This window comes from Sphingomonas sp. Y38-1Y, from assembly GCF_032391395.1.
GTDB lineage: Bacteria > Pseudomonadota > Alphaproteobacteria > Sphingomonadales > Sphingomonadaceae > Sphingomonas.
In genome coordinates, this window is the sequence record NZ_CP135916.1 from 57,672 (window position 1) to 173,014 (window position 115,343).

Consider the following 115,343-nt stretch of genomic DNA (forward strand, 5'->3'; position numbering starts at 1 on the left):
GCTCATAGAGGTCGAGCGCGTGGCGAAAGAGCGATTCCTTGTTGCCGAACGCGGCGTACATACTGGGCCGCGTGATCCCCATCGCCTCTGTCAGCTCGGTGATCGACGCGCCCTCATAGCCCTTGGTCCAGAACACGCGCAGCGCCGCGGCGAGCGCGGTTTCCGTGCAGAAGCCGCGCGGGCGGCCCTTGTGCGGATGCGCATCGCTGACTTGGGTTTCGGGACGTTCGAGAACGGTGGCCATCGGACCCATATACGGCGTCGAGCCGGCGCTTTCAAATCGATGATGGTGCCCGGGGACGGAGTCGAACCGCCGACACTGCGATTTTCAGTCGCATGCTCTACCAACTGAGCTACCCGGGCACGGGTTCCTGGCGGCCCTGGGTGCCGCTGGGAGCGCGCCTCTTAGTCGCGCGAATCGGCGCTGTCCAGCCCGTCTGCTTCACCGGGTTCAACTGGACGCCCGGGCAGGCGATATCCCTCACCCAACCATTGCAAGAGGTCGCGGTCACGGCACCCGCGCGAACAGAAGGGCGCGTGGTCGGCATGGGTCGGCGTGCCGCAGATCGGGCAGCCCTTCCTGGTCGTCATCGTGGCTCCTCGGCGACGAAGCGCGCGGCAACGCCGGTGCGCCGCGCCAGTTCGTCGATCAGATCGGGGCGGCGCGCCAGCCAGCGTGCCGCGGGTTCGGACACGATATGGGTATCGGGCGCGGGCGGCGGAACCCGCTCGGCGATGCGCAGCGCCGCGCGCGCGGCATGGCCGGCGGGATCGGCCATTATCTGCTCGGGCAGCGACGCGCGCGTCCGGCGGCGCACGAGCTGAAGGAAGCCGAAGCCGTTGATCGCCGTCCGCTCGAACGGCTGGGGCAGGGCGGCATCGATCGCGGCGGCGGCGGCATTTCGCTCCGCCTTGTCGGCCAGTGTCGGAAAGTCGATGCCGATCGAGCCGCCGATGCCGTGCCGCTCGATCGCCTGTGCCGCGGCATGCGCGGCGGCAATCGACAGGGCCCCGTGCGGCGGCGCGCCGTCGACGTCGAACAAAGTCATCGCCGGCGTCACCGCCATGCGCAGCCAGCCGCCGGGAAAGGCGATGTCGCCCGTCACCGCCTCGTCGATCACCTCCGACCAGCCGGCGTCCTCCAGCGCGTCGTGCTGATGGGGACGAAGCTCGATTACCGGTACGCCGGTCGCGGCGATGCGTTCGCGAAGCGTGGGGCCGGGCCGCGGCGCCCCTTCGGCCGGCACCGCCTTGGGCAGCCGGCGCTTGCCGCGCTCGACGATCCCCTCGCGCACGATGCGGACGGTCAGCGCCGCGCCTTGGGTGATGCCGGGCGGCAGCGGCTCGACCAGCGCTTCGCCCTGCTTGTCGGCGAGCACCACCTTGCCGGTGCGCGGGCCGTTCCGCTCGGCCAGCCGCGCGCGGACGATCGCGCCCTCACGCGGGCCGCCGCCGTCCACTTCGATCCGTGCCTTCCAGATGCGACCTCGCGACACCAGCGCGGCGCGGGCCTCGCCGACCCCGGCCTCGTACAGCCACTCAGCCAAGCGCTACGCCCGCACTCTCCAGAAGCGTCCGCGTGTCGTAGAGCGGCAGGCCGACCACGCCCGAATGGCTGCCCGCCAGATGCCGCACGAACGCCTCGGCACGGCCCTGGATGGCATAGCCGCCCGCCTTGCCCAGCCCCTCGCCGCAATCGATGTATCGGTCGATCTCCGCCTCGGTCAGCCGCTTGAACGCGACGACCGTGTCGGCCAGCCGGATGCGCGCGCGCCCATCGATGCCGATCACGCACACCGCCGACAGCGCATGATGGCGCCGCCCGGACAGCAGCCCGAGCAGCTTGCGCTGGACCTCGACCGTCTCGGCGGGCGGCAGGATGCGGCGACCGAGCGCGATCGTCGTGTCGCCGGCAACGACCACCTCATCGGCGGCGCGGTCCACCGCGCGCGCCTTGGCCTCTGCCAGCCGCAGCGCATAGACGCGCGGCAACTCGGCCTTGAGCGGCGATTCGTCGATGTCGGGGGCGGCCACCCGGTCGGGCACCGCGCCGATGCGCGCGAGCAGGTCGCGCCGCCGCGGCGAGGTCGAGGCGAGCACGAGCTTCACGGAGGTGTGCGGGTCGGGCTGGGTCGTCAGGACGACGACGACGGGCCGGGGCCACCGCGACCCGGCATGAAGCGATAGGTGATGCGCCCCTTGGTGAGGTCATAGGGGGTCAGTTCGACCAGCACCTCGTCGCCCACCAGCACGCGGATGCGGTTCTTGCGCATCTTGCCGGCGGTGTGCCCCAAAATCTCGTGATCGTTCTCGAGGCGGACGCGAAACATCGCGTTGGGGAGCAATTCCACCACGCGCCCGCGCATTTCGAGCAGTTCTTCCTTGGCCAAACGCAGTCCTCACGGGGTTCGCAAAAGTCGCGGGCCTATACGCCCGCGGGCATGAAAAAGAAAGCGCCGCTGCGGCTTGGGCCGGGGCGACACGCGATTCGGCGCCTCAGCCATGGTTCAGATGCCACAGGACACTTCTTATATAGTGACGATGACGCGTGTTTCGAGGGGCCGGCGATGAGCTATGGCGCGGTGCATGGGCGCGAACGGCTGCCCGGCGCGATCGCCGCGCTGGCGTCGACGGGGCTGTTCGGCTGGGCGCTGATCGTCGGGCTCGGCTTCGATCCGGTGACCCGCGTGGCAGAGACGCTGCACACCTTCATCGTCGCGCCCGAGCCGCCCCCGCCGCCACCCGACCCGGTCATCCCCCGCCCCCCGCCGCGACAAACGGCCGGAGGGCGAGGCGGCGCCGCCCAACCTGCGCTCCAAGGCCACGCAAGTCACCGCGCCCAAGCCGATGGTCGTCCTGCCCCTGCCTCCGCCGCCGATCGTCGTCGCCGAAAAGCCCGGCCCCGGCGTCCAGGCGACCAGCGGCGCGGCCGACGTGCCGGGTCCGGGAACGGGCGCGGGCGGTGTCGGCAACGGCTTCGGCGCCGGGGGCTCGGGCGATGGCGAGGGTGGAGGCTGGGAGGACGAGACGCCGCCCATCCAGATCCGCGGCGACATCAGCCGCGCCGACTATCCCGCGCACCTGGCCGACAACGGCATCGGCGGGACGGTGGGCGTGCGTTATCGTGTCGACCCCGATGGCCGCGCACGCGATTGCCGCGTTACCCGGTCGAGCGGCGTGCGCGAACTCGACACGCTCACCTGCGACTATATCCAGCGCCGCTTTCGCTTCCGCCCCTCCCGCGACGGCCGCGGCCGTCCGGTCTCGGCCGAAATCGTCGAGAACCACGAATGGGTCGCGGAACGGGTGATGGAGGAAGAATGAGCGCCGCGTGGAGCGCTCTGGTGCGATGGATGCCCCGCGTGGATTCGAACCACGATTGACGGAGTCAGAGTCCGTAGTCTTACCATTAGACGACAGGGCAGCGTCGCAAGGCGCGCCACATAGGCTGGGGTTCGGGGGCGGTCAACCCCGGTTTACCGGCCGTCGCGCACCGCCCCTTGTGGACCACCAATCCGTGGGTTAGCTTGGGGGCAACCACCGGCGGCACTCTTTGCCGTGACGGACAGAACATAAGCGAGATACGGCATGGGGGACCCTTCCGCCCAGTCGCCGAAGCGGCACCGCCCCGGACCGGTGCCTGCCCGATCGGCCGACCCGCCCGGCAAGCGCCGCGCGCGCGGGTCAGAACCGCGGCATTATGCCGCGCTCGACCTTGGCACCAACAATTGCCGGTTGCTGATCGCCCGTCCGCAGGGACAGGGCTTTGCCGTGATCGACGCGTTCTCGCGGATCGTCCGGCTGGGCGAGGGCCTGGCCGCCAGCGGCCGGCTGTCCGATGCCGCGATCGAGCGGACGATCGCCGCGCTCAAGATCTGTGCCGAGAAGCTGAAGCGCCGCAACGTCACCCTCGCACGATCGGTCGCGACCGAGGCGTGCCGCCGCGCCTCCAACGGCCCCGAGTTCATTACGCGCGTGCTTGCCGAAACCGGCATCCGCCTGGACATCATCTCCGCCGAAGAGGAAGCGCGGCTGGCGGTGCTCGGCTGCCATGCGCTGCTCGAACCCGGCGACGGGCCGGCGCTGGTCTTCGACATCGGCGGCGGCTCGACCGAGCTCGTCCTCGTCGATAACCGCGAGCCGGCACCGCGTGTGCTCGACTGGCACAGCGCGCCCTGGGGCGTCGTGTCGCTGACAGAGGGCGTGCCGCCCGAACCTGATGAGGCGCTTATCGACCATTATGCCCGCATGCGCGACCGCGTCGCCCAGGCCTTCGCCCCCTTCGCTGCCCGCGTCGGCCGGCCGGTCGGCGTGCCGCGCCTGCTCGGCACCAGCGGCACGGTGACGACGCTGGCGAGCGTCCATCTGGGTCTGTCGGCCTATGACCGCTCCGCGATCGACGGCCTGATCGTGCCCGCCGATGCGATGCGGGAGGTGAGCGGGCGCTTGGCGGCCATGAACCTGTCCGAACGATCGCGCGTACCGTGCATCGGCAGCGAGCGCGCCGACCTGGTCGTGGCGGGCTGCGCGATCCTGGAGGCGATCCTCGACCTCTGGCCCGCCGAGCGGCTGGGCATCGCCGACCGCGGCATCCGCGAGGGCATCCTGCGCCGCCTGATGCAGGGGCCGGCATGAGCCGCGGCGGCAGCGGCAGCCGGGTGCGCGTGCGCACCTCGCGCGGGCGGACGGCGCAGTCGAACCGCTGGCTGGAACGGCAGCTCAACGACCCGTACGTCAAGCGCGCCAAGGCCGAGGGCTATCGCAGCCGCGCGGCTTACAAGCTGATCGAGCTCGACGAGAAATTCTCGTTCCTGAGGGGCTCGAAGCGCGTCGTCGACCTAGGCCTGGCCCCCGGCGGCTGGAGCCAGGTCGTGCGCCGGCGCCTGCCGCAGGCGAGCGTCGTCGGCATCGACCTGCTGCCCGTCGACCCGATCGACGGCGTCACGATCCTCCAGATGGATTTCCTGACCGACGCCGCGCCAGACCGGCTGAAGGAAGCGCTGGGGGGCGAGGCGGACCTCGTCCTGTCCGACATGGCCGCCAACACCGTCGGCCACCCGCAGACCGACGCGCTGCGCACCGCGGCACTGGTCGAGGCGGCGCATCTGTTCGCCTGCGAGGTGCTGCGCGAAGGCGGCACCTTCGTCGCCAAGGTGTTCGCCGGCGGCGGCGACAGCGCGATGGTCGCCGAAATGAAGCGCAACTTCGCCAGCGTGAAGCACGCCAAGCCGCCGTCGAGCCGCAAGGGATCGGTCGAGTGGTTCGTCGTCGCGGCCGGGTTCAAGGGGCGGCGCGAGGCGGAGTAGCCACGGCCGTCGCCGGGCTGGCCCTCAGGCCGCCTCCACCACCCGCGCCGGCTCGGTCTCGGCGATCCAGCCGCCGCCGAGCACGCGGTCGCCTGCGTACAGCACCGCTGCCTGACCTGGCGCCACGCCATATTCGGGCGCATCGAACAGCACCCGGTCGCCCTCCAGCCGCGCGGGCACGGGCCGCGCCAGCGAGCGCACCTTGACCGTCATCGCCGCGCCCTCGGCCCCCTCGCCCAGCCAGTTCAGCCCTTCGATCCGCGCCGCGCCGACCGCCAGCGCCGCGCGCGGACCGACGATCACGCGCTTGGCCGTGGCATCCAGCCGGACCACATAGAGCGGCTCGGCCAGCCCGCCGATCTCCAGCCCGCGCCGCTGGCCGACCGTATAGTTCACCAGCCCCGGATGCCGCCCGAGCACGCGGCCGTCGACATGGACGATCGCCCCGCCCTCGGCCGCTTCGGGACGCAGCTTGCGCACCAAACCGGCATAGTCGCCGTCGGGGACGAAGCAGATGTCCTGGCTGTCGGGCTTGGCGGCGACACCCAGGCCGAGTTCGGCCGCAAGCTCGCGCACCGCCGCCTTGGGCAGGCCGCCCAGCGGGAAGCGCAGGTAATCGAGCTGCACGCGCGTCGTCGCGAACAGGAAATAACTCTGGTCGCGCGCGGGATCGACCGCGCGGTGGAGCTCGGCGCCGTGCGCCCCCTCGACCCGGCGAACATAGTGCCCGGTCGCCAGGCAGTCGGCCCCCAGTTGGCGCGCCAGCGCGAACAGGTCGGTGAACTTGGGCCCCATGTTGCATTTCACGCACGGGATCGGCGTGCGGCCGGCGAGATATTCGTCGGCGAAGTCGTCGACCACCTGCTCGCGAAAGCTCGTCTCGTGGTCGAACACGTAATGCGCGATGCCCAGCTTGTCGCACACCGCGCGCGCGTCGCGGATGTCGCGTCCGGCGCAGCATGCGCCCGGCCGCGCCGTCGCTTCGCCATGGTCGTAGAGCTGGAGCGTGATGCCGATCGTCTCCGCCCCCGACCGCGCGGCCAGCGCCGCCACGACCGAACTGTCGACGCCGCCCGACATGGCGACGACAATACGGCGCGCCGACAAGGGCGCGGAAAGCTGGAAATCGGGCAGGATCATCGCCCGCCCACATAGGCGCGGCGACAAACGGATGCAAAATCCGTCGGCTTTTACGCGACCTTCAGCAATCGCCCTTAAGCCCGGCCGAATGGTACGGCGTGACGGTAACGAAGCATGGACCTGAGCCACGGGCGCTTTGCCCGCGACACGGTCGCAGGTCCGGGCGTCGCGGGTCTGGCGATGCTGCTCGCTTCGGCGGCGGCACGCCAGGCGGCGACGCCGACGGCGCGGCTGGCGGTGCGTTTGGCGACGGTCGGTCGCACCGCCGGAGCGTTCGATCGCGAAACCGCCCGAATGTTGCACAGCATGGTTCAGGGATGAAGGCGATGTTTACCTTGGGATTTTAGCCGATCTTAGACCGGCGCGTGTAGTTACGGTTGCGTAAGAGAGGGGGCCCCCGCCCCGATCGAGGTATGGGTATGATCGAGAACCAGAAAATCAGGCCGGCAAAGGTGATCGGGCCGCTCGGCGAGCCGCTGACGCTCGACACGCTGCCGCCGCCCAACACCACGCGGTGGGTCGTGCGTCGCAAGGCCGAAGTGGTCGCCGCGGTCAATGGCGGGCTCCTGTCCGTCGACGAGGTGTGCGAACGCTATGGCCTGACGGTCGAGGAATTCGCCGGGTGGCAGCGCGCCATCGATCGCTCGGGCATGCCGGGCCTGCGCGTCACCCGCATCCAGCATTATCGTTCGCTCTACGAGCGGCAGCAGAAATACTGAGATCGGTCCGGAACAGCCGATGTCTCCCCTGGGGGCGGCCTGCTATGCGGGTCGCCCCATTTTCATGGCCCGATGCAGTATCCGCAAAGTTCCCTTGACTTGAATCAAAACACGTTTGGAACATTCAAGCGCGTAACGAGTCGTATCCCCCAGAAGCCCGGGTGTGGACGGGCTGGTAACGGAGGGACGGAACAATGGATCTCGTGGGTCTTATCATCTGGCTGGTGGTCGGCGGTGTGGTTGGTTGGCTGGCCAGCATGGTCATGCGCACCGATGCGCAGCAGGGTATCCTGCTCAACATCGTCGTCGGCATCGTCGGCGCGTTCGTCGGCGGCCTGCTGTTCGGCGGCTCGATCAACGCCGGCGTGACGCTGTACACCTTCATCAGCTCGCTGGTCGGTGCAATCATCCTGCTGGCGATCGTCAACCTCGTCCGTCGCGGCCGCGTCCGCTAAGGACAGCGCCACTGCGGCCGAAGAAAGGGGCCGCCGGTTCGATCCGGCGGCCCTTTTTCGATTCCGCCGTCCCGAGGTCGAACCCGGGACGGCGGGCACCTCACTTCAGCACGAACCGCACGGTCACCGTGGCGGTGATGTCCTGCTCGCCCGCGGTGATCCGCGTCGCGGGCGCCGCGTCCATCCGCGCCATCATCATCTGCGGCTGGATCGGGCCGCCGACGCGCTCGCTTCCCTCTCCGATCGCGACGATCCGCTCGACGCGCAGCCCCGCCGCCTTGGCGTAGAGTTCGGCCCGCGCCCGGGCACGCGCGATCGCATCGGCACGCGCCTCGTCCATCGCCGCATCCGGGTTGGCGAGCGTCAGCGTTGGACCCTCGATCTGGTTCGCGCCCTCTCGCACCAGCGTGTCGAGGATGGTCCCGCTCCTGGCGATGTCGCGAAAGCGGACGGTGACGCGGTTCGACGCCTGATAGCCGGTGATGACCGGCGGCACGTTCTCGCCATAGCGATATTGCGGCGACAGGCTGATCGTCGCGGTGCGCACATCGCGGTCGGCAACGCCCGCGCGCTTCAGCGCGGTGAGCACGCGGTCCATGCGCTGCGCATTCTCCGACAGCGCCGCCGCCGCGGTCGGCGCCTGCGTCACCACGCCCGCGTCGATGACGGCGAGGTCGGGCGTCCGCACCGACCGCCCCTCCGCGACCACGTCGAGCAGCGCCGCGTCGGGCAGGATCGGCGTCGTCGCGACCTGCTGTGCGGCGGCCATCGCCGGCATCGCAGCGGCGGCGATCAGCGTTGCGGTCATCATCCTCATCATCGTCTCGTCGTCCTTCAGCCACGTTCCGGCGACGACCGTTTCGCAGCCGGCACCTCAACCGAGCCTGAACGAAACCGCGAGGATTCCGCCGGTTCCTATAGCATCTTCTTGCGCGAAGGACCGGAATCGAGCATGTCGCGATCGAACCTGGCTTGAGGTCGGTGACTTATTCCGATAATACAGCTTGAGCGAACAAGCGTGGTGCCTGCGCCGATTGGGGGGTGACGGGCCGCAAAGGGTGCAGGATGAACTACGAGACTTCGACGATCGATGCCGATGGCCGCCTGCTGACCGATGCGAGCGCGCCGCCGCCCTCGCGGCGGAAGCGCTGGATCATCGCGGTGGTGCTGGTGCTCGTCGCCGCACTGGCCGCCTGGTATTTCCTACGGCCCAAGCCGGTCGAGGTCGACCCGCTGAAGGGCAACGGCGCCCGCGCGACGCAGATTCCCTCGATCAGCGTCGCCGTGCCGGGCCGCGACACCGTCCGCACGATCATCTCGGGCACCGGCAGCCTGGCTGCGCGACGCGAGATGCCGATCGGCGTCGTCGGCGAAGGCGGCCTCGTCACCCGCGTGCTCGTCGAGCCGGGTAGCTGGGTCCGCGCCGGCCAGGTGCTCGCCACCGTCGATCGTAGCGTCCAGGCCGAAACCGCCGAATCGCTCGCCGCGCAGGTCCGCGTCGCACGCGCCGATGCCGAGATTGCCGAGTCGGAACTGACCCGCGCCCAGCAGCTCGTCGACCGCGGCTTCATCTCGAAGGCGGACGTCGAGCGCCGCACCGCCACCCGCGATGCCGCCCGTGCCCGCGTCTCGGTCGCCGAGGCGCAGCTGGGTGAGACGCGCGCGCGCAACCGCCGCCTCGACATTCGGTCGCCCGCCTCCGGCCTCGTCCTCGCCCGCGCGGTCGAGCCGGGTCAGATTGTCGGCGGCGGCCAGGGCGTGCTGTTCCGCATCGCGATGGACGGCCAGATGGAAATGCGCGCCCAGCTCGCCGAGAGCGACCTCGTCCGCGTCCGCGCCGGCGCGCCGGCCGAGGTGACGCCGGTCGGCTCGACCACCGCGGTCAAGGGTCAGGTGTGGCAGGTCTCGCCCATCATCGACCCCCAGACGCGCCAGGGCATCGCGCGCATCGCACTTCCCTATGCCGAGAGCCTGCGCCCCGGCGGCTTTGCCAGCGCGTCAATCGTCGCGGGTGCCGCGGTGGCGCCGCAGCTTCCCGAATCGGCGGTGCTGAGCGACGGCAAGGGCAATTTCGTCTATATCGTCGACGCCAAGAACCAGGTCGTGCGCCGCGACGTGCGCATCGGCGAGGTGTCCGACCGCGGCGTGTCGATCGCCAGCGGTCTCGACGGCACCGAGCGCATCGTCCTGTCCGCGGGTGGGTTCCTGGCGCCGGGTCAGAAGGTCAAGCCGACGCTCGTGAAGATCGAGCGCTGAGACTCAAGCGAAGGACAAACGGTCGGTGAACTTCCGCAACATCTCGGCCTGGTCGATCCGCAACCCGGTCCCTTCGCTCGTCCTGTTCGCCGCGCTGACGCTGGCGGGTCTCGTCAGCTTCATGCGGATGGACGTCAACAACGAGCCCGACGTCGAGTTTCCGATCGCGATCGTCGTCGTCAGCCAGCCGGGCGCCGCCCCCAGCGAGCTCGAGACGCAGGTGACGCAGCGCGTCGAATCCGCCGTCCGCTCGCTCCAGGGCATCGACGAGATTTCGTCGAACGTTCAGGAAGGCTCGTCGACCACCGTCGTCCAGCTCGCGATCGGCACCCCGATCGATCGCGCGGTGCAGGACGTGCGCGAGGCGATCACCCAGATCCGCAGCGAGCTGCCCGACGGCATCCTCGAGCCGCAGATCTATCGCGCCAACACCACCGACAACGACCTGGCGAGCTTCACCGCGATCGCGCCCGACATGACGATCGAGCAGCTCAGCTGGTACGTCGACAACACCGTCGCCAAGGAATTGCTGTCGGTTCCCGGCCTGTCGACGGTCGAGCGCATCGGCGGCGTCGACCGTGAGATCCGCGTCGTCCTCGACCCCGTCAAGCTCCAGGCGCTCGGCCTGACCGCGACGCAGGTCAACAACCAGCTTCGCCAGGTGAACCTGAACGCCGCCGGCGGCCGCGCGGAGATCGCCGGGTCGGAACAGGCGGTGCGCGTGCTCGGCAACGCCGAAACCGCCTACAGCCTGGGCCAGCAGCAGATCGCGGTCGGCGACGGCCGCACCGTGCGCCTGTCCGACATCGCCCGCGTGATCGACGGCTATGCCGAGGTCCGGTCGAAGGCCGAATACAACAAGCGCCAGGTGATCGCGTTCGACATCAAGCGCGCCAAGGGCGCCTCCGACGTCAACGTCTTCTACGGCGCGACCGAGAAGCTGAAGGCACTTCAGGAGCGCAACCCCAAGGTCCGCTTCGAAAAGCTGTTCAACAACGTCAAGTACGTCGAGGACCAGTATCACAGCGCGCTGATGGCGATGGTCGAGGGCGCGGTGCTCGCCGTCATCGTCGTCTTCTTCTTCCTGCGCGACTGGCGCGCGACCGCGATCTCGGCGCTCGCCATCCCGCTGTCGGCGATCCCCGCCTTTTGGTTCATGGACATGCTGGGCTTCACGCTCAACCAGATGACGCTGCTGGCGCTCAGCCTGGTCGCGGGCGTGCTGGTCGACGACGCGATCGTGGAAATCGAGAACATCGTCCGGCACATGCGCATGGGCAAGTCCGCCTATCAGGCATCGATCGACGCCGCGGACGAGATCGGCCTGGCCGTGCTCGCGACGACGATGGCGATCGTCGCGGTGTTCCTGCCGGTCGGCCTGATGCCCGGCATCTCGGGCCAGTATTTCAAGAATTTCGGCCTGACCGTCGTCGCAGCGGTGCTGGTCAGCCTGGCGGTTGCGCGCCTCATCACGCCGATGATCGCCGCCTATTTCCTCAAGGCCAAGGGGCATGCCGAGCATGGCGAGGGCCGGGTCATGGACGCCTATGTCGGCATCCTGCGCTGGTCGCTCCGCCATGAGCGGGCGACCGCCTTCGCGGCCAAGGGCGGCTGGTGGCGCAAGCTGATCGCGCCGATCTTCGACCACCGCGTGTGGGTGGTCGGCGCCGGCGCCGCGTCGCTGGCGCTGACGCTCGTCATGTTCACCGTCCTGCCCCAGACCTTCCAGCCGACGCAGGATTCGGACGACGTCACCGCGATGATCGAGATGGTGCCCGGCACCACGCTCGCCCAGACCGACGCCGTCGTCCAGCGCGTCCAGCAGATCCTGGCGAAAGAGGACATCGTCACCGACACCTATGCGCGAAGCTTCGTCGGCAACGGGCGCGTGACCGCGATGCTCGCCGACGGGCGCAAGGAAAAGAGCAACGAGTTCGAGCGCCGCCTGGCGCCGACGCTCGCGGCGATCCCCGACGCGCGCGTCAATTTCCGCGCGCAGGGCGGCTGGGGTGGCTCGGGCCGCGACCTGACGATCACGCTGGGCGGCGAGGATCCCGTCCTGCTCGCCGAGACCGCCAACAAGATCATGGAGGAGATGGGCCGCCTGCCCAGCGTCGTCGCGCCGCGCGTGCAGGGCGACCTCCAGCGGCCGGAAATCGTCATCCGTCCGCGCATGGACCTGGCCGCCAGCATGGGCGTGACCACCGCCGCGCTCTCCAGCGCGATCCGCGTCGCGACGCTGGGCGACATCGACCAGAACAGCGCCCGTTTCGGCCTCAACGATCGTCAGATCCCGATCCGCGTCGCGCTCGACCAGAATGCGCGCGAGCGGCTGTCGACGATCCAGAACCTGCCTGTCCAGACGCAGTCGGGCGGCGCGGTGCCGCTGTCGGTGATTGCCGACATCGGTTTCGGCGCCGGGCCCACCCGCATCGACCGCGTCAACCAGCAGCGCCGCCTCAACATCGGTGCCGACCTCGCCCCCGGCGTCGTCAGCGGCACCGCGATGAAGGCGATCGACAACCTGCCGACGATGAAGAACCTGCCGATCGGCGTGAATCGGCTGACGCTGGGCCAGAGCAAGTTCCAGAACGAGATGATCGCGAACTTCATCATCGCGGTGGTGTCGGGCATCCTCCTCGTGCTCGCGGTGCTGGTGCTCCTCTACAAGCGGGTGATGCCGCCCTTCGTGAACATGGGCTCGCTGCTGCTCGCGCCGCTCGGCGGTCTGCTCGCGCTGTGGGTCACGGGTCAGCCGATCTCGATGCCGGTCTATATCGGCTTGCTGATGCTGCTCGGCATCGTCGCCAAGAACTCGATCCTCCTCATCGACTTCGCGCTGGAGGAGATGGGCAAGGGCGTCGACAAGATGACGGCGATCATCGACGCCGGGCACAAGCGCGCGCAGCCGATCGTCATGACCACGGTGGCGATGGTCGCGGGCATGGTGCCGACCGCGCTGTCCCTGTCGGGCGACGGGTCGTGGCGCGCGCCGATGGGCATCACCGTGATCGGCGGCCTGACGCTTTCGACGATCCTGACGCTGCTGATCGTCCCCGCGACCTTCAGCCTGTCGATCGCGATCGAGCGCTGGGTCGGCCCGCGCCTGTCGAAGCGGCTGCTCACCTATCGTCCCGGCGACGATGTCGAGGGTGGCCCGCCGCTCCTCGACCATCAGCCCGGCGGCCGCATCGGCTATCGCCCGGACACTGGGTCGCAGCCGGCGGAGTAACTCGAAAGGGTTCGGCGAACCGCTTGAACCTAAACCGGCTTCGGGGATTGTTGCGGACATGAATCGTCCGTTGCGCGTCCCCGGGGCAGGAGACGCTGCCCCGATCGCGCTGGTGCGCATGCGCCGCGTCGCCACCGGCCTGTTGGTGGCGATGGCGGTGCTGTTCCTGTTCGCGCGGACGCAGGCGGGCGTGCATCCCGCATGGGGCTATGTTCAGGCCTTTGCCGAGGCGGCGATGGTCGGCGGGCTTGCCGATTGGTTCGCGGTCACCGCGCTGTTCCGCCATCCGCTCGGCCTGCCCATCCCGCACACCGCGATCGTGCCCCGGAACAAAGACCGGATCGGCGACCAGCTCGGCAGCTTCCTGCGCACCAACTTCCTGATCCCCGCCGTCGTCGCGCGGCGGATGCAGCGGATCGACGTCGCCGCCGCGCTTGGCCGCTGGCTCGCCGAACCCGCCGGCGCCGCGAGCGCCACGCGCCTTCGCTACGGCGCCTCCCGCCTCGCCGCCGACATGCTCGAATCGCTCGATCAGGAGCGGCTGGGCGGCATGGTCCGCGGCGCGCTGTCCAACCAGCTTCGCGACCTAGACGTCTCGCCGTTGATCGGCCAGGCGCTGGAGGCGGCGATCGCCGACGGCCGCCACGTGCCCCTGCTCGACGGCATCGTCCGCTGGGCGGCCAAGGTGCTGGAGGCCAATGAGCATCTGGTCCGCGCGATGGTGCACGAGCGCTCGGGCTCGATCATGCGCTGGACGGGCCTGGACGAAACCCTGGCGAACAAGATCATCGGCGGCCTCAACAAACTCATCCACGACATGGCCGAGGATCCCGCCCATCCGCTCCGCGCCAAGGCTGAGGAAGGGCTCGCCAGCCTCGCCCACGACCTTCAGCACGATCCCGACACGCAGGCAAAGGTGGCGACGTTCAAGGCCGAACTGCTCGACAATCCCGCGCTCGGCGACTGGTGGCAGGGGATCTGGGAGCGGATGCGCGGCGGGATGCTGCGCATGGTCCGCGATCCCGACACGCTGCTCGCCGGCAAGCTGGGCGAGGCGCTCGCCGCACTCGGCACCACGCTCCAGGGCGATCCGCTGCTCGCCCGTACGATCAATCGCTTCGCTCGCCGCGCGGCGGTGGGCGCGGCGTCCGACTATGGCGACGCGATCGTCCGGCTGGTCAGCGACACGATCCGCGGGTGGGACGTCGCGACGATCACGATGCGGCTGGAAAACGCCGTCGGCCGCGACCTCCAGTACATCCGCATCAACGGCACGCTCGTCGGCGGCTCCGTCGGCCTCGTCCTCCACGCGGTCGAGGGGGCGCTGTGATGATGTTGGATTCGCGCAGAGGCGCAGAGAAGTCAGCGCAGGCGACTGCGCGCAGCGCCTCGACCCCAAGCATCAAGGCGCTGCGCGCGCCCGATACGAAACCGTGTCTGCGCTCTCTGCGCCTCTGCGCGAACGATAACCGTGCTCCCGCGAAGGCGGGAGCCCAGGGCCGCAAACGCCCCGTTCGTGACTCTGGGCTCCCGCCTTCGCGGGAGCACGGCAGGTCAGGTCCAGTCGAGCACCGGCCAGCCGCGTGCCGCGGCCAGCTTGCGCAGCGGCGCGTGCGGATTGACCGCGAACGGCTCGTCCGCGGCTTCCAGCATCGGCACGTCGCTGACATGGTCGCTATAGAAGCGGATATGCGCCCCGCCACGGTCCACGCCTTGCTTGGCCAGCCACGCTTCGACCATTCGCCGTTTGGCGGGGCCATAGCAATTCTCGCCCGCGACGCCGCTCACCACGTCACCCGCGTCGTCACGCCGCACTTCGGTTGCGACCACCGCATCGAAGCCGAGCCGCGCGGCGATCGCCTCCGCGTAATAGCGGTACGACGCGGTCGCGAGGACGAGGCGATACCCAGCCGCGCGGTCCGCCTCGATCCGGTCGCGCGCCTCGGCCATCACCTCGTCGCGGTCGATCGTGTCGGCAAAGGCGTCGACAAGCTCGCGCACGTCCGCCGCGCTCAGCCGACTGCCGAGCATCAGCCGCTGCGTCACCCGCTTGAGCCCTGCCCGATCGACCAGCCGCAGCGGATGACCGAGCGCCGCAACCCCGGCGAGCGGCAGCAGGACCAGTCGCCACGGCGCCCGGCGCTGCGCGCCCGCGATCAGGAACCGCGTCCAGGTCGGTCCGCGGGTGATCGTCTTGTCCATGTCGTAAATTGCGATGCGGACCATGGAACGCGTCAATACGGCTGCGCGCTTGCCGATCCAGTGCAAATCAACGATGAGGGCGGGCAATGACGCGACAAGCCGATTTCGCCCGCGATGGCGCGGGCGGCGACACGATCCGCTTTTCGGGCGACCTGTCGCTCGCGCGGTTGGGCGATCTGCCTGCGCGCCTCGACGCGGAGGGCGGCAGCGCCCGCACCCTCGACCTGTCCGGCGTCGATCGCATCGACACTGTCGGCGCATGGGTGGTCCACCGCTTCGCGCGTGATCGCGGGGCGGAGATCGTCGGGCTTCAGGGTGATGGCGAGCGGCTGATGGCGCAGGTGGTCGATGCCGACCGCCCCGTCGCCGTGCCAGCCAAGCCGCTCCCCTCGGGCCTGCGCGTTCTGGACGAGGTTGGCGCCGCGGTCGCGACCGCCGGGCGGACGCTCTATGGCCTGCTCGGCTTCATGGGCGCGACCGCGATCGCCTTTGCCAACGTCGTTCGCCATCCCAGCCGCTTCCGCTTCAACGCGACGGTCCACCGGTTCGAGGTCGTCGGCGTCTCCGCGCTCGGCATTGTCGGGCTGATGAGCTTCCTGATCGGTATCGTCATCGCGCAGCAGGGCGCGGTGCAGCTTCGCCAGTTCGGCGCGGAGGTGTTCACGATCAACCTGATTGGCCGCATCACCCTTCGCGAGCTTGGCGTGCTGATGACCGCGATCATGGTCGCGGGCCGGTCGGGCTCGGCGTTCGCGGCACAGCTCGGCACGATGAAGCTGACCGAAGAGATCGACGCGATGCGCACAATCGGCGTCAGCCCGATGGAGGCGCTGGTGCTCCCGCGCGTGCTCTCCGCCGTGCTGCTGATGCCGCTCCTCGGCTTCTATGCGTCGCTGGTCGCGATCATCGGCGGCTGCCTCCTCTGCTGGGTCAGCCTCGACATTCCGCCGATCACCTTCATCCAGCGCATCCGCGAGGTCGTGCCGATCACCGACCTCTATGTCGGCCTAGTCAAGGCGCCGGTGTTCGGCGCGATCATCGCCATGTCGGGCTGCTTCCAGGGCATGCTCGTCGAAAGCGATGCCGAGCAGGTCGGCCTTCGCACGACGAGCGCAGTGGTGCAGGCGATCTTCCTCGTCATCGTCCTCGACGCGTTCTTCGCGGTCTTCTTCACCTGGATCGGCTGGATATGAACGCGGTTTCCAACGGCCGCGACGGCGAGCCGATCATCCGTGTCGAGGGCCTCAAGAACGTCTTCGGCGAGCAGGTCGTCCACGAGAATCTCGACCTGGAGGTTCGCCGCGGCGAGATCCTGGGCGTGGTCGGCGGATCGGGTACGGGCAAGTCGGTGCTGATGCGCTCAATCGTCGGGCTCCAGAGCCCGGCGGACGGCGACATCCATGTCTTCGGCGAGCCGACGATCGGCCGCGAGGAGACCGAGGCGGTCGAGATCCGCAAGCGCTGGGGCGTGCTGTTCCAGGGCGGCGCGCTGTTCTCGACACTGACCGTCGCCGAGAATGTTCAGGTGCCGCTGCGGGAATTCTATCCCGACCTCTCCCCCGCGCTGCTGGCGGAAATCGCCAACTACAAGGTGGTGATGACCGGGCTTCCCGCCGAAGCCGGCCCCAAATATCCGGCCGAGCTGTCGGGTGGCATGAAGAAGCGTGCCGGCCTCGCCCGCGCGCTCGCGCTCGATCCCGAACTGCTGTTCCTCGACGAGCCGACCGCCGGCCTCGACCCCATTGGCGCGGCCGCCTTCGACGAGCTGACCAAGAGCCTCCAGCGCGCGCTCGGCCTCACCGTCTTCCTCATTACCCACGATCTCGACACGCTCCACGCCATCTGCGACCGCGTCGCCGTGCTGGCCGACAAGAAGGTGATCGCCGTCGGCACGATCGAGGAACTGCTCGCGCTCGATCACCCGTGGATCCAGGAATATTTCAACGGCCCCCGCGGGAGAGCCGCCGTCGACAGCGCCGACCGCGCCGCCGCTCAGCACCCAACCCCTGCCCCCGCGCCAGCGGAACCGAGGTAAGTCATGGAAACTCGCTCCAACCATGTCCTTGTCGGCGCGGTCGTCCTGATCCTGCTGGCGATGCTCGCGCTGTTCACCGTCTGGCTGGCTCGCCTGTCGGGCGGGAACGAGAAGGAGTATGACATCTTCTTCAAGCAGGCGGTCGACGGCGTGAACAAGGGGTCGCCGGTCAGCTTCTCCGGCGTGCCGTCGGGCCAGGTCACCGACATCGCGCTGTTCAAGCCCGACCCGCAGTTCGTGCGCGTGCGCATTCGCGTCAACGACGACGTGCCGATCCTCGAGGGGACCACCGCAACGATCCAGGGTATCGGCTTCACCGGCGTCAGTCAGGTCTCGCTCGACGGCGCGGTCAAGGGCGCGCCGCCGATCGGCTGCCCGCCGGGCGATTCGACCAAGGCGTGCCCGTTTGGCATCCCGGTCATCCCGACGCGTCAGGGCGGGCTCGGCGCGATCCTCAGTTCGGCGCCGCAGCTCCTGGAGCGCATCTCGACGCTGACCGAGCGGCTGACCGAGCTTCTGTCCGACCGCAACCAGAACTCCATCGCCGGCATCCTCGCCAATACGCAGCGGTTGACCGACGCGCTCGCCGATCGCGGGCCCGAGATCGCCGCGACGATGGCCGAGACGCGCGTCGCCATCCAGAAGGCGGGTGTCGCCGCGCAGCAGATCGGCGACCTGGCGCAGACGACCAACGGCGTGCTCGCGAACGATGTGAAGCCGGCGATGCAGAACCTCAACAAGGCGATCGCCTCGGCCCAGAAGAGCGCCGAGACGCTCGATTCCGCGATCGGCGACGCCCGGCCCGGCCTCCAGGCGTTCTCCAAGCAGACGGTGCCCGAGGTCGGCCAGCTCGTCTCCGACCTGCGCACGCTGACCGAGGCGCTGGCGGACGTCGCCGAGCGCGTTAATCGCGGGGGGGCGGGCTCGCTGGTGGGCTCGTCCAAGCTGCCCGATTATGAAGCCAAGTAAGGGAGCATGATGATGAAGAAGCTTGCCATCCTGCTGACGCTCCCGCTCGCGGCGTGCATCCGCTTCGGCGCGGAGCCGCCGCCCTCGCTCCTGACGCTGTCGCCCGCGACGCCGGTGCCGGTGGGCGCCGCCGCCAACAGCGGCCAGGCGCGCAACATCACCATTCGCGTGCCCTCGACGCCGCAGGAGATCGCGGTGACGCGCGTGCCGGTCCGTTCGACCGACACCAACATCGCGTACGTCAAGGACGCGCAGTGGGTCGAACCGCCCGCGCGGCTGTTCGCGCGGCTCCTGTCGGATACGGTGACGGCGCGGTCGGGCTATGTCGTCCTTTCCGGCCGCCAGTCGAACGTCGATCCCGGCGCGCAGCTGACGGGCGAGTTGCGCAACTTCGGCCTCGACGCGATAACCAGCACCGCGGTCGTCACTTTCGACGCCTCGCTGCTCCGCAAGGACGCGACCACCTTCGACAAGCGCCGTTTCGAGGCGCGCGTGCCGGTGAGCGCGATCGACGCGACCAACGCCGCCACGGGCCTGAACCAGGCGGCGAACCAGGTCGCGACCGAAGTGGCTGACTGGGTGGGTCGCTAAAGTCTTCAACGTTTCAATACGTTGAGCGGAACCTCTGGCATCGCCCGGGCTTGATCCGTGCGTAGCATCTCGCACTTGCGAGATGACGGTCGGAGGGTCGCTTGGTCGAACGCGATTTCAGCCTCGCCCTGGTGTTGAGCGGCGGCAATGCGCTCGGCGCCTATCAGGCGGGCGCGATCGAGGCGCTGCTTGACCATGGCTGGCAACCTGACTGGGTCGTGGGCGCGTCGTGAGGGTCGATCAACGGCGCGATCCTGTGCGGGAGCCCCGCCGACCAGCGGCTCACCCGGCTTCGCGCGATGTGGCAACCCGACCCGGTGGGCACCGCGGACGTGTTCGACACCGCTCGTCGCACCGCCGCCGCGCTCGCCGCATTCACCGGTGGGCGGCCGGGCATGTTTACGCCGCGCCACCTCTATGGCCCCTGGTGGAACCCGTTCGGGATCGACGAGCCGTCCAGCCTCTACGACACGCGTCCGCTGGCAGCGACGCTCGAGCAACTCGTCGACTTCGATGCGTTGAACGGCGGCACGATCCGCTATTCGGCGACAGCGATCGATGTCGAGACGGGGGAGGACGTCGTCTTCGACAATCGCGCCCACCGTCTGACCCCGAACCATATCCGCGCAAGCAGCGCACTCCTGCCCGCCTTCGCGCCTGTCGAGATCGACGGCCGGCTGTTCGCCGATGCGGGTATCTCGGCCAATCTGCCGCTCGACATCGTGCTGGCGGAAGCGAGCGATCGGCCGTTGCTCTGCATCGCGATCGACCTGCTGCCGCTCCGCGCCGCCGCCCCGCGTACGCTGGGCGAGACGCTGTCGCGCGCGCAGGACCTGATGTTCGCCAGTCAGAGCCGCCGCTCCATTGCCGCCTGGCAAGCGATCCATGACGCGCGCGTCGAAGCAGGCAGCGCGAGACGGGTCGAGTTGCTCTATCTTGCCTATGCGGACCAGGCTCAGGAGGTCAGCGGCAAGGCCTTCGACTTCTCGCCCGGTTCGGCGGCGCAGCGATGGGAAAGCGGCCGGCGCGACCTTACCGCCGCGCTGGCCGCGCTTGGGCCTGATGCGCCGTTCGCCGACAGACCGGGCCTCAATGTCCGGACGCTGACCGCCGGACAACTTACGCCGCTGCGCTGGTCGTTGAAGCCGACGCCGGTCTGATCGCACCGCTTGCACGCGAAAGCCGAGGCGCCGATGCAGAGGCGATGCACACGCGCATGCCCCATCCGCGCTTTCTCGCTTTCCTGGCGCTGCTCGGGATCGCGTTCGCCGCCGCGCTCGTTGCCGGCTGGCCGCTCGCCATCGCCTTCGTCGCGGCGTTCGATCTGGCCGCGCTGACCTTCATCCTCGGCACGCTGCCGCTGTGGCGGATCGGCAGCGACCCCGCCGGCCTTCGCGCGCGGGCGCTTCGCGACGATGGCGGCCGGCTCTTCGTCCTCCTGCTGGCAGGGCTGATCGCGATCGCCGTCCTCGTCGCGGTCGTCGACCTGCTCGGCGATCACCACAGCCGCATCCCCGGTGCCGAGCCGCTGGCGATCGCAACCGAGGTCATCGCCTGGGCTTTCGCCAACCTCGTCTACGCCTTCCACTATGCGCGGCTCTATTACGATGCCGACAAGGACGGGGGCGATCATGGCGGCATTTCGCTGCCCGGCGGCGGCACCCCCGACTTCGCCGATTTCGCCAGCTTCGCGCTCGTCATCGGCATGACGTGCCAGACCGCCGATATCGAGATCACCGGTCCGCGCATCCGCCGCGCGAGCACCATCCAGGGCCTGCTCGCCTTCTTCTTCAACCTGGGCGTGCTCGCGATCACGGTGAACATCGTCGCCGGATCGCTCTGAGCCTTACTTGGCCGGTCGGATCGGCACCGGCAGGTTGCAGATATCGACGCCGCCGGCGGGCACGTTGAAGAAGCTGTCGCGCCGATTGGCTCGCGCCGCGACATAGCGCGCGAACGTTTCGCTGTCGGTCGCGAGCATCTCGAACGCCGGTCGCTCCGCCGCGGGAAGCTCGCTCGCCAGCCGCGCGCGCACGATCGGCGTCCGCTCGCCCGGCGTCTTGTAGAAGCCGAGATCGCCCGTCCCGCGCGCCAGGCTCGACAGATGCTCCATCCCGGCGATCACGCGGCCCACGATCGCGATGTTGCGGTCCAGGTGCCGCGGCGCCTGACCGATGACGGTATAGAGCTCGGCGCCCGAGCCCGTATCCGGCGACAGGTTCCGCCCGACGCCCACCATGCCATAGCAATGTGGCATCCAGGCATTCTTGTCGTCGGTCGCGATCGGCCAACCGTCGATCACCTCGACCCACTCGGCATAGCTGTCGCGCTCATGCCACCCCTCTCTCGCCGCCTTCGTCACCGTGCCGCCGATCGCGATGTCGGACAGCCACTTGGCACGCGAGCGCGTTTCGGGAAGATCGCGCGCCTCGATCGGCGATCGCGCCTCCGCAACCGTATCGAGAGGCGTCAGATAAGCGCGCTCGGGCACCGTCGCGATCCCGGCAGGGAGCGGCTTCTTCTCGGTCGGATCCCCCCACTGAACGACGTAATTGTCCTGGACGCGCACCACCGCTGTCCCGTCCCACCAGTGCGCCGCGGCGAGCGTGCGGATGTTCGCGGTCCATCCTAGCGCGAACGGCGCCGGCACGAGCTGGATGACGACTCGTCTCGCCGCCCTGCCCTTCGGCGCCAGATCGATGACCAGCAGGTCGCGCGGGCTGATCGCGCGCCACTCCGATCGCGGCGCCGCGGCGACGATCGACCCCGGCGTCGGCGGCTCGGGCGGCGGGGTTGGAGCGGCCTGGGCCTGGAGCAGCATCAGCGCGGCAAGGATCGACATCACCGAAACGTCGCACGCCCCCGCTCCCCACGCAATCCCGCCGCTTGCAGGATGGCGTCCGCTCGCCTAAGCGGCGCCATCCAGCGAAGCGGAGCGGTGGCCGAGTGGTCGAAGGCGCTCGCCTGGAAAGTGAGTATACGGCAAAACCGTATCGAGGGTTCGAATCCCTCCCGCTCCGCCAACCAGTCTCAAGCCGTTCAGAACGCTAGGGAAATCGGCGCGAAGGCGCCCATTTTTGCGCAATTCCAATTCGGTTGGGTACTGCAGTGAGTCACCTGCAAACTGGGAATACGGAAAATCGGCTAAGATTCTCTGTGCCATTCGGTGGCGGTACCGAATCCGAAAACAGGGCCGAACGGTGCGAGATAGATTTGGGCTCCTGTGACCGACTGGCCGATGGCTCACTGTTTGTGAGTTGCGGTTCGCGAAAACGACCATTGCATCGCCGCGCTCAACAGGACCCTTCGAAGCAGGTGCTCAGCCGTTCGACGCCTTAGACCTGCTGTTCGAACGGGGCATAGACATCTGCCATGAGACTGTACGGCTCTGGTGGAACCGCTTCGGGCCACTGTTTGCCGGCGACATTCGGCGCCAGCGCATCAGCCGCATGCGCAGCTCCCGACACTGGCAGTGGCATCTCGACGAAATGTACGTGAAGCTTAATGGCGAGATGGTCTATCTGTGGCGAGCCGTCGATCACGAGGGCGAGGTGCTGGAGAGTTACGTCACCCGCACTCGAGATAAGAAGGCCGCTCTCACCTTCATGAAGAAGGCGCTGAAGCGCCATGGCACTCCTGGAACAATCATCACCGACGGGCTTCGTTCGTACGGTGCCGCGATGGATGAGCTCGGCAACCGGCAGAAGCAGGAAATTGGGCGCTGGGCCAACAACCGGGTGGAAAACAGCCACCTTCCCTTTCGACGACGTGAGCGAGCAATGCTGCGGTTCCGGCAGATGAAGACGCTGCAGAAGTTCGCCAGCGTGCACGCCAACGTCCACAACCACTTCAGCCTCGAACGTCATCTCGTCGACCGCCAAACCTACAAGGAACGCCGCTAAGCTGCCTTCGCTGAGTGGGGAACGGTTGCGAGCTAGCCCACTGCTCTCAAAGACCAGCCTGCATCGTGCAGAGACGGGTTCGCGTTAGACTGACAGCACCTCCCTCAATGCTGCCAGACAGAAGCGCCATCTTACCGCCCATAATCGTACAAGGCACGACGGCCCGCAGCACTTGCGGAGCGGCGATCCTCGCCAGCCAGGCTGCCATCCCCAAAGATAGACACGCAGCGCGCCGAGACGGGTTCGCAGTAGATTGACAGCACTCCGCACCGGGTTCGCTGACAGTCGCACCGGGAGGCGTTGCATCACAAACGGCCGAGGCGCCGAGCTGTCATACGGGCCAGGACTGCACGGATAGTTCTGACCATGGCGGATGACGATCGATGGCCGAAGACGACGCACCGACCGCTTCGAGGCGAGACGTACTGGCCGCCGCTGCGGCATCAGGCTTCCTGATGACCGCGCCGATCGCGCGGGCGACGACCACCGAACCGATCGTCGAGACGGCTCAGGGCAAGCTGCGCGGGGCGCGTGCGGCCAACTGTCTTGTGTTTCGCGGCATCCGCTATGCCGCCGCCGACCGTTTCCAGGCGCCGCGCGCGCCCGCGGCCTGGGCCGGCATTCGAGACGCGCTGACACCCGGCGCCAGCGCGCCGCAGACCAACGCGAACCCGCCGCCGGGCCCGCCCTATGTCATCCTCGCGCAGCTGCCGCGCCCCGCCAACGCAGCCCCGCCGCCGAAATTGCCCGAGAGCGAGGACTGTCTGTTCCTCAACGTCTGGACGCCAGCGCTGAACGACGGACGCAAACGGCCGGTCATGGTCTGGCTGCACGGCGGCTTCTTCTACGGCGGAACCGGATCGACGACCGACGGCAGCGGCATCGCCGGACGCGGCGATGCAGTGGTGGTCAGCATCAATCACCGTCTCAACGCCTTTGGCTACACCCACCTCGCCGATCTGGCGGGCGGCGAGTTTGCCGAGGCGGGGAATGCCGGCATGCTCGACATCGCCGCGGCGCTTCGCTGGGTTCGGGAGAATATCGCGGCGTTCGGCGGCGACCCTTCTCGGGTCATGGTGTTCGGCACCTCCGGCGGCGGCATGAAGACGAGCTTCCTGATGGCGAGCCCGCCCGCCCGCGGTCTGTTCGCGCGCGCAGGCGTGCAGAGCGGGCCGGGGCTGCGCTTCATGGAACGCGATACGGCGAGTGCCGTGACCGAGCGGCTGCTGCGCGAGGTCGGGCTGACCAACGCGCAGGTTCGCGACCTTGCGACGATCCCGGCCGATCGGCTGCTCGCCGGCTATCACGCGGTGGCAGCCGCGATGAAGCCGACGCGCTTCATCGACCTGCCCTGCTTCGCCCCGGTGATCGATCGCAAATGGCTGCCCCAGCACCCGTTCTCACCCGGCGCGGCGCCGGGCACCGCAGCGATCCCGATGCTCATCGGATGCAACGCGCAGGAGATGAGCTTCTTCTGGGGCAACGATCCCGCCGCATTCACGCTCGACGAGGCGGGATACGAGGCGCGCGTTCGCGACTTCGCGGGCGAAGCGGCGCCGGCGGTGCTTGCGGCCTATGCCCGCGCCTATCCGGACGCGACGCCCGCGCGCCGTTATCTTCAGGCGTTCTCGGACTATTCGCTGGCGCTGCCCGTCACCGCGCAGGCGGATCGGCACGCCGCGGCGGGCGGCACCACCTATGCCTACCGCCTCGACTATCAGAGCCCGGCGCTTGGCGGGAAGCTTGGCGCGTTGCACACGCTGGAAGGCTCGCTGTTGTTCGACACGCCGGAGGCGAGCCGAGCGCTGCTGGGGCCGGGCGATGCGCCGGTGCGGCTCGCGCGGACGATGAGCGAGGCTTGGGTTCGCTTCGCCGCCACTGGCGATCCCAACGGCGGCGCGTTGCCACGATGGCCGCGCTACGAACCCAAGCGGCGCGACACGATGTTGTTCGACACCGGCACCAGCGCGGTGAGCGATCCCAATCGCCGGGCGCGGGAGACGATGGCCGGACTGCTACGCGCCTGATGCGTCCTCGTTTTCGGCACCTGCTTGCCCGCTGAGGAACGGCGTCACGCCGGCGAGCGCACCCGGCCAGCGCGTCGTTGAGGCGCCGGATCGGCTGCGGCAGACCGGAACGATCATCATCACGGGAGAGAGAGCGCCATGCGTCCGATGTTGAAAGCCACCCTGCTCTGCGCCGCGGCGCTTGTCGGCATCGCCGCCGCGCCGGCACAGCGCCGCGAGCCCAATCCAGGCTGCGATCGGATATGCCTCGAAAAGATAGGCGACCAGTATCGCGCCGCCTATCTCGCGCACGACCCTTCCAAGGCGCCGATCTCCCGCCGGGTCCGCTTCAGCGAGAACTTCGTCGAGATGCCGTTCCCCGATGCCACCTGGGACACGGTGACGGCAGAGGTAGGCGAGCCGCTGACGCTGTCCGACCCGGTCAACGGTCAAGTCGGCATCTATACGCGCATCATGCAGAACGACACGCCCGGCTATCTGGCGGTGCGGCTGAAGGTCGAAGGCGAGCTCGTCACCGAGATCGAGCACGTCATCTCGACCAAGCGGAACCTGTCGGCGCCGCCCACGCCCATTGCCGACTTCGACAAGTTCCAGCGCTCGCCGCACCTCAACCAGCCGGTGCCCAAGGCCAAATGCCGGCCGCGCGCGGAGATGGTGCGCCTGGCCGACGGCTATTTCGAGACGCTGGAAAACAACAATGGCGAGATCCGCGGCACCCGCTTCTCGCCGACCGCGACCCGCACCGAGAATGGCCTGAACTTTCCCGAGATCGAGAAGGGCTTCAAGTCGGGCCGCTACCTGTTCAACGAGCGGGTGCGCGACCGAGACCTGTTCCTGGTCGACGAATATCGCTGCATGGTGATGGCGCGGGGATTCATCGATCACAAGGGCGTCATGGACCAGTACACGCTGACCGACGGCACCCCCGCCCGCTCGATCTTTCGCGAACCGCACAGCTGGGCGCTACTCGAGAGCTTCAAGCTGGAGGACGGAATGATCACCGGCGTCGAGGCGGTGTTCATCGCGTCGGCCTACAACATGCGCGCGCCCTGGACGGTGAACCCCGACGTCATCCGCAGCCGTGAGGCGAAATACCCGAAGAAGTAAGAGGGCGGACGCCCATCCTCTTATCGTCACCCCGGACTTGATCCGGGGTCCCGCTTCTTCTTCAAACCACGGGAAGAAGCGGGATCCCGGGTCAAGCCCGGGATGACGATCAGGGTTGGCCAATCAGCCTCACGGCTTCGGCTTACGCGGGTCGGTTTCACCCAGCTCAGGATAGAATACCGCGCGGTTGGTCAGCGACTCGTTGAACACTTCGCGCTTCGAGAACAGCCACTTGCCGTCCTCCTTGACGTAATGCTCGATGACATGGCCGAAATAGAGGGGCTGCACGTCCTTCTGCGGCGTGCGGTTGGTCAGCGCGAACCAATAGACGCGGCCGGTCCCCGTCCTGCCGCCTTTGTCGATCGTGATGTCGTGGTTCACCACGAAATGGTGGTTGCGCGGGCGCGACGTGGCATCGGCCGGGACGGTGGCCGCGCCGCCGATCTTCCCCCACCAATCGGCCATCATCTTGCGGATCGCCGGGCGGCCGTTCGCGATGCCGCCGATAAAGTCCAGCTTGGCGTCCTTCGAGAAGCCATTGGCGTAGCTGTCCGCATCCTGCGCGTCGAACGCGATCATCAGCCGGTTCGACAGGTTGACGATCTCGGCTCGCGCAACCGCATATTCCTGCGGGCTGACCTGCGCGGTGGCAGGGCTGGCGACGGCAGCGAGCAGTAGCGCGGTGGCGGCGGCGATGGTCTTCATGGTCTCTCCCTTGTGATGGTTCAGCGCTCGGATCGGCCGGCGCGTTGGTTCGCGGCGAGCTTCTTGGCTTCGGTGCCCGCCCAAGCGCGGATCGCCTCGGCATCGGCGGGCGACAGCTTGTCGGCGAAGCTGACCATGCCGTTGTCGGTCAGCGCGCCGTCGATCAGCACGGCCTTCCACGCATCCTTGTCGGCGGTGATCGGCGATCGGCGAAGGTCGGGCAGGATGTTCGACGCGCGGGTGCCCAGGCCATGGCAGCGTCCGCAATTGGCGGCATAGAGGCCCGCCCCCTTGGTGACATCGGCCGCGGCAAAGGTCTCCGTGATCTCGGTTGCCGGGCCGGCAAGCGGCGGCGGGTCAGGCAGCTTGGCCTTGCCGTCCAGGCGGAACACGACCATCCGCCCGGCCTGACGCTCACGCGGGGGCGTGTTCGACCCGAACAGCGTCGGCCCGCCCGCACCCGTCGATACCGCGACATATTGCACGCCGTTGACCCGATAGGTGATCGGCGCGGCCATCACCGAGTTGGGCATGGGGTAGCGCCACAGCACCGCGCCGGTATCCGCCTTCATCGCCACCATTTCGCCGACGATCTCGCCGCGGCCCTGAAAGACGAGGTTGCCTGCCGTCGCCAGCACGCCGCCGCCGCCCACGTCCAGCCGCGCATCCTTGGCATCGACGCGCCACACCTGCCGCTTGGCGACGGGGTCCCAGGCCTGGAGGTAGTTGTCGGGCGCCGGCATGTTGGCGGGCGCATCGATCGGCGCGCCATGCGCGGGCGCCTGATTGGGCTTGTAGAACCAGTAGTTCTTCGACGTCGGAATATAGACCAGCCGCGTCTGCGGGCTGTAGGCCATGGGCTGAAAATTGTGGCCGCCCGGCGGTCCCGGGCTGTTGAGAAAGGGCGTATCGACATAGCGGTTGCCGGCGACGTCGATCGGCCGCCACGTCTTGGGGTCGATGCCCTTGGCCCAGCGAATGTCGTCGACGAACGGCTCGGCGCTGATCGGCTTTCCGGTGGCGCGATCGATGACGTAGAAGAACCCGTTTTTGGGCGCGTGCAGGATCACCTTGCGCCTGGCACCGCCGACGTTGAGGTCGGCGAGGATCATCGGCTGAACAGAAGTGTAATCCCAGCTGTCGCCCGGGTTCTGCTGATAGTGCCAGAGATACTTGCCGGTGTCGGGATCGACCGCGACGATCGAGGCGAGGAACAGGTTGTCGCCCTTGCCCGCCGATCGCTTGAAATGGCTGTGCGGCGCGCCGTTGCCGACGCCGATATAAAGCCGGTTGAGCTCCCGGTCATAGACGATCGCGTCCCAGGCAGTGCCGCCGCCCCCGCCCTTCCAATAGGTATCTCCGAACCACGTCGGCCGCGCGAGCGTCTCGATCGGATCGTCGGACACGTCGCCGTCGCGCTTGCCGGGTTCGCCCGGCACGGTCCAGAAGCGCCAAGCCTGCTTGCCCGTCGCCGCGTCATAGGCGGTGACATAGCCACGCACGCCATATTCGGCGCCGCCATTGCCGATCACCACCTTGTCGCGGACGATGCGCGGTGCGCCGGTGATGGTGTAGTTCTTGGTCTGGTCGACGGTGTTGACGACCCAGGCCTCGCGCCCGGTCCTGGCATCGATCGCGGCGAGCCGCCCGTCGAAGGTGCCGACATAGACGCGGCCCTTGTAGTAGGCGACGCCGCGATTGACGACGTCGCAGCAGCCGCGCACCCCCGATGCCCCCGGCACCTTGGGGTCATAGAGCCAGAGCTGGCGCCCGGTGGCGGCGTCGAAGGCATAGACCTTCGACCAGGCGGTCGAAATGTACATGATCCCGTCGACGACGACGGGCTCCCCCTCCTGCCCGCGCATCGTGTCGTATTCCGCGGTCCAGGCGGGCGCGAGACGCGAGACGTTGCTCGCATCGATCTCGGCCAGCCGGGAGAAATGCTGCTCGTCACGACCACCGCCGACCATCAGCCAGTTGTCGGCGTCCAGATGCGCGCGGTCGAGGCGAGCATCGTCCACCGTTGACGCCGGGACCGGCAAGGAGGCCGTTCCGGACGCGGCCGCCAGCACCATCGCGATGACGAACGTCGCTCGCAGCCCCACGCGCATGTCCTCTGCCCCCGTCCGACCTTTTCTATGCAGCGGACTTTAGCAGTCGCTCACTCGCCTCGCCTGTCAGGCAGCGCATGGAGACTTGACGGCACAGGCACTTACCGAGGCGCGCAATCTAATTAGAATCAAGCTTATCGTTGACATGATCCTGCAAAACAGGTCTTCTTCGCGCATACGAAAACGCCGCACATAAGAAAACGAGGCGTCATCTAGGGGATGGTTGATGGCTGGAACGATCGAGTATTCGACCGAGCATGTACGCCGGGCGGAACGAGCGGCTTATTGGCGCGAGCACGCGTGGAGCAGCCTCGGCAACTTCGACGTCCAGCCGGAAGACGATTTCCGCGCGACCGCAACGCTCCGCCGCGTGGGCTCCTTTACCGTCGCGCGTGTCAAGGCGCCCGCGCACGGACTCAGCCGCAGCCATGACCAGGCCCGCGGTGACGATCGCCGTCTCTTCAAGCTGGTCGTCCAGCATGCCGGCACCATCCACCTGGAGCAGCGCGACCGCCGCGTTTCGCTGAAGCCAGGACATTGGACGCTCTATGACATGACGCGTCCTTTCCGGTTTCACTGTACCGAGCCGACACGCCAGTCGGCGATCCTGCTCCGCGCCGAGGACCTGCACCTTGCCGACCTCAGCCCCTACGCGCTTCGGCTTTATTCGGGTGCCGACGGATACAGCAGCATGCTGCAGGCGGCGCTGACGACGGCGGCGTCCGATCATGGCCGCGACTGTGCAGAGGGCGACATCGGCGTGATGGTCGCCCGTCTCGCCCGGCTCGCCCTGCTGGAGCATGGCAGCCACGAAGCGCGGCGGACGAGCCGCGAGGTGATGCGCGAGCGGATCGAAGGCTATCTCGACGCGCATCTGCGCCGCGGCGACCTGTCGATCGACAGCGTCGCGCACGGCCTGAACTGCTCGAAGCGCTATCTGCACAAGGTGTTCCTGGAGAGTGACGAGACGCTGTCCGAGCACATCCTGCGCCGGCGGCTGGAGGCGTGCCGCAAGAACCTGCTCGATCCGGCGGCGACGACGCAGTCGGTCACCGACATCGCCTATGCCTGGGGCTTCAGCAGCCTCGCCTATTTCAGCCGCGTGTTCAAACAGGCGTATGGCGCCAGCCCGCGAGACTATCGCACGGCGCATACGGCACCGGCGCATACGGTCCAGTAGCCGCGTCGACACTGGACGAAAAAACAGGGGCCGGCTCGCCAAGCGCGCCGGCCCCTTTCAGTGGGGATCAGGCGAAGGGAAGTTCGTTGCCGCCGACCCAGGTACCGTGCACCTGCGGCGCGGCACGAAAGGGAAGAACCACGCGCGCGATCGGGCCTTCACTCAGCCGCTCGGCATCGGCGATGACCAGCTCCGAATTCATGTTGGCGAAGTTGGACGCGACACCCATGACCCAGCCGGCGCCCTCGTCGCCGCCCTTGCGCGGCACGAAGCACGCCTCGGCCAGGCTATGCGTCTCGCCCGCGAACATCGACACCATCTGACCCGACTTCACGTCGAACCGGCCATAGCTGTTGGTGATGCGCCCGCGCAGGTTGCCGCCCTGCGCGACGTTGAACGGCTTGGTATCGTCGGTGAAGCCGGTGAAGACATAGCGCTGGTCGCGGGTCAGATAGCGGCGATCGATCGCGCCGATATCGACGATCGGCGTCGGGAACAGGATCTCTTCCTTCCATCCGTCATGCTTCGAATTGAGGTCGAACGTCAGCCGGCGCAGATAACCCTTGGCCTTGTCGCGCGCCCAGGGACTGTTGTCGACATTGTGGAAGAACGGGAAGAAGTTGCCGTCATAGAAGGGCGCTTCCATGATGACCTTGTTGCCCACGGTGCGCGCATGGAAGGTGTGCATCATGCACCGCAGCGGCCCCTTGAACCAGCGGATGTCCTTGCCCTCGGCCCCGCGCGGCAGGATGCCGATGTAGCTCTCCTTCGAATTGTCCCAGCCCCAGTGGATCTTGCCGGCCTTCAGCCGCTCCATGCTGGTGACATAGCCCGCGAAGGGGAAGATGATGTGCTTATCGGTCAGCGCGATGTCGTGCATGATGCTGACATAGGGCACCTTGAAGCGGGTATCGTGGGTCAGCCGCCCCGTCTTGTCGATCGTCGCGACATAGACCTCGTCGCCCGCCAGCCCGTTCGATTCATTGCCATAGGCGATCATCTCGCCGGTGTCGGAATCGACCTTGGGATGCGCGGTGAAGTGCGGCCCCTTGTACTTGCCGCCCCAATTCTCGCGCCCGACCGTCTCCAGCGTGTTCGGGTCTATCAGGTGCGGGAGGCCGTCCTCCTTCAGCGCCATCAGGCGGCCGGCAAAGGCGAAGGGCGTCGTGTTGGCAACTGTGCGGTCCATGCCTTTGACCGACGGCTCGTCGGTGAAGGGATTGCGATAGTAACCGAACTGCTGCGCGCCTGCCTTCAGGTTCGCCTCGAACCTAGGCGTCCGTACGAAGCGGCTCTTGTAGCTGACGCGCCCGTTCTTGAATCGGAAGCTGCTGACATGGCCGTCGCTGTTGAGGATGGCATCGTCCTCGAACTTGGGCGGATAATACCATTCGCCGCCCAAGCGCATGAACGCGCCGTCGAGCTCGGACGGGATCGAGCCCGACGTCTCGCAGTCGAAGATGTCCGCTTCGTAGCGCTGCGGCGCGAAGAAGCCCTGCGCCGCCTTCATCTTGGAGAAATCAACCACGTCAGGCTCCTAGCCCGCCCGAACCGGGCGATCGCATGTCAGAGGAAAAAGCCGAGCCGCATCAGGCTCTCGTCGTCGGGCGCGAAGCGTCCGGTCGCGGTCGGCGGATGATAGGGCTGGTCGCGCCCGGTCGGATCGATCCAGGGTGCGTCGGCGTGGAAGCCGACCACCGGCCCGCCCCCCACCGACGGCACGGCGGCGCGGGCGGGCAGTGCCAGCGCGGCAGCCGATCCGGCGGCAAGACGGGCAAGGCCCCGGCGGCTGACCGGCAATCCGGTGCGAGTGTCATCTGTCTGCATGGCCCAGCCTATCAGAACTTCACGCGAGCGCCGAAGCGGAAGTTGCGACCGATCATGTCGAAGAATTGCGGCACCGTCGGATAGCCGAAATTCTGCGGGATCAGCGGCGGATCGCGGTCCGTCAGGTTGTTGACGACGCCGAACAGCTCGAACTGTTCGGTCGCACGGATCGTCGTCGACAGGTTGAAATAGGTGCGACCCTCGACCGAATTGTCGTTGATCTGCACGCCCTCGGTGAAGAGATTGTTGTACTTGCCGCTGCCGATCGTGCGCATCTGCAGCTGGAGCGTCAGCACGCGATCGTCATAGGTGAGCGAGCTGTTGGTGATGAACCGCGGCGTGCCCGCGGCCGAGCTTTCGCCCGCCCGCTCGATGAAGCCGGTGCCGGTGATGTCCTCGCCATAGCGATCGAAGTGCGTGCCCGAGAAGCGCGCGGTCAGCGCGCCGCCCATCGACGCCGACAACCGGTCGAACGGCAGGCGATAGGACGCTTCGAAATCATAACCCGACCGCTGGATGTAGCCGAGGTTGAGATAGGGATTGTCGACCGTATAGACCGCCAAACCGCCGGCATTGTTGCGGCTGATGAACGAGCAGTAATAGGCCTGATCCGGCGTCGGCGTCGCGCCCGTGCAGAAGTTGATGATCTGGTTGGGATCGATCAGCGCAACGGCATCCTCCACGCGGATGTCGAAATAGTCGACCGAGAATTGCAGGCCGGGCACGAACGGCGGCGAATAGGAGAAGCCGACGGTCTTGGTCTTCGACTTCTCGGGCTGAAGGCTCGCATTGCCGCGGGTCAGGTTCTCCGTCGCGACCTGGCCGGCAGGACCGCCGCCCACGCCCGAGATGAAGTTACGCGTCAGGATCGTGCTGACCGCTGGCGTGAACAGCTCGAAGATGTTGGGCGCGCGGATGTCGCGTGAGATGGTGCCGCGGACGAGCAGGCCGCTCAGCGGCTCCCAGGTCGCGCCCGCCTTCCACGTCGTCACGCTGCCGCTGGAGCTGTAGTCGGTGACTCGCACCGCGCCCTGGACGTCGAGCGAGCGGAGCAGCGGCAGGTCGCGCGCCAGCGGCACGACCGTCTCGAAATACGCTTCCTTGACGTTGAAGTCGCCGCGCAGCGACCGCGCGTTCGAGCTTTCGTAGCCCGCCGCCTCTGCGATCGGGTCGACATAGGTGTCCTGTTCCTCGCGGCGGTACTCACCGCCCACCGCGACCGAGACGGGGCCGGCCCAGGTGCTGAACGGCTCGCCCGACAGGTTCACGTTGGCGGCAAATTGCTTGTACAGCGTCTCCGTGAACGTGGTTCCGGTGACATAGTCGATCGCGGCGGCCGAGGGCGCGCCCTCGCCGAAGACGTTCAGCGGCACGCAGCCCGCCGCTGCCGCATTGCCGGCGACGGTCGCGCGGCACGCCGGCCCGCCCGCGGTCTGCACCACGTCGGTCGCAAAGCGGAAGTTCGACTGGATGCGGTTGCCGTGAACCCGCTGCGTGTAGAGGTTCTCGCCATAGATCGCGGCGCCCCCCAGCCGCCAGCTGCCGCCGAGCTTGGCGTCGAAGCCGATCACGCCGCGCTTGGTCTCGTTCTCGATCCGGCTGCGCTGATAGCCGATGTCGGTGCTGTTTCGGCCCAGATTGAAGCTGGTGATCTGGTTGGTCGCATTCTGCGGCAGCGCATTCAGACGATTGATCTCGTTTCGCAGCGCGACCGGAATGAAGGGGTTCTGGAGCGAGACGACGATCGGCGTCGCCTGCTCGTTGCGGGGCGGCAGCGTCTGTGCGCGGCCGACCGTGTTGGCATAGGACGCCTCGGCATAGAGCGTCACGTCGTCAACGACTTCATAGCTCGCCCGGCCATAGCCGACCCAGCGGCGAACCGATGGCGCGATCGAGACGCCGGTGTTGAAGTTGATGCCCTGATTGCTGCCGCCGCCCTGCATGAAGCTGGCGCCGACATACTGGCCGTATTGGAAGCGGCCGAGTGAACCGTCCGGATTGATGAAGATCCCGCGAAGCTGCGCCGCCGGCCCGGTGGTCGAGTTGATGAGCCCGCCATTGGTCATTGTCGAATAGCGGACGTCGGGCAGGATCAGCTGCGAAGCGAGCCCGTTGGTCGCCCGGCTGGGGTTGGCGACCAGGCCATAGCCCTGCCGCCCCCAGTCGCGCGTATAGACATCGCCGATACCATCGTTGGTGACGTGGTCGAAGGCGAGCGTCAGGTGGCCGCGCTCGCCCAGCTTGATCCCGCCGACCATGCCGATGCGGTACTCGCTATTGTCGCCGCGATCCGACGTGCCCGCCTGCGCCTCGGCATTGAGCCCCTCGAAGTCCTTCTTGAGGATGAGGTTGACCACACCCGCGACCGCGTCCGAACCCCATTGCGCCGACGCACCGCCGGTGACGATCTCGGCCCGCTCCAGCAGCAGCGAGGGCACCTGATTGAGGTCGATCTGATACCCGCCAAACCCGGTCGCAATCTGCGGCACGAAGCGATTGCCGTCGACCAGCACCAGCGTGCGCGAGGGCCCAAGCCCGCGAAGGTCGGCGAAATAGGCGCCCGCCTGGATCGCACGCACGCCGTTGGTGGTGGGCGTCGTCGACGACTTGAAGGCGGGAAGCTCGTTGAGCACCGTCGCGACGTTGGTCGCGCCGCGTGCCTCCAGCACGCCCTCGCCGATGATCGCCGTCGGCGTCGGCGCGTTGAAGCCGTCGCGTTGCACGCGAGTGGCGGTGACTATGATGTCGTTGGCGCCGCTCGCCGCCTCCGCCTCGGTCGCGACCTGGCCTGGAACGGGTACCGGCGCGTCCGCCACCGCCTCGGCATCCTGCGCGAACGCGGCCGCCGGGAACGCGAGCCCGAGCGCGATCGCCGCGGGCGCCGCCGTGCCGCGCATCCATCCGGCGAACCGCTTGCCTGTGGACATCATCATTAGCCCCTCCTCCATGTCGCCGCGCCCTGATCGGGCGTCTGGGTCGAGGCTGTTGATAGCGGCACCGCGGGCAAGGCGTTTATGCAGGGACGCATGCGACCTTACCCGCCAGTGCACGGATGCGATCAGGCGGACATCAGTCGACCGACGCGCGCCATGTCCGGCGCGCGATCCAGCCCCCGCAGCGTCTCCAGCAGCTGCGCCGCCCTGCTCGGCGACAGTCGGATTCGCGCATTGTCGAGGAACTTGGCGTCCAGCGCCGCGTCGCTCAGCCGCGCTTCGGGCACCGATCCGTTACCCTTGGCGAACATCACTTCATGGGCGTGCGTGCGGCCGCCGGCATCGACCTCGACACTCGCAATGAAGCTTCGCCCATCCGCTCGCTTGGTCTCGGCCGTGCGCGGATGGGTCGCCCATTCGACCTTCGCCATCATGGCCTTGACCGCCGGATCGGCGAGCAACGCCGGCGACTGGCACCGCGCATCGATCGGTCGCTTCAGCGCGGCGAGCGCGAGCATGTACGGTACGCTGAACTGCGCATCCTCCTGCGTCCGGACGTTCATCTGGTCGGGGTTGGCGACGAAGGGCGGCCCCCACGACCGGATGCGCGTGATTGTCGCGGGATCGATCCGATCGCGCTCGATCACGCCGATCAGCGCATCCAGCCGGCTATGGACGTATCGGCAGCAGGCATAGGGCTTGTAGTCGGCGTTGACGATGCGCCACTGCTCGCCAAGACCGCGCGTCGCAGCAGGCACGTCCCATTTGCTCCAGCCATAGAAGCGAGCGAACCCCGCCGGCCCATCGAGCACGCGCGGATTGCCGGTGAAGCCGCTCTCGGCCAGCAATGCGGCCGTGACCGCGCCCTGATTGACCCAGCCGACGGGCGTATATTTGACGTTGGACTTGGGGCTGCCCGTCTCCCAGTCATGGCTCGCCTGAGGCGGGCAATAATAGCCGGCGAGGCCGATCGCGCTCGCCGTCGCCGCTTCCGACAGGCCCAGCATGCGCGCAAGCGCCGCGGCGGCAGCCATCATCGCTTCCTGGTTGATGCCGAACACCTCGGGCGTCGTGCCCGTTTCCAGGATCGCCGCGCCCATCGGGCTGCTTGCCGAACTCAGCCGCGCGGCGAGCTCATAGGCGACGACCAGCGCCAGGATGAAGTCGCGGCCCGAAACCTTGCGCGCCTCCGCTACCGCCATGAGCGCGGGCACGATCACCGGCGGGATGTGCGGAATCGCGTCGTAATCGAGGCCGTTCATCAGCTCGGCATTGGCAAAGGCGGCGTTGGTCGTGGCGATGCGCGAGCCACCGCCCCAGAGCTGCGCCTCGCCCGGTCCGCCCAGCCGCGCCATCGCATCGGCCGCAAGCCGGCCCTTGTTGCTTTCCCACCCCGCCAGGCCGCAGCCCAGCGCATCGACCATGCAGCGCCGCGCGGCATCGACGACGGGCGCGGGCAGATCCTCGTAGCGCAGCGTCGCGGCAAAGCGGACATGGCTTTGCGTGGTGGTGCCGTCCGGCTCCGTCACCGCGCGGCCCTCGACCGCGGCGGGGTGGCGCGCTGCACCTGGCTTGGCATCCGGCTTGACCTGCTGCGCGGCGGCGCCGGCGATCGGCAGCGCGGCCGATCCGATCAGCATGTGGCGGCGGTCGATCATCGCTTGGGCTCCTTGAAAGGAATGGCAAAGATGCCGTGCGCGCCCGGGTCCTTGCCGCGCAGTTCGGGATTCAGAACGTAGGAGATATGCCCCTGCACCACCTGCGCCGCGCCGCGTGCATGAGTGACTCCAACCGGCTCGACCAACCCGTCGGCGAGGGTGGTGACTCGCAACGGTGGCTTGCTCGACAGGTCGATGCTGGCGAGCCTGCCGACCCCCTCCACCACCAGCAGCGTGTCACGGCCGGCGAGCCGCATTCCGTCCGGGCGCTGGAGCGAACGCGACAGGGCGAGCTCGGCTGGCGTGCCCGGCCGGTCGCCCGCGATCGGAATTGCGATCAGCTTGCCGCTCCGAACGCTGTTCACCAGCACGCGGCCGCGATGAACGACGATCCCGTCCGCCCCGGCGAGTAGCGGATCGGCGATCCACTCGACGGGCGCTTGCCCCGGCACCATGCGGATCACCCGTCCACGCCCGATGTCCGTCGCATAGACGACGCCCTGACGATCGAGCGTCAGGTCGTTGCAGAATCCGCCACCTGGAAACGGCGCGCTTCGAAGCGCCTCGCCGGTCGACAGACGATAGCGGACGATCGCGGTCGGCGTCTGACCCGGCGGGATGCCGGTGCGGCAGGCCCAGAGCGTGTCTCGCGCCGGATCGGCGAGGACGCCGAAGATACCGCTCGGCGCACCGGGCGCGGGCGCCGTCCATCGCGTCAGCACGGTCTCGCGCGGCCCGGCGCGATAGAGCGCGCCCGTCGCCGTGCCGCCGACGATCAGCGCGCCGTCGGGGGTTGAGGTGATGCTTTCCGGGAAGACCCGGCGATCGGCGACCGTGGCTGTAGGTTCGCCAACCAGCATCGCCGTGCCTGCCAGCGCCGCCCAGATGCGTAGCATCCTATCATTCCTCCTTGATTATGCTACGAGGCGTATCAGAGCCGACGGCGTGCCCCCATGTCCCCAGGTGCCCCGCCGCTTTTGCGGGAGCGAACGACCGGGGTTATGTGACTGGTAATAAAGCCTTTTAGCTCGACGGAGACGGCCTTGCAGGTCATTGTCCCGCCGGGCTAGGCAGCCGCAACGCTTATGGCGACGACATAAAACCAATTGCGAGAGGATGGATCGTGGAAGCGCTCAGGAACACGCTGGCGGGCATCGATGCCCGGGCCGACACCCCCTTCTTCATCGGCGGCGACTGGCAGGCGGGATCGGGCGGGCCGATGCTGGAGGTCGTCGCGCCGCATAGCGAGGAAGTGCTGATGCGCTATCCCGAGGCGACGCGCGAGGATGTCGACCGCGCCGTGGCCGCCGCCCGCCGCGCCTTTGACGAGGGGCCGTGGCCGCGGATGGAACCCGCCGAGCGCGGCGCGGCGCTCAAGCGCGTCGCCACGCTGCTGCGCGATCGCATGCCCGAGCTTGCCGAGGCCTGGACCGGACAAGTCGGCGCGGTGATCGGCTTCACGCGCAAGGCGTCCGGCCAGGTGCCGGGCCTGTTCGACTTCTATGGCGACATGGCCGCCGACTATGCCTTCGTCGAGCACCGCACCCGCTCGTCGGGTGGCAAGGTGCGGGTCGTCGGCGAGCCCGTCGGCGTCTGCGCCGCGATCACCCCGTGGAACGCGCCGCTGGTGCTGCTCTGCTACAAGGTGGCGGCGGCGCTGGCGGCGGGCTGCACCATCGTCGCCAAGCCCTCGCCCGAGACGCCGGTCGACTCCCACATCCTCGCCGAGTGCATCGCCGCGGCAGGGTTGCCGGAGGGCGTGTTCAACATGGTGCCCGGCGGGCGGGAGATCGGCGACCATCTGGTCCGCCATCCTGGTATCGACAAGGTAAGCTTCACCGGCTCGACCGGCGCGGGCAAGGCGATCGCCGGCGCCTGTGCCGAGCGGCTGGCACGCGTGAGCCTGGAGCTTGGCGGCAAGTCCGCGGCGATCGTCATGGACGATGCGGACCTCGGCGCGGTGCTGCCCAGCCTCGTCCCCTATTCGATGCCGATCACCGGCCAGGTCTGTTTCTCGCTGACGCGCGTGCTCGTCCCGCGCGCACGGCAGGACGAGGTCATGGACGCCTATGTCGAGGCGGTCCGCCGCGTGCGCGTGGGCGATCCGTTCGACGACGGCGTCCAGATGGGCCCGCTCAGCCTGTCGCGGCAGCGCGATCGGGTCGAGGGCTATGTGGCGCGCGGCCGGGCCGAGGGCGCACGCCTCGTCACCGGCGGCGGCCGACCCGCCGAGCACAATCGCGGCTTCTTCTTCGAGCCCACCGTCTTCGCCGACGTCACTCCCGACATGACGATCGCGCGCGAGGAGATCTTCGGCCCCGTCGTCTCCTTCATCGCCTATGACACCGAAAGCGACATGGTCGCCAAGGCAAACGCCACCGACTACGGCCTGCACGGCGCGGTCTATTCCGCCGACCCGGAGCGCGCCTATGCCGTCGCACGCCAGGTGCGGACGGGATCGCTCACCATCAACGGCATGGTCGTCGACATCGAGATGCCGTTCGGCGGCTTCAAGCAATCGGGCCTGGGCCGCGAGGGCGGGATCGAGGGACTGGAGAACTACCTAGAGACCAAGACGATCTACTTTGCTTAGGGGGCGCTGCCAGCGTCGCGGCGTGCGGCATCGATCGAACGTGCGTTTACGGCCAGATCAGACCCGAATAGCCGGCGCAGGCCACGTCCATCTGCCTGCCCCAGGCAAGTGACCGCCCCGATCTTCGAGGCAAGCAATTCGTGCCGTTCGGCAAAGCGCGTGCGTTGGCCAGCCCGGGCCGAGCGGGTTAAGACGCCCCATGACCAACGAGGACGTGCCACGGCTGCGTACCGCAAGCGGCGCCGTGCAAGGGGACCGCATGGCGGGCATCGAGCGCTTCCGCGGGATCCCTTACGCGGCGGCGCCCACCCACGATCGGCGCTTCGAACCGCCGCAGCCGCCCGAAGCGTGGCGCGGCGAACGCCAGGCGACAGAAGCTGGCGCCACGGCTCCGCAGCGAACGCGCGACCTGCCGGGGCTGAATATCGTGCCACTCGTCGGCACGGGCTGGCGGCCCGGCGACGACTATCTCACGCTCGACGTCCTCCGCCCGGCCGGTGCGAGCGGGCGACCCATCATGGTCTTCGTTCACGGCGGCGGCTTCGTGCTCGGCGCCAAAGATGCGCCGGTTCAGGACGGCAGCAGCTTCGCGCGGGACGGCATCGTCTATGTCGCGATCAACTATCGGCTGGGCATCGACGGATTTCTGCCCATCCCGGGCGTGCCGACCAACCTGGGGCTGCGCGATATCGTCGCGGCCTTGAAGTGGGTGAACGCGCACGCCGAGGCACTCGGGGGCGATGCGGCCAATGTCACCGTGTTCGGCGAGTCCGCCGGCGCGATGGCGATTGCCGATCTGGTGACCTCGCCCCTGGCGCAGGGGCTGTTCCGACGCGCGATCATTCAGAGCGGACATGGCGGCATGACCCGTGCGGTCCCGGTGGCCGAACGCCTGACCCGCAAGCTTGCCGCCGTCCTGAAGATCACGCCCGATCGCGCCGGCTTTGCCGGAGTCGCGCCGGAGGCGGCGCTGGACGCGATGGAGAAGCTCGCACAGCCCACCGCGCGCCTCGATCTGCGTGACGAACATGGCCGCGAGCCGGTGTTCGGCATCAGCCGCTTCGTCCCCGTCCATGGCGACGACGTGCTGCCCAAGCGCCCGCACGCGGCTCTGGCGGACGGAGCCGGCGCCGACATCGATGTCCTGATCGGCTCGAATGCGGAGGAGATGAACCTCTATTTCGTTCCGACCGGCGTGCTGCCCAGGATCAGGCGATCGCTGGCCTGGTGGCTGCTTCGCCGCTCGCAGCCCGGCGCCTGGCGCGTCCTGAACGCCTATGGTGCCGGGCGCGAGCCCGCCGGAGCGGTGCTGCTGCGGGCGCTCAGCGACCTAGTGTTCCGCTGGCCCGCGCGCCGCTTTGCAGAGGAGCATCGCGGGCGGACCTGGATGTACGAGTTCGAATGGGGCAGTCCCCGATACGCCGATCAGCTCGGCGCCTCGCACGGGATGGAACTCCCCTTCGTGTTCGACAGCCTGTCGACCACGAGCGGGCCGGAGGGGCTGTGCGGTGAGGCACCGCCCCAGGCCTTGGCCGATCGCATCCACGCGACCTGGGTTCGGTTCGCGACCGATGGGACGCTGCCATGGCCGCAGTTCAGCCGCGAGCAGCGCCATGTCCACCAGCTCGCGGCCGACCGGACCATCGAGGAGCCGGTCATGCCGGCCGCCGCCTTCCTGCCCTGACGAGACGCGCATCATGTACCTCGATCGATTTCGGCTCGACGGTCGCCGCGCGCTCGTGACCGGCGGCGGGCAGGGTATCGGCCTGGCCTGCTGCGAGGCGCTGGCCGAGGCGGGAGCGGCCGTGATCCTGGCCGACCGCGACGCGGACGCGATCGGCGCGGCGACCGAGCACCTTCGGCGCATGGGCCATGCGGTCGAGGGCGTCATCATGGACGTCACCGACAGCCGCCGCGTCACGGCAATCGCCGACGAACTCGGGCCCATCGACGTGCTGGTAAACAATGCCGGAATCGCTCGCAGCGAAACCGCTGCCGAGGACGTCTCGGACGAACACTGGCTCAACGTCCTCGACGTGAACCTGAACGGCACCTTTTGGTGTGCCCGCGCCTTTGGTCGGCACATGCTGGCCGCTGGAACAGGTGCGATCGTCAACGTCGGCTCGATGTCCGGCTTCATCGTCAACCGGCCACAGCCACAAAGCTACTACAATGCCTCGAAGGCCGCAGTGCATCAGCTGACGCGCAGTCTGGCAGCCGAATGGGCATCGCGCGGCGTGCGCGTGAATGCGGTCGCGCCGACCTATATCGCCACGCCGCTGAACGCCTTTGCGGACAAGGAAGGCGAGATGTACCGCAGGTGGATCGACGGCACGCCGCAGGCGCGTCTGGGTACGCCGGACGAGGTCGCCTCGGTCGTGCTGTTCCTCGCCAGCGACGCGGCCAGCCTGATGACCGGCAGCATCGTGCTCGCGGATGGCGGTTACACCTGCTGGTGATCCGATCCGGCAATGCTGCGATCCGATCGGCATAGTCACGGCACCTTTCTGAAAGGTCGCATCTCTCCTAAAGCTGTCTGATAGGTAGCGCCGACTACCGGACTTCTGGAGAGGATGCCCATGCGCCGTCGTTCCCTGCTCGCCGCGTCCACCGCATTGGCGCTGGCGCTGCCGTCTGCCGCCCATGCACAGCAGGCGCCGGCGCCTGCCCCGGCGGCGACGGATGCCGAAGCACAGGACACCGCGGCGGCGGACATCATCGTCACTGCGACGAAGGCGAACGAGCGGCTGCTCGACGTGCCCGCGTCGGTGTCGGTCGTCAGCGCCACCGACCTGCTCGAACAGGGCGCGGTGCGCTTCACCGACTATGCGGCCCAGGTTCCGGGCCTCAGCCTGACCAGCGCGCGCCAGGGCGTGACGCAGGTCGTCGTGCGCGGAATCACCACCGGCGCCGCGCAGCCGGGCTCCACCACCGCCTTCTACGTCGACGAGGCGCCGGTCGGATCGGTAAACGCCTATACCGGCGGCAATGCCATCACCCCCGATCTCGATCCGTCGGACCTGTCGCAAGTCGAGGTGCTGAAGGGTCCGCAAGGCACGCTGTACGGCGCCGGCGCCGTCGGCGGCCTCTTGAAGTTCACCACCGCCGCCCCCGATTTCAACGATCTTGCCGGTCGCGCGTCGGTCGGGCTGAACGGTGTCAGTGGTGGCCGCAAGCTCGGCTATGCCGCTCGGGCGGCGCTCAACGTGCCCCTGGTCACCGACCGGCTCACCTTCCGCGCATCGGGCTTCTACCGCTTCGACCCCGGCTACATCGACAACGTCAATCCGCGGATCGGCCGCAACGACGTCAACGAGGCGGTGGTGACCGGCGGGCGCGGCGTGCTGTCGATGCGCTTCGGCCCGGACGTTTCGCTCGACCTGTCGGCGTTGCTGCAGGACACGATCACGCAAGGGAGCAACGCTGTCGACCTCGACGCCGCAACCTTGCGCCCGGTCAGCGGCGACCTGAAGCAGGACCGCTCGGCACCCGAGCGCGGACTGACCAAGCTGCGCCTCTACAATGCGACGCTGCGCGCGGACCTGGGCGGGATCGACCTGGTCTCGTCGACCACGTTCCAGAAGATCCTCAACCGCGACAACGTCGATTCGCGGCGCAACTTCGTGCCGCTGTACCAACTGGTTGGCTCGCTGCTGGGGCCCGTGCTGGGCTTTCGCATTCCGGCCGATGTCGGCCTGCTCACCCGGTTCGTGAAGACCACCGATCGCTGGTCGCAGGAACTGCGCGCGACCGCCAACGATCTCGGCGGGTTCCTCGACCTGCAGGTCGGCGGCTATTGGACGCATGAGGACGACGTCAACCAGCTGAGCATCGACTATTTCTCACAGACAACGGGCGCGCCCTATGTCCTGCCGCCCTTCGCCAATGCCCAGATCCTCTCGACCTATGAGGAATGGTCCGCCTTCGGCAACGCGCGCGTGAAGCTGGGCGACAGGTTCGATGTGCTGGGGGGCATCCGCGTCGCCCACGACGATCAGACCTATTACCAGAACTACAGCGGGCTGCTGATCCTCGCCAGCGCGCGGCAGCCTTCGCTGATCGCCAGCGGAACCGAGAGCGCGACCGTGACGACCTGGATGGTGTCGCCGCGCTTCCGCCCGACCGACGACCTCACGCTCTACGGCCGGGTGGCGACCGGCTATCGCCCGGGCGGCCCAAACCCCGCCCCGCCGACCGGGAACATCCCGAACACCTTCTCCCCCGACGAACTCATCCAGTACGAGGTCGGCGTGAAGGCACAGACCGCGGACCGGACCCTCTCGGCCGACGCGGCGCTGTTCTACACCAATTGGGACAAGATCCAGATCCAGACCAGCGCCGGCGGGTTCAACTTCATCGTCAACTCGCCCGGTAGCGCGCGCAGCCAGGGCGCGGAACTGACCCTGCGGTACAACCCGACACGGGCATTCAACGTCACGCTAAATACCGCCTACACCGACGCCAAGCTGCAGGACGATGCTCCGGCCGCAGGCGGGCTGGACGGCGACCGGCTCCCCTATGTGCCCAAATGGTCGGGCTCGATCGTCGCGGACTATTCGATCCCGCTCGGCGGCGACGCTGCGCTGACGCTCGGCGGTACGGCCAATTACGTCGGCGACCGTGTGAGCGACTACAGCAACCGCTTCCCAAAACGGCTTGGCGACTATGCGACGTTCGATCTGCGGGCGGGGCTCGCCGCCGGCAACCTCAGCCTCAACGCCTTCGTCCGCAATCTGACGGATGAGCGGCAGATCCTGGTGGCCACGCCGCAGGCGACCGCGCCCAGCGCAACACCCGGCGCCCTCTATGCGGGCGCGATCATCCAGCCGCGAACGGCCGGCGTCGAAGCAGCCATCCGCTTCTGATCGCCGCGTCGGGGGAGAGCACCATCATGGATATCTCGGCACCAACCAGGGTGCGGATCGAACCCGCGTTTCTCGACGCGCTGACACGGCGCTTCGGCGAGCAGTGCCATACGTCGCAGGGCATCCGCGACCAGCACGGCGCCAGCGAGTCGCACTTCGCACCGATGCCGCCCGACGCGGTGGTGTTCGCGCAATCGACGGGGGACGTCGTCGATCTGGTCAATCTGTGCCGCGACCATCGGGTGCCGATCGTACCCTACGGCGCCGGCACGTCGATCGAGGGGAACGCGCTCGCGGTGCGGGGCGGAGTCGCGATCAACCTGTCGAGGATGGACGCGATCCTGGCGGTCAACGTCGAGGACTTCGACTGTACCGTCCAGGCAGGGTGCCGGCGCGAGGAACTGAACCTGCACCTGCGCGACCAGGGCCTGTTCTTCCCGATCGATCCGGGCGCCAATGCCACCATCGGCGGCATGGCCTCGACCCGCGCGAGCGGCACCAACGCCGTTCGCTACGGCACGATGCGAGAGGCGGTGCTGTCGCTGACGGTGGTGACGCCGCAGGGCCAGGTGGTCCGCACCGCGCGGCGCGCGCGCAAGTCGGCCGCCGGTTACGACCTGACGCGCCTGTACGTGGGGTCCGAAGGCACGCTCGGCATCGTCACGGAGGTGACGTTGCGCCTTCACCCGATCCCCGAGCAGATTTCGTCGGCAGTATGCCCGTTCGACACGCTCCAGGGCGCCGTCGACACGGTCGTTCAGGCGATTCAGCTCGGCGTCCCGCTGGCGCGCGTCGAAATCCTCGACGCCATGCAGATCCGTGCGGTCAACCGCTGGTCGAAATTGACCCTGACGGAGACCACCACGCTGTTCTTCGAGTTTCACGGATCGGCCACCGGCGTGACCGAGCAGATCGAGACGGTCGAGGCCGTCGCGGCCGGCAATGGCGGCGGCACCTTCGCCTGGTCGCACCTGACCGAAGAGCGTAACCGGTTATGGAAGGCGCGGCACGAGGCCTATTACGCGGCCGTCAATCTGCGCCCGGGCGCGGTCGGCTGGTCCACGGATGTCTGTGTGCCGATCAGCCGGCTGCCGAACTGCATCGTCGAGACGCAGGCCGACCTCGCCTCTGCGAGCGTTCCGGCCACGATTCTCGGGCACGTCGGAGACGGCAATTTCCATGTCATCTTCTCGATCGACCCGACGGCGCCGCATGAGTTCGCGGAAGTCGCCGAGCTCAATCGCCGGCTGGTCGAACGGGCGCTGGCGATGGACGGCACCTGCACCGGCGAGCACGGGATCGGCCTTGGAAAGCAGGACTGGCTGGTCGCCGAACTGGGCGACGCCGTTGATGTGATGCGAACGCTGAAGCGTGCGCTCGATCCGGACAATCTCTTCAATCCGGGCAAGATCTTCGCTCTTTAAGGATCTCGGCGAATGAGCACGCTTACCGTCGTTGACCCCGCTGTCATGGAGCCGGCCCCGCGCCGATTGTTCGCGGCGATCCCGACCCTCCTCGTCCTGGCGCTCGCCACCGTGCTCGGGTTCACGGTCATGGGCTCGTTCGCGACGGTGCAGGAGGCCGCCAAAGCCGAGCTGGGGCTCAGCGATTATGCCCTCAGCCTGATCAGCGGCGTGTCGGCCGCGGTGCCGTTGTTGCTGCTGTCGATCCCGATCGGGCTGGCGGTCGATCGTTTCAACCGGGTTCGCATCCTGATCGGGCTGGCCATCGTCTGGACGATTGGCACGGCGCTGACGTCGGTTGGCAGCAGCTTGCCCGTGCTCTTCGCGGCGCGGATGCTGACCGCCATCGGGATGACGGGCGCGCTGACCGCCGCGGTGTCGATCGCCGCCGATCTTTGCGAGCCGCAGGAACGCGGTCGCGCGACGCTGATCCTCAATCTCGGCAAGATCGTCGGCCAAGCGCTGGGGTTTGCGCTCGTCGGCGCGCTGTTCGGCTGGTTCATGGCGCCGGCGACCTCGGGCTGGTTCGGCTCGATGAGCGGCTGGCGGGCCACGCATCTCGCGCTCGCGCTCATCAGCGCCGTGTCCATCCTGCCCCTGTTGCTGCTCCGCGAGCCCGCCCGGCGCGAAAGCGAAACGGGTCCGCGAGCGAATTTCGGCACGTTGATGCGTGAGCTGCTGGCCCGCCGTGCCTTTCTGGCGCCGTTGTTCGTCGGGCAGATGAGCGTCGTGATGGCGGACGCCGCCGCCGGTATCTGGGCAGCGCCGGTCCTGACGCGCAGCTTCGGACTGCAACCAGCCGACTTCGCTGGCTGGATGGGGCTGCTGCTGCTGGGCGCGGGCCTGATTGGATCGATTGCGGGCGGCTTGAGCGCCGACATGGGTGCCAAGAGCCTCAGGCGCGGCGGGCTCTTGCTGGGCGCGGTTCTCGCGGCCGCGGTCGGGATCCCCGCGGCGCTTTTCCCCATCGCCGGCAGCGTGCCGGTGTTCGCGATCGCGCTCGGCCTGCTCACCGTCAGCGGTGCCGTGACGGGGCTGGTGATGGCGGTCGCGCTGACCGTGTGGCTACCGAACGAGCTGCGCGGGCTGACCATCGGCGCCTTCCTCACGTTCGCGGGGCTGTTCGGCTTCGGTTTCGCGCCGCCCTTGGTCGCGCTTGCCAGCGACATGATGGGCGGCGAGCACCATCTGCCGACGGCGCTCGCGGAAGTGGCGGTCATCACCAGCGCCATCGGGTTCGGAGGGTTCCTCCTCGCCATGCGCAATGCACCGACATCGTCACGCCAACCTATCTGATAGGCGTTGACCACGACCTTACAGATAGGTATGAATGCCATGAAGAGGTGGAGGGGGCAGATGTACAAGACGTGCGTGAACGTCTCCGCGGAGATGCTGGCCTTTGTCGGCGCCGGTCCGGTCCAATCCGATTGGCCAGCCGACTGGATCATGTGGTCGTTCAGCGGCATCGGCACCGTCAGCGCGGTCAGCGTATCGGCGCGTTCCGGCTCGCAGCCCGATCTTGAAGCGGCCGATCTGGTGTTCGTGATCGATCCCGCTGCCTGCCGACGCATGACGGGCGGCATGCCCGCGCTCGGCCGTCGCTGGTATCTGCCAAGCGAACTTCGCGCGGTGGCGCTTGCGATCGTCGACTGCGACCTTCCCGAGCCGATGCGGGCAACGCTCAGGCTGGCCAAGAGCATCGAGCTCGTTCTGGCGCTGCTCTGCCGAGAGGCGAACGGATCGCTGGTCGCCGCCGACGAATTCGGCGCACTGGGTCACGGCGACGCCGTCCGACTGCTGACCGCGCGGCGGATAATCGACGATCGCTGGAGCGAGAAGCTGACGCTCGACGCCATTGCGCGCGCCTGTGGGCTCAACCGGGCCAAGCTGACACGAGGATTCCGGGTGATGTTCAACAGCTCGGTCGCCGATGCGCTGGCCGAGAACCGCCTGTCCGGTGCCCGGAGGATGGTGCGCGAGACCGACATGATGATCGCGTCGATCGGCTACGCCTGTGGCTATAACAACACCGCCAGCTTTACCCGCGCGTTCACGCGCCGGTTCGGTGTGCCGCCGACCCAGCTTCGTCAGATGGCTGCATGACGGCCGCCGCTCGCCCCGCCAATGGCGGCTCGCTGGTCGATCACGCGCTTCGCCGCGTGCGGGAGCACATCGCCGCTCATAATCTGAAGGTCGGCGACACGCTGCCTGGAGAAGGCTGGTTCGCCGGCGAACTCGGCGTCAGTCGCGCGGTGATGCGAGAGGCGTTCGGGGCGCTCGCGACGTTGCGCGTGATCGACGTCGCCAACGGGCGCCGCGCGCGCGTGGGGGCGATCGACGGATCGGTCATGGGCGCATCGATCGACCACGCCGTGGCGACCGCGCAGGTATCCGTGGCGCAGGTGTGGGACGTGCGGCGCACGCTCGAGCTGCGAACGGCCGAACTTGCCGCTCTCCACCGGACGCACGACGACGCGGAAGAGATCGCCCGCGCCGCCGACGCGATGGCGGCGTCGCGCGGCAACATGGACCAGATCACGCTTCACGACATTCGCTTCCATCAGGCGATCGCGAAAGCCAGTGGCAACGGCCTGTTCCACCAGATCGTGAGATCGTTCGAGCCGCTCATGCGCCTCGCGGTGCCGACGGCCTGGCAGACGCGGCTGACCGAGGATCAACGCGATGCGATCTTCCGCCAGCATCAGCTGATCGCCGAGGCAATCCGACAGGAAGATTCCGCGGGTGCCGTCGCGGCCATGAACGATCATTTCATCGCCTCCATCGGCCAGCAATTCGCCGAAGCGGAGCGATACTGAACGACGCTTCGCCGGACATGGCGATCCGCTGAGATGCAGGCACCGGCTGCGGCACGTCGATCTGGCGGTGGTTAGAAAGGCAATCGATGTCGCGCGCACTCGCCCGCGTTCGCAATCTCGCCGATTTGCAGCACCTCGCGCGTCGCCGGCTGCCCGCCCCGATGCGCGACTATATCGATGGCGGCGCGGACGACGAATGGACCATGCGCCGCAACACCGCGGCCTTTGACGACTGGACGCTCGTCCAGCGCCCTCTCGTCGACGTCGCGACGATCGACACCGGCACTACGCTGCTCGGCATGCGCAGTACGCTGCCGCTGATGCTGTCCCCGACCGGCATGTCGCAGCTGTTCCACCGTGATGGCGAGCTGGCGGTCGCGCGCGCCGCCGCGGCGGCGGGCGTTCCATACAGCCTGTCGACCATGGCGACGACCGGTATGGCAAGTGTGGCGGAAACCGGCGTCGCCCGTGCCTTCCAGCTTTATCTATTCCGCGACCGCGGCCTGACGGAAGCGCTGCTCTCGAACGCAGCCCTAAACGGGTTCGATGCGCTGATCCTGACCGTCGACACGCCGGTCGCCGGCAATCGCGAACGCGACCTGCGCACCGGCATGACCATGCCGCCTCGCTTCGGTGCGCGCAGCCTGCTGAGCTTCGCCGCCCATCCCCGATGGGCGATCGGTGCGCTGAGCAACAAAGGCTTCAAGCTCGCCAACATCGTCGATCATGTCGGCGATCTCGGCAACGACACGACCGTGATCGACTATGTCAATCGGCAGTTCGATCGTTCGGCGACCTGGAGCGACGTCGCCTGGCTGCGTGCACGATGGAAAGGTCGCCTCGCCATCAAGGGATTGATGACCGCAGCCGACTGCGCGGAAGCAGTGGCGCAGGGGGCCGAGGCGATCATGGTGTCCAACCATGGCGGTCGCCAGCTCGACGGCACCGCCGCGCCCGTCGAGTGCCTCGCCGCCATCCGCGATCGCATCGGCAGCGCGGCGCAGCTGATCTGCGACGGCGGCGTGCGTCGCGGAACGCACATCCTCAAGGCATTGGCGCTGGGAGCCGACGGCTGCTCGATCGGCCGCCCCTACCTCCATGGCCTGGCGGCGAGCGGCGAGGCAGGCGTGACCCGTGCGCTCGACCTGATCCGCGCAGAGATCGTGCGGAGCATGGCACTGATCGGTCGGACGCGTGTCGCCGATGTTAGCGCGACGGATGTGCAGCGAGTGGGGATTGTAGCATCATGAAGGCGAGGTCCTGGAGAGCTACGTCACCAAGGCCCGCGACAAGGCGGCCGCAGTCACCTTCATGAAGAAGGCGCTCAAGCACCACGGCCGCACCTGAGGCGATCACAACCGATGGTCTGCGTAGCTATCGTGCGGCGATGCCGAGAAGCAGGAGGTTGGCCGCTAGGCTAACAAGCAGGTCGAGAACCCACACCTTTTATTCAGACGACGCGAACGCGCGATGCTGAGATTCAGGTAGATAAAGACGCTACAATCGTTCGCCTCTGTTTACGCCAACATCCACAACCATTTCAGCCTGGAGCGCCATCTCACCGACAGAGAGACCTACAAGGAACGATGCTCCGCGGCGCTCGCGGAGTGGCAGATTTTCGCCAGCTAGGCTGCCATCGCCCAAAGCTCGAGATGCATCGTCCGGAGACGGGTTCGCGCTAAACTGACAGCACCGGGTGGAGGCGGCATCGTGCAGTTGCTCGGTTGGATCGCGTACGAGGCGGCTGACCACCACGGCGCGCACCGCACCGACTATGAGTGGAGCACCTATCCCATCCTCCGGTTCGGTCACGCCCCGCGCAGCGTCGTGGTCGAGATCGTAGACCGACCGGGCACGCCCTTTTTCGACACCGGCGAGTGCGCGCAGGGTCTGACCGCCGCAGCCCTGACGAATGCCTTATTTGCGGCGGATGGGACGCGGTTGAGGTCGCTTCCCGTCGCCCGATCAGAAGCCAGGGTTCTTTGACAAGCCCAATCGCGCTCGAAGCGCACCTTGCATCCTAGTCACCGCTCGTTGCGGTGGAACGGTGCTGGTACCGGTCGGGCCAACCGATCTGCACCGCTCGTCGGTTGCCCCTCGTCCCGGTAAGTCTCTAAGATTCAAGCTGAAGCGATAGAGATTTGCAGGAGAGCAATGAATGAAGTTTATCAAAGTCGCTACGCTAGGCGCGATCGCCCTGTCGTCCTTGTCGTTTTCGAGCGCTGCGTCGGCAGAGAGCGCCGCCTGCAGAACTAAGCGCCTTAACTTCGAGAACGCCGTGGCTGCTGTGAATGCGACACGCGGAACCTGGCGGGAGCCGCTTTATCAAGCCTATTTCCGGGCAGCTGCGAGCGACTATTTCAATTCATGTGGCCTGACCTAGGGCCTCACGCTAGACCGACGGCACCGGGCGCTGCCTTACTTGCCGCAACATGCCCCAGGGGACAGGCCCGCAGCCAGACGATATGAGCTCGGCATGACCCGGCTGCTCCTGTTCAACAAACCTTTCGGGGTCCTGTCGCAATTCACCGACCGCGGTTCGCCGACGGTCCGGTCGACCCTGTCGGATTTCATCGAGGTGAAGGGCGTCTATCCCGCCGGGCGGCTGGATCGGGACAGCGAAGGCCTGCTGCTGTTGTGCGACGATGGTCGGCTCCAGGCGCGCATCGCCGATCCGCGGTACAAGATGGCCAAGACCTATCTGGTGCAGGTCGAGGGCGAGCCGCAGGCGCCGATGCTGGAGCGCCTGCGCCAGGGCGTCCGGCTCAACGACGGCATGACCCTACCTGCCGCTATCGCGCAGATCGAGGCGCCGGACCTGTGGCCGCGCGAACCGCCGATCCGCCAGCGCAAGTCCGTCGCCGACAGCTGGCTTAAGATCACCATCCGCGAAGGGCGTAACCGGCAAGTCCGCCGCATGACGGCGGCGGTCGGGTTGCCGACCCTCCGGCTGGTCCGCTGGTCGATCGGCGACTGGTCGGTCGCCGGGATCGCGCCGGGCGCGTTCGAGGTCTCCAGCGTGGACAAGGGTCTGTCGTTTCGATGAATTACCGCCATTCCTTCCACGCCGGCAACAGCGCCGATGTGGTGAAGCACAGCCTGCTCATCGCCCTCGTCCGGGCGTTGCAGCAGAAGCCGGGCGCGCTGACGCTGATCGACACGCATGCCGGCTGCGGCCTCTATGATCTGGGCGGAGAACAGGCCCAGCGCACCGGCGAAGCGGCGCACGGCGTGCTGCGGGCCTTTGCCGATACCGACCCCTTGCTGGACGACTATCGCGCAGCCGTCCGATCGGTGAATGTCGGGGCAGAGCCGCACCTCTACCCCGGCTCGCCGCAGTTCCTGGCGCAGCGCCTGCGCGCGCAGGACCTGCTCATCCTCAATGAAAAGCATCCCGAGGACGCCCGCGCCTTGCGCAGCGCGATGCGCAGCACGCCTGCCGCCGTGCACGAACGCGATGCCTATGAGCTGTGGCTGGCGCTGGTCCCGACCCGCACGGCACGCGGCATGGTGGTCGTCGATCCGCCCTATGAGCAGACCGACGAACGCGAGCGCATCACCGCGACGCTGGCTGCGGCGCACCGCAAATGGGCACATGGCGTGACGGTGATCTGGTATCCGCTGAAAGACCGCGCGGCGCATCAGCGATGGAAGAACGCCTTGCGGAGGCTGGGCATCCCGAAGTTCATGTCCGTCGAGCATTGGCTGTACGATGCCGATCAGCCCGGCATCTACAACGGCGCGGGCCTCTTCATCGTCAACCCGCCCTACGCTTTCACCCAAGGACTGCCGCCACTGCTGGAAGCGCTGCGCGCGGCACTGGCACCCGAAGGACACAGGGGCAAGATCACCGCCGACTGGTTGAACGATTAGGCTTAGGCGCCCTCGCCCGATGACCTGCCGGGCTTCGGTTCAGATGATGGGAGCAGCCAGCGCCGCACGGCGGGCCTCCAGATCGCTCTGGATCGTGCGATGCGTGGTCGCGTCCAGCCGGTACAGCAGGCAGACGAGCGCGGCGGCGAGCGCGAGCATGCCGGTGCCGGGGCCATAGATGACGCCGATCCAGTTGACCGTCTGCGGCGGCAGCTGCGCGACCGTCGTGGCTGCGCCATGGCCGGCCGTTCCGCTCGGCACGCCGATCAGCTGCATCGCGACGCCGGCGACGAGTGAACCAAAGCCTGCCGCGGCTTTGCTGGCGAACGCCCAGCCGGCGAAATACAGGCCTTCGCGCCGTGCGCCGAACAGATGCTCGTGCTCGTCGGCGGCGTCAGCCATCATCGAGGCGAAGGCGATCGCCGCGGTCGCCATCAGCGCACCGCCCAGGAACACCGCCACCGACAGCAGGGCGACCGGCGGCTGCCCCGTCGGCGGCATCAGGCCGATCAGCCGCGCGGTCGGCGGCAGTGCGAACGCCGCCCCCAGCCCGGCGATGCCCAGGACCAGCACGCTGCGCTTCTCCAGCCGCCGCAGCATCGGCCCGGCGAGCGGCGCCCCGCAGAGCAGCCCCATGAACAGCGACAGCGTCACGATCTGAACCTGCGCGGGCACCATTCCCCAGAAATAGGTATTGGCATGGATCGCGAGCGTCGCGTGGATCGCCGACGCCGTGAACAGGAGGAGCGCGCCGACGAAGAGGATCCGGAACGAGTGGTTGCGAAACAGCTCGCCCACCTCGCGCCACAGCCGCGCATAGATGACGCCTTCGGACACGGCGGGCGGGTGCTGCCGATCGGGCATGCGGTGGAGCGCGCGCATCGATACGATCGTCGCGAGCGCGACGATGACGGCAAGCGTCAGTGCAAAGGGCAGATAGGCGGCGCGGTTCGACAGGCCGGTCGGCCCCGACAGGAACACGCCGAAGCCCAGCGCGACCGTCGTCACCGCGCCCAGCATGGCGAAGCCCCAACGCCACGCCGCGATCGACGATCGTTCCTCGTAATCGTCGCTCAGCTCCGCACCGACTGCGTTGAAGGGCAGCAGGAACAGCGAGATCGAGACCCGCAGGCCGATCGACAACAGGGTGAGCCACGCGCCGAGCACCGGCACGCTCCACCCCTGCGGCAGTGCGAACATCAGCGACAGGAACAGCATAGTGCCCGGCACGCCGACCGCCATGAACGGAAGGCGCCGGCCGTACCGCGATCGCCAGCCATCGGACAGCGACCCGATCAGCGGATCGACGACCGCGTCGACGACCAGCCCCGCGGCCAGCGCCACGCCGACCAGCGCTGCCGGCAGACCGCAGACCGCCGTCGCATAGAAGAACAGGAAGATGTTGATCGCCTGCGTCGCGACGCCGTCGAGCATCGCCCCCGCCGCATAGCCCAGCTTGCGACCGGGCCGGATCGGCGCCAGTGCGCGTGCGCCGGGTCGATGATCGGCTGATCCTGCAAGACTCATGTCAGGTCCTCCCCCCCCTTCGCATCCAGCCAACCGCCGCTTTCGAGCCAGGCGTGAAAGGCCGGCATGATCCCGGTGCTGGTCGTGCCGGGCTTTCCCATCCCGAAGCCATGACCGCCGCCGGCATAGACGTGAAGCTCGGTCGAGCCCCCCGCCTCGCGCCAGCCCTCGACCAGGCCATAGCCCTGCGTGCTGTATAGCGGATCGTCGGCTGCCATCGCGGCAAACAGCGGCGGCGGATCGGCGGCCACCGCGATCCTCGCCATCGACGGATAGATCGTCGCCAGGAACGCCGGGCGCGTGTCCGCCGCGGCGCGCCCGACCAGGTCGAGGCCGATCATCGCACCGGCCGAAAAGCCGAGATAACCGATGCGCTCCGGATCCACCGCCCAATCCACGGCCCGCGACCGGACCAGTTGCATCGCCGCGGCGGCATCCTCGACCATAGGGCCGGGCACGGCCATGGCCCGGCGCGCCTGCGGGTCGGCGGCCTTGGTGAAGCGCTCGATCAACGCGGCAGCAAAGGCGTCGTCCGCTGCCGGCGTCGGCTCGAGACGATACTTAAGCACGAACGCCGCAACGCCCCGATCGGCAAGCCAGCGTGCCTGCGCCCAGGCCTCGTTCTCCATTGCCTGGATGAGGTAGCCGCCGCCCGCCGCGATGACGACCGCGGCGCCGCCGTGCGGACGATCCGGAAGGACGGGGGTCAGCGTCGCTTCGTCGACGTTGCGGACGGTCATCTTGCCACCAAGCATGAACCAGCCCGGCGCCGGCATGTCGCGCCGGGGCGAAGCCGGATGCAGCGCGATCGCCTCCCGCTCCTCAGGTGGCGGCATCGGGACGAAGAGGGGCGCGGCTGTCATGCGACGACACGCTCGTCCGACCGCGCCTCATCGCCGCGGGCGTGCAACCGACATCCATCCATGCGGCGTGCAACGTCATTCGTTCGAACGATCATCGGGCCTCTCCTGGATGACAGCGTGCGACCAGCGCCAGCGCCTGTCAACATACGTGCATGCTTGACAGTATGTTTTTATTGGCTCAGCCTTGGCTCACAACTCGCAACAAAGCGGCGCGGGGAGAGGACCATGAAGGCTTGGAAGGTGCTGGCCGGAGCCAGCCTGATCGTGATCGCAGGGACGGCACAGGCGCAGACGGCGCAGTCCGGCACCGCCGGCTCGGCGGCAAACGGCCAAACCGACGACAGCGTCGGCGAGATCGTCGTCACGGCGCAGCGGCGCGCGGAAAATCTTCGCGACGTGCCGATCGCGATCACCGTCGTCGATGGCGCCTCGATTCGGGAAACCGGCGCGAACCAGCTCGCCGACATCACCCAGCGCGCGCCGAGCGTGAATTTCACCGCGACCCCCGGCGTCCCCAATTTCGCGATCCGCGGCGTCGGCACCAACTCGTTCGACTATGGCATCGAATCGGCGGTCGGCATCGCGATCGATGACGTGAACATCACCCTGCCCCGCTTCGTGCCGCTCAATTCGCTTGCGGATGTGGAGCGGGTCGAGGTGCTGCGCGGGCCGCAGGGGTTGCTGTTCGGCAAGAACACCACCGCCGGCCTCATCTCGATCACGACGGCGCGGCCCGAACTCGGCCGGCTGGGCTCCATCGGCCGCGTGCAGGTCGGTGAGCGTGACCAGATCCAGTCGCAGGCGGTGGTCAACCTGCCGATCGGCCAGACCGCGGCGCTGCGCATCGTCGGCGGCTATCAATATCAGCAGCCCGTCACCGAACTGGTCGGTCCGGGCAGGCTGGATCCGGTGCGTCGCTGGTTCGGCACCGCCAAGCTGCTGTGGGAGCCGACCGACCGTGTCAGCCTCTATGCGATCGCCGATTACCAGCAGAACAGCGGGGTCGAGGCTTATTCGACGATCCGCAAGTTCGGCGGCAACGATCCCACGCCGATCCCGGCCGCGCTGCGTCCGCTGGCGCCGCCGAACTTCGTCATCGCACAGAATACGGCGCTCGGCGTCGTCGCTTCGCCGCGAAACAACCGGACGGCGATCGGGAGCAGGGACGTCGTTCGCGACGAGCGCAGCTTCGGCGCGCAGTTCACCGCAAGCTATGACGCGGGGCCGTTCGCGATCACGTCGGTGACCGCCTATCGCGACCTCAACGCGCGCGCCAACAACGACGTCGACCAGACGCCGGTCCCCTTCTTCGACACCAACATCGCCGCGTCGCAGTCGCACCAGTTCTCGCAGGAGCTGCGCGTCAACAACACCGATCACGGCTTCGTCGACTATACGGCCGGCCTCTATTATTTCCGTCAGCACATCGATGCGCAGATCCTGCAGGCCGGCACCTTCGGCGTGTTTCCGGCAAGCTTCCCGGTGCGTCTGTCGCCGGTCAAGGGCCAGTCGAACTTCGACTATGACACGAAGAGCTATGCGGCCTTTGCGCAGCTGACGTTCAATCTCACGCCGCAACTGCGCGTGATCGCGGGCGGGCGCTACACGCGTGACGAGATCGACTCGACGACCACGGTCACGGCGGTGCCGGGCGTCTGCAACCTCGTCACCTTTCTCCTGAGCGGCGGGCGCAATTGCGTCGGGACGCTCGCCGCCCCGGTGATCGCGGACCGCGGCGTCAACGGCTTCTCCGGCCGTGCCGGTGTCGAATACGCGATCGGCACCGCCAATCTCTACGCGACCTACACCCGCGGCTATAAGGGACCGGCGGTCAGCTCGGCCGCGGGGGTGGCGTTCGCGGTCGATCCCGAAAAGGTCGACGCGTACGAGATCGGTGCGAAAGCCGACCTCCTCGATCGCCGCGTCAGCCTGAACATCGCCGGGTTCATCAACAACTTCCGCGATTTCCAGGCGCAGGTGTTCGACCCCACGCTCAACGGCGGCTTGGGTACCTTCCGCACCGGCAATGCCAGCACGCTCAAGACACGCGGCGTCGAGGCGGAGGCGATCGTCCGTCCGGCCCGGGGGGTCAGCCTGACCGGCGGCGTCACCTATCTCGACACCGAATATGGCGACTACAACGTCGCCTGCTATTTCGGGCAGACCGCCGCGCAGGGCTGTTCGCTGCCGGGACCGAGCTTCAATGCCGCCGGCTCGCCGCTCGTCGGCGCGTCGAAGTGGACGACCAGCCTGGCTGCGAGCGTGGATCAGCCGGTCGGCGACGCCTTGCGCGTCTTCGCCAATGCCGACTGGCGCTATCGCAGCAGCTTCTACTACGCGATCAACGACCCCAACACGATCCAGCCCGGCTTCTCGGTCGTGAACGCGACGATCGGGATCGGCGATGCCGAAGGCCGCGCCCGCGTTAGCGTGTTCGTTCGCAACCTGTTCGACCAGCGCTACACCGCCGCGATCTTCCCCGGCAATTTCTCGGCCGGGCAGTATGTCCAGTCGCTGCCCGACAATGCCTTTCGCCGGATCGGCGCCGCGTTCGACTGGCGCTTCTGATCTCCTCCCCCTGGCGCCGGCACGTGACACGCTGGCCGGTGCCCCTTTTGCTTCTGCCGACGAGGTACTTGCGGTGACCGCTTCCGATCGTTCCTTTCCTGCCGATTTCCTCTGGGGCTCCGCCACCGCCGGGCACCAGGTCGAGGGGGGCAATTTCAACAGCGATTGCTGGGCGCTCGAGCATGCCAGTCCATCGATCTTCGCCGAGCCGTCCGGTGATGCGGTCGACCAGTGGAACCGCTTCGACGACGACATGGCGATCCTTGCCGCCATCGGGCTGAAGGCGTATCGCTTCGGCATCGAATGGGCGCGGATCGAGCCGGTCGAGGGGGTGTTCGCCCGCTCCGCGCTCGACCATTATCAGCGCTGCATCGACGCCTGCCACCAGCGTGGCATCACGCCGGTCGTCACCTTCCACCATTTCACCATCCCGCTCTGGCTCGCGCGCAAGGGCGGCATGACCAGCGACCAGTTCCCCGCGCTGTTCGCCCGCTATTGCGAGACGGTGACGCGCGCCCTGCGCGGGCTGGTCGTCGTGTGCAGCATGAACGAGATGAACGTCCCCCTCATCATCCGCGACGTCGCGCTGGGTCTGCTGGCGGGCGAGGAAGGCGCGGCGAAGCGCGCCGCGGCCGAGGCGGTGCTGGGCGCGCCGATCGAAAGCAACTTCCTGTTCACCCCGCCGGACGCGTTGCTTCGCAATGGCCTTGGCGCTCACGCCGCCGGACGCGACGCGATCAAATCCGTCCGGCCCGAGGTACAGGTCGGCATCACCCTGTCGCTCCAGGACGAGCAGGCCGAACCGGGGGCCGAAGCGGTCCGTGATGCGCGCGTCGCCAAGATGGTCGATCCGTTCCTCGACCTCGTCGCCGGCGATGACTTCATCGGCGTACAGACCTATACGCGGACGACCTCGCGCAAGGACGGCACCCACGGCCCGCGCGCGGGCGAGCCGGTCACCGCCATGGGCTATGAGGATCGGCCCGATGCGCTTGCCGCGGTCTGCCGCTATGTCTGGCATCGCACCAGGACGCCGATCATCGTGACGGAGAACGGCTTTTCGGGCGACGACGACGATCGCCGGGCGGCGTTCATCGGTGAGTCGCTCGGCGCGCTGCAGTGCGCGATCGCCGATGGCGTGGATGTGCGCGGCTATTTCTATTGGTCGCTGCTCGATAATTACGAGTGGATGGCGGGCTATGGGCCCAAGTTCGGCATCGTCGGCGTGGATCGCGCGACGCAGCAGCGCCGGATCAAGAGGTCTGCCTTGGCCTATGGCGCGATCGCGCGCGCCGGTGGGCTCGATGTCGGCAGCACCGCCCCCACCCCAATGCCGTTGGCGTCCGGCACGCCGATCGGGGTGACCTGAGCATGCGTATCGCCGCGAACGGCCTCGAGTTCGAATATGCCATCAGCGGCCCCGCCGACGGCCCTGCGATGCTGCTCATCATCGGCCTGGGCACCCAGATGACGCGGTGGCCACAGGGACTGATCGACGGGCTGGTCGGTCACGGCTTCCGCGTCATCCGGTTCGACAATCGGGACGTCGGCCTGTCCAGCCGGCTCGACGACGCCGGTGCGCCCGACCTGCCCGCGGTGATGGCGGCGATGCTGCACGGCGGCACCGCGCCGGTCGCCTACACGCTCGCCGACATGGCCGAGGACGCAATCGCGCTGCTCCGGGCGCTCGGCGTCGAACAGGCGCATGTGGTCGGCGGATCGATGGGCGGCATGATCGCCCAAATCCTCGCCGCAAAACACCCGGACGCCGTCCTGTCGCTCACCTCGATCATGTCGTCGTCCGGCAACCCTGCCCTGCCCCGCGCCTCCGAAGCCGCGCTGGCACTGTTGTCGTCGGAGCGCCCCGACCCCGCCGACGAAGCCGCGATCGTCGAGCGCGCCGTGATCGGCGGCGAGACGCTCGGCAGCCCCGGCTATCCGATCGATCGGGCCGTGCGCCGCGTCGCCGCGATCAAAGATTATCGTCGCGGCTATCATCCCGCCGGCATCGCCCGGCAGACCGCGGCGATCGTCGCGTCGGGGGATCGGCGCGCGCTGCTTCGCGCCATCAAGGCGCCAACCGTCGTCATCCACGGCACCGTCGATCCGCTCGTGCCGATCGAAGCCGGTCGCGACACGGCAGCGAACATCCCGGGCGCGCGGATGATCGAAGTCGCCGGCATGGGCCACGACCTGCCCGACGCGCTGGTGCCAGAAGTCGTCGACGCGATCGTGGCGGTCGCGTCTTCCGCCGCGACGACGAAGGTTTCGCCGACGGACGGACTGACCTAGACCATGCTGATGACCACAGCCGGCCGACCGGATCCGCAACCCAAACGGGGTGTACGGCGCACGCAGGAACAGCGCACCGCGGACACGCGGGCAGCGCTGTTCGCGGCGGCCGTGACGATGATCGATCGCCATGGCTATGCCGGCGCCAACAACGCGTCGATCGCGGACGAAGCCGGGGTCAGCCGCGGCGCCATCACCCATCACTTCAACACCCGCGCCGCCTTCATGGCGGAAGTGGTGCGCTGGGTCTTCGATCAGGAAACGCTGATCTTCCGCGACCTGATGGAGCAGGCGCACACCGGATCGCGCATTTCGGACTGGCCGGCGCTGTTGTGGGACGTCTTCTCGCGATCGTCGGGCGTCGCCGTGCTGGAGATCCTGGTCGCCTCTCGCAGCGATCCCGAACTCGCGGCCCTGGTGATGCCCATGCAGGCAGAGGTCGAGCGTGCCGGGGCGATCAACTTCCTGCATCGCATCGGCGGCAAGAAACTAGACATGGCGGCGATCCGGCTGATCGTGTGGGCGATCCGCGGCATGACGATGGGCCGGTCCTTCATCGGCGACCGCGAAGGCATGGAAGAGTCGGTCGCGCTGCTCTCCAGATTGATCGACCGCGCCGCCCCGAGCGGAAATTACGAAGACTTCGCGTCGATATGATCGACGAACCGGGAAGGACCCTGCTCAGCCGCTTTAGCTGAGTGGGTCTCGCTCGCGCCCAGACCGCCAGGCAGACCGGCGCCCCTTATCGTTTCAAACCTGAGGCAACCAAGGCTAGCCGGCAGAGCGCAATGCTGATCGCTCGACAAACCCGGCAAACGCTATTGCGAACCGGTTGCAAATCAAGCGCCGGCTTTGTATCCGCCCCCCGCAAAGGGGAAGAGCATGAAGTTCGTACTTGGCGCCTTGATGCTGTCTAGCGCCTGGGCCGGCGGCGCGATCGCACAGGATGTGCCGGAGCGCGACGACGCGGCGACCGGCCAGCGCCAGGAGATCGTCATCACCGCCGCGCGCACCAACCTGCCGGTCAGCGCGCTGCCGCTGACGGTCGACATCATCGATCGGGAGACGCTGGCGCGCCAGGTCACGGTGTCGGGATCGGTGGTCGACGCCGTCTCCGCGCTCCTGCCCGCCTTTTCGCCCACGCGCGAGAAAATCACCGGTGTCGGCGAGACGCTGCGCGGTCGGTCGCCGCTCTACGCCATCAACGGCATCCCGCAAACGACGCCGATCCGGGACGGCGCGCGCGACGGCTATACGATCGACCCCTTCTTCATCGACCGCATCGAGGTCATCTACGGGTCCAATGCGCTCCAGGGCATCGGCGCGACCGGCGGCGTCGTCAATCAGGTGACGGTGAGCGCGCCCAAGGGGGATGGCTGGAGCGGACGAACGCTGCTTCAGGGCAATGCTGGCGACGATTTTTCGGGCGCTTCGCTCGGCGGCAAGGTGGCTGGCCTCCTCAATTTCCGCAGCGGCCGGTTCGATGCGACCGGCGGCGTCGCATTTGAGCGGCGCGGCGTCTTCCTCGATGGTCGCGGACGGCGCGTCGGCTATGACGGCAATCAGAGTGAAATCCAGGATACCGACACGCTCTCGTTCTTCGGCCGCGCCGGGTTCGACTTGTCGTCCACTGCCCGGTTCGAGGTCATCGCCAATCGCTTCCGGCTCCAGGGCAACAACCATTATGTGCCGGTCGACGGCAGCCGCGTGCGCGGCATCCCGGCCACCACCCGTCGCGGACAGACGCCGGGACAACCTTCGACCGGCGTCGCGCAGATGGTCTCGGCCTCGCTGACAGACAGCGATCTGGGCGGCGGCGCGTTCACGCTCCAGGGCTTCTACAATCGCACCAGCGATACGTTCGCCGGCGGCATCCTCGCGACGTTCCAGGACGCACGGATCGCGCCGGTCGGGACGCTGTTCGACCAGTCGCGCAACGTCTCGCGAAAGCTGGGGGGCAAGGTCAGCTACGAACGCGCCGTGCCCGGCTTCGAGGCGCTGACGCTCACCGCCGGCTTCGACGCGCTGCTCGACCGCACCGCCCAGACGCTCGTCCAGACCGACCGGACCTGGGTTCCACAGACCGATTTTCGCAGCCTGGCGCCGTTTGCGCAAGGCAACCTCAAGCTGTTCGACGGCGTCGTCCGGCTCGCGGGCGGCGTGCGGTACGAGAATGTGCAGCTCGACATCCCCGACTATACGACGCTGGCGACGGCCAATGCGCGGTTCGTGACCGGGGGCAAGCCGTCCTTCGATCGCGCGCTGTGGAACGGCGGCGTGGTGCTGGAGCCGGTGACAGGCATCCGCGCCTATGGCAGCTATGCCGAGGGCTATACGATCGCGGACATCGGCCGGGTGCTGCGCGGGATCAGCCAGCCGAACATCCGCATCGACAACTTCCTCGACCTGACCCCCGTCATCTCGAACAATCGCGAGGTGGGGGTCGAGGTGACGCGCGGGCCGCTGATCGCCAGCGGCACCTATTATCGGTCGTCGAGCGTGGCGGGACAGGTGCTGGTCCGCAACGACGACGGCATCTTCAACGTCGTGCGCCAACCGATCGACATCGACGGGCTGGAACTCAACCTCGACGTGCGCATTCCGTTGCCGGGGCTCAGGGTCGGAACCGGCTACAGCCACGTCACCGGACGTACCGACACCAACGCCGACGGCATCCTCGACGCCGATCTGGACGGAGCCAACATCTCGCCGGACCGGCTCAACCTCAACGTCGATTACAATCGCGGCCCCCTGAGTGCGCGCGTGCAGGGCCGCTACTATCTGTCGCGCCGGTTCGAGGGGCAGCCGATCGCCAACGATTTCTCGGGCTACCAATTGTTTGACGCCTATGTGGCCTATGATCTCTCGATCGGACGAGTGATGCTGAGCGTGCAGAACATCGCCGATGCCGATTATGTCACCTATTACAGCGACACGCAGGGGCCGACCGACAATGCCCGCTTCTACACCGGACGCGGCCGCAACTTCACGCTGAGCTGGCAAGCCGGCTTTTGATGCGCACGCTCTCCCTGCTGCATCGCTGGATCGGCGCGATCGGCGGCCTGCTGCTCGCGCTGCTGGGGCTGACGGGAACGCTGCTCGTCTGGCGCGACGAGTTGACCTTCGTCGCGCATGCCGATGATCCCGCACGATCCAATGCGGCAGCCGTGGCGAGGGTCGTGGAGCGGCTGGCGGACGGACCGGCGCCGGTCGATCGCATCACCTTTGCCGGCGACGGCCTTGGCGTGCATCAGGCGATCTTCGCGGACGGCAGCGGCGCCTATCTGAGCCAGTCGGGAGAGATCGTCGCCCGCTGGACCGCGTCGTGGCAGCGGCCGGAACTCTGGCTGTTCGACCTCCATCATCGCCTGTTGATGGGCGATACCGGTGAGATCGTCACGGGCATCGCGGGCCTGATCGGCCTCGGCTTCGTCGTGACCGGGATCATCCTGTGGTGGCGAGTGCGTCGTCGCTTTCGGCCAAGGGTGTGGCCGGCGACGATGAAACCGGGCGCCATCGTCCATCACCACCGCGACATCGGCGTCGTCACCGCGCCGTTGCTGATCGTCTCGCTGGTCACGGGCGTACTCATGGTCTTCCCCGCTCTCGGCGGCTCTCTGATCGCGGAAGCGCGGGCGCGTCCCCCGCAAGTCCAGGCCGCGTCCTCCACAGTCGCCCGTCGCGATCCCGCGCCGCTGTTCGCCGCCGCGCTCAAGCGGTTCCCGCATGCCGAACTGCGTCGCCTGCAATGGCCCAGGAAGGCAGGCGCGCCGCTGATCCTGAGGCTTCGCCAGTCATTCGAATGGACGCCGAACGGGCGAACCTTCGTTTATGCCGATCCCGTCACGCTGGCGATCGTCGGCACCGCCGATCCGGCGACCGGCGGGACCGCCGCGTCGATCCGCGAGAAGCTCTATCCCATCCACGCAGCCAAGACCGGCGGCATCCTGTGGAAACTGGCGCTGAGCCTGACCGGCCTCGCCCTGACGCTGTTGGGCAGCCTCGCGGTCTATTCCTTCTGGCGCACACGCTGGGCCGCCGCTCGAGCCCGACGCAGGAAGCGGAGCGTCTGACCGCCGGGCCGTCCGGACCGGTAGAAGCCACCTCGACGGTGCAGCCTTCTTCCAACATGCCTTTACGCAGATAGGCTTAGGGTTTCGGTTCGGCGTCGACGATTAGGACTGTCATGTTGCCCCATGGCCTCCAACCGCTGCGGGAGGTCCGACGCAATTGCAGCCTCCCGCCGCCTTGTACGCAGCACGGCATCGCCGCGAACGCCGGCATCCTGGAACGTCGGCTACAGGCAAGTCGACGACGCCGATGCTGGCACGGGCGATGACCTGAACCCAGCCCGGGCGGGTTCCGCGTCTCATCCTTCGCGACGTAGAGCATCCCGTCCGGTCCAGACGAAATCCGTACGTTCCGGTTGTTCGAAGCCGCGGGGTCAAAGGCTTCGATCGAGTCGACGCTGTCTGACGCAGCACCGCAAGGCCGACGACGTCGCCATCAACCGATGTTGCAGCGTTGTGAGTAAGACAAAACGACCGCGGCTGTCGTCCGGGAGTGAGCGTCACGCGTTCCCTCTGTCGCGCTGACTTTCCGGAGAGCCAGTGCGGCTCTCGACCGGCGAAGAAGGCGCGAACGCGCGACTAGCCCGTGATCGCCACGATCGTCGAGGTGCTCGAAACCGGCAAGATGAAGGCGCTGGCGTCGCATCTCCGGAAGGACGAGATCGAGAAGATCGCCGCCGTGCTTTCGGCGCGATGACCTGTGTTCAACAGGTCGTCAGCGCCGCCTGCGCCGCGGCGATCTCGCGCTCGGCCTGGACGAAGCCGTAGCCGGGGACGATCTCGTCGCGGCGGTCGGTGACGCGGTCCCAGCTTGCCGTCACGCGCTCGCCGGCATCTGCCGGGTCGCCGACCTGAATACCCTCGGTCAGCGTGACGTGCGCCGCGGCGAAATGCCCGGCGCCCGCGCACAGGATGGCACGCGTCGGCGCATCGTCGCCGACCAGCGCGAGCAGCCCGGGGCTGACCAGCGCGGGCGCGAGCGACCGCAGGCTCTCGTCGCCGAGCACACCGTGCGTCATCTGCGTCGCGGCGGTGGGGGCGAGGCAATTGACGCGGATGCCGTATTTCTCGCCCTCGATCCCCAGCGTCTGCATCAGCCCGACCAGCGCCATCTTCGCCGCGCCATAGTTCGACTGGCCGAAATTGCCGTAGAGGCCGGACGACGAGGTGGTCATGACGATGCGGCCGTGGCGCGCCTCTCGCATCGGCTCCCACACCGCCTGGGTACAGATCGCGGCGCCCATGACGTGTACGTCGAGCACCAGGCGGAAATCGTCCATGCTCATCTTGGCGAAGCTCTTGTCGCGCAGGATGCCGGCGTTGTTGACCAGGATGTCGACCTTGCCCCAGCGGGCGAGCACCGCCTCGACCATCTGGCCGACCGCGGCTTCGTCGGTGACGGATGCGGCAACCGCGATCGCCTCGCCCCCGGCTGCCTCGATCTCGGCGGCGACGGCGGCGGCATTCGCTTCGGACACGTCGTTGACGACCAGTCGGGCGCCCTGTCCCGCCAGATAGAGCGCGTGCGCGCGTCCCAGCCCGCCGCCCGCACCGGTGACGATGGCGACCCGATCCCTAAGCTTCACTGGCAATCCCCTCTCTCGATCTTTGCGCCAGCTTATCGCGCCAAACGCTCACTATCAAGAGAGTGAATTAGCCTGCCCGCTTGCAGATCTGCTCGAACCCGGCCGCCATGAAGCTCGCCATCCGGTCCTTCACCGCGACGAAATCGTCGGACTTGCAGACGCCGTGCGACAGCTTGTCGATGCGCCCGGTGCGCGCCAGCGTCAGCATCAGCGCACCGGTGACGAAGTGATAGCCCCAGAAGATGTCCGCCTCCGCGCAGTCGGGCAGCGCCTGCTTCAAAAGCGCGATCAGCCGGAGGACGACGGGATCGAAATGCTCGTCCATCAGCTCGGCCCCCCATTCGGGGGTATTGGCGACCTGGGCGCCGAGCGCGGCGTAGTTCTTCCAGCCCTCGCCCCCCTCGATATAGAGGTCGAGGTCGGTGTCGAGGAACGCGCGCAATGCCCCCTCGACGCTGGGCTTGCCGGCGCATTCCGCCTCGTATCGGTCGAGCGCCTCCATCCGCCGCTGGCTCGTCACCACCGCCCTGCGCGAGAAGACCGCGTCGAACAGCGTCGTCTTGTCCGAGAAATAATAGTTCAGCAGCGTGTGGTGAACGCCGACGCGCTTGGCGACGTCCTTCAGCGTGACGCCGTGCAGGCCATGCTTGGAAAACAGATACTCGGCCGCGTCGAGGATCTGCTCCATCGTCTCGGCGCGCTGCTCGGCCTTTTTGGAGCGGCGGGGGGCTTTTGCGGTTTCTGGCACGGCATCGTTAGTCGTGCCGCCGGCAACAGGCGTCAAGCGGGCGGGCGCGCGCTCAAGCGGCGCCATGATCCCGCCTCAATCGGATCTTGTCGATCTTGCCCGTCGGCGCGAGCGGCATGGCGGCGAGCCGCACCACCGCATCGGGCACCCACCACGGCGCCACCCGTCCCTTCAGCGAGCCGAGCAGCGCGGAGTCGCTGACCGCCTCGTCGCTCATCTCGACCAGCAGGATCGGCCGCTCGCCCCATTTCGCATCGCTCCGCGCGATCACCGCGGCGAGCGACACCCCGGGCAGCGCGCCCACCACCGCCTCGATCTCGGCGGGATTGATCCACTCGCCACCCGATTTGATGAGGTCCTTGGCACGGCCGGTGATGGTGAGGTTGCCGTGCCTGTCGATGCGCGCCAAATCGCCGGTCGCGAACCAGCCATCGGCGTCGGCCGCGCTTTCGATTTGCCCGAAATAACGATCGACCACCGCGGCCCCGCGAACGCGCAGATGCCCCTCGACCTCCCGCTGCTCGGCAAGCGCGCGGCCCTCGGCATCGGTCAGCAGCAGGTCGACGCCGATCGCGGGGCGGCCGGACACCGACGCGGCGCGGCCGGCGTCCCCGAAGCGTGCGACGGTGCCCGATGGCGACAGCTCGGTCATGCCCCAGCTCGTCTGCACCTCGACCCCCAGCCGCATTTCGATCCGCTCCATCAGCGCGGGCGGCAGCGGCGCACCGCCGACGATCACGCGCTTGAGCGAGGGCAGGTCGCCGCCGACCGCATCGAGATGCTCGACCAGCCCCAGCCAGACCGTCGGCACGCCGACCGACACCGTCACGCCTTCTTCGGCGATCAGCCGCGCGAGGCTGGCGCCATCGGCCTGGCGGCCGGGCAGCACCAGCCGCGCGCCCGCCGCGGGCGCGGCAAAGGGCAGGCCCCAGGCATTGGCGTGGAACATCGGCACCACCGCCAGCACCGTGTCGGTCGCTGAGATCGCCATGCCGTCGACCTGGAGCAGCCGAAGCGTGTGGAGGAAGCTCGACCGATGCGTGTAGGTGACGCCCTTGGGCGCGCCCGTCGTGCCGGAGGTGAAGCACAGCCCGGACGGCGCCGTTTCCGGAAACTCGCCCCAGACCGCGTCGCGCGCGGCATCGGCGATCATCGGCTCGAGCGGCGTCCCCGCCTCGCCATCGATCGTCAGCACGTGTGCGATCGTCCTCGCCTGCGCCGCGATCCCATTGGCGAGCGACAGCAGGTCGGCGCTGACGATCAGGACGCGCGCGCCCGACTGGTCGACCATCGCCGAAAGCTGCTCGGCGGTGAGGCGCGGGTTGAGCGTGTGGCAGACCGCGCCCATGCCCATGACGCCGTACCATGCCTCGACATGCGCGGCGCTGTTCCAGGCGAGCGTCGCCACCCGGTCCCCCGCCGCCACACCCAGCCCGGCCAGCACCGAGGAGACTGCCGTCGCCCGATCCTTGAGCGCGGCATAGCCGATGCGGTCGCTGCCCCCGCCCGCCCGCGCGGTCACGACCTCCGCATCGGGGTGCCATTTGGCGGCGTGTCGCAGGAACCGGTCGAGCGTCAGCGCGAAGTCCTGCATCGTCCCGTCGATCATCGGCAACCCGCCACCGGCTTGAGCACGGGCGAGATCACACCGGTGTTCCAGTTCCACGGCGCGTTCCCGGCGACGCGGCGGCGACAAACCGCCGCCTCGTGCAGGGCGAAGCTGCCGGGCAGCAGCTTCTGGCGAAGCGCCGGCTGCGCGGCATAGGCCATGTAGTTGGCGGCCTTGCCATAGGGTTGCCAGTCCGCGCCCGGCTCGGCGGTCTTCACGAACTGCGTCCAGTGCGACAGCATCGCGTCCGACAGCCGCCGCTCGGCCAGCGTGTCGGGGATCCTGGGCCAATAAGGGGGCGTGTTCCCCGCCGTGCCGAACACATAGGGAAGCTCCGCCGCGTGGAAGGCATGGAGGCCCGCGCTGTCGGCAGCGGGATAGCCATGGTCGAAATAATAGAGATAGCCGCGCTGGCCGATCGCGGTCTGACCGATCGCCAGCCGCTGCGACGTCCAGCCGTAGAGCGCGTCGCGCGTCGTGGCGAGCATGCTCTCGCCGATGTCGCTCGCCGGATAGAGGCGGAGGAACGTGTCGGCGAGGTCGCCATAGCGTTCGCGGATCGTCGCCTCGTACGCCGCGGCGTTGGCGGGCGCGGGTGGCAGGAGGACGCGCAGCGAGCGGATCTCGCCCGCGTTGAAGCCGGCGATCACCGGCACCGGCGCCTGTTCGCCGCGATCCCACGTCTCGGCGAGCTGGCGCGTCAGGATCTTGCCGTCGACCGTCGCCTGCGGGCCATAGAGCTTGGCCGCGGCCTGTCCGGTCAGCGTCTCGGCATCCATCGCGCGCAGCGCCGCGAGGTCGGGCGCACCGATCGCCGCTGCAACGGCGCTGCCCGCCGCTTCGGCCGAGGGCGTGCCGTGCGCCGCCGCCTTCAGCTCGGGCGAGGAGATCATGTAGGCGCTCTGCGCGATCGCCTGGCCGAACAGCCCGCGCGCGGCAGGGCTCGCCATCAGGTAGAGGACGCTGAGCCCGCCGGCGCTCTCGCCCGCGATCGTCACCTTGGCCGGATCGCCGCCGAACGCGCCGATGTTGCGCTTGACCCATTCGAGCGCCGCAATCTGGTCGCGGATGCCGTAATTGCCCGACACGCCGTCCGCCGCCTCCGCGCTCAACTCCGGATGCGCGAGGAAGCCCAGGATGCCGAGGCGGTAGTTGATCGAGACGACGATCATCCCCTTGGCCGCCATCCGCGCCCCGTCGTAGATCGGCTCGTGGCTGTAGCCGGTCAGCAGCGCGCCGCCGTGGATCCAGACCATCACCGGCAGGCCCTTGGCATCCTTCGGTGCCCAGACGTTGAGCGTCAGGCAGTCCTCGCTCATCCGCTGCGGCGGGTTGGCATAGATGCCGGCATTGATGCGCGGCTGGACACAGGCGGGGCCGAACGCCGCCGCCTTGCGCACGCCCGTCCAGGGCGCGAGCGGCACCGGCGGCTTCCAGCGGCGTTCGCCGACGGGTGGCTGGGCATAGGGAATGCCGCGAAAGACGTTGAGGCCGCGTTCGCTGCTGCCCTCGATCGTGCCGGCCGGGGCCGTCACGGTCTGGGCGAGCGCTGGCGAGGCCGCGCCCAGCAGCGCGGCGAGGATCAGGCGTTTCATGCGTGGCTCCGGGTTTCGCGGGCCAGCCGGCGCGCGAGCAGGAGGAAGAGGGCGATGGCGATCAGGTAGAAGGGAGTCAGCGTGAAGAGCGCCGACTGGAGCGGCTGGGCCGCGCCCGACGCGCGGAACGCGTCGCTGGCGAAGCCCACCCAGGTCGGCCCGAGCCCCAGGCCGATGAAGTTCATGACGAGCAGCAACAGCGCCCCCGACAGCACGCGCTGATCGGGCCGCACTTCTTCCTGCACCAGCGCGACCGACGCCGAGAGGTAGAAATAGTTGAACACCATCACGACACCGAGCAGCGCGAGCGCAAAGCCCCAGCCCGGCGCCCAGACGAAGGCGATGTAGAAGGGCATCGCGATCGCCAGCGATGCCGCGGGCGCGATCGCATAACCCGCGCGCGAGCGGCGGGTCATCCGGTCGATCACCCGGCCCGACAGCGCCATGCCGCCGCCCATGCCGACGACCAGGACCAGCGCATACCAGATCGCAACCTCACCCAGCGCCATCCCCTTGTCGCGCATCAGGAACAGCACCGCGAAATTGCCGAGGCCATAGGTGACGAACTGCGTCGCGCCGCTGCCGAGCGCGGCGAGCAAGAGGACCGGGTTCGAGAAGAACATGCGGAGCGTCGGCCAGAAGCGCGCCTTGTCGGCGGGTACCGTCGCGGCGCCGTCGGTGGCGCCGCGCTCGGGCTCGCGGACGATCAGGCGGACGACCAGCGCGGTGACGATGCCGATCACGCCGACGACGATGAACGGCGCGCGCCAGCCGAAGCGCTCCGCAATGGTGGCGCCGAACGCGACCCCCGCCGCCGCGCCGATCGCGGGCCCCATGTTATAGATGCCGAACGCTGCGCCGCGTCGCCCGGCGGGATAGGTGTCGGTGATGATCGCGTAGGAGGGGGGCACGCCCCCCGCCTCGCCGAACCCCACCACCATCCGCGCGACGACGAGCTGCGTGTAGTTGGCCGCCATCCCGCACGCGACCGTCGCCCCGCTCCAGATCGCGCAGGCGAGCGAGAGCACGCCCACCCGGCTCGTCCGATCGGCGAGATAGCCGACCGGGATCGCAATGAAGCAATAGAACATCGCGAAGTAGAGCCCGCCGATCAGCCCGAGCTGGCCGTCGCTGATCGCCAGCGCATCCTGGATCGGCTTGGCGAGGATGCCGATCAGCTGCCGGTCGAGGAAGTTGAGGACATAGACGAAAGTCAGTGCGGCGAGCACGACGCCCGGCCGCCGGGCGCCGTGCGGCGGGACGAGAGCGGGGGCGGCGGTCGCCACCGCCTCAAATCCCGTAGCCGAGGCGGATGCCGATGGTGCGCGGCCTGAGCGTGCCGAAGCGGCTGACGAGGAACGCTTCCGGGTGGATGTAGACGATCGAATGATCGTCGAAGACGTTCTCGACATAGGCCTGTGCCGACAGCGGCCCGCGCTTGATGCCGAAGCTGATGTTGGTGTTCACATATTCGTCTGTCTGTCCGAACGTCGACAGGCGGACATTGGGCAGGCCCGGCGTGTTCGGGAACGAGCTGTTGTACGACCCGACATACTGCGCGTTGACCGCCAGCGTCCCCTTGGTCGCATTGCCCAGGTCGAAGCCGATCGAGGTGAAGATCGCACCTTGGAGCCGCGGCGCCGACAGCCGGTGCCCGAGCACTGCGCCCGAGATCGCCGCCTCCGCCGCCGTCAGTTCGGTGATCTTGGCGTCGTTGTAGGCGGCGTTGAGGCCGATGAAGACGTCGGTGACGGGCACGACGCCCATCTCGACTTCGAACCCCTTGCTGCGCGCCGCGCCGATGTTGGTCGCGAACTGCACCGAGTCCGAGACGCGATTGGCCTGTGCCTGGATGTTGCTCCAGTCAATCAGGTACGCCGCGGCGTTGATCGTCACCCGCCCGCCCAGGAACGAGCCCTTGGCCCCGATCTCGTAGCTCTTGAGATCGTCGGATTCCGCGCCGTTGGGGATGATGATGTCGTTCTGGTTGACGACGCTGGCGCGGCCGGCGAACGCGTTGACGATCGGAGCGCGGAAGCCCGTCGAGAAGGTGGCATAGGTGGTGATCGCGTCGCTGGGCTTATAGGTGGCGCTCGCCTTCCATGACGGCTTCTTGCCGACCGCCTTGACCCCCTCGACCGCCTGATAGGCGGGGAAGCTGTTGAAGCGCACGTTGCGCACGTTGCCGAGCGCAAGCCCGAAATAGTTGAGGTTGAGCCCCGCAAAGCCGGGCGCGGGCGGGATGACGAAGGCGGCCAGATAGCCCCCCTCCTCCGTGAAGCCCTGTGCCGAGATGCGAGCATAGCGCGCGCCGCCGGTCAGCCAGAACTTGGGCGAGAAGCGATAGGTGAGCTCGCCGAAGCCCGCCAGCTCCTCGCTGATCTGATGCGTGTACTGCTTCTGATAATATTGGTCAGGCAGCCCCGTCAGCCCGCGCGCAGCGAGAAACTCGGGCGAGGAGCGGTAGAAATAATCGACGTCGCGGCGGCGGTTGAGATAGAAGCCGCCGAGCACGAACTCGAAATTGCCGCCCAGCGTCGAGGCGAGCCGCGTTTCCTGCACGAACACCTTGTCATAGGCGTCGGCGTCGAGCCCGAAGGCGATCGGCGCGCCGGGGAAGCTGCCGCGCGGGAAGGTGCCGGCCAAGTCGAGATAGAAGCGCTGGTCGAAATCCGAATAGGTCGACGAGCTCGTCAGCTTGGCGAAGTCGAATTCATAGTCGAGCGTCGCATTGTAGATCTGCTGCTTGCCGGTGAAGCGGTCGGGCTGGTCCGAAATGCGCTTCTCGCGGCCGAGCGAAGGGCTGGTCAGCGACGAATCCTTGGGATCGCTGTCCTCGTACGAGGCGAGCAGCCGGATGCCGAGCCGCTCGGTCGGCTTGAACAACAGGATCAGGCGGCCACCCCAGTCGATCAGCGTGTTCGAATTCTTCACGCCCGTCCCGACGTTGTCGAGGTAGCCCTCTTCGTTGCGATAGAAGCCGACCGCACGCAGCGCGAGCTTGTCGGTGACGATCGGCACGTTGAGCATCGCGTTGTAGCGCTGGCGGAAGCTGTCCTTGCCGGTCAGGCCCAGGTCGACCAGCGCCGAACGGTCGAAATTGTCGAGGTCGGGGCTCTTGGTCAGGATGCGCATCGCGCCCGACAGCGACCCCGACCCGAACAGCGTCCCCTGCGGCCCGCGCAGGAACTCGACCCGTTCGACGTCGAACAGGTTGGGATCGACCACGGTCGTGTTGCCGATCGTCGAGACGGGCAGCTCGTCGATATAGACCGCGACCGAGCTTTGCAGGTTGGCGTTGTAGCCGTTGGTGGCGATGCCGCGCGCGGTGAAGTTGTTGAAGTTCTGAGTCGGGCGATTGAGGATGACGCCCGGCGTCTCGCGCGCAATCCCCTCGAACCCGACGATGCCCTTCTCTGTCAGCTCTTCCTGCTGGAAGGCGGTGATGCTGAGCGGCACGTCCTGGATGCGCTCGGCGCGGCGGGTGGCGGTGACGATCACGTCGTCGCCACGATCCTCGGCCTCCTGGCCCAGCGGCGGCGGCGTGGTCGAGGATGTGGGTGCGGCGGGCGAGATCACCGTCTGCGCCGAGGCCATGGTTCCGCTGAGCGCAATGGCGCCGGCGCACGCCGACGCGAGATAGATCCCTCGCATATTCCTCTCCCTGCCCGCCGCTTCGATGCGCAGCGTGTCTGGCAGGATGAAACCATATCCACCGGGCACTGTCAACATTCACTCTCACGCGTGTGAACGTTTTTAGCGTAAATCACTCTCCCACCCCGCCGATCCCCGTGATGCGGACAGCGTTGTCGCAGCGAACCCAGGTCGCCGCGCCGGCGGAAGCTATTTCAGCGGACAACTGACGATTTGCGCGCGGCGCCGAAAAGAACAACGAACGCCGCTTCAGCATCATGGATCGTTTCTGGCGAACCGGCGATCTTGCCGAAGCTTGCGCGATCGACTGAAGATCGTCGAGATCGCTAAGATCGAAACTGGGCCGGCGGGACGATCAGGATCGACGGCCATCAACCATTTACTTTCAATCAAATCGTTGATCGACGCTTGAAAGTTGTTTCGTTTGGATCAAATGATGCGCCATCAGCATTGGGTCACAACGAAAGACAGGAGAGGCATATGGCAGAGGAAGACGTCAAGTTGAACGCGGTCGAGCTTGCGACCGAGTTGACGATTGCTTGGCTGGGCAACCAGAACAATCGCGTGGCGGCCGACGACGTCCCCGTCTTCCTGCGCCAGATGCACAGCACGATCAGCGAGCTGTCGGGAAGCCCGGTGGCGGGCGATGCCGGCGGCGAAGCGACGGGCTCGGAAGAGCATGTCCCGGCGGTGTCCGCGCGCAAGTCGCTCGCCTCGCCCGACCACATCATCTCGATGATCGACGGCAAGCCGTACAAGACGCTTCGCCGCCACCTGTCGCGCCATGGCCTAACGCCGGAACAGTATCGCGACCGCTACAACCTCAAGTCCGACTATCCGATGGTGGCGCAGAGCTATTCGGAATCGCGCCGCGCGATGGCGCACAAGATCGGGCTGGGCTCGAAGGGTCGCCAGGCCAAGGCCGCCGCGCCGGCGACCGACGACGCCAAGCCGAAGCGCGCGCGCAAGGCGCCGGCCGAAACCGCGGAATGAGACCACGAAGCGCCGCGTCCTTCAGGCGCGGCGCTTCGCTTCCCGCCTAGAACGCCAGCCGCACGCGCACGCCATATTCGCGCGGCGAACCATAGAATTCGTTCGAGCCGAACTGTCCGCTGACATAGTCCTTGTCGGTCAGGTTGGTGCCATAGGCGGTGACCTGCCACTCCCCCATGTCGAGCGTCACCAGCGCGGAGAGCAGGCCGCGGCCATCGATCCGGTCGCTGATCGGCGAATAGCCGAGATAGGTGAATTGCGGCCCGACATAGGCGTAGTTGACGCGCGGCGTCAGCGTGCCCCGCCCGACCGGGATGCGATAATCGACACCCAGATTGTACGTCCATTCGGGCGCATAGAGGTTGGGGCCGTCCCCCGACACTTGGATGAAGGGCGCATAGTCGAAGCAGAGCGGCGGGTTGGAGGCCGTCCCGGCCGGGCATTGCGGCCCCAGCGTCCCCGCCGGCAGGTTGCGCGTGTTGACGAAGGTGACGCTCGCCAGGTTGGAGTCGACATAGGCGACGTTGGCGTCGAAGCCGAACCCGCGCACGCGCGCCTGGACCTGCGCCTCGAACCCCTTGATCGTCACGTCGGAAATGTTCTCGACCCCGTTGAACCCGGTGCTCGGCTCGACGACGTTGAACTGAAAGCCCTTGTACTTGTTGTAGAAGGCGGACAGCTGCGTGCGGACGCGCTCGCCGAAGAAGCTCGACTTCCACCCCGCTTCATAGCTCATCACCGTTTCCGGATCGAACTCCGACGAGGTCGAGTTGAACCCGCCCGGCTTGTAGCCGCGCGCGACGAGGGCATAGACGAGATTGTCGGCGTCGACCTTCCAGTTGAGCGCCGCCTTGCCGGTGAAGCGCGCATCGTCATGCTCGCCCGACAGGTCGGCGACGGGCACGCCGTCCGGCGGGAAGCCCGGAATGCCGCGACCAATCGTGACGAACCCCGATCCGGTCGCCTTGTAGGTCGAATAGCGGCCGCCGACCTGGAGCTCGACCGCGTCGGTCAGCTGGTAATTGCCCTGCGCGAACACGCCCGTCGTCGTTCGCTGGTTGTCGGGGGTGATATCGGTCGGGAAGCCGCCCTGCCGTTCGAAGATGCGCACGCGAATGTCGTTCCGCTGGAAATAGCCACCGACGATCCAGTCGAACGCGCCGTCGGTCGGAGAGATGATGTTGATCTCCTGGCTGTACTGCTTCTCGCCCGCGAAATAGTCCTGGAAGGTGTTGCCGCCGACCTCGACCGGCGCCTGCGATCCGTCGATGTCGAGCAGGTTCTTGATCCGCTTGTTCTGATAGCCCGACAGCGACCGCAGGACGATGCCGTTCGCCAGCTCCTGCCGCAGTTCCAGCCCCGCCTGGAAGCCGAGGTCGCGATTGCCGGTCGGGCTATCGAAGCTGAGCGTGCGGATATCGCCGACGCGGTACGCGGCAAAGCGCGTGCCTGGGATCGGGCGATAGGGATAGCCGCCGGTGTCGCGGTCGTTCAGGCTGATCTTCGCCGTCGCCGAGAAGCTGCCCGGCTGCCACAGCACAGTCACGCGCCCGCCCTTCTCGTCCAGCCGCCCGGCGTCGTTGGCGAGCGGGCCGATGTCGCGATAATAGCTGTCGCGGCGGCGATAGAAGCCCGCGACGCGCACGCCCAGCGTCTGGCTGACGGGCAGGTTGAGCGCGCCTTCCGCGGTCACCGCGTCGTAATTGCCATAGCCGATCTCGCCATAGCCGCCGATGCCGCCGTCGAGGTCGGGATTGCGCGAGTTGATGAAGATCGCGCCGCCGGTCGAGTTCGAGCCGACCAGCGTTCCCTGCGGCCCGCGCAGCACCTCGACACTGCCAAGATCGTAGAAGCTGTTCGCCTGGACGATCGGCGGCTGGAACAGGCCGTCGACATAGGTGGCGACGCCCGCGGTCACGTTGGGGCTGTCGCTGGCAAGGCCGATGCCGCGGATGTTGACGTTCTGGATGATGCCGCCATTGGTGACCGACAGGGCGGGCGTCGCGGTCTGGAGATCGGCAAGGTTGGTTACGGCGTTCTTGGTCAGCGCGTCGGCGTCGAGCGCGGTCGCCGACAAGGGCGCGGTCTGGAGCCGCTCGGTGCGCCGCTGCGCGGTGACGACGATGTCCTGGAGCTGGTCCTCGGGCGTGGTCTCGGGCGCTGGCGGCGACGCGGCCTCCTGCGCCAGCGCCGGGACGGCGGTCGTGCCGAGCAATAGCGCCAGCGCCGCCTTGGTGCGGATGATCATCGGTCCTCTCCCCTCGATCTTATCGTTGTTCGTATCGGGCGCGTGCCCGTCAGCGCGGCGTCCAGGCCGATGCCGCGGCAAGGAAGGCCGCCGTCTCCGCCGACGCGCCGTCCTCGGCGGGCGGGAAGTAGCTGAGCTTCACCACCACGGTGCGCGTCGCCGGATCGACGAAGACATATTGCCCCTGAAGCCCGATCGCGGAGAAGGCGGGCGTGTTCGGCATCGTCCACCACTGCATGCCATAGCCGCCGGTCGCATCCTCCGCGGCGGCAGGCGCGCTCGCCATCGTCAGCCATTGGGGCGAGACGACGCGCCGGCCATCGGCCATGCCGCCACCCAGCACCATCTGCCCGAACCGCGCCCAGTCGCGCAGCGTGGCGTTGAAGCCCGCGCCGCTGAACTCGCGGCCCGTCCCGGGCGCCCCGTCCATGATGTAGAAGCCGTCCGCCTCCGCCCCCAGCGGCTCCCACAGCTTGCGCGCGGTGTAGGCGGCGACGCTGCCCCCCGACACGCGCTCGATCAGCCAGCCGAGCACCGCGGTGTCGATCGTCTTGTAGGCGAAGACCGCGCCCGGCTTGTGCGCGCGCTTGATCGTGCGCGCGACGTCGGCGAAGCGCGCGACATTCTTGACCAGCGCGTTGATGTGGTTGGTCGCCGCGATCCCCGGATTGGCGAAGTCGTAGCGTTCCTCGTAATCGACGCCCGAGCGCATCTGGAGGATCTGGCGGATCGTCGTCCCGTCATAGCCGCCGCCGCGAAGCTCCGGCAGATAGCGCGTGATCGGATCGTCGAGCGAGGCGATCAGCTTGTCCTCCAGCGCCGCACCGACCAGCGTCGAGGTGACCGACTTGGTCATCGACCAGCCCATGAACCGCGTGCGCTCGTTGGAATTGTTGCGATAGATCTCGCTGACGATGCGCCCGTCCTTCATGACGAGCAGCGCGTTGGTGTAGCTGCGCTCCAGGAAGTCGTCCGCACGATAGGTCTGTCCGTTCACCTGATAGGTGAAGTCGAGCGGATGGTCGGCGCGCGGCAGGCGCCAGACGGGTCCGCTGCGCGCCACGGTCCGCGTCGTGAACAGCGTGTCCATGCTGCGGAAGGTCAGCGTGTTGATGTCGCCGTCGAGCATGTGCCAGCGCGCGATCTGAACCGCGACGGGCACGTCGGACTTGGCACCGGCGGCAAGCGGCGCGGGCAATTGCTGCTGTGCGGATGCGGGTGCCGCGATGGCGATCGCGGCGGCCGACAACAGGCGAACGGACAGCAGACGAATGAGTGACTGGCGCATGATCCTCCCCTCACGCCGCGCGATCGTCGTCCCTTTTCAGGCTGTCGCGGCGTGCGTGGGGAGGAATTAGAGCGGCCGGAGCGATCGCCGCGACTCTCATTTGATATATGGCATTGCTTTATCGCGGGGCGAGGCTGCGCCGGGCGGCGGACCCGTGGACGATCCGCACTAGGTCGGCCTGACGCTGCGTTCCCGTCTTCGACAGCACGCGGTTGAGCTGAACCCGCGCCGTCCCCGTCGCGATGCCCCGCGCGAGCGCATATTCGGTGATCGATGCACCCCCCGCCAGCGCGGAGGTCAGCCGCGCTTCGGCCGGCGACAGGTCGAACAACGCAGCCAGATCCTCGACATCGAACTGGGTCGGGCTGTCGGGCAGCGACAGCAGGATCGACAACGGCGCCGTCTCGGTCCCCGCGGGCGAGGCGCCGACGGTGTCGCCGGTCGGCGCGATGCGCAGGTGGAGCGTCGCGCCGTCGTCCCCGACCAGGACGACGCGGCCGACGCGCGCCGCGCCGGTCGCGACCGCATGCGCCGCACCGCGCAGCCGCTCGCTGTCGCAAGGGCGCGCGCAGCGCAGCTTGCCCGCCACCTGCGCGATCAGCGAGGTCTGCGCGAGCACCTGGACCGCCGCCGCGTTGCGCCAGTCGATCGAAAGGTCGGCGCCGCAGAGCAGCAGGCCTGCCTGCACATGGCTGGATGCCGCAGCGAGCGTGTCAGCCCGCGCCTGAAGCGCGCCGATCCGCGCGCTCAGCCGCACCGCCTGTTGCAGGTGGGGAAGCAGGCGCGCGAGATCGCCCTCCTCCGCCTCGCTCAGGTCACGCATGTCGCCGGGATGGCGGTGGAGCAGCAGCGTAAAGGTGCGATCGCCGCCGATCGGGAACGAGGCCCACAATCCGATACCCAGGTCCGCATGCGCCATCCGCCGGCGCAGGTCGTCGATCAGCCGCGACTGCGAGCCGAAGCTGCGCTGGTCGCTCGAAATCTCGATGCCGGGAACATAGCCGGGCGGCAATTGATAGCGCGGGCTGTCGGGCTGGTTTAGATAGCTGTCGTGCCGCGCGGCATGGGCGGTCGACAGCGTGTCGCGCACGGTCCAGGTTTCCCAGCTCGCCTGCGCCGCCTCTTGAACGACCTGCACCACGGCGCTTCGCACCGACAGCGCGCTGCACAGCGCGTCGAGCATGGGCGTCCACCGCGCCTCGGACTCCGCGGCGGCGTAGAGATCCAGCAGGACCCGGTCGTCGTACAGGTGGACCCCTCCTTCCACGCAGCTGGCGTGAGAATACCGGGTGCAGGGTCGGCGGGCAATCTCTGCCGCCGGATGCTGGCGCCAGCTTCGACATCCGGATCGCCTCCATCAGAATGCCGCGCGCAGTCCAATCGCGGCGGTGCGCGGCGCGCCGGGCTGCACCCACAGGGGCGAATAGCTGTTGGCGTACCAGCGTGCGTCGAACAGGTTCTGCACCGACGCGAACACCGTCAGCCCCTCGATCGCCTCCACCTCGCCGAATACCCTTGCGAGCGTGTGTGCGGGGAGCGTGAACGCCGTCCCCGTCTCGCCCGACCGCTCACCCACATGCTGGATGCCGCCGCCGATCAGCGCATCGCGGCCGGCGATGGCGAAACGCTTGCTCGCCTGCACGTTGAGGTTGTGGGCGGGAATGTTGACCAGCGGGTCGCCGGGCCGAATCTGGAAGTTGAAATTGGGTTCGAGCAGCGTCGAGCGCGCCTCCGCGTCCAGATAGGCATAGCTCAGCAGCACCTCGACATCGCCCGGCAGCCGGCCGGTGAGGTCGAGCTCGATCCCGCGGCTGCGCGCCTTGCCGATCGCGACGGAAAAGCCCGGGTTGCCCGTATCGCTCGCCAGCACATTGGCCTTGTCGAGCTGGAACACCGCCAGCGTACCGGTCAGCCGCCCGCCCAGCGCCGTCAGCTTGACGCCGACCTCCTTCGACCGGCTCGTCTCCGGATCGAAGATCGCGCCGGTGACGTCGGTGCCGATGTTCGCGCGAAACCCCTCGCCATAGGCGGCATAGAGCGTCAGCGGCTCGTTCAGGCGATAGACGATGCCCGCCTGCGGGCTGAAGCGGCCGGCACTGCGATGGCTGTCGATGCCGGTCAGGCGGTTGAGCGTGCGCAGGCTGACATCGTCATAGCGGCCGCCGATGCGGAGCTGGAGCCGGTCGGTCAGCTCGATCTGGTCCTGAACGAACAGCCCGGTCGATTGCTGGACGTCCAGCCGGTCGTTCTGCGGACCCGGCGTCGGCAGCGGAAAGCGGCCATAGACCGGATCGAGGATGTCGAGCACATAGCCCGCACGATCGGTAGTCGAGCCGGTGACGATCGCCGGCCGGACACGCCCGAACTGCTGGTCGTTGTCGAAGCGGTCATGGTCGGCGCCCACCAGCACGCGGTTGCGCAGCCCCGCCACCTCGAACTCGCCCGACAGCTCGGCGCGGATCACCCATTGCCGCGAATCGTACCGGCGCGACCGGCGCTGGCGCGACAGCGAGCGGCCATCGACGAAGATCTTCTGGCGCGAGGGCACGAGCTCGGCATCGGAGGAGAAGCCGGTCAGCAGCGTGTCGCGCAGGCTGGCGCCGACCAGCAGGCTCCAGTTGCTGCCGAAATCATGCTGGACGCGAAGCTGGTGCCCGGTGGCGCGCGCGACATGATCGCCATCGCCCGGCTCGCCCAGGAACCGGTCGCGCGGCACGGTGTCGAAGTCGCCGTTCAGCACGACGATGCCGCGATCGAAAGGCGTCTCGACGCGCGTCCATTCGAAGTCGTAGGTCAGCCGCGTCGCCGGCCCGATCGCCAGCCCGATCGACGGGAGCAGCCCCCAGCGGCGCAGATGCACCTGGTCACGGAATGTGTCGCCATCCTCGGCATAGCCGATCAGCCGCGCGGTCAGCCCGCCGGTCAGCGCCAGGTTGACGTCGCCCTCCGTCCGCACGCGGTCGAAGCTGCCGGCCTGAACCGCCGCACTGCCGAAGGTGCGGCCGATCTCCGCCTGCTTGGTGACGAGGTTGATGGTGCCGCCGGGCTCGCCGCGACCCAGCAGCGCGGCGGCGGGACCCTTCAGCACCTCGATCCGCTCGATTCCGGCGACATCGCGCGGGCCGCCGAACCCGCGTCCGCCATTGAAGCCGTTGACGAGATAGCCGGTCGGGATGTTCTCGTCGCCGGCGAAGCCGCGCACGGCGAAGCTGTCGAACAGCCCGCCCAGCGAATTCTGGCGCGACACCGAGGCGTTGAGGTCGAGCGCGTCGGCCAGCCGGACGAAGTTGTTCTCCCTCACCACCGCCTCGTCGATCTGCGCGATCGATTGCGGGATTTCGGCCAGCGTGAAGTCGCCGCGATACGCCTGGCGCACGCCGGTGACGGTGATCTCCTGATCGGCGGGCGGCGGCTCTTCGGCCGGATCGGTCGCCCAGGCGGGCGCGGCGAAGGCCAGCGTCGTCATCAGCCCGGCGCGCGAAACAAGGCGCAGCATCGAAGTTCCCCCATTCGATCGAAAGCGGCCGATCCAGTCCGGCCGCCGTTCACGCCGCCTGTGCCGTGACGTTATAACGTCGTCAATGATATCTTGTATCATCACAGCGGATCGGGTTAGGGGCACCGCAACGTTCGAGAGGTACCGATGCATTCAGCGACCGACGCGCCCATTTCGATTCAATCGCTTGTGCTGAGCTATGGCGAGCACCGCGTGCTGGACGGCCTGTCGCTCGACGTGCCGGCGGGCAGCATCACCGCGCTGCTCGGCGGCAACGGCGCGGGCAAGTCGACAACGCTGGCGGCGCTGCTCGGGTTCGAGCGGAGCGAGGCGGGCAGCATCACGGTGTGCGGCATCGATCCCGGCGCCGACCCCGACGCCGCGCGCCGACGCATCGCCTATCTGCCCGAGAATGTCGCGCTCTACGACCATCTGAGCGCGATCGAGAATGCCGACTATCTCCTGGCGCTGTCGGGGGAGCGGTACGACCGTGCGGCGATTACCGATGCGCTCGCCGCCGCGGGTCTTCAGGAAGCGGCATGGCACCGCCGGCTCGGTGGCTTTTCCAAGGGGATGCGCCAGAAGGTCGCGATCGCCGTCGCACTCGTCCGCGCGGTGCCGGTGCTGCTGCTCGACGAGCCGACCTCCGGCCTCGATCCGCGCGCGACCGCCGATTTCAACGCGCTGGTCCTGTCGGTGCGCGAGCGCGGGACGGCGGTGCTGATGGTGACGCACGACCTGCTCTCCGCCGCCGACGTCGCCGACCGTATCGCGTTCCTGGAGCGCGGCCGCGTCGCCCATGCGGTCGAGGCGAGCGGCCCCGATCGCTTCGACGTGCGCGCGCTTCACGCCCGTTTCCAGCTCGGCGGCGAGCGGCTCGCGGCATGAGCGCCGTCCGCCTGATCGCCCGCGACGAGCTGCGGCTGATGCTGCGCAACCGCGTCGCCGTCATCGCCTTTGCGCTGCTGGTGCTGCTCACCCTGGTCGCGATCGCCAGCAGCTGGTCGCACCAGCAGCGCATCGCCGACCTGCGCGCCCGGCACCAGGCGGCGGCGGCGGAGGCGTTCGACGCGCAACCCGATCGCCACCCGCACCGCGTCGTCCACTACGGCAACTTCATCTTCCGCCCGCTGGGACCGCTCGCCGCCTTCGATCCCGGCGTCGACGCGTTCACGGGGAACAGCATGTTCCTGGAGGGGCATCGCCAGAACACCGCCAATTTCGGCGACGTGCGGCAAAGCTCGCTGCTCGTCCGCTTCGGCCAGCTCTCGCCCGCCTTCGTACTCCAGACCGTCGCGCCGCTGCTGCTCGTCTTCCTGGGCTTCGCCGCCGTCGCGCGCGAGCGGGAGCGGGGCACACTGCGACTGTTGATGCTGCAGGGCGTCGGGCGCGGGCAGTTGATCGCGGGCAAGCTCCTCGCGCTCGGCACCGTCGCGCTCGCCGCCGCGCTGCCGGCGCTGGTTGGCCTGGCCGTCATCGCGGCGCAGCCCGGCGCGGCGGCGCTGCCGATGCTGGTGATCGGGGCGGGCTATCTCGCCTACCTTACCTTGTGGGTGGTCGTGATCCTGGCGGTGTCGGCGCTCGTGCGCCGCGGGCGCGATGCGCTGCTCGCGCTCGTGGCGATCTGGGCGGTGACGACGATCCTCGTCCCCCGCCTCGCCCCCGACGTCGCGAGCCAGGCACACACACTTCGCAACCGGCTCCAGACCGACGTCGCGATCGCCCGCGACCTTCGCCGGATGGGCGACAGCCACAATCCCGACGATCCCCATTTCGCCGCGTTCAAGGCCGCGACGCTCCAGCGCTACGGCGTGGGCCGCGTCGAGGACCTGCCCGTCAACTACAAGGGGCTGCTGGCGCTGGAGGGCGAGCGGATGACCTCCGCGCTGTTCGACCGCTATTCGCGCGAGAGTTTCGCGGCTCAGGCGCGGCAGAACGCGCTGGTCGACGCGGCGAGCGTCGCCAGCCCGGCGATCGCGCTGCGGTCGATGTCGATGTCGGCGGCGGGCACCGACCTTGCCGGGCACCAGCGCTTCCTCGAACAGGCCGAGGCCTATCGCTACGACCTCGTCCAGCGGCTCAACCGCATGCAGGCGGAGGGGGTCCGCTATGCCGACGATACCGCCACCGATGCGGGCGCCGACCGCCGCAAGCGGGTGGATGCGGGCAATTGGCAAGCGATGCCCGACTTCGCGTTCGAAGCCCCCGCCCCCGCGACGCTCGCCCGGGCAGCGCTGCCCGGGCTTGCCACCATCCTCCTCTGGCTGGGCGCCGCGGCTGCGCTGCTTGTCCTTGCCACGCGCCGGCTGGGAGCCCGCCGATGAGCCTCTACACGCACGAACTCCGCCTGCTGCTGCGCCAGCGTCTCAGCCTGTTCGCACTCGTCCTGCTCGCCGCGCTGACCTTCGCGGCACTCGGCGCAGGCATGGCCGAGGTCGCGCGCCAGCGCGCCGCGATCGCCGCCATCCCGGCCGCACAGGCCGAGGATATCGGCGCCGTCGCCGACTATGTCGGGCGGACGCAGGATGCGGGCAGCGCCGCCTATTACAGCTTCCACCCGACCTGGGACGCGCCCGCTCCGCTCGCCTTCGCCGCGCTCGGGATGCGGGACGTGTCGCCCTACATTCTTCGCGTCCGCGCGCTGGGGCTGGAGGCGCAGATCTATGACGGCGACACCTTCAATCCCGAACTGGCGCTGCCCGGCCGGTTCGACTTCGCTTTCGTGCTCGTCTTCCTCGCGCCGCTGTTCGTCGTCGCGCTCTTCCACGACCTCGTCTCCAGCGAGCGCGAGGCCGGGCGTGCGCGGACGCTGGAGGCGCTGCCGCGCGGCGGTTCGGCGCTGTGGCGACGGCGCACCGCCGTGCGGCTGGCGCTGCTGTGGAGCGTGCTCGCGCTCCCATTCCTCGTCGCCGCGATCGTCGAGGGGGTCGGCGTGCTCGCGATCCTCGCCGTGTTGGCGCTGATCGCCCTCTATCTCCTGTTCTGGATCGGGCTGGCGGCGCTGATCGGCCGGCTGCGTTGGAGCTCGGTCGCCAATGCCGCGACGATGGCGGCGGCGTGGCTGCTGCTCGTCCTCATCGTGCCCACGCTCGCCAACGTCGCGATCGACCGCGCGGTGCCCGTCACCGAAGGCGCCGAGATCGCGCTCGCGCAGCGCGAGGCGGTCAACCACGCCTGGGACATCCCGCGCGAGGCGACGATGCGCCGCTTCTATGCCAACCATCCCGAGTGGGCAGGCTCGGCGCCGCTCGGCACCGCGTTCCACTACAAATGGTACCTCGCCTTCCACCAGAATGGCGACGAGCATGTCGCCGCAAAGGTCGCGGCCTATCGCGCCGGGCTGGAGCGCCGCGACGCCGCCGCTCGGTCACTCGGCTGGCTCTTGCCCTCCGTCGGCGTGCAAGCGGCGCTGACGCGGCTCGCCGAGACGGATCTTGCCGCGCAGCTCGCCTATCAGGATCGCATCCGCGCCTTTCACACCCGGCTTCGCGAATTCTACTACGACTATGTCTTTGCGGATAAGGCGTTCGACGCGGCCGCCTTCGACCGGGCGCCGCGGTTCGATACGGGGGCGATGTCGACCCGCATGCGATAGGACGCACTCGGGCCGCGGGGTGGCACGATCTTCGGGCCCATGCCCGGAAACGCGATATCAACGGGTTGTCTCCGCGACCGCCCTCCCCCTATCGACGATCGGGGAAGCCGCGGAGAAACCATTTGGAAGCCGTCTCGATCAGCCTGTTCCTCCTGCTGGCGGTGGTGGTCAGTGGGGCCGTCGCGCGGATGCTGCCGATCTCGGTCCCGACCCCCTTGGTCCAGATCGCGCTGGGCGGGCTGATCGGCCTGTCGACCTCGTACCGCGTCGAGCTCGATCCCGAGCTTTTCCTGTTCCTGTTCCTGCCGCCGCTCCTGTTCCTCGACGGCTGGCGCATTCCCAAGGACGAGCTGTTCAAGGACCTGCCCACCGTCGTCGAGCTGGCGCTGGGCCTCGTGCTGCTGACCGTCGTCGGCATGGGATTCTTCATCCACTGGATGATCCCCGCAATGCCGCTGGCGGTCGCCTTCGCGCTCGCCGCGGTCGTCTCGCCCACCGATCCGATCGCGGTGTCGGCGATCGCGGCGCGGGTGCCGATCCCCAAGCGGATGATGCACATCCTGGAAGGGGAATCGCTTCTCAACGACGCCTCCGGCCTCGTCTGCCTGCGCTTCGCCACTGCCGCGGCGATGACGGGCACGTTCTCCGCCGGGGCGGCGGCGGTCAATTTCCTGTGGGTCGCAGGCGCGGGGCTCGCGATCGGCGTCGGCCTGACGCTCGCGGTCTCGCGCGGCAAGGCATGGGTCACGCGCCGGTTCGGCGAGGACACCGGCTCGCAGATCCTGGTCAGCCTGCTGATCCCGTTCGGCTCCTATCTGCTGGCCGAGCATTTCCACGCCTCCGGCATCCTCGCCGCGGTGAGCGCGGGCGTGACGATGACCTTTGCGGAGCGGACGCGCCAGACGCTGGCCATCACCCGCATGCGCCGCAATTCGGTGTGGGACACCATCCAGTTTGCGCTCAACGGCATCATCTTCGTGCTGCTCGGCGAACAGCTTCCCGCGATCCTGGCGGGGGCGAAGCAGACCGTGGCGCTGACCGGCCACGCATCGCCATGGTGGCTCGCGATCTATATCGTCGCGATCGTCGCCGGGCTGGCGCTGCTCCGCTTCGGCTGGGTGTGGGTCTCGCTTCGCCTGACCATCCTGCGCCGCAAGCCACAGGGCATGGCGGTCAGCCCGGATTGGCGTCTGGTCGCGACGACCTCGTTCGCGGGCGTGCGCGGGGCGATCACGCTGGCGGGTGTGCTGACGCTGCCGCTGACGCTGGCGGACGGGACCGGGTTCCCGGCACGCGACCTGGCGATCTTCCTTGCCGCTGGCGTCATCGTCGTGTCGCTGATCCTGGCGACGGTAGCGCTGCCGATCCTGCTCAAGGGATTGACGCTGCCCCCCGAACCCTCGCGACAGGCGGAAGAGGACGCCGCCCGCGTCGCCACCGCCAAGGCGGCGGTCCGCGCGATCGAACGCCACCAGCACGCGCTGGCGGAGGCGCATGAGGATCCCGACATCTTCGCCAGTGCCGGCGTGCGCGTGATGGACTTCTATCGCGACCGCATCGACGGCCTTGCCGGCGAGGGATCGGACGCGGTGAGGACGCAGGAGAAGCTGGCGTCCGAAATGCGGCTGGTGGGGATCCGGGCCGAGCGCGAGCAGCTCGACGGCCTGGTCCGCGAACGCGCGGTCGGCAGCGAAACCGCGCGCCGGCTGATCCGCGAACTCGACCTAGCCGAGGCGCGCCACCGGGGATAGCGGGCGCCGTCCCGCCCTTTCGATCCCGCCTCCCGCGTTCAGTCGTGGAACACGGCGACGGTGATGGCGACGATCCCGACCACCGCCGCGACGATCGCCAGCACGAACCACCAGGGCGGCCGCTTGCGCTGTTCGTTCTCGGTCATGTTCGGCTCCTTGGTAAAGCGCCCGGTCACGGGCGGGACACGCCGGCCTTGCCGCCGGCCAGTTCGGCCATGCGCAGCGCGATCTCGCGCTCGCCCATCACGACGTGATCGGCCCCGTTCTTCTCGAGATTGACGACCTGCTCGTCCGAATGCGCACGGGCGATGATGCGCAGCGCCGGACTCGCGGCGCGCGCGCGATTGGCGATGACGCCCGCTTCATACCCCTCCGGGATCGCCACCAAGAGTGTCGACGCGCCGGACAGGTCGGCGCGGGCGAGCACCGCGGCATCGGTCGCGTCGCCGCGCACGCCGTCGAACCCCGCCTCGCGCGCGTCGCGCAGCACGTCGGCCTGATCCTCGACGATCACGACGCGGTAACCGGCGTCCTTCATCTGCGGCGCCAGGATGCGGCCGACCCGGCCGAAGCCGACGAGCACGATGTGCCGCGCCGTGCTGGGCGGCGGCGCGGCCTCGTCCGCCTCCGGCGCGGCCGAGCGCCCGGCCTTGACGATCAGCGCGAAGATCAGCGGGTTGAGCAGGATCGACAGGATCGCGCTCGCCAGGATGAGGTCGCGCGCCTCGCCCGGCAGTGCGCCGAGATTGCTGCCGAGCCCGGCCAGGATGAACGAGAATTCGCCGATCTGCGCCAGGCTGGCCGCGATCGTCAGCGCGGTGCGGTTGTCGTGGCCGAACGCGCGGACGATTGCCCACGCCGCCACCGACTTGCCGACCAGAATGATCGCCAGCGTCGCGATCAGCGGGCCGGGCTGCTCCACGACGACCGCCGGGTCGAACAGCATCCCGACCGAGACGAAGAAGAGCACGGCGAACGCGTCGCGAAGCGGCAGCGTCTCCTCCGCCGCGCGGCGGCTGAGCTGCGTCTCGCCCAGGATCATGCCGGCGAAGAAGGCGCCGAGCGCGAACGACACGTCGAACACGAACGCCGCGCCGAACGCGACACCCAGCGCGATCGCCAGTACCGCAAGGCGAAAGAGCTCCCGCGAGCCGGTATGCACGACCCAGTGGAGCGCCGCGGGGATCACGCGCCGGCCGACGATCAGCATCAGCGCGAAGAAGCCCGTGACCTTGAGCGCGACCGCGCCCATCGACCGCAGGATCTCGCTGCCCCCGGCGCCGTCGGGATTGTTCTGGATGGCGACGATCGCGGGGAGGAGGACGAGCGCGAGCACCATCGCCAGATCCTCGACGATCAGCCAGCCGATCGCGATCCGCCCGCGTTCGGATTCGATGAGGTTGCGGGCCTGGAGCGCCCTCAAAAGGACGACGGTGCTGGCGACAGACAATGCCAGGCCGAAGACGATGCTGGCGATCACGCTCCAGCCGAGCGCGATGCCGAGCCCGGCGCCGAGCGCGGTCGCGACGCCGATCTGCGCGATCGCGCCGGGAATCGCGACCCGGCGTACCGCGAGCAGGTCGCGCAGCGAGAAATGAAGCCCGACGCCGAACATCAGGAGGATGACGCCGATCTCGGCAAGCTCGGCCGCGAGCCCGGCATCGGCGACGAAGCCCGGCGTGAACGGCCCGACACAGACGCCCGCGACCAGATAGCCTGCGATCGGCGAGATGCGCAGACGATGGGCGATGGCGCCGGCAAAGAAGGCGAGCACCAACCCGACGACGATCGTCCCGATCAGCGGGGTACTATGCGGCATCGGCGCCCTCCCGATGACCGGACGGGGCGCTTTGCAGAATGGAAAAGAACACGAACGTCTCCCGGCCAGAACGATCCCGCCGCGCCTGGGCGCAGCCCGTCGATCACGCGGCGGCGGGCGGTCCGCTGGGAACGATGGCCGAGAGGAAGCCGCGCAGCGGCGGCCCCCTTGCGAGGTAGCGGCGCAGCACCGGTCCGTTTGGCGCGGGGGCGGTGACGATCGCGACGGGCGGTGCCGCCGGCGTCGTCGGGGGCAGGATGGCGGACGTCTCTGCGGCCAGATCGATGCCGCGGGTGACGGTGGAGACGTCGGCGGTGGTCGCCCCGAACGCCGAACCGCGCACATGGCCTGCCGCGACGGCAGCCGGCGCCAGCGCGTGCGTCGCCGCGACCATCAGCATCAGCAGCGCCGCTAGACGCACGGCCGATCGCTGGAGCGCGGGGATGAGAGACCAGACGGCTTTCACACGATCAGGATAGGTCGTGCGGCACCAAAACGCCACCCGCGCAGCGCCGTTCGCCGCGGCTACGCCGCTCGCTCCGCATGATAAAGCTGCCGACACGCCTCGATCAAAGACGAGTGATCGACCCAAGGCTCGTCGGCTCGGGGCGCGCAAGGTCGAACAGGCACTCGGCACCACGAGCCGGTGGGAAAATGAGCGGCACGCTTGAACTCAGGCGGTCTATCCGGGCAAATTGCGGGTCGGATACGAGCGCATGAGGACGAAACGATGCTGCGTCTGATGTTTTCAGGTCCCCTTCGGCTCGAGCCGCTGAGCCATGCGCTGCTCCGCATCGGCTATGGGCTGACGCTTGCGACGCATGGCTGGCCCAAGCTGCTCGGCCGGCCGCACGGGTCGATGGCGGACCCGATGGCCGGATCGGTGCGGTTGATCGACAGCGTGCTCGGCCTCCCCTTCGCGCCGCAGGTCGGCGTGTTCATCGCGGTGCTGGAGGGGGTCGGCGGGCTGATGCTGGCAGCGGGGCTGGCGACCCGGCCGCTCGCGATCACGTTCGCGATCCAGATGGTGTTCATCTGCCTGGCGATGGGGCCGACCTATCCCTGGATCGATCGCGGCATCGAATACCCGATCATCCTGGGACTGGTCGGGGTGGCGATCGCGATGCGGGGGAGCGGACCGGCGGCGATCGACCGGATGATCGCCGCGCGGCTCGCCCGTTAGAAGTCCATGTTGACCGCGAGCATCAGGCGGCGCCCCTCCTGATTGATCGCATAGGCGGGCGCGAACACCGTCGTCGGCGCGGCCGCCGTCCTGCTCGCATAGGGCTCGTACACGGCATAGTCGGTGTCGAGCAGGTTCCACAGCGTCGCCGACAGCCGGAACTCGGGCGTCACCTGATACGAGCCGCCGACGTGGAATAGCTCGTAGCCGCGGAAATCGCCGAGCGCGCGCTGCTGGTCGTTGTTGCCGCGATACCGGCTGGACCGGATTTCCGCACGCGTCCACAGGCTGCCGCGCTCGCCGACCCGCCAGCGCAGGTTCGCGTTGACCATGTGCGCCGGGATGCCGACCAGCGGCTGACCCTGCTCGGCACCGCTCAGCTGCTCGGTCTCGGTATAGGTGTAGTTGGCGGCGAGGGAGATGGCGCCGCCGAGCTTGAGCCGGCCGGCCGCCTCGATCCCGCGCGTGCGCGCCTTGTCGATGTTGATCGACTGGCCGAACAGGTCGACCGCCGGAAACGCGCCGACGTCCAGGCAGCCGGGGCGCCCCGGATTGCCGGCGAACTGGCAATTGGGGATGCCGGGGCCGGCGGCGATCTTGTCGTCGAAATCGTTGTTGAACAGCGTCACATTGCCGCTGAACGCCCCGTGATCGTCGAAATAGACGCCGGCTTCATAGGTGGTGCTGGTCTCAGGCGTCAGCGTCGGCGTGCCCAGCAGCGGAATGCGGCCCTGCCCGCCGAAGCCGATGATCCCCTCCGCGATCTGTTCGACGCGCGGCGTCTTGAACCCGCGACTGACGCCGCCCTTGATCGTCAGCGAGCGGTTGACGTTCCAAACGCCGTAAGCACGCGGCGACCATTTGTCGCCGAAGGTCGAGTGATTGTCGTACCGCGCGCCGCCGGTGAGGTTCAGCCCCGGCGCCAGCGTCAGCGTCGCCTCGGCAAAGCCGGCCCATTGGGTGAAGGTGAACGGCTCCGGCGCGACCCCTTCGACCAGGCGGGCATGCCAATATTGCCCACCCACGGTGAAGGCGACCGGGCCCTGCCTGCCGGCAAGGCGCGTGTCGACGATGTCGTTGCGCGCCTCCAGCTCGCGCGGGCTACCGGGCACCCGGCCCGGGGTGCCGTTGGGAATCAGCCGGCCGATCGTTTCGGTGTCGTTCCGCGTCAGCGTCGTGTCGAGCGTGCCGATCGGGCTTCGCCAGCTATGCGCCGCGACATAGTTCGACCGGTTGAACCGCTGCTCGGGCGCATAGCCGCCCGACCCCAGCGTGCCGAGCTGCCCCTCGCTATTGTCGTAGACCTGCTCGTTGCGATCATATTCGAACCACAGGTCGTTGTCGGCGTGCGGCGTCAGCGAAATCCGCCCGCCATAGGAATAGACGTCCGACCGCACGGGATTGCGCCCGAGCGTCAGCGCGGGATCGCCGGGGATGACGATGTCCGATCCGTCGCGGTGGAACACGCTTCCCCGCAGCGTCAGGCCGACCAGATCCTCGACCACCGGCCCCTGCGCGAAGCCGTTGATCGACTGGATGTTGCCGAAACGGTCGTCGCCCTGGATCGTGCTTTCGGCGGTCGCGGTGCCGACCCAATGGTCGCCGACCTTGCGCGTGATGATGTTGACCACCCCGCCCATCGCGTCCGAGCCGTAGAGCGTGGACATCGGCCCGCGCACTACCTCGATCCGGTCGATCGCGGAGAAGGGCGGCAGGAAGCTGGTCGAGGTTTCGCCGAAGCCGTTGGGCGTGACGCCGCCGGGCGGGTTCTGGCGGCGACCGTCGATCAGCACCAGCGTATAGTCGCTCGGCATGCCGCGGATCGAGATGTTGAGGCCGCCGGTCTTCCCGGCCTCGCCGCCCACGTCGATCCCCTGCACGTCGCCCAGCGCCTCGGCCAGGCTGCCGAACCTTTTCTCCTCCAGGTCGCCGCGATCGAGGACGCTGATGCTTGCCGGCGCCTCGACGATCCGCTGCGCATAGCCCGCCGCGGTGACGACGATCTCCTCGCCGCGCTCGCGATGCCCGGCGGCGCCGGTCGCGTCGGCGAAAGGCGTTTCGGCGTCATCGGTAGCGCTTGTCTGCTCCTGGACCTGCATCGCAAAGGCCGGTGCCGCGGAACACAGGAGAAGCGCCGTCAGCAGTCGAAGCTGCGCCGAGAGAGTGACCATGTGATCCCTTTATGAGAATGCATCGCAATTGCATGACCACTGCGCAGCGTTGGTCATCACGTCAACTCGATCGGTCAGCAGAAACAAAATGTTACGGAGGGGTTGGCCGTTCTTCACGACCGGACAGCAGCGATCGGCACGCCGCCGACGCGGCGCGCGACCTTAAATCCCGACCCCTGCGGCGGTTAGCCGGCGATCGCCTTCCAGATCGTCACGGTGCCGGCATCGCCATCGACGCGCACCCGGTCGCCGCTCTCGATCAGCGTCAAGGGATCGCCGTCGAGGTCGGTGACGGAGGGCACGCGCATCACCACGCAGCCGAGCGCGACCTTGGTCGTCATCGTCGTGAACACCATGCCGATCGGTGCGGTGCCGGCGAGCCGGGCGGTGTGGAACACGCCGGACCAGCCCGACGATCCCTTGGCGCCGGGAAAGACGAGGATCTTGCCGGCGAAGCTCACGCCCTTCAGCTCGTGGCGCGTCTCGATCACCGTGCCCGTCATCGCAGCGACGCCGCCCCAGCCGGAGATCGTCTCGCGCGTGACCAGCGCCTCGCCCTCGACGATGCCGCCGACGACCCTGCGGCCGGTGAGGACGATCGGCGGGCGCTCCAGCGTGAGCTCGCTCATGCCGCCAGCCTCCCTGCCCATTTGCTCGTACACGCCGCGTCGATGCACTCGGCGGTCGTGCCGTACCAACCCTCGATCCCCATGATCGCGGGCAGGTAATGGACCTGCTTGGCGCTATCCAGCGCGGCGACGCGGGTGCCGGGCGGCACCGCCTGGCTGATCGAGGAACAGGTGTCGGTCATCAGCCGCGCACCGGCGCGCTCCAGGATGCGGGTGAAGCCGCTCGCGCCCGCGGTCGCCTTCACCGCGCGCGAGGTGAAGATCCACAGCGCCGAGTTGGCGGAGACGCTGCGCCCCTCGATCAGCTGCGCAGCCTCCGCAATCTGCTCGATCGAGTAATGCGGACAGCCGAGCATGACGAAGTCGACATCGGTCGACGCACCGACGCTGTTGAGCCGCTCGTATGTCCGCGCCCGCGCCGCCGCGTCATAGACGAAGGTCTCGCCGGGATTGCCGCCGCCGAACGCGTGCTCGGCGGTGGGCGCCTCGGGCGTGATGCCCGCCATGTGGTACATCTCGACCCCGCCCGACGACGCCGCCGCGGCGCCGAAATGCTTGTGGCGAATGAGGCTGGGCGACCCGATCGCGCCATCCAAGACGGGGATCGTGTCGAGCACCGCGTCGCCGGTGAAATAGCCGAGCATGCCCCATTCGAACACGTCGTCCACCGGTACCTCGACGCGCACCGCATGCTGCCCGCGCCGAAAGTCGTCGCGGTGAAAGCCCCAGTCCGGGATGCGCTTGGTCAGCATCGCCGCCGACGTCGACTCGCGTCCCTCGCAATTGGTGCGTCCGCCGATCACCGAGTTGCAGAAGACGACCGCCGAGCTTTCCATCCAGGCGCAATGCTCGCCCATCACGGGGACGTTGCCGGCCAGATAGGGCGTGCAGGTCTTCAGCACCTGGATGCCGTGTGCCGCCACCTGCCCCTCGTCATAGACGAAATTGTCGTGCTGCGCGTCGGTCATGCCCTGCTCGCGCCACAGCATCGGGTCCATGCCGCCCTGAAGGTGACAGGCGATGCCGGCGTTCATCCGCGGCACGTCGACGACATCGTCCGAATCGAGGTCGAAGCGCGAGAAGATCGCGCGGTAATCGCCGCCATCTTCCTTGTAATAGTTCTTGAGCCAGGGCGTCGAGGAGCCCGGGACGCCGGCGATGTTGTTGGTCTCGACCAAGCGATCCGCGCCCAGCGCCTCGGCATAGCGGATCAACAGGTTCATCGCGCGCGCGGTCGCGTCGCCCTGGGCGCCATCCAGCATCGCGCGCTCGGCATCGGTGAGTTGGACCACGATCGCTCCTTTGGTCGGTAGCTTGCTATCTCTTCAACATACGATCCGCCGCCGGCCAGGGCAGCCGCGACCGTCAGCGGATCTCGTCGAGCTTGCGCAGGATGTCGGACAAGACCTCGAGCGCGATCTCCAGCTTGTCGCGGTCGATGTCGCCCAGCACCTCGCGGCGCAGGCCGTTGCTGATCTCCATCAGGTCGGCGATCACCTGCCGGCCCTTGGGCGTGATGCGGTTGATCGTCTGGCGCCGGTCGCTCTCGCGCTGCTGGCGCTCGATCAGCCCGTCACGTGCCAGCACGTCGAGCATCCGCACCATCGTCGGCCCCTCGACCGAGATGAGGTGCGCCAGGTCGCTCTGCGTCAGCTCGTCCCCGGTGAAGGCGACGAGGAACAACGTCTCCCACCGTGCCATCGTCTGGCCGGTGACCTTGACGCGTTCGTTGGCGAGCTTGCGCCAGCGCCGTGCGGCGGTGACGATCGAGCGCGTCGTGCGAAAGAACTGGTCGTCCTCGCTCGAGGCCTCGAAATAGCTGTGATAGTTGATGAGGTGCCGCTCGGCCTTTTCGACCGGATCGGTCCGCACCTTGGCGGGCTTCACCGCCCGCGGATAGGGCTTGGGGCCGCGCTTCTGAAGCGAGCGCGGCCCGCGGCGTGGCGTCTCGTTCGCGCCCGTCGCTGCATCGTCGTCGTCGGCCATGGCCCTCATCCTAGGGATGTGATCGCGTCCTGACAAAGCCGGTCTCACGCATCCAGGTCGGTAAGGACCGCGCCCGTCGCCATCGACTGCACGTCGCGGCGATAGATGCCGAGATAGCCGTCGGCAGGAACGGCATAGGCGTTGCTGGCCGATCCCGGCCGCCGCGCGAGCTCGTCCGCCGGCACGTCCAGGTCGAGCTGGCGCGCGGCCACGTCGATGACGATGCGGTCGCCGTCGAGCACGCGGCCGATCGCGCCGCCCACCGCGCCCTCCGGCGCGACCTCGGCCACCGTCAGCCCTTTCAGGCACAGGCCCGACAACTGGCCGTCGGTGACGAAGGCGACGTCCTTGGCCAGGCCCGCGGCATCGATCGCGAACAGGACGTGGCTCGCGCCGCCGCCCATCGCCGGCCCGCCCTTCAGCCCCTGGCCGTGCAGCACGACGACGTCGCCCGCGACGATCGACCCTGCCTTGATCGCAGCCATCGCGTCGGGCGTGCTGTCGAACACGCGCGCGCGGCCCGTGAACGCCTCCGGCCGGGTGCCGTCGCGGATGCCGAGCTTCACCACCGCGCTTTCGGTGGCAAGGCTGCCGCGCAGGATCGCGATCGCGGGCCCGGCCGAAACCGGATCGTCGATCGGCCGGATGATCGCGGGATCGGCAATCTCGGCGCTGGCAAGATCCTCGCCGAGCGTCCGTCCGCTCGCGGTCGTGACATCCAGGTCGATGATCGACGAAAGCTGCTTCAGCACCGCACGCGCGCCACCCGCATCCTCGAACTGCTCGATCCGTACCTCGCCATTGGGGCGCACGGCGCTCAGGATCGGGACCTTGCGGCCCATCTCTTCCCAGATCGCGAACAGGTCGATGTCGGTATGACCCTCGACCGCCGTCGCCTGAAGATGCTTGATCGCGTTGATCGAGCCCGAGACCGCCAGCACCATCGCGGCGGCGTTGCGGAACGCGCCCTCGGTCATGATCGCGCGGGGGGTGAGCCCCTCCTCGACCATGGCGACGATGCGCGTGCCCGCCTCGCGCGCCTTGTCGAACATCTTGTCACTGTTGGCGCGGACAGGGGCGGAGCCCGGCACGCACATGCCCAGCGCCTCGACCACGCAATGCATGGTGTTGGCGGTCGCCATGCCCGCGCACACGCCCGGCCCCAGGATCGCCTGCTCGGCCATTGCCTCCATCGAATGGCGGCCGGGCTTGCCCAGCGCTGCGCCGACCCCGCCGGAGAACAGGTCCTCGATATCGACATGCTCGCCGTCGATCATTCCCGACGCCTGATAGCCGCCGATGACGAGCAAGGTCGGGATGTTCAGCCGCATCGCCGCCATCAGATGCCCCGGCGGCGTCTTGTCGCACGAGGTCAGGCAGACCATCCCGTCCAGCATCGCCGCCTCGACCTGCGCCTCGATATCGTTGGTGACGAGGTCGCGAGCGGCGAGGATGTAGCTCCCCTTCTTGGCCGCACCGGTGATGAAGTCTGACGGCGCGGTCGTGCGCACCTCGAACGGGATGCCGCCCGCCGCGCGGATCGCGTCCTTCACCACCCGCGCGACGCCATCCAGATGCGCGAAGCAGACGGCGAGCTCCGACGAGGAGTTCACGACTGCGATCTTGGGCTTTTCCATGTCGGCGGGCGACAGGCCCAGCGCCCGCCAGTGCGCGCGGCGGACGGGGGTGTTGGCGGCAAGGCTGCGGAGCGTCATTCGGTGTTCCTCATCAGGAGGCGGGAAGCGGGTCGGCGGGGAGCGGCGCGGGCGTGCGCGTGCGGCGCACGACGGTCGCGATGGTAATCGCCGACACCGCCAAGATGGCGGGACAGAGGGCGAGGATGGCGAAGCTGCGCACGATCGGCAGTCCGCTGGCGAGCACATAGGCGCCGATCACCGGCCCGCCGATCCCGCCGAGCTTGGCGACGGAGGTCGCCCAGCCGCCGCCGTTCGCGCGGATCGCGCTCGGATAGAAGACGCTGGCGATCGAGAGGATGCCGAAATGCGCGCCGCCGATGAAGGTCGTCGAGATCAGCGACAGGAGGAGGAAGCGATCGGGCGCCAGCGGCACCAGCCCCACGACCAGCAGCATCGGCGCGGCGATCATCGGATAGACCGCGACCGCGAACGGCCCGAACCGGTCGGTGAAGCGCATCAGAAGGAGGCCGAGCATCGCCCCGAGCACGCCCGACAGCGACGACACATAGGCGGCCGTCTCTCGCGAGAAGGCGAGGTCCTCATAGACCAGCGGACCCCAGTTCGCCTTGAAATAGACCGCCAGCGTACTGGCGATATAGCCGATCCAGAGCACCGGGGTGAGCAAAGCCAGCCGCCCCTCGAACAGCTTCGACACCTTGAAATTGCCCGTATCGATCCGCTCGTCGCCCAGCACGAAGCGGTCGTTCGCGGTTGCGCCGATGGTCGGGTCGAAGTCGTTGAGCGTCCTGGCGATCAGGTCGGGGCGCATCTGCTTGGTCGCTAGGAACCGCACCGATTCGGGGAGCCATTTCGCCAGCAGCACCGCGCAGACGAGCGTGCAGCCGCCGCCGAACACGAACACGCCCTCCCACCCGAATTGCGGCGCGAGCCATACGGTGACGGGGCCGGCGAGCGAGCTGCCCAGGCTGTACCCCATCATGATGATCGTCACGACGGTCGAGCGCATCTTGGACGGGACGAACTCGATGTTGAGCGCCCAGGCGATCGGCAGCATCCCCCCGATCGCGAACCCGTCGAGGAAGCGCAGGATCAACAGCGCTTCATAGCTGCGCGCGAGCGCCGTTGCCGTCGTGAGGATGCCGAACGCGAACGCCGCGCTGACGATCGTCCGCCGCCGCCCCAGCCGGTCGCCGATATAGGCGAAGGCAAAGCCCCCCACCATCATGCCGATGATCCCGGCCGAGAAGATGTTGCCGAGCTGGATGCGATCCAGCGACAGCTCGTCGCGCATCCACGGCGCGGTGAAGCTGATCATCATCATGTCGAACCCGTCGAACACGGTGATGAGCCACGACAGCGCGATCAGCTTGTAGTTGAAGGGGCCGAGCTTTCGCCCGTCGATCAGCTTGGCGACGTCCAGCACGCGGGCTTCGGCCATCACTCTACTCCACGCGAAAAGGCGGTTTCCGGCATCATGCGGTGGGGATCGTCACCGCCCCCTTGGACATCGGCTGCACGTCGCGGCGATAGGCGGCGAGATAGCCGGTGGCGGCATTCGGGTAATTCTGATTCCAGGGCCGCGCGTCGAGCTCGGCCGGCGCGACGTCGATGTCGAGGCTGCGCGCCGGCACGTCGATGACGATCCGATCGCCATCGCGTACGCGCGCCAGCGGCCCGCCCACCGCCGCCTCGGGCGAGACCTCGGCGACGGTCAGTCCCTTCAGGCACAGGCCCGACAGCTGGCAGTCGGTGATAAAGGCGATGTCGCGCGCCAGGCCCGCCGCATCGATCGCGAACAGCACCAGGCTGGCGCCGCCGCCCATCGCCGGCCCGCCCTTGGGCCCCTGCCCGCGCAGGATGACGACGTCGCCCTTGGCGATCGCCTGCCGCTCGATCGCGGCCATCGCGCTCGGCGTGTCCTCGAACACGCGCGCGCGCCCCTCGAAGCGGTCGGGCCGCTTGGGGTCGCGCACGCCCAGCTTCACGATCGCGCTCTCGGGGGCGAGGCTGCCTTTCAGGATCGCGATCGACGGCCCTTCCGAAATCGGCCGGTCGAGCGGGCGGATGATGTCGGCGTCGCCATCCGGCTGCGCGTCGAGCACGGCGCCGAGCGGCTGGTTCATGCAGGTCTGCGCGGTCAGGTCCAGGATCGGCGCCAGCCGCTTCATCGTCGCCGCGGCGCCGCCGGCATCCTCGAACTGCTCGATGCGGACGGGGCCGTTGGGGCGCACCGCGCTCAGCACCGGCACCTGGCGCCCGACCTCGTCCCAGATCGCGAACAGGTCGGCGTCGGTGCCGGCCTCGACCGCGACGGCCTGCAGATGCTTGATCGCGTTGATCGATCCCGACACGGCGAGCGTCACCGCGGCGGCGTTGCGGAACGCGGCTTCGGTCAGGATGGTGCGCGGCAGCAGCCCTTCCTGAACCATCGCGACGATCCGCGCGCCGGCCTCGCGCGCCTTGTCGAACATCTTGTCGCTGTTGGCGCGCACGGGGGCGGAGCCGGGGATGCACATGCCCAGCGCCTCGACGACGCAATGCATGGTGTTGGCGGTCGCCATGCCGGCGCAGACGCCCGGTCCCCGCACCGCCTGCGGCACCATCGCCTCCAGCGGGAACTTCGCCTTGCCGCCGACGCGCTCGGCGATCGTGCCCGACCACAGGTCTTCCAGGTCGACGGGCTCGCCGTCGATCGCGCCCGAGGCCTGATAGCCGCCGATCACCAGGATCGTCGGAATGTTGAGCCGCGCCGCCGCCATCAGATGCCCGGGCGGCGTCTTGTCGCAAGAGGTCAGGCAGATCATGCCGTCGAGCAGCGCCGCCTCGACCTGCACCTCGATGTCGTGCGTGACGATGTCGCGCGCGGCGAGGATGTAGCTCCCCTGCTTGCCCGCGCCGGTGATGAAGTCGGACGGGGCGGCGGTGCGCACCTCGAACGGCACGCCGCCCGCGGCGCGGATCGCGTCCTTCACCACCTTGGCCACGCCATCCAGATGCGCGTAGCAGACCGCGAGCTCGGACGAGGAATTGACCACCGCGATCTTGGGCTTGAGGAGGTCCGCCTCGCTCAGCCCCAGCGCGTGCCAGTGCGCCCGGCGCGACGGCGAATTGGCGGCTAGGCTGCGCAGCTCGGGCATCGACTTCACTCTCCTCACTCGGGCCGGGCTTGGTGCCGGCTCCACTTTGTTGCTCAGGCGCGCGCGGCCCTGGCCGGTTCGGCCGTCGTCTCGGTGCGATCCTGAAGGAACACGCCCTGGTCGCGAAGCACCGCCTGAAGCTCGGCCACGTCGACCGCGCGCGGCTGGACGCCGGCCTTCGCCGCCAGCGCCGCCGCCGCGCCCGCCGCCTGGCCGGTCAGCCAGCATTGCGGGATCTCGCGCAGGAAGCCGTGCGAATTGGCATCGCACGAGATGTGCCGCCCGCACGCGAGCAACCCGTCCAGCCGCCGCGGCACCAGTGCGCCATAAGGGACCGAGATGACCGGGAATTTGGGCGAAACCGACGGGCTCACGCCCACCTCGTCGGCATGCACCGCGCCGCTCGACCAGTTCGCGCGCTCCACCCGGTCGACACCCGCCAGCCGCCGCGTATGCCGCACGCCGAGCTGCGGCGCGCTTTGCAGCATGTATGCATCCTCGAAGCCCGGCGCGTTGGCGCGGAAGAAGTCGCAATGGCTCGCCATGAAGCGGTGCGAGCGGATCTCGATCTCCGTCATCTCGTCGACGTCAAGCGCCGACAGGCCCGTCTGCCGCGGGCCCAGGAACAGCGCGATGTCGTCGCGCCACGACACATAGGGCGCCTGGAAGAAGCCGAGTTCCTGCCGCCCGCGCTGCACGAATGCCGAATAGCGCTCCGGATCGGCGGCGCGAAAGTCGAGCCAGCGCGGCATGTCGACGCCGCCCAGCATGAAGGCGGTGTTCATCGAATGATGCGTGTCGGCCGGCTCGATGTCGTTGTCAAAATCGGCGCCCGCGCGCGCGAACATGTCGCCGTCGCCCGTCGCATCGACGACGACCTTAGCCATCATCGCCTGACGCCCGGCCTTGCTCTCGAAATAGGCGCCGCGCACCTGCCCGTCCTCGACGATCGGCAGCGCCGCCCAGCCGTGAAAGACGAGGCGCACGCCCGCTTCGATCAGCATTTCCTGCGACACGAGCTTCAATCGTTCGGGATCGATCGTCGGCGACCAGGCGACGATGCCGTGGAACGCGGCGGTCCGCTGCTGCCAATAGGCGGCGAGCGCCGGGTCCTGCGATCCCCATTGATTGGGGCCTGGCCCCGCGACGCCCTCGGGCGGGAGCCGCGACAGCACTTCCTCGGCAAAGCCGCGGATGACGGGACGGCCGGTCCAGTCGGTCATCCGGTCGATCCAGATGACGAGACCGCCGGTCGAAAGCCCGCCCAGATGATTGTACCGCTCGAGCAGCACGACGTCCGCGCCCGCCTTTGCCGCGGCATAGGCGGCGGCCGATCCCGACGGGCCGCCACCGACCACCAGCACGTCGCACTGGTGATAGATCGGCACGTCGCGCGCCGGCTCATGATGCGTACCCTCGCCATTGCGCGGCGGCAGCGTGCGATCGCGCTTTTCGAACAAGTCGGAGGTAAGGATCCGGTCCTCGGTCCGCTCGACGCTCTGCACTTTCGGATTGACTGGCTGCTCGGACATTGCGCCTCTTGATCGCTCCCCTGAGACCAGCATCCATGCCGACCTGATTAGGTAGCTTGGTATCTTTCTAGACTCGACAGTGTCAACGGCGGGATTAGCCCACACGACGTTTTTTCTGGCTAAACCACTGATATATAGCAGTGAAAAAATAGGTAGCTTTGATAGCTATTTTTTCTTGTCAGCGCCGCGTCCGGTTTGATAGCTTTCTTCCGAACGCGACAGAGTGCGCGATGCCAGAGAGGATCGACATCATGCCCGCCCCCTATCGTTCGACGCTCGCCGGTGTCAGCGCCGCCGCCCTTCTCGCCGCGCTCGCCGGCGCTCCGGCCCATGCGCAGGACGCGCCCGCCGCGCCCGTCGCCGGGACACCGCAGGACGCGGCGACTCAGGACAGCCCCGCCGATACCGCGCCCGCCGGCGTGACCGACGGCGCGGTCGAGGACATCGTCGTGACCGGCACGCGCCTCGGCGGCGGCTTCTCCGCGCCCTCGCCCGTCTCGGTGGTCGGCACCGCCCGGCTGGAGCAGCGCGGCATCGCCAACGTCGCCGACGCGCTCAACGAAGTCCCCGCCTTTCGCGCGTCGAACACGCCTGCCTCGGGCGAGCTCAATCCCAATGCGGGCTATGTCGGCGGCCGCATCCTCGACCTTCGCGGCCTTGGCGCGGTCCGCACGCTGACGCTCGTCGACGGCAAGCGCTTCGTCCCCTCGACGACGCAGGCGACGGTCGACACCAACATGATCCCGTCGATCCTCTTGGAGCGGGCCGAGGTCGTGACCGGCGGCGCGTCCGCGCAATATGGCTCCGACGCGGTCGCGGGCGTCGCCAACCTGATCCTCAATCATCGGCTGGAGGGCATCCGCGCGACCGCACAGACCGGCGTCACCAAATATGGCGACAACGGCAACGTCACCATTGGGCTGGGCGCCGGCACCCGCATCGGCGACAATGTCCGCTTCGTCATCGGCGGCGAGTATGAGAACAGCCAGGGCATCGGCGATTGCCAGGCCCGCCCCTTCTGCCGGACAGAGGTGCTGAACTTCGGCCGGAATCCCGGCTATCTCGCGCTGCCCGCCAACAACATCCTCGGCGACGTGCGCCCCTCGACCGTGCCGTTCAACGGCGTCACCGTGCCGCCGACCGCCGCCTATTCCGGCCGGCCGACGCCGCTGCTCCGACCGATCGACGGCATCACCTTCGGTCCCGACGGCACGCCGCGCCGCTTCCAGTACGGTTCGCTCGTCAACAACCTCTACATGGTCGGCGGTGAGGGCGAGGGGCGGAACGCCTATTTCAAGGACCTGTATTTCAGCGCCCCGCTGGAACGCTATGCCGTTACCGCCAATGTCGATTGGGAAGTGTCGCCCGGCCTCACCTTCTCGCTGATGGGCAATTACGGCCATCTGACGTCGAGCTACAGCGCGACGGTCTATCGCAACCCCAACTTCACCATCCGCAACGACAACCCGTTCCTGCCGCGCTCGTCCGATCCCAGCCTCGATATCCCGACGCTGCTCGCACAGGGCAATCTGACCTCGTTCCAGATGGGCAAGGGCTTTGTCGAGCTCGGCCGGCCCGACATCACCACCAACAACGACCTCTACCGCATCGTCGCCTCGGTAAAGGGAACGATCTCGTCGCGCTTCGACTGGGACGCCTATTACCAGTACGGCCGCAACGAATTCCGCAACGACGTGACCAACCACACGATCACGTCGCGGATGCTGCTGGCGCTCGACGCGGTCCGCGATCCGAGCGGGCAGATCGTCTGCCGCGTCAATGCCGACGCCAATCCCGCCAACAACGACCCGAACTGCGTCGCCTTCAATCCCTTCGGCCAGCAATCGAGCCAGGCGGCGCGCGACTATGTCACCGCTGATGGCTTCCAGACCAACAACACGACGCAGCACGTCGTCGCCGGCAACATTCGCGGCAAGCTGTTCGACCTGCCCGCCGGTGCCGTCGCGATCGCGGTCGGCGGCGAGTATCGCTCGGACAGCGTCCAGGGCGATGCCGACGATCTCTCCCGCTCGCTCGCCTTCTTCTCGGCCAACGGCTCGCGCGTGTCGGGCAAGATCGAGGTGGTCGAAGGCTATGTCGAGGGCGAGATCCCGATCCTGCGCGGCGAATCCTTTGCCAACGAGCTGAGCATCAGCGGCGCGATCCGGCGCACGCGCTACAACCGGTCGAGCGAGCTTGCGCCCTCCTCCGACCTCAGCGTCACCACCTACAAATACGGCGCGGTGTACGAGCCGATCCCCGCGATCCGCTTCCGCGCCACCAATTCGCGCGACATCCGCGCGCCCAATGTCAGCGAGCTGTTCGGCCCGACCACCGCGATCAGCGGCATCGTCACCGATCCCTCGCGCGGCGGTGCGCAGACCAACCCGCGCATCTTCAGCGGCTCGAACCCCTCGCTTCGCCCGGAGCGTGCCGACACCTTCACCGCGGGCGTCGTGCTGAAGCCGTCGGGCGGCTTCCTCGGCCGCTTCCGCGCCTCGATCGACTATTACGAGATCAAGGTGGACGACGCGATTGCGACGCTGGGCCAGCAGAACATCGCGACCCGCTGTTTCGAGGGGCTGCAAAGCGCGTGCGACCTGATCGTGCGCGGCGCCGATGGCAGCATCACCCAGGTCACCGACGTGCTCCAGAACGTCAACGAGGTCATCAACCGCGGCGTCGATGCCGAGATCGAGTATCGCCAGCCGCTGGGAGCCTTGGGCGACGTCAATTTTCGGCTGCTGACGACCTATGTGAAAGACTTCATCACCGTCGATGCGGTCGGCGCCACCAACCGCGCGGGCCAGACCGGGCTTCGCGGCGGCACGCCCGCCGGCCTGCCGGACCTCGTCCTCGACGGGCTGGTCAGCTGGACGCTCAACAACTTCACGCTCAACGCCCACGGCCGCTTCATCAACAGCGGCTTCTACAACGCCGCGTTCGTGGGGCCGGAGCAGGACGGCTATGACCAGAACCTGGTCAACAGCTCCAGCACCAACGCGGTCCCCTCGCGCGGCTATCTGGACCTGCTCGCGCAGTACAAGCTCGACTATGGCCCCGACCGGTCGTTCACCGTGTTCCTCGGCATCGACAACGTCACCAACACGATGCCGCCGCTCAATCCCGGCTCGCACGGAACCGGCAACGCCATCATCTTCTCGCCCTTCGGCCAGACGTTCAAGGCGGGGCTTCGCCTGAACTACTGACGCGATCGCGACGGGGGCGCGCGGCGTCGGAAATCGCCGACCCGCCGCGCCCCGTCGATCGAGCGTGCACGGCCGCGATTGATTACCGCGCCGCGCCGACGTAATAGCGGCGCACAAAATAGCGGGATCGACCCGCCAGGCATACGGATGCGCGGGCGCATCACGGGGCCGTAGAATGGGAAGGGATCCTATGTCTGCGGCTTACCCACTATCCTCTTGCATCGAATGGCAGTTCGTCGAGGCCGGCGATCTCGACGCGCGGCTGCGCGCGGCCAAGGCTGCCGGGTTCGAGCTGGCCGAATTCCACCTGTGGCGCGACAAGCCGGTCGAGGCGCTGGCGACCGCGCTGGACGAAACCGGCATGCGCCTGACCAGCCTGTGCGTCGATCCGCGCCGCTCGATCGTCGACCCCGCCCAACGCGAGGAGATGGTGACCGCGGTGCGCGAGACGATCGCAGCGACCGCGATCCTCGGCAAGCCGAACCTGATCGTCGCCTCGGGCTTCCGCGTCGAGGGCATGAGCGAGGACGAGCATTTCGCCAACGCCGTCACCGCGCTGCGTGAGGCAGCGGACGCGGCCGAGGCGGCGGGCGTGATGCTGCTGCTCGAACCGCTCAACACGCGCCTGTTCGCGACCATGTACCTGGTCAGCACCAAGCTCGGCCTCGACCTGATCGAGGCGGTGAACAGCCCCAACCTCCGCCTCCTCTACGACGTCTGGCACAGCGCCGTCATGGGCGAGGACATGGCCGAGGTCCTGGCGGGGCGCATCCACCTGGTCGAGCATGTGCAGGTCGCCGACATGCCCGACCGCAACGAGCCCGGCACCGGCAGCGTCGACTGGGACCAGGTCACGCGGACGCTGCGCGGCCTTGGCTACACCGGCGCGATCGGCCTCGAATATTTCCCGACGATGCCGATGGACGAGTCGCTGGCGCTCTCTCAGCGCACGCTCGCCGACTGAGCCTCTTGCATCCCATTTGAACGGACCCGCGTGATGAACAGCGATCGGATTGCGATCAGCCTCGACCTGATCAACCGCCATTACCAGGAGCCGAACCGAAACCGGTTTGAGAGCAAGTATTTCTGGGAAGAACTCTATCCTCTGATCCGCGCGAGCGGATTTCGCTCGATCGAGATCCCCTATGAACCCGTGTGGCAGTTCGGCGGACGCAGCGGCGTGCCGATGAACCGCTATTGCATCAACACCAAGTACGAGAGCGCCGCCAATTACCGGACGGTGCTGGCGGACGCCGGCATCGATCGGGTGACGGGGGTCACGTTCGACCCCAACCTGTTCATGCGCAACGACAATCTCGATTTCTTCTTCGGCGCGTCGGGCCATTTCGCGGGTGAGGCACTGGCCCATGCCGCCGACCTCGGCGCCGATTACTTCGCGATCAGCCCGTCGCCCTTCTATGGCCGCGCCGCGCATTATCATCCCGATCTAGAGGCGAAGCGCGAGACGTTCGCCGCGCGCACGACCGATCTGCTCGGCGGCCTCGCCGAGAAGGCGGCGGCCTCGGGCGTCACGCTGGTGCTTCGCAACGAATATTGGAGCCTGTTCCGCGGGGAACAGATCCTGTCGCTACTGGACGCGCTGCCCGACGGCGTGAAGCTCGATATCGATGCGGCGACGCTGACCATCGCCGGCATCGATCCCAAGCCGTTCATCGAGGCGCATCAGGCGCGGATCGGCTGCGTCCACCTGACCGACACCGATTTCGTCGACGCGGACGAGACGTGGAAGACCGCGAATCCCGAATTCCCGGCCGCGCGCGCGACACAGGTGTTCCGCGATCCGGGCACTGGATCGGTCGACCTGGCGGGCATCGTCTCGCTGCTCGATCGCCTTGGCTATCAGGGGCCGGTCGTCGCCAGCGCCCGTCAGACGCGCGATCCGTTCCGCGCCTTGCTGCGGACCCGCGCCCTCCTCAACCAATTCGCGAACTGAGGCTCAGACGATGCCCAACATCCGCTACGCCAACATGTGCCACTGGAAGGCGATCCCGTACCGGCAGATCGAGAACTTCCGCGACTTCTATTACGAGGACAAGACCAATACCGCTTATTATTCGGACTGGGACAGGATCCTGAAGTACCAGGCGGCGCTCGGCTTTGACGGGATCGAGATCGCGCCCTGGGATCTGTCCGACATCCTGCCGCTGTTCGGCTCGCCCGAGAACTTCGCCGCCTTTGCCAAGGACCGCGGGGTCGAGGTGATCGGCATGTTCCACGGCGCCCACGCCTCGCACGACGCCGGCCATGAGGAAGAAGCGATCCGCGCGGGCCGCGAGGCGGTGGACACGATCGTCAAGTTCGGCGGCAGCTACATGAACACCTGCCCCACGCAGAATTACTGCGGCACCGGCCCACTGAGCCACGAAGAGGTGCAGCAATGCGCCAAGGTGATGAACGCCATCGGCGAATATGCCACCGACAACGGCGTGAAGATCGGGCTGCACAACGAGTTCTTCTGCGCGATCAACCTGCCCAACCACCGGCAGCTGATCGAAACGACCGATCCGCGCTATGTCCATTATTGCCTGGACACCGCACAGGTCGCGATCCTGGGTGAGGACATCCTCACCTTCTACAAGGATTATCACGACCGCATCAGCACCTTCCACCTCAAGGACACCGCGTCGGCGTTCCAGCCCGACAGCGTCCGCTATTCGCGCGATCCGGAGATCACCGACGACGGCACGCGCTGGTTCTGGGAGCCGGGTCTGGGCGAACTCGACCTCGAAGGGCTGTATCGCTTGCTCAAGGAGCATGAGTTCAAGGGCTGGATGTCGATCGAATATGACGGGTCGCCCGACATGCTCGCCTCGATGGCGCTGACGCGCTTTCACCTCGATACGGTGCTGCGGCCCATCTACGACTGATGACCGGGGCGTCCGGTTGCTGCGCGCGACCGGACGCCGCCGCTCAACGCGGCGCGATGAGCGCGCCGAGCGTGTCCGGCCGGTCGGCGATGCGGTCGAGCCGCGGATAGCGCAGGCCGCCGCGGTACCGGAGCGGTGCCTCGACCCGGCGACCATCCCGCTCGACCGTCACCACGACCGGCTGCTCCGCCGACCGACGCACCGCCGCGATCAGCGCATCCCGCGCGAAGGGCGAGCCGTTGACCGCGACGATCCGCACGCCGGGACGCAGGCCGGCACCGAACGCCGGACCGTTCCATGCGACCGCCCTCACCATCCCATTGTCGCGGACCGTCAGCCCGATCGAATAGGTGAGGTCCGCAACGCCCGCTTCCCCCTCGTTCGCCAGGAACGCCTCGGTCGGCGTGTCGGCAAAGACGAGCCGCCAGCCATGCCGGGTCAGCCCGCGATTTGTGTCGAGTTCGTCATGCGCATCGATCCACCCGCGCAGGATCCCGTCCCAGTCCGCAGGCGCCACCTCGTTCAGCGTCCGGCAGATGTCGCCGAACGTGTAGAGGCGCGTCGGCGCCTCGGCCGAAGCGCCCGCGAAGAAGCGCTGCGCGAAATCGTCGATGCCGCGGCGCCCGCCGCTCCGCTCACGCAGTTCGGCATCGATCGCGAGCCACAGCATCACGCCTTCGGCATAATAATCGCGGCGGCGCTGCCAGTCGCGCCACCCCATCGCCTGGCCCAGCATGAACGACGGATAGTTGACGTCGTCGGACAGCGGCCGCCACGCGCGACCCGGCCGCGCGGCGACTTCGGCGGCATCGATCGCGAGCCGGTCGCGCAGCTCGGCGGGCGTGAATTGCCCGGCGCGGGCGGCGAGCACGCGGCCCCAGAACTCGGTCTGCCCCTCGTACATCCACAACAGGCTGCCGGAGACGGGGACGTTGGGCGTCGGCGCCCACAGGTCGGCGGGTGTGCGATGGAAGCCGTTCCAGGCGTGCACGATCTCGTGCGCGATCAGGTCGCGCGACATGAGCTGGCGCTGCCAGGCGCTGAAGTGGGTGGAGGCCAGCCCGTTCTCGCTCGACGTGCGGTGCTCGGTCCCGCCCGACGCGCCGTCGTCGCTCAGCCTTGCCAGGATGTCGTAGCGGCGAAAGGGCGTGGGACCGAACACCGCACGCATCTGTTCGATGAGCTTACGAAGCTCCGCGACGCGCGCGGCCGGCACCTCCAGATCGTCCGGCCGCTCCGCCACCAGGTCGAGCATGACGGCCCCGGGGCCGGCGGCAGTCAGCGGCATCTGCCGCGCATGGCGGCCCGCCAGCACCGGCGCGTCGAGCAGCGTCTCCAGCGTCGTCCGCTCGAACTGCAGCGTCGGGCCGCGGTCACGCTCGACCGGCAGCGCGGTGAAGGCGCGCAGCCCCGCCGGCAGGGTCAGCGTCGCCGCGACCGGGAGGTTCCGCGTGTACCACCCCGCCGGATAGAGCGTCAGCCGCTGCCACGGCACGGACACGACGTCCGGCGTCAGCAGGTCGCCGCCGGCCACCATCTGGAACCGCACCTCGATCGCGCGGGTGCCGGGCGGCACCTCGATGTGAAAGGCGTGCGGGTCATAGCGGTCGCGCCGCCACGGCACGCGCTTCCCCGCCGCCTCGATCGTCAGGCCGGCGAGGTCGGTGACGGTCAGGCTCGGCCCGTGGCTGGCGGCTTCCCACCGCGGATAGAGCAGCGTCACCCGGCCGCTCGCGTCCACCGGGATGCGCTGGCGAACGGAAAAGATGCGGCGGGCGACGTCGGTCGCATCGACGTGCAGCTCGATGACGCCGTCGAAGCGCCGGTCCATAGGTGCGGGAACGCTGGAGGACGGCGCCGAATAGACCGGCCCCTGTCCCGGCGGCGAGAACGCCGTCGTCCCCGGCGCCGCAAGCATCAGCGACAAGGCAAGAGATCGGCGGCGAAGAGCGCTCACGTGTCGATGGTTCCCCAATGGCTGTCGCCGGCCCTTTAGGGTCGGTCGGTCGTTTCGCTCAAGAATGCGCACTGGCAGCACCGCCGCGCGCGCGGTAGCCAGCGTCCGTGCGAATCGCGATCATCGATACCAGTGAAACGCGGGCGGCGATCATCGCCGATGGGCTTCGCGACGCCGGGCTGGACGATCAGGTGGTGATCGACCCCGCCGGCCCGCTCGCGCGCCAGATCGAGGCGTGCGCGCCGGAGGTCGTGCTCATCAACCTGGAGAACCCCAGCCGCGACCTGCTCGAGGATTTCTTCGCCATGTCGCGCGTGCTGGGCCGGCCGATCGCGATGTTCGTCGACCAGTCCGATGCCGAAAGCGCGCTTGCCGCCGTCGATGCGGGCGTGTCGGCCTATGTCGTCGACGGGCTGGCGCGCCAGCGGATCAAGCCCGTGCTCGACGTCGCGATCCGACGCTTCCAGGCGTTTTCGCGATTGCAGGCCGAGCTGGCCGAGGCGAAGACGGCGCTGGCCGACCGGCAGACGATCGACCGGGCCAAGGCGATCCTGATGCGCCGCCGCGGCATCGACGAACCTGCCGCCTATGCACTGCTGCGCGGCCACGCGATGCAATCCAACCGCCGCATCGCCGAAGTGGCCGAGGCGATCGTGACCAGCGAGGCGCTGATGGGAGACCTGCCATGAGCACCGAGCGCTTCCGCATCGGCTTCCTGCCGCTGGTCGATGCCGCGCTGCCGATCCTGGCGCAGGAGCTCGGCTTTGCCGAGGCGGAGGGGCTGGCGCTCGACCTGGTTCGCGATGTCACCTGGGCGACGGTGCGCGACCGGCTCCTCTATGGCCACACCGATGCCGCGCACATGGTCGCGCCGCTCGCGATCGCCAGCGCGCTGGGGCGCGACCGGCCGCCGACGGCGATGGCGGTGCCGTTCGTGCTGGGGCTGAACGGCAACGCCATCACCTTCTCGACCGCACTGGGCGAGGCGTGCGGGCTGGGCGACACGCTGGGTGATCCGCATACGGTCGGCGCGGCGCTGCGTTCGGTCGCGGGCACGCGGCGGCTGCGCTTCGGCGTCGTGCATCGCTATTCGAGCCACAACTACATGCTCCGCTACTGGCTGGCCGGCGTGGGCATCCGCCCCGATGCCGATGTCGAGATCGTCGTCACCAGCCCACCCTTCGCCGCCGACGCGCTGGCGAGCGGCGAAGTCGACGGCATCTGCGTGGGCGAGCCATGGAATTCGATCGCGGTCGATCGCGGTGTCGGCCGCATCGCGCTGGCGACGGCGCAGATCTGGCGCCGCGGCGTCGAAAAGGTGCTGGCGATGCGCGCCGATGTCGCCGCCGAGCGCGCCGACGCGACGCAGCGCCTGATCCGCGCGCTCCACGCGGCGGCCGCGCATTTCGTCCGACCGGAGACGGCGGAGACCAACGCCGCGATCCTCGCGCGGCCCGCCTATCTCGACGCACCGGCCGACGCGATCCTGCGCGCGATCACCGACCGCATCCGCCTCGTCCAGGGCGGGGAACCCGTCCACTATCCCGACTTCATGTTCCAGCATCGCGAGGCGGCGAACTTCCCGTGGCGCAGCCAGGCGGCGTGGCTCTACGCGCAGATGACGCGCTGGGACGGGCGCGGCTACGACGCGGGCGACGCGGCGATCGCGGCGGCGACGTTCAGGCCCGACCTCTATCGCGCGGCGCTCGCGGGGTCGGGTGCGGTGCTGCCCGGCGCCTCGTCGAAGCTGGAGGGGGCGCTCGGCGAGCCGATCGGCGCGGGGTCGACGCAGGGGCGGCTGATGCTCGGCAACGATCGCTTCTTCGACGGCCGGGCGTTCGATCCCGACGACATTCCGGGCTATCTCGCCGCGCTGCCCTGACGATCGGCGTGCAAATGCTGCAACTGCGAAAACCGCTTGTGCCGCGACCGCGAATCAGGCACCTTGATGGTCGCTCGGCAAGGACGCCGGGCACGAGATAGCAGCGACACGCCTCTCCAGCGCCGGGGAGGTTCCGCTGACGGAAACGCCGGCACCGCCGGCATCCGACGAGGCAACGAAGCCGCCAGGACGCGCCCCACAAGGGCCGCCGTCCTGGCGGCTTTTTCTATTTCCGGTTCAGCCGAGGGGACGGGCGATGGCGACGGCATTCTGGGACGAGACACGGGCCGAGAAGAGCGATTTCTGGCGAAGCGGGCATGTGCCGACATTGGTCGCCGCCTTCCTCTACTTCGACCTGGCCTTCATGGTGTGGGTGCTGCTGGGGCCGCTCGCGCCCGAGATCGCCAAGACGCTGGCGCTGACGCCCGCCGAACAGGGGCTGATGGTCGCGGTGCCGACGCTGGCGGGCGCGGTGCTGCGCGTGGTCAACGGCCTGCTGGTCGACCGGATCGGCCCCAAGCGGTCGGGCGCGATCAGCCAGGTGATCGTCATCGCCGGGCTGTTCTCGGCCTGGAGCATGGGCGTCAACAGCTTTGTCGGCACACTGGCGCTGGGCGTCGTGCTGGGCTTTGCCGGCGCGTCGTTCGCGATCGCGCTGCCGCTCGCCAGCCGCTGGTACCCGCCGGAGCATCAGGGCAAGGCGATGGGCCTGGCCGGTATGGGCAATTCGGGCACCGTGCTCGCCGCGCTGTTCGCGCCCGCGCTTGCCAAGCTGTTCGGCTGGAACGCGGTGCTGGGGCTCGCCTGCATCCCGCTGACGATCGTTTTCGCGCTCTATCTTTTGATGGCGAAGGATGCGCCGGGTGCGCCCGCGCCCAAGCGGCTGGCCGAATATATGGCGCCGCTGCGCGAGGCGGACGCGTGGTGGCTGATGGCCTTTTACTCGGTCACATTCGGCGGGTTCGTCGGGCTGGCGGCGAGCCTGCCGATCTACTTTACCGACCGGTTCGGGCTGACGACGATCCAGGCGGGCTATGCCACCGCGGCGTGCGTGTTCGCCGGGTCGCTGGTGCGACCGATGGGCGGCGCGCTCGCCGACCAGGTCGGCGGCGTCAAGGCGCTGACCGCAGTGTTCCTGCTCGCCGCGGTGGCACTGGCGGGGGTGGCGAGCGCGAGCAGCTTCGTCGCCGCGCTCACGCTGTTCGTCATCGCGATGCTGGCGCTGGGCGTCGGCAACGGGTCGGTGTTCCAGCTCGTGCCCCAGCGCTTCGGCGCCGAGATCGGGGTAATGACCGGGCTGGTCGGCATGGCGGGCGGCGTCGGCGGCTTCTATCTCGCCTCCTCGCTGGGTCTCGCCAAGCAGTGGACGGGCAGTTTCGCGCCCGGCTTCCTCATCTTCGCCGCGCTGTCGCTGCTGGCGCTGGCCGGGCTGACGCTGGTCAAGGGCGGCTGGCGGCGCAGCTGGGGCGCGGCCGAGGGGGTGCGGATCTGATGCGCGCGCTCGCGCTCCTGACCCTGGTGGCGGCGACGCCGGCCGCCGCGCAGACGATCAAGCCGCTGGCCGAAGCGCGGCTGCGCTACGAACATGCCGAGCAGGACGGGCTGCCGCAGAATGCCGACGCGGTGACGATGCGGGTCCGTGCCGGGGTGGAGGCGAGCGTGAGCGGCGTTTCCGCGCTGATCGAGGCGCAGGGCAACCTCGCGATCGTCGGCGACTATTATGACGGGCTGCACGGCACTCAGACCCGCCCGCTGGTCGCCGATCCGCAAAACGTCGCGCTCTACCGCGCGCAGCTGCGCTACGCCGCGGCGGGACAGGCGGTGACGCTGGGGCGCCAGCGCATCGCCCTCGACGACGAGCGGTTCGTCGGCAACATCCCGTTCCGCCAGAACGCCCAGACCTTCGACGCGGTGCGCGGCGAGTTCGCGCCGGTGAAGGGTCTCAAGGCCGATCTCAGCTATGTCTGGTCGGTCCGCACGCTCTGGGGGATCGACGGCACCGGGGCGCGCCAGCGTGCGGTCGATGGCGATACGGTACTCGCCAATCTCGCCTGGGCGTCACCGGTCGGCACGCTCACCGGCTTCGGCTACTGGATCGATCAGGACGAGGCGGCGGTGCAGGGCTATCGTCTGTCGAGCCGGACGCTGGGCGTGCGGCTGGCGGGCACCCGGCGGATCGGCGGGGCAAAGCTCGCCTATGCGGCCAGCTATGCGCGGCAAGCCGATCATCACCGCAATCCCAACGACTATCAGGCCGATTACTGGACAGTCGACGCCGCGCTCGACCTGAACGGGCCGCGGCTGGGCGGCGGCTACGAGGTGTTCGGCGCCGACGACGGCCGCGCGCTGACGAGCTTCCAGACGCCGCTCGCCGCCAATTTTAAGTTCAACGGCTGGGCCGAGAAGTTCACCGTGAAGCCCGCCGACGGCCTGCGCGACCTCTACGCCAGCGCCGGCTGGGGGTGGAAGGCGCTCGGCCCGCTTCAGGCGGTGACGCTGTCGGCGACGTGGCACCGGTTCGACAGCGACCGGCTGTCCCGCCGTTACGGCGAGGAGGTCGACCTGCTCGCCCAGGCGCGCATCGGCCGCACCACCGCTGGCATCCGCTACGCCGACTATCACGCCGACAGCTTCGCCACCGACACCCGCAAGCTGTGGCTCCAACTCGACTGGACCATCTGATGAAGCACGAACCCATCCGGGCCGCGCAGGCCGATATGCGCCCGCATTTGATCGTCATCGGCAACGGCATGGCCGGCTGTCGCGCGGTCGAGGAACTGATCGCGCGCGATCCCGGCCGCTACCGCGTGACGATCTTCGGCGCGGAGCCGCTGGTCAACTACAACCGCATCATGCTCTCGCCGGTGCTGGCGGGCGAAAAGACGTTCGAAGAGATCGTCATCAACGGCCACGACTGGTATGCCGAACACGGCATCACGCTGCTGAGCGGCGATCCCGTCATCGGTATCGACCGCGCGGCGCGAACGGTGACGAGCCGCAGCGGCCTGACGATGGGCTATGACCGGCTGCTGATCGCGACGGGCAGCGATCCCTTCATCATCCCGGTACCCGGCCACGACCTGCCCGGCGTCGTCAGCTTCCGCGACATGAACGATGTCGAAGCGATGCTGGCGGCAGCCGATCGCGGCGGCAGCGCGGTGGTGATCGGCGGCGGCCTATTGGGCCTGGAGGCAGCGCATGGCCTGTCGCTCAGGGGCATGAAGGTGACGGTGCTGCACCTGATGCCGACGCTGATGGAACGCCAGCTCGACGAAGCGGCGGGCTGGCTGCTCAAGACCGCACTGGAGGCGCGCGGGCAGACGATCCTGACCGGCGCCGACACCGCCGCGATCGTCGGCGACGGCCGGGTCGAGGGTGTGCGGCTGAAGGACGGGACCGAGATCGCCGCCGACCTCGTCGTCATGGCCGTCGGCATCCGCCCGTCGGTCGCGCTGGCGCGGCAGGCGGGCCTAGCGGTCGGGCGCGGGATCCAGGTCGACGATCATATGGTCACCAGCGACCCCAGCGTCCTCGCGGTCGGCGAATGCGTCGAGCATGACGGCCAGGTCTATGGCCTCGTCGCGCCGCTCTGGGACATGTGCCGCGCGCTGGCGGACGGGCTGGTCGAGGCGCCGACCGGTTACCGCCCCGCCCCCACCTCGACCAAGCTCAAGGTCGCGGGGCTCGACGTCTTTTCCGCGGGCGACTTCTCGGGCGGCGACGGGGCGGAGGACATCGTCCTGCGCGATGCCAGCCGCGGCATCTACAAGCGCGTGGTGGTGCGCGGTGACCGCATCGTCGGCGCGGTGCTGTACGGCGACACCGCCGACGGCAATTGGTATTTCGACCTGCTCAAGAAGGGCGAAGACGTCGCCGACATCCGCGACGCGCTGATCTTCGGCCAGGCCTATGCCTCGGGAGGGGGGCAAACGGACCCTAAGGCGGCCGTTGCGGCGCTTTCCGACGATGCGGAAATCTGCGGCTGCAACGGCGTCTCCAAGGGCCGCGTCCTCGCCTGCATCGATGGCGGGGCGGCGAGCCTTGATGCGGTGCGCAGCGGCTGCAAGGCATCGGCAAGCTGCGGCTCCTGCACCGGTATCGTCGAGAGCCTGCTCGCGCTGCGGCTGGGCGCCGAAGTCGAAGCCGGGCCGAAGACGATGTGCAAATGCACCAGCTTCGGCCATGACGACGTGCGGCGAGAGATCGTCGCACAGGGCATGCGCTCGATCCCGGAGGTCATGCAGAAGCTGCACTGGTCGACGCCCGACGGCTGTTCGTCCTGCCGCCCGGCGCTCAACTATTACCTGCTCTGCGCGCTGCCCGGCGAATATGAGGACGACCAGCAGAGCCGCTTCGTCAACGAGCGGATGCATGCCAACATCCAGAAGGACGGCACCTATTCGGTGGTGCCGCGCATGTGGGGCGGCCTGACCAACTCGCGCGAGCTGCGCGCGATCGCCGACGTGGTCGAGAAGTTCGACGCGCCGATGGTCAAGGTGACCGGCGGCCAGCGGCTCGACATCTTTGGGATCAGGAAGGAGGATCTGCCCGCCGTCTGGGCCGATCTCAACGCCGCCGGCATGGTCAGCGGCCACGCCTATGGCAAGTCGCTGCGGACGGTGAAGACCTGTGTCGGCAGCGAATGGTGCCGGTTCGGCACGCAGGATTCGACGGGGCTGGGCGTGAAGATCGAGCGCGCCACCTGGGGCAGCTGGATGCCGCACAAGTTCAAGATCGCCGTCTCCGGCTGCCCGCGCAATTGCGCCGAGGCGACGATCAAGGATTTCGGCATCGTCTGCGTCGATTCGGGCTACGAGCTTCATGTCGGCGGCAATGGCGGGATCAAGGTCCGCGCCACCGACCTCCTGTGCAAGGTCGCGACCGAGGCCGAGGCGATGGAGATGTGCGCCGCCTTTATCCAGCTTTATCGCGAGGAGGCACGCTATCTGGAGCGCACCGCGCCGTGGATCGAGCGGGTCGGCCTCGCCTATATCCAGTCGCGGCTGCTGCCCGACGCGGCGGCACGACGCGACCTCGCCGAACGGTTCCGTTTCTCGCAGAGCTTCATGCAGGACGATCCCTGGGCGGCGCGCGTCGCCGGGGCCGAGCGCGAGCATCACGCGCCAATGGCGCGCTTCACCCCGGCGGAGGCAATGGCATGATCGGCGAATGGCTCGATATCGGCTGGGTCGGCGAAATCCCGCTTCGCGGCAGCCGCACGATCACCGTCGATGGCGGCGACGACATCGCCGTGTTCCGCACCGGCGAGAGCCAGGTGTTCGCGCTCCTCGATCGCTGCCCACACAAGCATGGCCGGCTGAGCCAGGGCATCGTCCATGGCGGCGCGGTCGCGTGCCCGCTCCACAATTGGCGCATCAGCCTGTCGACCGGCGAGGCGCTGGGCGAGGACAAAGGCTGCACGCCGACGGTGCCGGTCCGGATCA

The 115,343-nt window shown here is 68.2% G+C and carries 94 protein-coding genes, 3 tRNA genes and 2 pseudogenes (2 of these 99 cut by a window edge); 57 read left to right on the forward strand and 42 right to left on the reverse strand.

Annotation, left to right across the window (positions count from 1 at the left end; genetic code table 11):
- From RS883_RS00295 to RS883_RS00325, 7 genes are all read right to left on the reverse strand, one after another.
- Positions 1 to 244 carry the beginning of a TetR/AcrR family transcriptional regulator gene (locus tag RS883_RS00295; protein WP_315761545.1) on the reverse strand. It extends 395 nt beyond the left edge of the window, so 244 of the gene's 639 nt are visible here — the first part of the coding sequence; it begins with the start codon at positions 242 to 244; its stop codon lies beyond the left edge, outside the window.
- 43 nt (positions 245 to 287) lie between these two features.
- Positions 288 to 363, reverse strand: a tRNA-Phe gene (locus RS883_RS00300).
- 42 nt (positions 364 to 405) lie between these two features.
- Positions 406 to 591 carry a DNA gyrase inhibitor YacG gene (locus RS883_RS00305; protein WP_315761547.1) on the reverse strand — a complete coding sequence of 62 codons (186 nt, stop codon included), beginning with the start codon at positions 589 to 591 and terminating at the stop codon, positions 406 to 408.
- Positions 588 to 1,547: a ribonuclease gene (locus tag RS883_RS00310; protein ID WP_315761549.1), complete on the reverse strand. Its 960-nt coding sequence runs from the start codon at positions 1,545 to 1,547 to the stop codon at positions 588 to 590. The genes RS883_RS00305 and RS883_RS00310 overlap by 4 nt, the downstream gene beginning before the upstream one ends.
- A complete protein-coding gene (locus tag RS883_RS00315) occupies positions 1,540 to 2,109 on the reverse strand; it encodes a nucleoside triphosphate pyrophosphatase (protein WP_315761551.1) in 570 nt (189 codons plus the stop codon). Before RS883_RS00315 ends, RS883_RS00310 begins: the two co-directional genes overlap by 8 nt.
- Before the next feature lie 26 nt (positions 2,110 to 2,135).
- Positions 2,136 to 2,390 (reverse strand): translation initiation factor IF-1, encoded by a 255-nt coding sequence (infA, locus tag RS883_RS00320; RefSeq protein ID WP_315761553.1) that lies wholly within the window; start codon positions 2,388 to 2,390, stop codon positions 2,136 to 2,138.
- A gap of 182 nt (positions 2,391 to 2,572) precedes the next feature.
- Positions 2,573 to 2,755, reverse strand: a complete 183-nt coding sequence (locus tag RS883_RS00325; RefSeq protein ID WP_315761555.1) for a hypothetical protein — start codon at positions 2,753 to 2,755, stop codon at positions 2,573 to 2,575.
- Positions 2,756 to 2,847: 92 nt separating this feature from the next.
- On the opposite strand from RS883_RS00325, the gene RS883_RS00330 reads away from it, so the two are divergent.
- Positions 2,848 to 3,324 carry an energy transducer TonB gene (locus RS883_RS00330; protein ID WP_315761557.1) on the forward strand — a complete coding sequence of 159 codons (477 nt, stop codon included), beginning with the start codon at positions 2,848 to 2,850 and terminating at the stop codon, positions 3,322 to 3,324.
- Between the two features lie 26 nt (positions 3,325 to 3,350).
- Here the strand turns inward: RS883_RS00330 and RS883_RS00335 are convergent.
- Positions 3,351 to 3,424: transfer RNA gene (locus RS883_RS00335), tRNA-Gln, on the reverse strand.
- A gap of 164 nt (positions 3,425 to 3,588) precedes the next feature.
- Here RS883_RS00335 and RS883_RS00340 point away from each other — a divergent pair.
- Positions 3,589 to 4,635 carry a Ppx/GppA phosphatase family protein gene (locus RS883_RS00340; RefSeq protein ID WP_315761559.1) on the forward strand — a complete coding sequence of 349 codons (1,047 nt, stop codon included), beginning with the start codon at positions 3,589 to 3,591 and terminating at the stop codon, positions 4,633 to 4,635.
- Entirely contained in the window at positions 4,632 to 5,306 is a 675-nt protein-coding gene (locus tag RS883_RS00345; protein ID WP_315761561.1) for an RlmE family RNA methyltransferase, read from the forward strand. The genes RS883_RS00340 and RS883_RS00345 overlap by 4 nt, the downstream gene beginning before the upstream one ends.
- Positions 5,307 to 5,330: 24 nt before the next feature.
- Here the strand turns inward: RS883_RS00345 and mnmA are convergent, their stop codons facing one another.
- The gene (gene mnmA, locus RS883_RS00350) at positions 5,331 to 6,446 is read right to left on the reverse strand and encodes a tRNA 2-thiouridine(34) synthase MnmA (RefSeq protein ID WP_315761563.1); all 1,116 of its coding nucleotides are present in this window, start codon (positions 6,444 to 6,446) and stop codon (positions 5,331 to 5,333) included.
- A 114-nt stretch (positions 6,447 to 6,560) separates the two neighbouring features.
- Between mnmA and RS883_RS00355 the strand changes: the two genes are divergently transcribed.
- The 3 genes from RS883_RS00355 (at position 6,561) to RS883_RS00365 (ending at position 7,620) form a co-directional block, all read left to right on the forward strand.
- The gene (locus RS883_RS00355) at positions 6,561 to 6,767 is read left to right on the forward strand and encodes a hypothetical protein (protein WP_315761565.1); all 207 of its coding nucleotides are present in this window, start codon (positions 6,561 to 6,563) and stop codon (positions 6,765 to 6,767) included.
- 98 nt (positions 6,768 to 6,865) lie between these two features.
- Complete coding sequence (locus tag RS883_RS00360; protein WP_315765208.1) at positions 6,866 to 7,165, forward strand: DUF1153 domain-containing protein; 300 nt, start codon at positions 6,866 to 6,868, stop codon at positions 7,163 to 7,165.
- A gap of 203 nt (positions 7,166 to 7,368) precedes the next feature.
- A complete protein-coding gene (locus RS883_RS00365; RefSeq protein WP_184027603.1) occupies positions 7,369 to 7,620 on the forward strand; it encodes a GlsB/YeaQ/YmgE family stress response membrane protein in 252 nt (83 codons plus the stop codon).
- 100 nt (positions 7,621 to 7,720) lie between these two features.
- Here the strand turns inward: RS883_RS00365 and RS883_RS00370 are convergent, their stop codons facing one another.
- A complete protein-coding gene (locus RS883_RS00370) occupies positions 7,721 to 8,437 on the reverse strand; it encodes an SIMPL domain-containing protein (RefSeq protein WP_315761567.1) in 717 nt (238 codons plus the stop codon).
- Between the two features lie 248 nt (positions 8,438 to 8,685).
- On the opposite strand from RS883_RS00370, the gene RS883_RS00375 reads away from it, so the two are divergent.
- From RS883_RS00375 to RS883_RS00385, 3 genes are read left to right on the forward strand one after another with little or no spacing between them, the layout of a single operon-like run.
- The gene (locus RS883_RS00375) at positions 8,686 to 9,876 is read left to right on the forward strand and encodes an efflux RND transporter periplasmic adaptor subunit (RefSeq protein ID WP_315761569.1); all 1,191 of its coding nucleotides are present in this window, start codon (positions 8,686 to 8,688) and stop codon (positions 9,874 to 9,876) included.
- 25 nt (positions 9,877 to 9,901) lie between these two features.
- Positions 9,902 to 13,108: an efflux RND transporter permease subunit gene (locus RS883_RS00380; protein WP_315761571.1), complete on the forward strand. Its 3,207-nt coding sequence runs from the start codon at positions 9,902 to 9,904 to the stop codon at positions 13,106 to 13,108.
- A gap of 58 nt (positions 13,109 to 13,166) precedes the next feature.
- A complete protein-coding gene (locus tag RS883_RS00385) occupies positions 13,167 to 14,438 on the forward strand; it encodes a DUF445 domain-containing protein (RefSeq protein WP_409977367.1) in 1,272 nt (423 codons plus the stop codon).
- A gap of 224 nt (positions 14,439 to 14,662) precedes the next feature.
- On the opposite strand, the gene RS883_RS00390 is transcribed toward RS883_RS00385, so the two are convergent.
- Positions 14,663 to 15,346, reverse strand: coding sequence for an HAD-IB family hydrolase (locus RS883_RS00390; protein ID WP_315761572.1), 684 nt, complete (start codon positions 15,344 to 15,346; stop codon positions 14,663 to 14,665).
- A 50-nt stretch (positions 15,347 to 15,396) separates the two neighbouring features.
- Between RS883_RS00390 and RS883_RS00395 the strand changes: the two genes are divergently transcribed.
- From RS883_RS00395 to RS883_RS00425, 7 genes and pseudogenes are all read left to right on the forward strand, one after another.
- Positions 15,397 to 16,503, forward strand: coding sequence for an ABC transporter permease (locus RS883_RS00395; RefSeq protein WP_315761574.1), 1,107 nt, complete (start codon positions 15,397 to 15,399; stop codon positions 16,501 to 16,503).
- A complete protein-coding gene (locus tag RS883_RS00400) occupies positions 16,500 to 17,345 on the forward strand; it encodes an ABC transporter ATP-binding protein (RefSeq protein WP_315761576.1) in 846 nt (281 codons plus the stop codon). The genes RS883_RS00395 and RS883_RS00400 overlap by 4 nt, the downstream gene beginning before the upstream one ends.
- 3 nt (positions 17,346 to 17,348) lie before the next feature.
- Entirely contained in the window at positions 17,349 to 18,314 is a 966-nt protein-coding gene (locus RS883_RS00405; RefSeq protein WP_315761578.1) for an MlaD family protein, read from the forward strand.
- 12 nt (positions 18,315 to 18,326) lie between these two features.
- Positions 18,327 to 18,905, forward strand: a complete 579-nt coding sequence (locus RS883_RS00410) for an ABC-type transport auxiliary lipoprotein family protein (protein WP_315761580.1) — start codon at positions 18,327 to 18,329, stop codon at positions 18,903 to 18,905.
- A 131-nt stretch (positions 18,906 to 19,036) separates the two neighbouring features.
- A pseudogene (locus RS883_RS17095) lies at positions 19,037 to 19,570 on the forward strand (patatin-like phospholipase family protein); the annotation flags it as partial.
- Positions 19,571 to 19,741: 171 nt separating this feature from the next.
- On the forward strand, positions 19,742 to 20,065 hold the full coding sequence (locus RS883_RS17100) for a DUF3734 domain-containing protein (RefSeq protein ID WP_409977422.1): 324 nt from the start codon (positions 19,742 to 19,744) through the stop codon (positions 20,063 to 20,065).
- Positions 20,066 to 20,109: 44 nt separating this feature from the next.
- Positions 20,110 to 20,748, forward strand: a complete 639-nt coding sequence (locus RS883_RS00425; RefSeq protein WP_315761583.1) for a DUF1345 domain-containing protein — start codon at positions 20,110 to 20,112, stop codon at positions 20,746 to 20,748.
- A 3-nt stretch (positions 20,749 to 20,751) separates the two neighbouring features.
- Here RS883_RS00425 and RS883_RS00430 read toward each other — a convergent pair whose 3' ends face one another.
- Positions 20,752 to 21,747 carry a peptidylprolyl isomerase gene (locus RS883_RS00430; protein WP_315761585.1) on the reverse strand — a complete coding sequence of 332 codons (996 nt, stop codon included), beginning with the start codon at positions 21,745 to 21,747 and terminating at the stop codon, positions 20,752 to 20,754.
- 90 nt (positions 21,748 to 21,837) lie between these two features.
- Here RS883_RS00430 and RS883_RS00435 point away from each other — a divergent pair.
- From RS883_RS00435 to RS883_RS00450, 4 genes are all read left to right on the forward strand, one after another.
- Positions 21,838 to 21,928, forward strand: a tRNA-Ser gene (locus tag RS883_RS00435).
- Between the two features lie 255 nt (positions 21,929 to 22,183).
- Entirely contained in the window at positions 22,184 to 22,807 is a 624-nt protein-coding gene (locus RS883_RS00440; protein WP_425475058.1) for an IS6 family transposase, read from the forward strand.
- 455 nt (positions 22,808 to 23,262) lie between these two features.
- Entirely contained in the window at positions 23,263 to 24,834 is a 1,572-nt protein-coding gene (locus tag RS883_RS00445) for a carboxylesterase/lipase family protein (protein WP_315761589.1), read from the forward strand.
- A 138-nt stretch (positions 24,835 to 24,972) separates the two neighbouring features.
- Entirely contained in the window at positions 24,973 to 25,941 is a 969-nt protein-coding gene (locus RS883_RS00450) for a hypothetical protein (protein WP_315761591.1), read from the forward strand.
- A 129-nt stretch (positions 25,942 to 26,070) separates the two neighbouring features.
- Here the strand turns inward: RS883_RS00450 and RS883_RS00455 are convergent, their stop codons facing one another.
- Together RS883_RS00455 and RS883_RS00460 are read right to left on the reverse strand one after the other, a co-directional pair.
- Positions 26,071 to 26,646, reverse strand: coding sequence for a nuclear transport factor 2 family protein (locus tag RS883_RS00455; RefSeq protein ID WP_315761593.1), 576 nt, complete (start codon positions 26,644 to 26,646; stop codon positions 26,071 to 26,073).
- Between the two features lie 20 nt (positions 26,647 to 26,666).
- Positions 26,667 to 28,667, reverse strand: a complete 2,001-nt coding sequence (locus tag RS883_RS00460) for a PQQ-dependent dehydrogenase, methanol/ethanol family (protein WP_315761595.1) — start codon at positions 28,665 to 28,667, stop codon at positions 26,667 to 26,669.
- A 316-nt stretch (positions 28,668 to 28,983) separates the two neighbouring features.
- On the opposite strand from RS883_RS00460, the gene RS883_RS00465 reads away from it, so the two are divergent.
- A complete protein-coding gene (locus RS883_RS00465) occupies positions 28,984 to 29,937 on the forward strand; it encodes a helix-turn-helix domain-containing protein (protein WP_315761597.1) in 954 nt (317 codons plus the stop codon).
- A 67-nt stretch (positions 29,938 to 30,004) separates the two neighbouring features.
- Here RS883_RS00465 and RS883_RS00470 read toward each other — a convergent pair whose 3' ends face one another.
- The 5 genes from RS883_RS00470 to RS883_RS00490 form a co-directional block, all read right to left on the reverse strand.
- Complete coding sequence (locus tag RS883_RS00470; protein ID WP_315761599.1) at positions 30,005 to 31,465, reverse strand: carotenoid oxygenase family protein; 1,461 nt, start codon at positions 31,463 to 31,465, stop codon at positions 30,005 to 30,007.
- A gap of 38 nt (positions 31,466 to 31,503) precedes the next feature.
- A complete protein-coding gene (locus tag RS883_RS00475; protein WP_315761601.1) occupies positions 31,504 to 31,764 on the reverse strand; it encodes a hypothetical protein in 261 nt (86 codons plus the stop codon).
- A gap of 11 nt (positions 31,765 to 31,775) precedes the next feature.
- Complete coding sequence (locus tag RS883_RS00480) at positions 31,776 to 34,697, reverse strand: TonB-dependent receptor plug domain-containing protein (RefSeq protein WP_315761603.1); 2,922 nt, start codon at positions 34,695 to 34,697, stop codon at positions 31,776 to 31,778.
- Between the two features lie 125 nt (positions 34,698 to 34,822).
- Entirely contained in the window at positions 34,823 to 36,355 is a 1,533-nt protein-coding gene (locus RS883_RS00485) for an MmgE/PrpD family protein (protein ID WP_315761605.1), read from the reverse strand.
- Positions 36,352 to 37,251, reverse strand: coding sequence for a hypothetical protein (locus RS883_RS00490; RefSeq protein WP_315761607.1), 900 nt, complete (start codon positions 37,249 to 37,251; stop codon positions 36,352 to 36,354). Before RS883_RS00490 ends, RS883_RS00485 begins: the two co-directional genes overlap by 4 nt.
- A 227-nt stretch (positions 37,252 to 37,478) precedes the next feature.
- Between RS883_RS00490 and RS883_RS00495 the strand changes: the two genes are divergently transcribed.
- The 14 genes and pseudogenes from RS883_RS00495 (at position 37,479) to RS883_RS00560 (ending at position 51,965) form a co-directional block, all read left to right on the forward strand.
- Entirely contained in the window at positions 37,479 to 38,948 is a 1,470-nt protein-coding gene (locus RS883_RS00495) for an aldehyde dehydrogenase (protein WP_315761609.1), read from the forward strand.
- Positions 38,949 to 39,147: 199 nt separating this feature from the next.
- Positions 39,148 to 40,632, forward strand: a complete 1,485-nt coding sequence (locus RS883_RS00500; protein WP_315761611.1) for a carboxylesterase/lipase family protein — start codon at positions 39,148 to 39,150, stop codon at positions 40,630 to 40,632.
- Positions 40,633 to 40,645: 13 nt separating this feature from the next.
- On the forward strand, positions 40,646 to 41,407 hold the full coding sequence (locus RS883_RS00505; RefSeq protein WP_315761613.1) for an SDR family NAD(P)-dependent oxidoreductase: 762 nt from the start codon (positions 40,646 to 40,648) through the stop codon (positions 41,405 to 41,407).
- Between the two features lie 120 nt (positions 41,408 to 41,527).
- The gene (locus RS883_RS00510; protein ID WP_315761615.1) at positions 41,528 to 43,813 is read left to right on the forward strand and encodes a TonB-dependent receptor; all 2,286 of its coding nucleotides are present in this window, start codon (positions 41,528 to 41,530) and stop codon (positions 43,811 to 43,813) included.
- 26 nt (positions 43,814 to 43,839) lie between these two features.
- Positions 43,840 to 45,237 carry an FAD-binding oxidoreductase gene (locus RS883_RS00515; RefSeq protein WP_409977368.1) on the forward strand — a complete coding sequence of 466 codons (1,398 nt, stop codon included), beginning with the start codon at positions 43,840 to 43,842 and terminating at the stop codon, positions 45,235 to 45,237.
- Positions 45,238 to 45,303: 66 nt separating this feature from the next.
- Positions 45,304 to 46,572, forward strand: a complete 1,269-nt coding sequence (locus tag RS883_RS00520; protein ID WP_315761617.1) for an MFS transporter — start codon at positions 45,304 to 45,306, stop codon at positions 46,570 to 46,572.
- 6 nt (positions 46,573 to 46,578) lie between these two features.
- The gene (locus tag RS883_RS00525; protein WP_315761619.1) at positions 46,579 to 47,379 is read left to right on the forward strand and encodes an AraC family transcriptional regulator; all 801 of its coding nucleotides are present in this window, start codon (positions 46,579 to 46,581) and stop codon (positions 47,377 to 47,379) included.
- Positions 47,376 to 48,092 carry a FadR/GntR family transcriptional regulator gene (locus RS883_RS00530; protein WP_315761621.1) on the forward strand — a complete coding sequence of 239 codons (717 nt, stop codon included), beginning with the start codon at positions 47,376 to 47,378 and terminating at the stop codon, positions 48,090 to 48,092. The genes RS883_RS00525 and RS883_RS00530 overlap by 4 nt, the downstream gene beginning before the upstream one ends.
- A gap of 86 nt (positions 48,093 to 48,178) precedes the next feature.
- Positions 48,179 to 49,342 (forward strand): alpha-hydroxy acid oxidase, encoded by a 1,164-nt coding sequence (locus RS883_RS00535; RefSeq protein WP_315761623.1) that lies wholly within the window; start codon positions 48,179 to 48,181, stop codon positions 49,340 to 49,342.
- A pseudogene (locus RS883_RS17160) lies at positions 49,338 to 49,721 on the forward strand (DDE-type integrase/transposase/recombinase); the annotation flags it as partial. The gene RS883_RS00535 and the pseudogene RS883_RS17160, both read left to right, overlap by 5 nt.
- 81 nt (positions 49,722 to 49,802) lie before the next feature.
- Positions 49,803 to 50,078 (forward strand): hypothetical protein, encoded by a 276-nt coding sequence (locus tag RS883_RS00545; RefSeq protein ID WP_315761625.1) that lies wholly within the window; start codon positions 49,803 to 49,805, stop codon positions 50,076 to 50,078.
- Positions 50,079 to 50,250: 172 nt separating this feature from the next.
- Positions 50,251 to 50,475, forward strand: coding sequence for a hypothetical protein (locus RS883_RS00550; protein ID WP_315761627.1), 225 nt, complete (start codon positions 50,251 to 50,253; stop codon positions 50,473 to 50,475).
- A gap of 93 nt (positions 50,476 to 50,568) precedes the next feature.
- Positions 50,569 to 51,138, forward strand: coding sequence for a pseudouridine synthase (locus RS883_RS00555; protein WP_315761629.1), 570 nt, complete (start codon positions 50,569 to 50,571; stop codon positions 51,136 to 51,138).
- Entirely contained in the window at positions 51,135 to 51,965 is an 831-nt protein-coding gene (locus RS883_RS00560) for a 23S rRNA (adenine(2030)-N(6))-methyltransferase RlmJ (protein ID WP_315761631.1), read from the forward strand. Before RS883_RS00555 ends, RS883_RS00560 begins: the two co-directional genes overlap by 4 nt.
- 39 nt (positions 51,966 to 52,004) lie before the next feature.
- Here RS883_RS00560 and RS883_RS00565 read toward each other — a convergent pair whose 3' ends face one another.
- Both RS883_RS00565 and RS883_RS00570 read right to left on the reverse strand, forming a co-directional pair.
- Positions 52,005 to 53,492, reverse strand: coding sequence for an MFS transporter (locus RS883_RS00565; RefSeq protein ID WP_315761633.1), 1,488 nt, complete (start codon positions 53,490 to 53,492; stop codon positions 52,005 to 52,007).
- Entirely contained in the window at positions 53,489 to 54,355 is an 867-nt protein-coding gene (locus tag RS883_RS00570) for an alpha/beta hydrolase (protein ID WP_315761635.1), read from the reverse strand. The genes RS883_RS00565 and RS883_RS00570 overlap by 4 nt, the downstream gene beginning before the upstream one ends.
- Positions 54,356 to 54,580: 225 nt before the next feature.
- Here RS883_RS00570 and RS883_RS00575 point away from each other — a divergent pair, with 225 nt between their 5' ends.
- The 6 genes from RS883_RS00575 to RS883_RS00600 all read left to right on the forward strand — a co-directional run bounded on the left by RS883_RS00575 (position 54,581) and on the right by RS883_RS00600 (position 63,288).
- Positions 54,581 to 56,923, forward strand: coding sequence for a TonB-dependent receptor (locus tag RS883_RS00575; protein ID WP_315761637.1), 2,343 nt, complete (start codon positions 54,581 to 54,583; stop codon positions 56,921 to 56,923).
- Between the two features lie 73 nt (positions 56,924 to 56,996).
- Entirely contained in the window at positions 56,997 to 58,292 is a 1,296-nt protein-coding gene (locus RS883_RS00580; protein ID WP_315761639.1) for a glycoside hydrolase family 1 protein, read from the forward strand.
- A gap of 2 nt (positions 58,293 to 58,294) precedes the next feature.
- Positions 58,295 to 59,215: an alpha/beta hydrolase gene (locus RS883_RS00585; RefSeq protein WP_315761640.1), complete on the forward strand. Its 921-nt coding sequence runs from the start codon at positions 58,295 to 58,297 to the stop codon at positions 59,213 to 59,215.
- 9 nt (positions 59,216 to 59,224) lie between these two features.
- Entirely contained in the window at positions 59,225 to 59,872 is a 648-nt protein-coding gene (locus tag RS883_RS00590) for a TetR/AcrR family transcriptional regulator (RefSeq protein WP_315761642.1), read from the forward strand.
- 225 nt (positions 59,873 to 60,097) lie between these two features.
- Positions 60,098 to 62,230, forward strand: a complete 2,133-nt coding sequence (locus RS883_RS00595) for a TonB-dependent receptor (RefSeq protein ID WP_315761644.1) — start codon at positions 60,098 to 60,100, stop codon at positions 62,228 to 62,230.
- The gene (locus tag RS883_RS00600) at positions 62,230 to 63,288 is read left to right on the forward strand and encodes a PepSY-associated TM helix domain-containing protein (RefSeq protein WP_315761646.1); all 1,059 of its coding nucleotides are present in this window, start codon (positions 62,230 to 62,232) and stop codon (positions 63,286 to 63,288) included. The genes RS883_RS00595 and RS883_RS00600 overlap by 1 nt, the downstream gene beginning before the upstream one ends.
- Positions 63,289 to 63,989: 701 nt before the next feature.
- On the opposite strand, the gene RS883_RS00605 is transcribed toward RS883_RS00600, so the two are convergent.
- From RS883_RS00605 to RS883_RS00630, 6 genes are all read right to left on the reverse strand, one after another.
- Complete coding sequence (locus tag RS883_RS00605) at positions 63,990 to 64,877, reverse strand: SDR family NAD(P)-dependent oxidoreductase (protein WP_409977369.1); 888 nt, start codon at positions 64,875 to 64,877, stop codon at positions 63,990 to 63,992.
- A 61-nt stretch (positions 64,878 to 64,938) separates the two neighbouring features.
- The gene (locus RS883_RS00610) at positions 64,939 to 65,619 is read right to left on the reverse strand and encodes a TetR/AcrR family transcriptional regulator (RefSeq protein ID WP_315761650.1); all 681 of its coding nucleotides are present in this window, start codon (positions 65,617 to 65,619) and stop codon (positions 64,939 to 64,941) included.
- Positions 65,620 to 65,671: 52 nt separating this feature from the next.
- Positions 65,672 to 67,228: an AMP-binding protein gene (locus RS883_RS00615; protein ID WP_315761652.1), complete on the reverse strand. Its 1,557-nt coding sequence runs from the start codon at positions 67,226 to 67,228 to the stop codon at positions 65,672 to 65,674.
- Positions 67,225 to 68,823: a carboxylesterase/lipase family protein gene (locus RS883_RS00620; RefSeq protein ID WP_315761654.1), complete on the reverse strand. Its 1,599-nt coding sequence runs from the start codon at positions 68,821 to 68,823 to the stop codon at positions 67,225 to 67,227. The genes RS883_RS00615 and RS883_RS00620 overlap by 4 nt, the downstream gene beginning before the upstream one ends.
- A complete protein-coding gene (locus RS883_RS00625) occupies positions 68,820 to 70,109 on the reverse strand; it encodes an MFS transporter (protein ID WP_315761656.1) in 1,290 nt (429 codons plus the stop codon). Before RS883_RS00625 ends, RS883_RS00620 begins: the two co-directional genes overlap by 4 nt.
- Positions 70,110 to 70,113: 4 nt before the next feature.
- Positions 70,114 to 72,477 (reverse strand): TonB-dependent receptor, encoded by a 2,364-nt coding sequence (locus RS883_RS00630; RefSeq protein ID WP_315761658.1) that lies wholly within the window; start codon positions 72,475 to 72,477, stop codon positions 70,114 to 70,116.
- A 480-nt stretch (positions 72,478 to 72,957) separates the two neighbouring features.
- On the opposite strand from RS883_RS00630, the gene RS883_RS00635 reads away from it, so the two are divergent.
- Positions 72,958 to 73,470: a MucR family transcriptional regulator gene (locus RS883_RS00635; protein ID WP_315761660.1), complete on the forward strand. Its 513-nt coding sequence runs from the start codon at positions 72,958 to 72,960 to the stop codon at positions 73,468 to 73,470.
- A gap of 46 nt (positions 73,471 to 73,516) precedes the next feature.
- On the opposite strand, the gene RS883_RS00640 is transcribed toward RS883_RS00635, so the two are convergent.
- From RS883_RS00640 to RS883_RS00655, 4 genes are all read right to left on the reverse strand, one after another.
- Positions 73,517 to 75,718 (reverse strand): TonB-dependent receptor, encoded by a 2,202-nt coding sequence (locus tag RS883_RS00640; RefSeq protein WP_315761662.1) that lies wholly within the window; start codon positions 75,716 to 75,718, stop codon positions 73,517 to 73,519.
- A gap of 49 nt (positions 75,719 to 75,767) precedes the next feature.
- Positions 75,768 to 77,006, reverse strand: a complete 1,239-nt coding sequence (locus tag RS883_RS00645) for a serine hydrolase (RefSeq protein WP_315761664.1) — start codon at positions 77,004 to 77,006, stop codon at positions 75,768 to 75,770.
- A 118-nt stretch (positions 77,007 to 77,124) separates the two neighbouring features.
- Positions 77,125 to 78,273, reverse strand: coding sequence for a hypothetical protein (locus tag RS883_RS00650; protein ID WP_315761666.1), 1,149 nt, complete (start codon positions 78,271 to 78,273; stop codon positions 77,125 to 77,127).
- Positions 78,274 to 78,363: 90 nt separating this feature from the next.
- Positions 78,364 to 80,502 carry a TonB-dependent siderophore receptor gene (locus tag RS883_RS00655; protein ID WP_315761668.1) on the reverse strand — a complete coding sequence of 713 codons (2,139 nt, stop codon included), beginning with the start codon at positions 80,500 to 80,502 and terminating at the stop codon, positions 78,364 to 78,366.
- Between the two features lie 147 nt (positions 80,503 to 80,649).
- Between RS883_RS00655 and RS883_RS00660 the strand changes: the two genes are divergently transcribed.
- From RS883_RS00660 to RS883_RS00675, 4 genes are all read left to right on the forward strand, one after another.
- Positions 80,650 to 81,390 carry an ATP-binding cassette domain-containing protein gene (locus tag RS883_RS00660; protein WP_315761670.1) on the forward strand — a complete coding sequence of 247 codons (741 nt, stop codon included), beginning with the start codon at positions 80,650 to 80,652 and terminating at the stop codon, positions 81,388 to 81,390.
- A complete protein-coding gene (locus RS883_RS00665; RefSeq protein WP_315761672.1) occupies positions 81,387 to 82,826 on the forward strand; it encodes an ABC transporter permease in 1,440 nt (479 codons plus the stop codon). Before RS883_RS00660 ends, RS883_RS00665 begins: the two co-directional genes overlap by 4 nt.
- The gene (locus RS883_RS00670) at positions 82,823 to 84,097 is read left to right on the forward strand and encodes a DUF3526 domain-containing protein (protein ID WP_315761674.1); all 1,275 of its coding nucleotides are present in this window, start codon (positions 82,823 to 82,825) and stop codon (positions 84,095 to 84,097) included. Before RS883_RS00665 ends, RS883_RS00670 begins: the two co-directional genes overlap by 4 nt.
- Before the next feature lie 122 nt (positions 84,098 to 84,219).
- On the forward strand, positions 84,220 to 85,848 hold the full coding sequence (locus tag RS883_RS00675) for a Na+/H+ antiporter (protein WP_315761676.1): 1,629 nt from the start codon (positions 84,220 to 84,222) through the stop codon (positions 85,846 to 85,848).
- A 172-nt stretch (positions 85,849 to 86,020) separates the two neighbouring features.
- On the opposite strand, the gene ybaL is transcribed toward RS883_RS00675, so the two are convergent.
- Both ybaL and RS883_RS00685 read right to left on the reverse strand, forming a co-directional pair.
- Positions 86,021 to 87,667, reverse strand: coding sequence for a YbaL family putative K(+) efflux transporter (gene ybaL / locus RS883_RS00680; RefSeq protein WP_315761678.1), 1,647 nt, complete (start codon positions 87,665 to 87,667; stop codon positions 86,021 to 86,023).
- Between the two features lie 103 nt (positions 87,668 to 87,770).
- The gene (locus RS883_RS00685; RefSeq protein WP_315761680.1) at positions 87,771 to 88,088 is read right to left on the reverse strand and encodes a hypothetical protein; all 318 of its coding nucleotides are present in this window, start codon (positions 88,086 to 88,088) and stop codon (positions 87,771 to 87,773) included.
- A gap of 309 nt (positions 88,089 to 88,397) precedes the next feature.
- On the opposite strand from RS883_RS00685, the gene RS883_RS00690 reads away from it, so the two are divergent.
- Positions 88,398 to 88,850, forward strand: a complete 453-nt coding sequence (locus RS883_RS00690; protein WP_315761682.1) for a DoxX family protein — start codon at positions 88,398 to 88,400, stop codon at positions 88,848 to 88,850.
- On the opposite strand, the gene RS883_RS00695 is transcribed toward RS883_RS00690, so the two are convergent.
- From RS883_RS00695 to RS883_RS00730, 8 genes are all read right to left on the reverse strand, one after another.
- Positions 88,847 to 90,949 (reverse strand): TonB-dependent receptor domain-containing protein, encoded by a 2,103-nt coding sequence (locus RS883_RS00695; protein WP_409977423.1) that lies wholly within the window; start codon positions 90,947 to 90,949, stop codon positions 88,847 to 88,849. The two genes, RS883_RS00690 and RS883_RS00695, sit on opposite strands and share 4 nt — an antisense overlap.
- A 257-nt stretch (positions 90,950 to 91,206) precedes the next feature.
- Positions 91,207 to 91,650 carry an aconitase X swivel domain-containing protein gene (locus RS883_RS00700; RefSeq protein ID WP_315761686.1) on the reverse strand — a complete coding sequence of 148 codons (444 nt, stop codon included), beginning with the start codon at positions 91,648 to 91,650 and terminating at the stop codon, positions 91,207 to 91,209.
- Positions 91,647 to 92,942 (reverse strand): aconitase X catalytic domain-containing protein, encoded by a 1,296-nt coding sequence (locus tag RS883_RS00705; protein WP_315761688.1) that lies wholly within the window; start codon positions 92,940 to 92,942, stop codon positions 91,647 to 91,649. Before RS883_RS00705 ends, RS883_RS00700 begins: the two co-directional genes overlap by 4 nt.
- Before the next feature lie 73 nt (positions 92,943 to 93,015).
- The gene (locus RS883_RS00710; protein ID WP_315761690.1) at positions 93,016 to 93,636 is read right to left on the reverse strand and encodes a MarR family winged helix-turn-helix transcriptional regulator; all 621 of its coding nucleotides are present in this window, start codon (positions 93,634 to 93,636) and stop codon (positions 93,016 to 93,018) included.
- Between the two features lie 44 nt (positions 93,637 to 93,680).
- Positions 93,681 to 95,351 carry a dihydroxy-acid dehydratase gene (locus RS883_RS00715; RefSeq protein WP_315761692.1) on the reverse strand — a complete coding sequence of 557 codons (1,671 nt, stop codon included), beginning with the start codon at positions 95,349 to 95,351 and terminating at the stop codon, positions 93,681 to 93,683.
- Between the two features lie 13 nt (positions 95,352 to 95,364).
- Positions 95,365 to 96,732, reverse strand: coding sequence for an MFS transporter (locus tag RS883_RS00720; protein WP_315761694.1), 1,368 nt, complete (start codon positions 96,730 to 96,732; stop codon positions 95,365 to 95,367).
- A gap of 34 nt (positions 96,733 to 96,766) precedes the next feature.
- On the reverse strand, positions 96,767 to 98,431 hold the full coding sequence (locus tag RS883_RS00725) for a dihydroxy-acid dehydratase (protein ID WP_315761696.1): 1,665 nt from the start codon (positions 98,429 to 98,431) through the stop codon (positions 96,767 to 96,769).
- Between the two features lie 53 nt (positions 98,432 to 98,484).
- Positions 98,485 to 99,963 (reverse strand): FAD-dependent oxidoreductase, encoded by a 1,479-nt coding sequence (locus RS883_RS00730; protein WP_315761698.1) that lies wholly within the window; start codon positions 99,961 to 99,963, stop codon positions 98,485 to 98,487.
- Between the two features lie 230 nt (positions 99,964 to 100,193).
- Here RS883_RS00730 and RS883_RS00735 point away from each other — a divergent pair, with 230 nt between their 5' ends.
- The 4 genes from RS883_RS00735 (at position 100,194) to RS883_RS00750 (ending at position 106,060) form a co-directional block, all read left to right on the forward strand.
- The gene (locus RS883_RS00735) at positions 100,194 to 103,172 is read left to right on the forward strand and encodes a TonB-dependent receptor domain-containing protein (protein WP_315761700.1); all 2,979 of its coding nucleotides are present in this window, start codon (positions 100,194 to 100,196) and stop codon (positions 103,170 to 103,172) included.
- 190 nt (positions 103,173 to 103,362) lie between these two features.
- Positions 103,363 to 104,136 (forward strand): TIM barrel protein, encoded by a 774-nt coding sequence (locus RS883_RS00740; protein WP_315761702.1) that lies wholly within the window; start codon positions 103,363 to 103,365, stop codon positions 104,134 to 104,136.
- A 33-nt stretch (positions 104,137 to 104,169) separates the two neighbouring features.
- Positions 104,170 to 105,126: a sugar phosphate isomerase/epimerase gene (locus tag RS883_RS00745; protein WP_315761703.1), complete on the forward strand. Its 957-nt coding sequence runs from the start codon at positions 104,170 to 104,172 to the stop codon at positions 105,124 to 105,126.
- 10 nt (positions 105,127 to 105,136) lie between these two features.
- Entirely contained in the window at positions 105,137 to 106,060 is a 924-nt protein-coding gene (locus RS883_RS00750; protein ID WP_315761705.1) for a sugar phosphate isomerase/epimerase, read from the forward strand.
- A gap of 43 nt (positions 106,061 to 106,103) precedes the next feature.
- On the opposite strand, the gene RS883_RS00755 is transcribed toward RS883_RS00750, so the two are convergent.
- On the reverse strand, positions 106,104 to 107,978 hold the full coding sequence (locus tag RS883_RS00755; RefSeq protein WP_315765219.1) for a peptidase M61: 1,875 nt from the start codon (positions 107,976 to 107,978) through the stop codon (positions 106,104 to 106,106).
- 146 nt (positions 107,979 to 108,124) lie between these two features.
- On the opposite strand from RS883_RS00755, the gene RS883_RS00760 reads away from it, so the two are divergent.
- From RS883_RS00760 to nirD, 6 genes are all read left to right on the forward strand, one after another.
- Complete coding sequence (locus RS883_RS00760) at positions 108,125 to 108,706, forward strand: ANTAR domain-containing response regulator (RefSeq protein WP_315761707.1); 582 nt, start codon at positions 108,125 to 108,127, stop codon at positions 108,704 to 108,706.
- Positions 108,703 to 109,899, forward strand: a complete 1,197-nt coding sequence (locus RS883_RS00765; protein ID WP_315761709.1) for an ABC transporter substrate-binding protein — start codon at positions 108,703 to 108,705, stop codon at positions 109,897 to 109,899. Before RS883_RS00760 ends, RS883_RS00765 begins: the two co-directional genes overlap by 4 nt.
- Before the next feature lie 256 nt (positions 109,900 to 110,155).
- The gene (locus RS883_RS00770) at positions 110,156 to 111,391 is read left to right on the forward strand and encodes a nitrate/nitrite transporter (RefSeq protein ID WP_315761710.1); all 1,236 of its coding nucleotides are present in this window, start codon (positions 110,156 to 110,158) and stop codon (positions 111,389 to 111,391) included.
- Positions 111,391 to 112,581: a hypothetical protein gene (locus tag RS883_RS00775; RefSeq protein WP_315761712.1), complete on the forward strand. Its 1,191-nt coding sequence runs from the start codon at positions 111,391 to 111,393 to the stop codon at positions 112,579 to 112,581. Before RS883_RS00770 ends, RS883_RS00775 begins: the two co-directional genes overlap by 1 nt.
- Entirely contained in the window at positions 112,581 to 115,061 is a 2,481-nt protein-coding gene (gene nirB, locus RS883_RS00780; RefSeq protein WP_315761714.1) for a nitrite reductase large subunit NirB, read from the forward strand. The genes RS883_RS00775 and nirB overlap by 1 nt, the downstream gene beginning before the upstream one ends.
- Positions 115,058 to 115,343, forward strand: partial view of a nitrite reductase small subunit NirD gene (gene nirD, locus RS883_RS00785; protein ID WP_315761716.1) — the 5' portion only. It continues 53 nt past the right edge of the window; 286 of the gene's 339 nt are visible here — the first part of the coding sequence; its start codon is at positions 115,058 to 115,060; its stop codon lies beyond the right edge, outside the window. The genes nirB and nirD overlap by 4 nt, the downstream gene beginning before the upstream one ends.

What these genes read in the sequence shown, in the direction of transcription:
- RS883_RS00445 (WP_315761589.1), top strand. Translation starts at nt 23,263, where the DNA reads ATGACCGCGCCGATCGCGCGGGCGACGACCACCGAACCGATCGTCGAG.
- RS883_RS00455 (WP_315761593.1), bottom strand. Translation starts at nt 26,646, where the DNA reads ATGAAGACCATCGCCGCCGCCACCGCGCTACTGCTCGCTGCCGTCGCC.
- RS883_RS00735 (WP_315761700.1), top strand. Translation starts at nt 100,194, where the DNA reads ATGCCAGAGAGGATCGACATCATGCCCGCCCCCTATCGTTCGACGCTC.
- RS883_RS00635 (WP_315761660.1), top strand. Translation starts at nt 72,958, where the DNA reads ATGGCAGAGGAAGACGTCAAGTTGAACGCGGTCGAGCTTGCGACCGAG.
- RS883_RS00615 (WP_315761652.1), bottom strand. Translation starts at nt 67,228, where the DNA reads ATGATCGACGGGACGATGCAGGACTTCGCGCTGACGCTCGACCGGTTC.
- RS883_RS00665 (WP_315761672.1), top strand. Translation starts at nt 81,387, where the DNA reads ATGAGCGCCGTCCGCCTGATCGCCCGCGACGAGCTGCGGCTGATGCTG.
- RS883_RS00770 (WP_315761710.1), top strand. Translation starts at nt 110,156, where the DNA reads ATGGCGACGGCATTCTGGGACGAGACACGGGCCGAGAAGAGCGATTTC.
- RS883_RS00595 (WP_315761644.1), top strand. Translation starts at nt 60,098, where the DNA reads ATGAAGTTCGTACTTGGCGCCTTGATGCTGTCTAGCGCCTGGGCCGGC.
- RS883_RS00750 (WP_315761705.1), top strand. Translation starts at nt 105,137, where the DNA reads ATGCCCAACATCCGCTACGCCAACATGTGCCACTGGAAGGCGATCCCG.
- RS883_RS00330 (WP_315761557.1), top strand. Translation starts at nt 2,848, where the DNA reads ATGGTCGTCCTGCCCCTGCCTCCGCCGCCGATCGTCGTCGCCGAAAAG.
- RS883_RS00475 (WP_315761601.1), bottom strand. Translation starts at nt 31,764, where the DNA reads ATGCAGACAGATGACACTCGCACCGGATTGCCGGTCAGCCGCCGGGGC.
- RS883_RS00550 (WP_315761627.1), top strand. Translation starts at nt 50,251, where the DNA reads ATGAAGTTTATCAAAGTCGCTACGCTAGGCGCGATCGCCCTGTCGTCC.
- RS883_RS00410 (WP_315761580.1), top strand. Translation starts at nt 18,327, where the DNA reads ATGAAGAAGCTTGCCATCCTGCTGACGCTCCCGCTCGCGGCGTGCATC.
- RS883_RS00765 (WP_315761709.1), top strand. Translation starts at nt 108,703, where the DNA reads ATGAGCACCGAGCGCTTCCGCATCGGCTTCCTGCCGCTGGTCGATGCC.
- RS883_RS00655 (WP_315761668.1), bottom strand. Translation starts at nt 80,502, where the DNA reads ATGCTGCGCCTTGTTTCGCGCGCCGGGCTGATGACGACGCTGGCCTTC.
- RS883_RS00555 (WP_315761629.1), top strand. Translation starts at nt 50,569, where the DNA reads ATGACCCGGCTGCTCCTGTTCAACAAACCTTTCGGGGTCCTGTCGCAA.
- RS883_RS00730 (WP_315761698.1), bottom strand. Translation starts at nt 99,963, where the DNA reads ATGTCCGAGCAGCCAGTCAATCCGAAAGTGCAGAGCGTCGAGCGGACC.
- RS883_RS00535 (WP_315761623.1), top strand. Translation starts at nt 48,179, where the DNA reads ATGTCGCGCGCACTCGCCCGCGTTCGCAATCTCGCCGATTTGCAGCAC.
- RS883_RS00305 (WP_315761547.1), bottom strand. Translation starts at nt 591, where the DNA reads ATGACGACCAGGAAGGGCTGCCCGATCTGCGGCACGCCGACCCATGCC.
- RS883_RS00345 (WP_315761561.1), top strand. Translation starts at nt 4,632, where the DNA reads ATGAGCCGCGGCGGCAGCGGCAGCCGGGTGCGCGTGCGCACCTCGCGC.
- RS883_RS00695 (WP_409977423.1), bottom strand. Translation starts at nt 90,949, where the DNA reads ATGCAGGTCCAGGAGCAGACAAGCGCTACCGATGACGCCGAAACGCCT.
- RS883_RS00715 (WP_315761692.1), bottom strand. Translation starts at nt 95,351, where the DNA reads ATGACGCTCCGCAGCCTTGCCGCCAACACCCCCGTCCGCCGCGCGCAC.
- RS883_RS00385 (WP_409977367.1), top strand. Translation starts at nt 13,167, where the DNA reads ATGAATCGTCCGTTGCGCGTCCCCGGGGCAGGAGACGCTGCCCCGATC.
- RS883_RS00670 (WP_315761674.1), top strand. Translation starts at nt 82,823, where the DNA reads ATGAGCCTCTACACGCACGAACTCCGCCTGCTGCTGCGCCAGCGTCTC.
- mnmA (WP_315761563.1), bottom strand. Translation starts at nt 6,446, where the DNA reads ATGATCCTGCCCGATTTCCAGCTTTCCGCGCCCTTGTCGGCGCGCCGT.
- RS883_RS00430 (WP_315761585.1), bottom strand. Translation starts at nt 21,747, where the DNA reads ATGTCGATCCTTGCCGCGCTGATGCTGCTCCAGGCCCAGGCCGCTCCA.
- RS883_RS00565 (WP_315761633.1), bottom strand. Translation starts at nt 53,492, where the DNA reads ATGAGTCTTGCAGGATCAGCCGATCATCGACCCGGCGCACGCGCACTG.
- ybaL (WP_315761678.1), bottom strand. Translation starts at nt 87,667, where the DNA reads ATGCCGCATAGTACCCCGCTGATCGGGACGATCGTCGTCGGGTTGGTG.
- RS883_RS00570 (WP_315761635.1), bottom strand. Translation starts at nt 54,355, where the DNA reads ATGACAGCCGCGCCCCTCTTCGTCCCGATGCCGCCACCTGAGGAGCGG.
- RS883_RS00575 (WP_315761637.1), top strand. Translation starts at nt 54,581, where the DNA reads ATGAAGGCTTGGAAGGTGCTGGCCGGAGCCAGCCTGATCGTGATCGCA.
- RS883_RS00375 (WP_315761569.1), top strand. Translation starts at nt 8,686, where the DNA reads ATGAACTACGAGACTTCGACGATCGATGCCGATGGCCGCCTGCTGACC.
- RS883_RS00585 (WP_315761640.1), top strand. Translation starts at nt 58,295, where the DNA reads ATGCGTATCGCCGCGAACGGCCTCGAGTTCGAATATGCCATCAGCGGC.
- RS883_RS00360 (WP_315765208.1), top strand. Translation starts at nt 6,866, where the DNA reads ATGATCGAGAACCAGAAAATCAGGCCGGCAAAGGTGATCGGGCCGCTC.
- RS883_RS00740 (WP_315761702.1), top strand. Translation starts at nt 103,363, where the DNA reads ATGTCTGCGGCTTACCCACTATCCTCTTGCATCGAATGGCAGTTCGTC.
- RS883_RS00400 (WP_315761576.1), top strand. Translation starts at nt 16,500, where the DNA reads ATGAACGCGGTTTCCAACGGCCGCGACGGCGAGCCGATCATCCGTGTC.
- RS883_RS00370 (WP_315761567.1), bottom strand. Translation starts at nt 8,437, where the DNA reads ATGAGGATGATGACCGCAACGCTGATCGCCGCCGCTGCGATGCCGGCG.
- RS883_RS00450 (WP_315761591.1), top strand. Translation starts at nt 24,973, where the DNA reads ATGCGTCCGATGTTGAAAGCCACCCTGCTCTGCGCCGCGGCGCTTGTC.
- RS883_RS00395 (WP_315761574.1), top strand. Translation starts at nt 15,397, where the DNA reads ATGACGCGACAAGCCGATTTCGCCCGCGATGGCGCGGGCGGCGACACG.
- RS883_RS00590 (WP_315761642.1), top strand. Translation starts at nt 59,225, where the DNA reads ATGACCACAGCCGGCCGACCGGATCCGCAACCCAAACGGGGTGTACGG.
- RS883_RS00710 (WP_315761690.1), bottom strand. Translation starts at nt 93,636, where the DNA reads ATGGCCGACGACGACGATGCAGCGACGGGCGCGAACGAGACGCCACGC.
- RS883_RS00640 (WP_315761662.1), bottom strand. Translation starts at nt 75,718, where the DNA reads ATGATCATCCGCACCAAGGCGGCGCTGGCGCTATTGCTCGGCACGACC.
- RS883_RS00745 (WP_315761703.1), top strand. Translation starts at nt 104,170, where the DNA reads ATGAACAGCGATCGGATTGCGATCAGCCTCGACCTGATCAACCGCCAT.
- RS883_RS00425 (WP_315761583.1), top strand. Translation starts at nt 20,110, where the DNA reads ATGCACACGCGCATGCCCCATCCGCGCTTTCTCGCTTTCCTGGCGCTG.
- RS883_RS00340 (WP_315761559.1), top strand. Translation starts at nt 3,589, where the DNA reads ATGGGGGACCCTTCCGCCCAGTCGCCGAAGCGGCACCGCCCCGGACCG.
- RS883_RS00490 (WP_315761607.1), bottom strand. Translation starts at nt 37,251, where the DNA reads ATGCTACGCATCTGGGCGGCGCTGGCAGGCACGGCGATGCTGGTTGGC.
- RS883_RS00720 (WP_315761694.1), bottom strand. Translation starts at nt 96,732, where the DNA reads ATGGCCGAAGCCCGCGTGCTGGACGTCGCCAAGCTGATCGACGGGCGA.
- RS883_RS00560 (WP_315761631.1), top strand. Translation starts at nt 51,135, where the DNA reads ATGAATTACCGCCATTCCTTCCACGCCGGCAACAGCGCCGATGTGGTG.
- RS883_RS00700 (WP_315761686.1), bottom strand. Translation starts at nt 91,650, where the DNA reads ATGAGCGAGCTCACGCTGGAGCGCCCGCCGATCGTCCTCACCGGCCGC.
- RS883_RS00465 (WP_315761597.1), top strand. Translation starts at nt 28,984, where the DNA reads ATGGCTGGAACGATCGAGTATTCGACCGAGCATGTACGCCGGGCGGAA.
- RS883_RS00660 (WP_315761670.1), top strand. Translation starts at nt 80,650, where the DNA reads ATGCATTCAGCGACCGACGCGCCCATTTCGATTCAATCGCTTGTGCTG.
- RS883_RS00355 (WP_315761565.1), top strand. Translation starts at nt 6,561, where the DNA reads ATGGACCTGAGCCACGGGCGCTTTGCCCGCGACACGGTCGCAGGTCCG.
- nirB (WP_315761714.1), top strand. Translation starts at nt 112,581, where the DNA reads ATGAAGCACGAACCCATCCGGGCCGCGCAGGCCGATATGCGCCCGCAT.
- RS883_RS17100 (WP_409977422.1), top strand. Translation starts at nt 19,742, where the DNA reads ATGTTCGCCAGTCAGAGCCGCCGCTCCATTGCCGCCTGGCAAGCGATC.
- RS883_RS00510 (WP_315761615.1), top strand. Translation starts at nt 41,528, where the DNA reads ATGCGCCGTCGTTCCCTGCTCGCCGCGTCCACCGCATTGGCGCTGGCG.
- RS883_RS00630 (WP_315761658.1), bottom strand. Translation starts at nt 72,477, where the DNA reads ATGCGAGGGATCTATCTCGCGTCGGCGTGCGCCGGCGCCATTGCGCTC.
- RS883_RS00620 (WP_315761654.1), bottom strand. Translation starts at nt 68,823, where the DNA reads ATGAAACGCCTGATCCTCGCCGCGCTGCTGGGCGCGGCCTCGCCAGCG.
- RS883_RS00690 (WP_315761682.1), top strand. Translation starts at nt 88,398, where the DNA reads ATGCTGCGTCTGATGTTTTCAGGTCCCCTTCGGCTCGAGCCGCTGAGC.
- RS883_RS00600 (WP_315761646.1), top strand. Translation starts at nt 62,230, where the DNA reads ATGCGCACGCTCTCCCTGCTGCATCGCTGGATCGGCGCGATCGGCGGC.
- RS883_RS00645 (WP_315761664.1), bottom strand. Translation starts at nt 77,006, where the DNA reads ATGCGCCAGTCACTCATTCGTCTGCTGTCCGTTCGCCTGTTGTCGGCC.
- RS883_RS00775 (WP_315761712.1), top strand. Translation starts at nt 111,391, where the DNA reads ATGCGCGCGCTCGCGCTCCTGACCCTGGTGGCGGCGACGCCGGCCGCC.
- RS883_RS00485 (WP_315761605.1), bottom strand. Translation starts at nt 36,355, where the DNA reads ATGATCGACCGCCGCCACATGCTGATCGGATCGGCCGCGCTGCCGATC.
- RS883_RS00505 (WP_315761613.1), top strand. Translation starts at nt 40,646, where the DNA reads ATGTACCTCGATCGATTTCGGCTCGACGGTCGCCGCGCGCTCGTGACC.
- RS883_RS00405 (WP_315761578.1), top strand. Translation starts at nt 17,349, where the DNA reads ATGGAAACTCGCTCCAACCATGTCCTTGTCGGCGCGGTCGTCCTGATC.
- RS883_RS00500 (WP_315761611.1), top strand. Translation starts at nt 39,148, where the DNA reads ATGACCAACGAGGACGTGCCACGGCTGCGTACCGCAAGCGGCGCCGTG.
- RS883_RS00515 (WP_409977368.1), top strand. Translation starts at nt 43,840, where the DNA reads ATGGATATCTCGGCACCAACCAGGGTGCGGATCGAACCCGCGTTTCTC.
- RS883_RS00725 (WP_315761696.1), bottom strand. Translation starts at nt 98,431, where the DNA reads ATGCCCGAGCTGCGCAGCCTAGCCGCCAATTCGCCGTCGCGCCGGGCG.
- RS883_RS00325 (WP_315761555.1), bottom strand. Translation starts at nt 2,755, where the DNA reads ATGACCGGGTCGGGTGGCGGCGGGGGCGGCTCGGGCGCGACGATGAAG.
- RS883_RS00530 (WP_315761621.1), top strand. Translation starts at nt 47,376, where the DNA reads ATGACGGCCGCCGCTCGCCCCGCCAATGGCGGCTCGCTGGTCGATCAC.
- RS883_RS00480 (WP_315761603.1), bottom strand. Translation starts at nt 34,697, where the DNA reads ATGATGATGTCCACAGGCAAGCGGTTCGCCGGATGGATGCGCGGCACG.
- RS883_RS00755 (WP_315765219.1), bottom strand. Translation starts at nt 107,978, where the DNA reads ATGCTTGCGGCGCCGGGGACGACGGCGTTCTCGCCGCCGGGACAGGGG.